Origin of the sequence: Actinoplanes sp. NPDC051343 (genome assembly GCF_044455125.1) — a bacterium.
Lineage (GTDB): Bacteria > Actinomycetota > Actinomycetes > Mycobacteriales > Micromonosporaceae > Actinoplanes.
The window spans coordinates 168,235-282,596 of the sequence record NZ_JBITEL010000011.1 but is presented as its reverse complement, the minus strand read 5'-3'; the positions used below and the strand labels follow the sequence as shown (position 1 = coordinate 282,596).

General features: G+C 71.3%; 102 protein-coding genes and 3 pseudogenes (2 of these 105 only partly in view). 46 read left to right on the top strand and 59 right to left on the bottom strand.

Annotated elements, in window-relative coordinates; all coding sequences use genetic code 11:
- The 3 genes from ACIA5C_RS33460 to ACIA5C_RS33450 form a co-directional block, all read right to left on the bottom strand.
- Positions 1–564, bottom strand: the 5' portion of a protein-coding gene (locus tag ACIA5C_RS33460; protein ID WP_396062152.1) for an ATP-binding cassette domain-containing protein. It extends 198 nt beyond the left edge of the window; the window shows 564 of its 762 coding nt (coding positions 1–564); the start codon lies at positions 562–564; its stop codon lies off the left edge, out of view.
- On the bottom strand, positions 552–1,640 hold the full coding sequence (locus tag ACIA5C_RS33455) for a sugar ABC transporter substrate-binding protein (RefSeq protein WP_396062150.1): 1,089 nt from the start codon (positions 1,638–1,640) through the stop codon (positions 552–554). The genes ACIA5C_RS33460 and ACIA5C_RS33455 overlap by 13 nt, the downstream gene beginning before the upstream one ends.
- Positions 1,641–1,718: 78 nt before the next feature.
- Positions 1,719–2,945: an ROK family protein gene (locus tag ACIA5C_RS33450; protein ID WP_396062148.1), complete on the bottom strand. Its 1,227-nt coding sequence runs from the start codon at positions 2,943–2,945 to the stop codon at positions 1,719–1,721.
- Positions 2,946–3,047: 102 nt separating this feature from the next.
- Between ACIA5C_RS33450 and ACIA5C_RS33445 the strand changes: the two genes are divergently transcribed.
- Positions 3,048–3,317, top strand: a complete 270-nt coding sequence (locus ACIA5C_RS33445; protein ID WP_396062146.1) for an SCO0607 family lipoprotein — start codon at positions 3,048–3,050, stop codon at positions 3,315–3,317.
- Here ACIA5C_RS33445 and ACIA5C_RS33440 read toward each other — a convergent pair.
- Together ACIA5C_RS33440 and ACIA5C_RS33435 are read right to left on the bottom strand one after the other, a co-directional pair.
- Positions 3,314–3,694: a DUF1304 domain-containing protein gene (locus ACIA5C_RS33440; RefSeq protein WP_396062144.1), complete on the bottom strand. Its 381-nt coding sequence runs from the start codon at positions 3,692–3,694 to the stop codon at positions 3,314–3,316. The genes ACIA5C_RS33445 and ACIA5C_RS33440 overlap by 4 nt on opposite strands.
- A 58-nt stretch (positions 3,695–3,752) precedes the next feature.
- Entirely contained in the window at positions 3,753–4,970 is a 1,218-nt protein-coding gene (locus tag ACIA5C_RS33435) for an LCP family protein (RefSeq protein ID WP_396062142.1), read from the bottom strand.
- A 604-nt stretch (positions 4,971–5,574) separates the two neighbouring features.
- Here ACIA5C_RS33435 and ACIA5C_RS33430 point away from each other — a divergent pair.
- The gene (locus ACIA5C_RS33430) at positions 5,575–6,750 is read left to right on the top strand and encodes a lanthionine synthetase LanC family protein (protein WP_396062140.1); all 1,176 of its coding nucleotides are present in this window, start codon (positions 5,575–5,577) and stop codon (positions 6,748–6,750) included.
- Here ACIA5C_RS33430 and ACIA5C_RS33425 read toward each other — a convergent pair.
- On the bottom strand, positions 6,742–7,200 hold the full coding sequence (locus tag ACIA5C_RS33425; protein ID WP_396062138.1) for an SRPBCC domain-containing protein: 459 nt from the start codon (positions 7,198–7,200) through the stop codon (positions 6,742–6,744). The two genes, ACIA5C_RS33430 and ACIA5C_RS33425, sit on opposite strands and share 9 nt — an antisense overlap.
- Before the next feature lie 4 nt (positions 7,201–7,204).
- Positions 7,205–7,711: a MarR family winged helix-turn-helix transcriptional regulator gene (locus ACIA5C_RS33420; protein WP_396062136.1), complete on the bottom strand. Its 507-nt coding sequence runs from the start codon at positions 7,709–7,711 to the stop codon at positions 7,205–7,207.
- An 87-nt stretch (positions 7,712–7,798) separates the two neighbouring features.
- On the opposite strand from ACIA5C_RS33420, the gene ACIA5C_RS33415 reads away from it, so the two are divergent.
- Both ACIA5C_RS33415 and ACIA5C_RS33410 read left to right on the top strand, forming a co-directional pair.
- Positions 7,799–8,464 (top strand): FMN-dependent NADH-azoreductase, encoded by a 666-nt coding sequence (locus ACIA5C_RS33415; RefSeq protein ID WP_396062134.1) that lies wholly within the window; start codon positions 7,799–7,801, stop codon positions 8,462–8,464.
- A gap of 29 nt (positions 8,465–8,493) precedes the next feature.
- Positions 8,494–10,101 (top strand): protein kinase, encoded by a 1,608-nt coding sequence (locus ACIA5C_RS33410; protein ID WP_396062132.1) that lies wholly within the window; start codon positions 8,494–8,496, stop codon positions 10,099–10,101.
- Here the strand turns inward: ACIA5C_RS33410 and ACIA5C_RS33405 are convergent.
- Positions 10,098–11,957 (bottom strand): M3 family metallopeptidase, encoded by a 1,860-nt coding sequence (locus ACIA5C_RS33405; RefSeq protein ID WP_396062130.1) that lies wholly within the window; start codon positions 11,955–11,957, stop codon positions 10,098–10,100. The genes ACIA5C_RS33410 and ACIA5C_RS33405 overlap by 4 nt on opposite strands.
- Before the next feature lie 19 nt (positions 11,958–11,976).
- Entirely contained in the window at positions 11,977–12,378 is a 402-nt protein-coding gene (locus tag ACIA5C_RS33400; protein ID WP_396062128.1) for a PPOX class F420-dependent oxidoreductase, read from the bottom strand.
- Between the two features lie 60 nt (positions 12,379–12,438).
- Between ACIA5C_RS33400 and ACIA5C_RS33395 the strand changes: the two genes are divergently transcribed.
- Complete coding sequence (locus ACIA5C_RS33395) at positions 12,439–13,638, top strand: cysteine desulfurase-like protein (protein WP_396062126.1); 1,200 nt, start codon at positions 12,439–12,441, stop codon at positions 13,636–13,638.
- A 507-nt stretch (positions 13,639–14,145) separates the two neighbouring features.
- Positions 14,146–15,240, top strand: a complete 1,095-nt coding sequence (locus ACIA5C_RS33390) for a polysaccharide deacetylase family protein (RefSeq protein ID WP_396062124.1) — start codon at positions 14,146–14,148, stop codon at positions 15,238–15,240.
- A 30-nt stretch (positions 15,241–15,270) separates the two neighbouring features.
- On the opposite strand, the gene ACIA5C_RS33385 is transcribed toward ACIA5C_RS33390, so the two are convergent.
- A complete protein-coding gene (locus ACIA5C_RS33385) occupies positions 15,271–16,335 on the bottom strand; it encodes an NAD(P)/FAD-dependent oxidoreductase (protein ID WP_396062122.1) in 1,065 nt (354 codons plus the stop codon).
- An 89-nt stretch (positions 16,336–16,424) separates the two neighbouring features.
- Between ACIA5C_RS33385 and ACIA5C_RS33380 the strand changes: the two genes are divergently transcribed.
- Both ACIA5C_RS33380 and ACIA5C_RS33375 read left to right on the top strand, forming a co-directional pair.
- Positions 16,425–18,014, top strand: a complete 1,590-nt coding sequence (locus tag ACIA5C_RS33380; RefSeq protein ID WP_396062120.1) for a diguanylate cyclase — start codon at positions 16,425–16,427, stop codon at positions 18,012–18,014.
- Between the two features lie 27 nt (positions 18,015–18,041).
- The gene (locus ACIA5C_RS33375) at positions 18,042–18,980 is read left to right on the top strand and encodes an LLM class F420-dependent oxidoreductase (RefSeq protein WP_396062118.1); all 939 of its coding nucleotides are present in this window, start codon (positions 18,042–18,044) and stop codon (positions 18,978–18,980) included.
- 147 nt (positions 18,981–19,127) lie between these two features.
- Here ACIA5C_RS33375 and ACIA5C_RS33370 read toward each other — a convergent pair whose 3' ends face one another.
- Positions 19,128–19,928 carry a MerR family transcriptional regulator gene (locus ACIA5C_RS33370; RefSeq protein ID WP_396062116.1) on the bottom strand — a complete coding sequence of 267 codons (801 nt, stop codon included), beginning with the start codon at positions 19,926–19,928 and terminating at the stop codon, positions 19,128–19,130.
- 79 nt (positions 19,929–20,007) lie between these two features.
- On the opposite strand from ACIA5C_RS33370, the gene ACIA5C_RS33365 reads away from it, so the two are divergent.
- On the top strand, positions 20,008–20,337 hold the full coding sequence (locus tag ACIA5C_RS33365; protein WP_396062114.1) for a nuclear transport factor 2 family protein: 330 nt from the start codon (positions 20,008–20,010) through the stop codon (positions 20,335–20,337).
- On the opposite strand, the gene coaD is transcribed toward ACIA5C_RS33365, so the two are convergent.
- Entirely contained in the window at positions 20,294–20,728 is a 435-nt protein-coding gene (gene coaD / locus ACIA5C_RS33360) for a pantetheine-phosphate adenylyltransferase (protein WP_396062112.1), read from the bottom strand. The two genes, ACIA5C_RS33365 and coaD, sit on opposite strands and share 44 nt — an antisense overlap.
- Positions 20,729–20,771: 43 nt before the next feature.
- Here coaD and ACIA5C_RS33355 point away from each other — a divergent pair, with 43 nt between their 5' ends.
- On the top strand, positions 20,772–21,728 hold the full coding sequence (locus ACIA5C_RS33355; protein ID WP_396062110.1) for an aldo/keto reductase: 957 nt from the start codon (positions 20,772–20,774) through the stop codon (positions 21,726–21,728).
- On the opposite strand, the gene ACIA5C_RS33350 is transcribed toward ACIA5C_RS33355, so the two are convergent.
- From ACIA5C_RS33350 to ACIA5C_RS33290, 13 genes are all read right to left on the bottom strand, one after another.
- A complete protein-coding gene (locus ACIA5C_RS33350) occupies positions 21,692–22,327 on the bottom strand; it encodes a TetR/AcrR family transcriptional regulator (RefSeq protein ID WP_396062108.1) in 636 nt (211 codons plus the stop codon). The two genes, ACIA5C_RS33355 and ACIA5C_RS33350, sit on opposite strands and share 37 nt — an antisense overlap.
- Before the next feature lie 80 nt (positions 22,328–22,407).
- Positions 22,408–23,880 (bottom strand): tannase/feruloyl esterase family alpha/beta hydrolase, encoded by a 1,473-nt coding sequence (locus tag ACIA5C_RS33345; RefSeq protein WP_396062106.1) that lies wholly within the window; start codon positions 23,878–23,880, stop codon positions 22,408–22,410.
- Between the two features lie 102 nt (positions 23,881–23,982).
- On the bottom strand, positions 23,983–24,210 hold the full coding sequence (locus ACIA5C_RS33340) for a hypothetical protein (RefSeq protein ID WP_396062104.1): 228 nt from the start codon (positions 24,208–24,210) through the stop codon (positions 23,983–23,985).
- A complete protein-coding gene (locus ACIA5C_RS33335; protein WP_396062102.1) occupies positions 24,192–24,758 on the bottom strand; it encodes an NmrA family NAD(P)-binding protein in 567 nt (188 codons plus the stop codon). Before ACIA5C_RS33335 ends, ACIA5C_RS33340 begins: the two co-directional genes overlap by 19 nt.
- 26 nt (positions 24,759–24,784) lie before the next feature.
- A complete protein-coding gene (locus ACIA5C_RS33330; protein WP_396062100.1) occupies positions 24,785–25,531 on the bottom strand; it encodes an NADP-dependent oxidoreductase in 747 nt (248 codons plus the stop codon).
- Between the two features lie 300 nt (positions 25,532–25,831).
- Entirely contained in the window at positions 25,832–26,206 is a 375-nt protein-coding gene (locus ACIA5C_RS33325) for a hypothetical protein (protein WP_396062098.1), read from the bottom strand.
- A gap of 83 nt (positions 26,207–26,289) precedes the next feature.
- Entirely contained in the window at positions 26,290–27,120 is an 831-nt protein-coding gene (locus tag ACIA5C_RS33320) for a helix-turn-helix transcriptional regulator (protein WP_396062096.1), read from the bottom strand.
- Positions 27,121–27,136: 16 nt separating this feature from the next.
- Positions 27,137–27,643: a MarR family winged helix-turn-helix transcriptional regulator gene (locus ACIA5C_RS33315; protein ID WP_396062094.1), complete on the bottom strand. Its 507-nt coding sequence runs from the start codon at positions 27,641–27,643 to the stop codon at positions 27,137–27,139.
- 339 nt (positions 27,644–27,982) lie between these two features.
- On the bottom strand, positions 27,983–28,762 hold the full coding sequence (locus tag ACIA5C_RS33310; protein WP_396062092.1) for a cellulose binding domain-containing protein: 780 nt from the start codon (positions 28,760–28,762) through the stop codon (positions 27,983–27,985).
- A gap of 17 nt (positions 28,763–28,779) precedes the next feature.
- Positions 28,780–29,151, bottom strand: a complete 372-nt coding sequence (locus ACIA5C_RS33305) for a DUF742 domain-containing protein (RefSeq protein WP_396062090.1) — start codon at positions 29,149–29,151, stop codon at positions 28,780–28,782.
- Complete coding sequence (locus tag ACIA5C_RS33300; protein ID WP_396062088.1) at positions 29,148–30,872, bottom strand: nitrate- and nitrite sensing domain-containing protein; 1,725 nt, start codon at positions 30,870–30,872, stop codon at positions 29,148–29,150. Before ACIA5C_RS33300 ends, ACIA5C_RS33305 begins: the two co-directional genes overlap by 4 nt.
- A complete protein-coding gene (locus tag ACIA5C_RS33295; protein ID WP_396062086.1) occupies positions 30,869–33,382 on the bottom strand; it encodes a LuxR C-terminal-related transcriptional regulator in 2,514 nt (837 codons plus the stop codon). The genes ACIA5C_RS33300 and ACIA5C_RS33295 overlap by 4 nt, the downstream gene beginning before the upstream one ends.
- Positions 33,383–33,393: 11 nt before the next feature.
- Positions 33,394–34,464: a hypothetical protein gene (locus ACIA5C_RS33290; RefSeq protein ID WP_396062084.1), complete on the bottom strand. Its 1,071-nt coding sequence runs from the start codon at positions 34,462–34,464 to the stop codon at positions 33,394–33,396.
- A gap of 297 nt (positions 34,465–34,761) precedes the next feature.
- On the opposite strand from ACIA5C_RS33290, the gene ACIA5C_RS33285 reads away from it, so the two are divergent.
- The 4 genes from ACIA5C_RS33285 (at position 34,762) to ACIA5C_RS33270 (ending at position 40,647) form a co-directional block, all read left to right on the top strand.
- The gene (locus ACIA5C_RS33285; RefSeq protein ID WP_396062082.1) at positions 34,762–35,670 is read left to right on the top strand and encodes an IniB N-terminal domain-containing protein; all 909 of its coding nucleotides are present in this window, start codon (positions 34,762–34,764) and stop codon (positions 35,668–35,670) included.
- Between the two features lie 59 nt (positions 35,671–35,729).
- Positions 35,730–37,676 carry a dynamin family protein gene (locus ACIA5C_RS33280; RefSeq protein ID WP_396062080.1) on the top strand — a complete coding sequence of 649 codons (1,947 nt, stop codon included), beginning with the start codon at positions 35,730–35,732 and terminating at the stop codon, positions 37,674–37,676.
- Complete coding sequence (locus tag ACIA5C_RS33275) at positions 37,673–39,154, top strand: hypothetical protein (RefSeq protein ID WP_396062078.1); 1,482 nt, start codon at positions 37,673–37,675, stop codon at positions 39,152–39,154. Before ACIA5C_RS33280 ends, ACIA5C_RS33275 begins: the two co-directional genes overlap by 4 nt.
- A gap of 251 nt (positions 39,155–39,405) precedes the next feature.
- Positions 39,406–40,647: a M20 family metallopeptidase gene (locus tag ACIA5C_RS33270; RefSeq protein ID WP_396062076.1), complete on the top strand. Its 1,242-nt coding sequence runs from the start codon at positions 39,406–39,408 to the stop codon at positions 40,645–40,647.
- 61 nt (positions 40,648–40,708) lie between these two features.
- On the opposite strand, the gene ACIA5C_RS33265 is transcribed toward ACIA5C_RS33270, so the two are convergent.
- The 5 genes and pseudogenes from ACIA5C_RS33265 to ACIA5C_RS33245 form a co-directional block, all read right to left on the bottom strand.
- Positions 40,709–43,924 (bottom strand): glycoside hydrolase family 3 C-terminal domain-containing protein, encoded by a 3,216-nt coding sequence (locus tag ACIA5C_RS33265; protein ID WP_396062074.1) that lies wholly within the window; start codon positions 43,922–43,924, stop codon positions 40,709–40,711.
- Positions 43,925–44,072: 148 nt separating this feature from the next.
- The gene (locus ACIA5C_RS33260; RefSeq protein ID WP_396062296.1) at positions 44,073–44,315 is read right to left on the bottom strand and encodes a hypothetical protein; all 243 of its coding nucleotides are present in this window, start codon (positions 44,313–44,315) and stop codon (positions 44,073–44,075) included.
- A gap of 133 nt (positions 44,316–44,448) precedes the next feature.
- Positions 44,449–44,865 (bottom strand): annotated as a pseudogene (locus ACIA5C_RS33255) (transglutaminase-like domain-containing protein); the annotation flags it as partial.
- A 937-nt stretch (positions 44,866–45,802) separates the two neighbouring features.
- Complete coding sequence (locus ACIA5C_RS33250; RefSeq protein ID WP_396062072.1) at positions 45,803–46,591, bottom strand: hypothetical protein; 789 nt, start codon at positions 46,589–46,591, stop codon at positions 45,803–45,805.
- A complete protein-coding gene (locus ACIA5C_RS33245) occupies positions 46,592–47,233 on the bottom strand; it encodes a hypothetical protein (protein WP_396062070.1) in 642 nt (213 codons plus the stop codon). It abuts the gene before it with no gap.
- A gap of 137 nt (positions 47,234–47,370) precedes the next feature.
- Here ACIA5C_RS33245 and ACIA5C_RS33240 point away from each other — a divergent pair, with 137 nt between their 5' ends.
- Positions 47,371–47,781 (top strand): MarR family winged helix-turn-helix transcriptional regulator, encoded by a 411-nt coding sequence (locus tag ACIA5C_RS33240; RefSeq protein ID WP_396062068.1) that lies wholly within the window; start codon positions 47,371–47,373, stop codon positions 47,779–47,781.
- Between the two features lie 40 nt (positions 47,782–47,821).
- On the opposite strand, the gene ACIA5C_RS33235 is transcribed toward ACIA5C_RS33240, so the two are convergent.
- From ACIA5C_RS33235 to ACIA5C_RS33220, 4 genes are all read right to left on the bottom strand, one after another.
- Complete coding sequence (locus ACIA5C_RS33235) at positions 47,822–48,283, bottom strand: MarR family winged helix-turn-helix transcriptional regulator (RefSeq protein WP_396062066.1); 462 nt, start codon at positions 48,281–48,283, stop codon at positions 47,822–47,824.
- Positions 48,258–48,746 (bottom strand): deaminase, encoded by a 489-nt coding sequence (locus tag ACIA5C_RS33230; protein WP_396062064.1) that lies wholly within the window; start codon positions 48,744–48,746, stop codon positions 48,258–48,260. Before ACIA5C_RS33230 ends, ACIA5C_RS33235 begins: the two co-directional genes overlap by 26 nt.
- Complete coding sequence (ribA, locus tag ACIA5C_RS33225) at positions 48,743–49,363, bottom strand: GTP cyclohydrolase II (RefSeq protein ID WP_396062062.1); 621 nt, start codon at positions 49,361–49,363, stop codon at positions 48,743–48,745. Before ribA ends, ACIA5C_RS33230 begins: the two co-directional genes overlap by 4 nt.
- 84 nt (positions 49,364–49,447) lie before the next feature.
- Positions 49,448–50,293, bottom strand: a complete 846-nt coding sequence (locus ACIA5C_RS33220) for an NAD-dependent epimerase/dehydratase family protein (RefSeq protein ID WP_396062060.1) — start codon at positions 50,291–50,293, stop codon at positions 49,448–49,450.
- Between the two features lie 105 nt (positions 50,294–50,398).
- Here ACIA5C_RS33220 and ACIA5C_RS33215 point away from each other — a divergent pair, with 105 nt between their 5' ends.
- Entirely contained in the window at positions 50,399–51,187 is a 789-nt protein-coding gene (locus tag ACIA5C_RS33215) for an alpha/beta fold hydrolase (protein ID WP_396062058.1), read from the top strand.
- Positions 51,188–51,249: 62 nt separating this feature from the next.
- Here the strand turns inward: ACIA5C_RS33215 and ACIA5C_RS33210 are convergent.
- Both ACIA5C_RS33210 and ACIA5C_RS33205 read right to left on the bottom strand, forming a co-directional pair.
- Positions 51,250–51,606 (bottom strand): annotated as a pseudogene (locus ACIA5C_RS33210) (peptide chain release factor-like protein); the annotation flags it as partial.
- On the bottom strand, positions 51,603–52,670 hold the full coding sequence (locus ACIA5C_RS33205; RefSeq protein ID WP_396062290.1) for an RNA ligase RtcB family protein: 1,068 nt from the start codon (positions 52,668–52,670) through the stop codon (positions 51,603–51,605). The pseudogene ACIA5C_RS33210 and the gene ACIA5C_RS33205, both read right to left, overlap by 4 nt.
- 203 nt (positions 52,671–52,873) lie before the next feature.
- Between ACIA5C_RS33205 and ACIA5C_RS33200 the strand changes: the two genes are divergently transcribed.
- A complete protein-coding gene (locus ACIA5C_RS33200) occupies positions 52,874–53,347 on the top strand; it encodes a prepilin-type N-terminal cleavage/methylation domain-containing protein (protein WP_396062056.1) in 474 nt (157 codons plus the stop codon).
- On the opposite strand, the gene ACIA5C_RS33195 is transcribed toward ACIA5C_RS33200, so the two are convergent.
- Positions 53,331–53,903: a hypothetical protein gene (locus tag ACIA5C_RS33195; RefSeq protein WP_396062054.1), complete on the bottom strand. Its 573-nt coding sequence runs from the start codon at positions 53,901–53,903 to the stop codon at positions 53,331–53,333. The genes ACIA5C_RS33200 and ACIA5C_RS33195 overlap by 17 nt on opposite strands.
- Positions 53,903–55,129, bottom strand: a complete 1,227-nt coding sequence (locus ACIA5C_RS33190; protein ID WP_396062052.1) for a hypothetical protein — start codon at positions 55,127–55,129, stop codon at positions 53,903–53,905. Before ACIA5C_RS33190 ends, ACIA5C_RS33195 begins: the two co-directional genes overlap by 1 nt.
- A gap of 72 nt (positions 55,130–55,201) precedes the next feature.
- Here ACIA5C_RS33190 and ACIA5C_RS33185 point away from each other — a divergent pair, with 72 nt between their 5' ends.
- The 4 genes from ACIA5C_RS33185 to ACIA5C_RS33170 all read left to right on the top strand — a co-directional run bounded on the left by ACIA5C_RS33185 (position 55,202) and on the right by ACIA5C_RS33170 (position 60,555).
- Positions 55,202–56,692, top strand: a complete 1,491-nt coding sequence (locus ACIA5C_RS33185) for a hypothetical protein (RefSeq protein ID WP_396062050.1) — start codon at positions 55,202–55,204, stop codon at positions 56,690–56,692.
- Complete coding sequence (locus tag ACIA5C_RS33180; protein ID WP_396062048.1) at positions 56,689–57,057, top strand: hypothetical protein; 369 nt, start codon at positions 56,689–56,691, stop codon at positions 57,055–57,057. Before ACIA5C_RS33185 ends, ACIA5C_RS33180 begins: the two co-directional genes overlap by 4 nt.
- A 174-nt stretch (positions 57,058–57,231) precedes the next feature.
- Positions 57,232–57,888: a DUF3455 domain-containing protein gene (locus ACIA5C_RS33175; protein ID WP_396062046.1), complete on the top strand. Its 657-nt coding sequence runs from the start codon at positions 57,232–57,234 to the stop codon at positions 57,886–57,888.
- Positions 57,889–59,115: 1,227 nt separating this feature from the next.
- A complete protein-coding gene (locus ACIA5C_RS33170; protein ID WP_396062044.1) occupies positions 59,116–60,555 on the top strand; it encodes a glycoside hydrolase family 6 protein in 1,440 nt (479 codons plus the stop codon).
- Between the two features lie 38 nt (positions 60,556–60,593).
- On the opposite strand, the gene ACIA5C_RS33165 is transcribed toward ACIA5C_RS33170, so the two are convergent.
- Positions 60,594–61,292: a DivIVA domain-containing protein gene (locus tag ACIA5C_RS33165; RefSeq protein WP_396062042.1), complete on the bottom strand. Its 699-nt coding sequence runs from the start codon at positions 61,290–61,292 to the stop codon at positions 60,594–60,596.
- Positions 61,293–61,404: 112 nt separating this feature from the next.
- Here ACIA5C_RS33165 and ACIA5C_RS33160 point away from each other — a divergent pair, with 112 nt between their 5' ends.
- The 5 genes from ACIA5C_RS33160 (at position 61,405) to ACIA5C_RS33140 (ending at position 68,540) form a co-directional block, all read left to right on the top strand.
- Positions 61,405–63,039, top strand: a complete 1,635-nt coding sequence (locus ACIA5C_RS33160; protein WP_396062040.1) for an ATP-binding cassette domain-containing protein — start codon at positions 61,405–61,407, stop codon at positions 63,037–63,039.
- Positions 63,032–64,438: an aminotransferase class V-fold PLP-dependent enzyme gene (locus ACIA5C_RS33155; RefSeq protein ID WP_396062038.1), complete on the top strand. Its 1,407-nt coding sequence runs from the start codon at positions 63,032–63,034 to the stop codon at positions 64,436–64,438. Before ACIA5C_RS33160 ends, ACIA5C_RS33155 begins: the two co-directional genes overlap by 8 nt.
- Positions 64,439–64,467: 29 nt before the next feature.
- Positions 64,468–64,917 carry an MSMEG_6728 family protein gene (locus tag ACIA5C_RS33150; protein WP_396062036.1) on the top strand — a complete coding sequence of 150 codons (450 nt, stop codon included), beginning with the start codon at positions 64,468–64,470 and terminating at the stop codon, positions 64,915–64,917.
- A gap of 150 nt (positions 64,918–65,067) precedes the next feature.
- Complete coding sequence (locus ACIA5C_RS33145) at positions 65,068–66,777, top strand: ABC transporter ATP-binding protein (protein ID WP_396062034.1); 1,710 nt, start codon at positions 65,068–65,070, stop codon at positions 66,775–66,777.
- Positions 66,774–68,540, top strand: a complete 1,767-nt coding sequence (locus tag ACIA5C_RS33140) for an ABC transporter ATP-binding protein (RefSeq protein WP_396062032.1) — start codon at positions 66,774–66,776, stop codon at positions 68,538–68,540. Before ACIA5C_RS33145 ends, ACIA5C_RS33140 begins: the two co-directional genes overlap by 4 nt.
- 83 nt (positions 68,541–68,623) lie before the next feature.
- On the opposite strand, the gene ACIA5C_RS33135 is transcribed toward ACIA5C_RS33140, so the two are convergent.
- The 5 genes from ACIA5C_RS33135 to ACIA5C_RS33115 all read right to left on the bottom strand — a co-directional run bounded on the left by ACIA5C_RS33135 (position 68,624) and on the right by ACIA5C_RS33115 (position 74,812).
- A complete protein-coding gene (locus tag ACIA5C_RS33135; protein WP_396062030.1) occupies positions 68,624–69,244 on the bottom strand; it encodes a TetR/AcrR family transcriptional regulator in 621 nt (206 codons plus the stop codon).
- A 175-nt stretch (positions 69,245–69,419) separates the two neighbouring features.
- Positions 69,420–71,384 carry a biotin carboxylase N-terminal domain-containing protein gene (locus ACIA5C_RS33130; protein ID WP_396062028.1) on the bottom strand — a complete coding sequence of 655 codons (1,965 nt, stop codon included), beginning with the start codon at positions 71,382–71,384 and terminating at the stop codon, positions 69,420–69,422.
- A gap of 7 nt (positions 71,385–71,391) precedes the next feature.
- Positions 71,392–72,924: an acyl-CoA carboxylase subunit beta gene (locus ACIA5C_RS33125; protein ID WP_396062288.1), complete on the bottom strand. Its 1,533-nt coding sequence runs from the start codon at positions 72,922–72,924 to the stop codon at positions 71,392–71,394.
- Between the two features lie 59 nt (positions 72,925–72,983).
- A complete protein-coding gene (locus ACIA5C_RS33120) occupies positions 72,984–73,139 on the bottom strand; it encodes a hypothetical protein (RefSeq protein WP_396062026.1) in 156 nt (51 codons plus the stop codon).
- Positions 73,136–74,812 (bottom strand): acyclic terpene utilization AtuA family protein, encoded by a 1,677-nt coding sequence (locus tag ACIA5C_RS33115; protein WP_396062024.1) that lies wholly within the window; start codon positions 74,810–74,812, stop codon positions 73,136–73,138. Before ACIA5C_RS33115 ends, ACIA5C_RS33120 begins: the two co-directional genes overlap by 4 nt.
- Positions 74,813–74,889: 77 nt before the next feature.
- Between ACIA5C_RS33115 and ACIA5C_RS33110 the strand changes: the two genes are divergently transcribed.
- Positions 74,890–76,038 carry an acyl-CoA dehydrogenase family protein gene (locus ACIA5C_RS33110; protein WP_396062022.1) on the top strand — a complete coding sequence of 383 codons (1,149 nt, stop codon included), beginning with the start codon at positions 74,890–74,892 and terminating at the stop codon, positions 76,036–76,038.
- 87 nt (positions 76,039–76,125) lie between these two features.
- Here the strand turns inward: ACIA5C_RS33110 and ACIA5C_RS33105 are convergent, their stop codons facing one another.
- From ACIA5C_RS33105 to ACIA5C_RS33095, 3 genes are all read right to left on the bottom strand, one after another.
- Positions 76,126–77,454 (bottom strand): hypothetical protein, encoded by a 1,329-nt coding sequence (locus tag ACIA5C_RS33105; RefSeq protein WP_396062020.1) that lies wholly within the window; start codon positions 77,452–77,454, stop codon positions 76,126–76,128.
- Positions 77,455–77,545: 91 nt separating this feature from the next.
- Entirely contained in the window at positions 77,546–80,284 is a 2,739-nt protein-coding gene (locus ACIA5C_RS33100) for a BTAD domain-containing putative transcriptional regulator (protein ID WP_396062018.1), read from the bottom strand.
- Between the two features lie 67 nt (positions 80,285–80,351).
- On the bottom strand, positions 80,352–81,335 hold the full coding sequence (locus tag ACIA5C_RS33095; RefSeq protein ID WP_396062016.1) for a LacI family DNA-binding transcriptional regulator: 984 nt from the start codon (positions 81,333–81,335) through the stop codon (positions 80,352–80,354).
- Positions 81,336–81,390: 55 nt separating this feature from the next.
- On the opposite strand from ACIA5C_RS33095, the gene ACIA5C_RS33090 reads away from it, so the two are divergent.
- The 3 genes from ACIA5C_RS33090 to ACIA5C_RS33080 all read left to right on the top strand — a co-directional run bounded on the left by ACIA5C_RS33090 (position 81,391) and on the right by ACIA5C_RS33080 (position 86,026).
- Positions 81,391–83,322, top strand: a complete 1,932-nt coding sequence (locus ACIA5C_RS33090; RefSeq protein ID WP_396062014.1) for a right-handed parallel beta-helix repeat-containing protein — start codon at positions 81,391–81,393, stop codon at positions 83,320–83,322.
- Positions 83,323–83,544: 222 nt separating this feature from the next.
- Positions 83,545–84,435 carry a hypothetical protein gene (locus ACIA5C_RS33085; protein ID WP_396062012.1) on the top strand — a complete coding sequence of 297 codons (891 nt, stop codon included), beginning with the start codon at positions 83,545–83,547 and terminating at the stop codon, positions 84,433–84,435.
- 151 nt (positions 84,436–84,586) lie between these two features.
- A complete protein-coding gene (locus tag ACIA5C_RS33080) occupies positions 84,587–86,026 on the top strand; it encodes a nucleoside hydrolase-like domain-containing protein (RefSeq protein WP_396062010.1) in 1,440 nt (479 codons plus the stop codon).
- On the opposite strand, the gene ACIA5C_RS33075 is transcribed toward ACIA5C_RS33080, so the two are convergent.
- A complete protein-coding gene (locus ACIA5C_RS33075) occupies positions 86,023–87,021 on the bottom strand; it encodes a sugar-binding transcriptional regulator (protein ID WP_396062008.1) in 999 nt (332 codons plus the stop codon). The genes ACIA5C_RS33080 and ACIA5C_RS33075 overlap by 4 nt on opposite strands.
- Before the next feature lie 152 nt (positions 87,022–87,173).
- Here ACIA5C_RS33075 and ACIA5C_RS33070 point away from each other — a divergent pair, with 152 nt between their 5' ends.
- The 8 genes from ACIA5C_RS33070 (at position 87,174) to ACIA5C_RS33035 (ending at position 95,880) form a co-directional block, all read left to right on the top strand.
- A complete protein-coding gene (locus ACIA5C_RS33070; protein ID WP_396062006.1) occupies positions 87,174–87,833 on the top strand; it encodes a DUF2291 family protein in 660 nt (219 codons plus the stop codon).
- Complete coding sequence (locus ACIA5C_RS33065) at positions 87,833–89,494, top strand: sugar ABC transporter ATP-binding protein (RefSeq protein WP_396062004.1); 1,662 nt, start codon at positions 87,833–87,835, stop codon at positions 89,492–89,494. Before ACIA5C_RS33070 ends, ACIA5C_RS33065 begins: the two co-directional genes overlap by 1 nt.
- A gap of 96 nt (positions 89,495–89,590) precedes the next feature.
- Complete coding sequence (locus ACIA5C_RS33060) at positions 89,591–90,676, top strand: ABC transporter permease (protein ID WP_396062002.1); 1,086 nt, start codon at positions 89,591–89,593, stop codon at positions 90,674–90,676.
- Positions 90,673–91,650, top strand: coding sequence for a D-ribose ABC transporter substrate-binding protein (locus ACIA5C_RS33055; protein WP_396062000.1), 978 nt, complete (start codon positions 90,673–90,675; stop codon positions 91,648–91,650). The genes ACIA5C_RS33060 and ACIA5C_RS33055 overlap by 4 nt, the downstream gene beginning before the upstream one ends.
- 25 nt (positions 91,651–91,675) lie before the next feature.
- On the top strand, positions 91,676–92,557 hold the full coding sequence (locus tag ACIA5C_RS33050; protein ID WP_396061998.1) for a transketolase: 882 nt from the start codon (positions 91,676–91,678) through the stop codon (positions 92,555–92,557).
- Positions 92,554–93,489: a transketolase family protein gene (locus ACIA5C_RS33045; protein WP_396061996.1), complete on the top strand. Its 936-nt coding sequence runs from the start codon at positions 92,554–92,556 to the stop codon at positions 93,487–93,489. Before ACIA5C_RS33050 ends, ACIA5C_RS33045 begins: the two co-directional genes overlap by 4 nt.
- Positions 93,482–94,900, top strand: a complete 1,419-nt coding sequence (locus ACIA5C_RS33040) for a glycerol kinase (protein ID WP_396061994.1) — start codon at positions 93,482–93,484, stop codon at positions 94,898–94,900. The genes ACIA5C_RS33045 and ACIA5C_RS33040 overlap by 8 nt, the downstream gene beginning before the upstream one ends.
- The gene (locus ACIA5C_RS33035; RefSeq protein ID WP_396061992.1) at positions 94,900–95,880 is read left to right on the top strand and encodes a sugar phosphate isomerase/epimerase family protein; all 981 of its coding nucleotides are present in this window, start codon (positions 94,900–94,902) and stop codon (positions 95,878–95,880) included. Before ACIA5C_RS33040 ends, ACIA5C_RS33035 begins: the two co-directional genes overlap by 1 nt.
- Here the strand turns inward: ACIA5C_RS33035 and ACIA5C_RS33030 are convergent.
- The 3 genes from ACIA5C_RS33030 to ACIA5C_RS33020 all read right to left on the bottom strand — a co-directional run bounded on the left by ACIA5C_RS33030 (position 95,877) and on the right by ACIA5C_RS33020 (position 99,556).
- Positions 95,877–98,159 (bottom strand): glycosyl hydrolase family 95 catalytic domain-containing protein, encoded by a 2,283-nt coding sequence (locus ACIA5C_RS33030; RefSeq protein WP_396061990.1) that lies wholly within the window; start codon positions 98,157–98,159, stop codon positions 95,877–95,879. The two genes, ACIA5C_RS33035 and ACIA5C_RS33030, sit on opposite strands and share 4 nt — an antisense overlap.
- Before the next feature lie 149 nt (positions 98,160–98,308).
- Positions 98,309–98,770, bottom strand: coding sequence for a hypothetical protein (locus ACIA5C_RS33025; RefSeq protein WP_396061988.1), 462 nt, complete (start codon positions 98,768–98,770; stop codon positions 98,309–98,311).
- A 108-nt stretch (positions 98,771–98,878) separates the two neighbouring features.
- Positions 98,879–99,556 (bottom strand): DUF6082 family protein, encoded by a 678-nt coding sequence (locus ACIA5C_RS33020; RefSeq protein WP_396061986.1) that lies wholly within the window; start codon positions 99,554–99,556, stop codon positions 98,879–98,881.
- 228 nt (positions 99,557–99,784) lie between these two features.
- Here ACIA5C_RS33020 and ACIA5C_RS33015 point away from each other — a divergent pair, with 228 nt between their 5' ends.
- The 4 genes from ACIA5C_RS33015 to ACIA5C_RS33000 all read left to right on the top strand — a co-directional run bounded on the left by ACIA5C_RS33015 (position 99,785) and on the right by ACIA5C_RS33000 (position 103,772).
- Positions 99,785–99,934, top strand: a complete 150-nt coding sequence (locus ACIA5C_RS33015) for a hypothetical protein (protein ID WP_396061984.1) — start codon at positions 99,785–99,787, stop codon at positions 99,932–99,934.
- A 631-nt stretch (positions 99,935–100,565) separates the two neighbouring features.
- Positions 100,566–102,440 (top strand): ricin-type beta-trefoil lectin domain protein, encoded by a 1,875-nt coding sequence (locus tag ACIA5C_RS33010; protein ID WP_396061982.1) that lies wholly within the window; start codon positions 100,566–100,568, stop codon positions 102,438–102,440.
- The gene (locus tag ACIA5C_RS33005) at positions 102,437–103,201 is read left to right on the top strand and encodes an NPP1 family protein (RefSeq protein ID WP_396061980.1); all 765 of its coding nucleotides are present in this window, start codon (positions 102,437–102,439) and stop codon (positions 103,199–103,201) included. Before ACIA5C_RS33010 ends, ACIA5C_RS33005 begins: the two co-directional genes overlap by 4 nt.
- 97 nt (positions 103,202–103,298) lie before the next feature.
- Positions 103,299–103,772, top strand: a complete 474-nt coding sequence (locus tag ACIA5C_RS33000; protein ID WP_396061978.1) for a hypothetical protein — start codon at positions 103,299–103,301, stop codon at positions 103,770–103,772.
- On the opposite strand, the gene ACIA5C_RS32995 is transcribed toward ACIA5C_RS33000, so the two are convergent.
- Together ACIA5C_RS32995 and ACIA5C_RS32990 are read right to left on the bottom strand one after the other, a co-directional pair.
- Positions 103,759–104,142, bottom strand: a complete 384-nt coding sequence (locus ACIA5C_RS32995) for a hypothetical protein (RefSeq protein WP_396061976.1) — start codon at positions 104,140–104,142, stop codon at positions 103,759–103,761. The genes ACIA5C_RS33000 and ACIA5C_RS32995 overlap by 14 nt on opposite strands.
- 23 nt (positions 104,143–104,165) lie before the next feature.
- Positions 104,166–104,876 carry an alpha/beta fold hydrolase gene (locus tag ACIA5C_RS32990; protein ID WP_396061974.1) on the bottom strand — a complete coding sequence of 237 codons (711 nt, stop codon included), beginning with the start codon at positions 104,874–104,876 and terminating at the stop codon, positions 104,166–104,168.
- Positions 104,877–105,098: 222 nt separating this feature from the next.
- Between ACIA5C_RS32990 and ACIA5C_RS32985 the strand changes: the two genes are divergently transcribed.
- Positions 105,099–105,545, top strand: a complete 447-nt coding sequence (locus ACIA5C_RS32985; protein WP_396061972.1) for a hypothetical protein — start codon at positions 105,099–105,101, stop codon at positions 105,543–105,545.
- A gap of 1 nt (position 105,546) precedes the next feature.
- On the opposite strand, the gene ACIA5C_RS32980 is transcribed toward ACIA5C_RS32985, so the two are convergent.
- Positions 105,547–107,886, bottom strand: coding sequence for an ATP-dependent Clp protease ATP-binding subunit (locus ACIA5C_RS32980; protein WP_396061970.1), 2,340 nt, complete (start codon positions 107,884–107,886; stop codon positions 105,547–105,549).
- A 199-nt stretch (positions 107,887–108,085) separates the two neighbouring features.
- Here ACIA5C_RS32980 and ACIA5C_RS32975 point away from each other — a divergent pair, with 199 nt between their 5' ends.
- The 3 genes from ACIA5C_RS32975 to ACIA5C_RS32965 are packed head-to-tail and all read left to right on the top strand — an operon-like array spanning position 108,086 to position 110,550.
- Positions 108,086–108,847: a hypothetical protein gene (locus ACIA5C_RS32975; RefSeq protein WP_396061968.1), complete on the top strand. Its 762-nt coding sequence runs from the start codon at positions 108,086–108,088 to the stop codon at positions 108,845–108,847.
- A complete protein-coding gene (locus ACIA5C_RS32970; RefSeq protein WP_396061966.1) occupies positions 108,847–109,470 on the top strand; it encodes an HAD family hydrolase in 624 nt (207 codons plus the stop codon). The genes ACIA5C_RS32975 and ACIA5C_RS32970 overlap by 1 nt, the downstream gene beginning before the upstream one ends.
- 9 nt (positions 109,471–109,479) lie before the next feature.
- Entirely contained in the window at positions 109,480–110,550 is a 1,071-nt protein-coding gene (locus ACIA5C_RS32965) for a hypothetical protein (protein ID WP_396061964.1), read from the top strand.
- On the opposite strand, the gene ACIA5C_RS32960 is transcribed toward ACIA5C_RS32965, so the two are convergent.
- The 5 genes and pseudogenes from ACIA5C_RS32960 to ACIA5C_RS32940 form a co-directional block, all read right to left on the bottom strand.
- The gene (locus ACIA5C_RS32960; protein ID WP_396061962.1) at positions 110,547–111,518 is read right to left on the bottom strand and encodes an IS481 family transposase; all 972 of its coding nucleotides are present in this window, start codon (positions 111,516–111,518) and stop codon (positions 110,547–110,549) included. The genes ACIA5C_RS32965 and ACIA5C_RS32960 overlap by 4 nt on opposite strands.
- A gap of 176 nt (positions 111,519–111,694) precedes the next feature.
- Positions 111,695–111,941: pseudogene (locus ACIA5C_RS32955) on the bottom strand (hypothetical protein); the annotation flags it as partial.
- 144 nt (positions 111,942–112,085) lie between these two features.
- Positions 112,086–113,081, bottom strand: a complete 996-nt coding sequence (gene dhaK, locus ACIA5C_RS32950; RefSeq protein ID WP_396061960.1) for a dihydroxyacetone kinase subunit DhaK — start codon at positions 113,079–113,081, stop codon at positions 112,086–112,088.
- 11 nt (positions 113,082–113,092) lie between these two features.
- Positions 113,093–113,701: a dihydroxyacetone kinase subunit DhaL gene (dhaL, locus tag ACIA5C_RS32945; protein WP_396061958.1), complete on the bottom strand. Its 609-nt coding sequence runs from the start codon at positions 113,699–113,701 to the stop codon at positions 113,093–113,095.
- On the bottom strand, positions 113,698–114,362 hold the 3' portion of the coding sequence (locus ACIA5C_RS32940; protein WP_396061956.1) for an HAD-IA family hydrolase. It continues 91 nt past the right edge of the window; 665 of the gene's 756 nt are visible here — the last part of the coding sequence; its start codon lies off the right edge, out of view; the stop codon is at positions 113,698–113,700. The genes dhaL and ACIA5C_RS32940 overlap by 4 nt, the downstream gene beginning before the upstream one ends.

Below are 114,362 nucleotides of genomic sequence, written 5' to 3'. Positions count from 1 at the left end.
CAGGTCGTAGACCATCGCCGTCTGCGCCACCCCGAGGGCCGCCGTCGGCTCGTCGAGCAGCACGATCTTCGAGCCCCAGAGCGCGGCCCGGCTGACCGCGATCGCCTGCCGCTGCCCGCCGGACAGCGCCGACACCGGCTTGTCGAGCACCGGCAGGTGCGCGGCCAGGTCGGCGATGACGCCGGCCGCGTGGGCCTGCATGCCCTCCCGGTCGAGCAGCAGCGACCGCTTGCGCCGCTTCTCCCGGCCCAGATAGAGGTTGGCCGTCACGTCGAGGTTGTCGCACAGCGCCAGGTCCTGATAGACGGTCTCGATGCCGAGCGCCGACGCCTCGGTGGGTGAGCCGATCGTGACCGGCTCACCGTCGATCAGCATCTGCCCGCCGTCGATGCGGTGGGTGCCGGCGATCGCCTTGATCAGCGTCGACTTGCCGGCGCCGTTGTCGCCGACCAGGGCCACCACCTCGCCGGCGGTCGCGGTGAAGTCGACGTCGGTGAGTGCCGCGACGTGGCCGTACCGTTTGACCACGCCGCGCAGCTCGAGAGTCGGAGTCAGAGGTCGCACTTCGCGGCCGCCTCGCCCACGCAGATCTTGTCCTTGGTGGTGTACCCGTCCTTGATCACCACGTCGGCGATGTTGGCCCTGGTGACCGCCACCGGGTCGAGCAGCAGCGCCGGCACCTTGCCGGTGCCGTTGTCGACCGTCGTCGTGGTCAGCGCGGCCGCGCCCGCGGTGTCACCCTTGGCCAGCGCCACCGCGATCCTGGCGGCCGCCTGGGCCTCGGTGCGGATCGACTTGTAGACCGTCATCGACTGGTTGCCGGCCATGATCGCCTGCAGTCCCGGGTCGGTCGCGTCCTGGCCGGTGACCAGCACCTTGCCGTTGAGCTTGCGCGCGGTCAGCGCCGTGATCACCGCGTTGGCCAGGCCGTCGTTGGGCGCGATCACGCCCTGCACCTTGTCGTTCAGCTTGGTCAGGCCCTGCTCCATCTCGGCCTGCCCCTTGGCCGGGTCGAAGCTGGGCGTGTCCGCCTCGTACCCGAGCTTGAGCCGCCCGTCCGCGAACGCCGGGTCGAGAATTTTGTGCGCCCCCGCCTTGAAGTCCCGTCCCGGCGCCGACGTGATGTCGCCGTTGACCATCGCGACCGTGGCACCCTTGGGCAGCTTGTCGAGCAGGTACTGCCCCTGCAGCTCGCCCACCTTCTCGTTCTGGAACGAGACGTACGCCGCCGGCACCGCGCCCTCGACCGCCCCGTCGTACGCGACGACCTTGGCACCGGCCGCATCCGCCTTGGCCACGATCGAGGCCCCGGTCTCGGCCGTGAACGGGCTGACCACGATCACCTTGGCCCCGTTGGTGAGCGCCGATTCGGCCTGCTGGAGCTGGACGGCCGCGTCGCCCTGGGCGTTGTTGGCGATCACCTTGATCGAGGGGTCGAGTTGCTTGACGGCGTCCTCGAAGTAGGGCTTGTCCTTGCTCTCGAAGCGGTCGGCACAGGTCGAGCAGGGCATCAGGAAGGCGATCGAGAGATCCTTGGTATCGGGTTTCGTGTCGGCGGCCGGCGAGCCCTGGGTGCAGGCCGCGGCGGTGGCGAGGGCGGTTATCGCGATCGCGGCCGGGGCGAGAAGTCGTCGCAACATGGCTTTCCCTTCAGTGGTTCGGGCGTGAGGTATCGCGCCGTGGCCCGGTGGCGGGACGGCGGACGGAGAGCGGGTCGGCTAGTGGGGGGAGGAGCGGAGGCGCTCGGCGCCCGCGCCGTCCTCGATCAGCCGGCTGATCGGCAGGGTGGCGGCCCCGAGCACGGCCGCGTCGGGCCCGAGCTGTGAGCGCGCCAGCACCACCTCACCGCCCGGCTGATCCAGGGCGAACTGGCGCACGGCCGCCTGCATCGACGGCAACGACTCGGCGGCCAGGCGGTCACCGAACCAGCCGCCGACGATGATCTTCTGCGGGTTGTAGAGGTTGACCAGGTTGGAGAGCGCCAGCCCGAGGTGCCGCACCACCGCGTCGATCGCGCGCTGGGCGGCGGGGTCACCGTCGCGCCAGGCCCGGAGGATCGCCTCGACGCCCTCGGTTTCGCGGCCGAGCCAGGTCTCGTCCGGTCCGCGCCACTGGTCGAGCAGGGCCGACGCCCCGACGAAGGTCTCGACGCAGCCCGTACGCCCGCACCGGCAGTGCGGCCCGTCCAGGCTGATCTTGGTGTGGCCCCACTCGCCGGCGCTGGACGAGTAACCGCGGTAGAGCCGGCCGTCGGTGATGATGCCGGCCCCGGCGCCCTCGCCGACGAGCACCATCACGCCGTGTTCGACTCCGCGCGCGGCGCCGTACCACATTTCGGCCTGGGTGGTCGATTTGGCGCCGTTGTCGATGTAGACCGGGATCCCGAGTTCGTCGCCGAACCCGGAGAAGTCGGCCCCGTGCCAGCCGACCACCTCGGCGTGCACCAGCTGGTCCTGGACGATGCCGGGCACACCGAGGCCGAGGCCGAGCACCCGGCTGCTGCCGGTGCCGAGCTCGTCCAGCATCGAGACGACCTGGGCGTCGATCGCGGCCCGGGCCTCGGCGACCCCGATCCGGCGGCCCTTGATCGGGTAGTCCCGGGCGGCGAGCGGCCGGAACGCAAGGTCGAAGATCTTGACCCCGATCCGGGTCTCGCCGACGTCGGCGCCGACCACCAGCGCGGCGTCCTCGGCCACGCTGACGATCGCCCGGCGCCGGCCGCCGTCCGACTCGAGGAAGCCGCCCTCGCGGACGGCGCCCTCGGCCAGCAGTTCGGTCATCACGTTGGTCACGGTGGCCGCGGACAGCCCGGTGGCGGCCCCGACCTCGCTGCGCGAGGTCGGGCTGTTAAGCCAGACGTGCCGGAGGATCAGCGCGCGGTTGCGCCGCCGTACGTCCTTGACCGAGGCCTTCTTGACCACCGCTACTCCCAACGTTTGGTTCAATGATTGTTTTATAGTCGAAAAGAAGTATGCGCACAAGCATCTGAGCAGCGATTGAGTACGCGCACCCGGGTCCCGCTGGCGCGCGGCGGCAAGACTCGGGGCATGAGGAAGAGCTACCTGCTGACCCTGACGATGACCGGCCTGCTGGTCGGCGGCTGCGGCAACGACGCGATCTGCGGCGGCGGCGAATACCCGGTCCAGTCGATCAACGGCACGGGCCGCCAGTGCGTCTCCGACCAGCAGGACCCGCCGTCCGGCTTCGCGCGCTACCCGGCCGGCAAGGAACCCCAGCACGTCGACGACAAGTGGGACGTCTACTGGCGCACCCACGCGGTCGACCAGAACGGCAGGATCGTCGACGTTTCGGGCTAAGCGAAGATCAGCAGGGCCAGCGCGATCAGCGGCATCAGGCCCTGCATGAGCGCGCCCCGGGCCATCCGGCGGTCGGTGGCGATCAGCACCAGCGCGGCCCCGAGCATGCTCGCGCAGGCCAGGGCGATCAGGGCGCGCCCGGCCTGGGGGTAGCCGTCGGTGTGCAGCAGGATCAGCCCGACGATCGTGCCGACGGCCAGGAACAGGTTGTAGAAGCCCTGGTTGAGCGCCCACGGCCGGGCCGCCGCCACGTCCGCGTCGCCGACGTGGAACCGGCTGCGTACCGCCGGCCGGGTGAACAGCAGGCTCTCCATCGCGAAGATGGCGACGTGGATCAAGGCGGCGATCAGGGCGGCGGCCTGCCCGACGGGGTTCATGGCGGCCATTCTGGCCGATCTTGGTCCGGAAGGGAAAAGACCGCCGGGCGGTCCTTCGCTACTTGGCCGCCGCGGTTCCGTCGATGACCAGGCTCGGGTGATCGATCAGGAAGGCGTTGAGCTTGTCGGACGCGGTGGCCGCGAACAGCTGCCGGGTCACGTCGTTGATGCCCTCTTTCGTGCCGCCGTCGACCGACGCGTACGTGCCGCTGTTGGTCTTGATCGGGACCAGATCGGCGCTGGCCAGACCCTTGAGGCCGAACATGAAGTCGGTGATCGAGACGCCGTGGGTGTCCATCTTCAGCGACTTGCCGGCCGCGGCCAGGATCTTCGAGACCTTGGACGGGTTGGTCAGGACGCCGCTGCTGCTCGCCTTCTTGGCCATCGCCTTGAGCAACTGCTGCTGGTGCCGCTGGCGGTCGTAGTCACCGTTGCTGGAGTGCCGCAGCCGCGAGTATTCGAGGGCCTCCCACGGCTCCATGTTGCGGCAGCCCTTGTGGAACCAGAGCGCGTTCGACGGCGGGCTCTGCGGGTCGGCGCCCTTCGCGTACGAGACCTTGCCCTTGGAGTCGACCCGGTAGTGACTCGACCACATCTCCTTGTCGACGCACATGTAGACGCCGCCCATCGCCTCGAGCATGCCCTTGAAGCCGTCGAAGTCGATGACCACGACGCCGTTGAAGGAGATGCCGGTCAGCTTGTGCACGGCCGCGGTCGCCTCCTTGGCCCCGCCCTGCCAGCCGCGGCCGCCCTGCGACCCGACCTGGTACGCCGAGTTGATCTTGTCGCTCTGGCCGCGGAAACCGATCGACGGATCGGCCGGGATCTCGGCCTTCGTGTCGCGCGGGATCGAGATCATCTGCGCCGAGTCGTGCGTCGCCGCGATGTGCATGATGATGATCGTGTCGGAGCGGGAGTCGATGCCCTGCTGGGCCCATTCGGCACGGGTGTCGAGCCCGAGCAGCAGCAGGTTGATCGCGCCGTCGGGCAGCTTGCCGGCCGGGGTGCCGCCGCTGCTGTTGCTGCCGGTCGCGGAGTCGCCGAGCACGCTCGAGGTGGTCTGGATGTTGTCGGTCAGCTGGCCCAGGAAGTATTTCGCGCCGATGATGCCACTGGTCGCGACCAGCGCCAGAACCGCGCCGAGGACCGTCACGAGCTTGGCCCAGAGCGGCGATTTGTGGCGCTTCTTCGGCTTCCTGCCGTCACCGGTGGCCGGACCCGGCGGAGGCCCCGGCGTGAAACCGGGGCCGCTGGGCCGTTCGGTCACTGTTGACATGCATCGACTCCTCTAGACGCGGGCGGTTGTCGGTAAGCCTCGACGCCGAGGCCGCCCACGCCGGGCCCGATGCTGACAGAAACAGATATATCTTCGCGTTGCAATGGTCCACCCCGCGGGGCCGTGATCTTAGCGCCCAAGGTCAATCTCTGGCGACTGTCCCGATTTGCCGTTACCAAGCGCATTTGGGCGGGCATGAGACGCTGTGCTTTCCGGGGCGAAATCGGCCACAGTGGACGGCCGGGTCGCCGCGCGAGCGACGAACACCACTGCTGATCCGCGCGCCGGACCGGTGCCCTGCCGACAGAAATCGCAACAACGCTTCCTCCCACCGAAGACCGGGCAAACGTCGGCGAATCCGGGACCGGATGGAGTAAGTCCCCGGCAACGCGGCACAAACCCGGGAGTGAGCCGAGGCCGAGTTGTACGGCTGGTCCGTTGTTTCGCCGGATTCGTCACCGATTCGTGGGCACTCGACCTTCCCGGTGAGGGTGCGAGGGTCCGATGTGGACGGTTGCGGCTACGGATCCGGTGAGCCGGCGAGGTGGCGCTCGGGTGCGGGCGCGCCAACTCATCACCCGGGCCGGTCTGGTGTGATGAGGGGGTGACCGAAGCTCTCGCCGTAGGCGCCCTGGATTGGATGATCGGCCCGGCAACCCTCGACGAGGCCGACCACACGCTCTACAGCGGCCGGGCCGGGGTGGTGCTCGCGCTGCTGGAGGGTCACCGGCACTTCTCCGACGACCGGTACGGCGACGCCGCGCTGCGCAGCGCGACCGCCCTGGCCGCGGCCGTCGACGAGGTGGGTGACTGCTCGCTCTATTTCGGGCTGACCGGCATGGCGGTCGCCCTGCACGCGGCCCACCGCCTGCTCGGCGACGAGCCGTCGGGCCGGGCGGCCGGCCGCGCGCTGAGCCTGGTGCGTTCGCGGTTCGACGGGCAGCGCTGGGGGCCGATGTTCGAGTTGCTCTTCGGCAACGCCGGCATCGCGCTGGGGGCGCTGCAGACCGGCGACCTCGACCTGGCCGTGCTCGCCGCCGAGCCCTACCTCGACGCCGCCGACCCGACGCCCGGCGGCGTCAACTGGGCGGTCCGCCCGAGCCCGCCGCGGTCGCACCACATGGCGCACGGAACCCTCGGGATCGTGTACGCGCTGGCGGCCGTGGGCGCCGCCGCCGGACGCGACGACCTGACCGGGATGGCTCTGGCGGGGGCGGCCGACGTGGTGTCCCGCGACGAGGCGGGGCCGGCGGGCTTTCTCGTTCCGCACTCCGACCCGCAGCATCTGCCCGAGCTGATCGAGCGCTACAGCTACGGATGGTGCAACGGGCCCGCGGGCGATGCCCAGGCGTTCCGGCTGCTCGGGGCTCTCACCGCCGACACCGCCTGGGCGGCGCTCGGCGACCGCTGCTGGCACACCGTCACCACCTCCGGCCTGCCGCGCCGCCTGCGCCCCGGCTTCTGGGACAACAACGGCCACTGCTGCGGAACGGCCGGGGTCCTGGCGCTGGCCTGCGACCGGCACGTCGAGCAGGGCGAGTCACTCGGCTTCGCGGGCACGCTGGTCGATGACCTCGCGGCCCGCGCGACCGTCGACGGCGCCGGGGTGCGCTGGTCCAACCACGAGCACCGTGAGACGCCGAGCGCGCTGCAACCCCAGGCCGGCTGGGCGATGGGGAACGCCGGCATCGTCCGGGAACTGCTGCGGTTCGCCCGCATCACCGGCGGAGCGGATCCGGCCTACGCCGTGCCCTGGCCGGACCAGCCTCCCTCACGGTGAGACGCAGATCCGGGCCAGGTTGTCCAGGGCCATGCGGGAGCCGGTCTCGTTGTCGGCGGCCGGAATCACGTCGGGGATGCCCTCGTGCAGGATCGTGACCGTGGTGCCGGCGCCGGAGGCGGCCAGCGTCGTGGTCATCGTCATCGTGCCCTGCAGGGCGGGGTCGGCCGTCTCGAACTCGAACTGTTCGACCACGCGCTGGTCGGGGACGAAGGACAGGAACCGGCCGTGGTAGGTGTCGGTGTGCTCGGCCGACTTCCCGGCGCTGCCGGGGGTGTCGTAGGTCAGCGACACCCGGAAGCGGCCGCCCTCCCGGGCCTCGAACTGGTGTACGTGGCTGCGCATGCCGTCCGGCACGCGCCACTTCGCGATCGCGTCCGGGTCGAGCAGTGCGCGATAGACGGTCGCGGGCGGGGCGTCGATGTGCCGGGATACCGAGGTCGAATACACGCCGTCAGCCTATGACGCGGCCGAGCCGGTCGATGCGGGGGAAAATCGACGGCGGGTCGGTGCGTTCGACGATGCGGTCACCGATGTCGTGCAGTTGCTCGGCCTGACCGGGCTCGAGAGCGTCGAAGATGTAATGGCGTACGGCCGCGACGTGGCCCGGTGCGGCCTGCCGCACCACCTCGAAGCCCTCGTCGGTGAGGATCGCGTTGATGTGCCGGCCGTTCTCCGGTGACGGTTCCCGGCGCACCAGGCCGCGTTCCTCGAGGCGCTTGACGACGTTGGACAGCCGCGACTGCGAGCCGTTGACCAGGTAGGCCAGCTCGCTCATGCGGCTGGTGCGGTCCGGCGCCATCGACAGGTTGCTGATCACGAAGTACTCGAACAGGGTAAGTCCGCTGTCGCGCTGGAGCTGCGCGTCGAGCACTCCCGGCAACCGGATCATCATCCCGGTCAGGGACAGCCACGCCGCCTGCTCGGCCCGGTTCAGCCAACGAGGTTCGGTTTCCGGCACCGCGACAGCCTACTTCAAAGGTGAACGAGGTCACTTCACTGTTGATTTCAAGCTTGAAGAGACGCACGCTTGATTCAAGCTTGAAACATGACTGAGGAGACCACCATGACGCTGTTCCGACTGGATGCCAGCATCCGCGTCGAAGGCTCGGCCAGCCGCGAGATCGCCGACATCGTCGAGCAGGAATGGCTGGCCGCCCACCCGGGCGACCGGGTCGTACGCCGTCACATCGGCGTCGACGTGCTGCCGGCCGACGCCTGGGGACACGCGGTGTCCGGTTCGCAGACCCCCGAGAACGCCCGGACGCCGGAGCAGAAGGCGGCGGTCGCCCTCGCCTCGGCCCTGGTCGACGAGCTGCTGGAGGCGGACGCGATCCTGCTGGCGGTGCCGCTCTACAACTACGGCGTCTCGCAGCACATCAAGACCTACTTCGACCTGATCCTCACCGACCCGCGGGCCACCGAGGCCCGGCGCATGCTCGCCGGCAAGCCGGTCGTGCTGGCCACGGTGCGCGGCGGGGCGTACGGCGAGGGCACGCCCCGGCACGGCTGGGACCACTCCACGCCGTACCTGCGACGCGTCCTCGGCGACATCTGGGCGGCCGACCTCACCGTGGTCGAGCGCGAGTTCACCCTGGTCGGCGTCGTGCCCGACCTCGAACCCTTCGCCGACCTGGCGGCCGAGATGCACCGCGGCGCGCTCGACGCGGCCCGCGAAGCCGGTCGCGCCCTGGGAGCCCCGGCGCGCGTTTGACGTGACCGGGCGGCGGGCACCGGACCTCCATGGACGTCGGTCAGACCATCGCGGCCCGGTACCGCCTACTCGAACGGCTCGGGGCCGGCGGCATGTCGGTCGTCTGGCGGGCCACGGACGCGGTCCTCGGCCGCGAGGTGGCGGTCAAGGTCCTCACGGCCGACGTGGCCGCCGACCCCGCACTGCTCCACCAGCTCTACGCCGAGGCCCGCGCGGCGGCCGGCCTGCGGCACGCCAACGTGGTCGAGGTCTACGACTACGGCGAGGCGTCCGGCCTGCCGTACGTGGTGATGGAACTGGTCGCCGGTCGCCCGGTGAACGCCCTGCTCAGCGCCGGCCCGCTCCCGTGGCGGGTCGCGGTGCTGATCGCGGCCCAGGTCGCGGCGGCGCTGGCGGCGGCACACGCCCGCGGCGTGGTGCACCGCGACGTCAAGCCGGCCAACGTGATGGTCACGGCCAACGGCGTCAAACTGGTCGACTTCGGCATCTCGGCCGCCGTCGGCGACCGCGACAGCGATCCCGGCCTGGTGCTGGGCACCCCCGCCTACCTCGCGCCGGAGCGGCTCGCCGGCGGCCTGGTGCGGCCCGCCACCGACGTGTACGCGCTGGGGCTGCTGCTGTACATGATGGTCGCCGGGCGGCTGCCCTGGCGGGCGTCGACCACGACGGAAATGCTGCGCGCCCACTGGTATCAGGAGCCGGCGCCGCTCCCGCCCGTACCGGAAATGCCGGCGGAGGTCGCCGAGCTGTGCCGGCAATGCCTCGCCAAGGCTCCGGCGGACCGGCCGTCGGCCGAGGCCGCGGCCCACGCCCTGGCCGGCATTGCCGGTCTGCCCCTCGCATCGCCGCTGTCCGCCCTCTTCGGAGGCGGCGCGGGCGAGGACGCCGTTCCCGCACCGCCGGCCGCCCAGGAGCCGGAGCAGCGCCGCACGGTGGCCGTGCCGCCGGTCGGCCGCGCGGAGACCGCTGCGGCCCGGTCCGGTTCCACCCGTCCGGGCCCGACGCGCCCGGCATCGCAACGCCTCGACTTCCGGCGCCCGGCCGTGCGGCGCACCGCGATCGCCACCGCGACCGCCCTGCTGGTCACCGGCCCGGCCCTCGCGTGGTGGCTGTCCCGCCCCGACCCGCCCGCCCTGGCGGCCGCCGCCGGACCCCGGCCCAGCGCGACCGCCGCGCCGATCCGGTGCACGGTCCGCTACGCCGTCCAGGACGTCTCCGGCGGCCGCGCCTCGACCGCGGTCACCCTGGTCAACGACGGTTCCGCGGCGGTCGGTCGCTGGCGCCTCGCGTTCCGGCTGCCGACCGGCCAGCACCTGCTCCACGGCTCCAACGCCACCTGGCACCAGTCCGGCGCCGACGTCCGGGCCGACGGCACCGCTCTGGCCCCCGGGCATCCGCTGGAGACGACATTCGAGGCCTCGTACTCCGACGCCACCATGCTGCCCGACACCTTCACCCTCAACGGCGTGGCGTGCCGCTCCGACCTGTCGCTGCGTGGCCGCACCACCCTGCCCGCGCCGGTCACGGTTGCCACCCGGGCCGCCCCGCCCAAGCCGGTGATCGAGGACAAGCCGGGCAAGGGTCCCGGCAACGACAACAAGGGCAAGGACAAGGACAAAGGGAAGGGTGAGCCCTAGCTCGGCGTGGTGAGCCACGCCCGGTAGGCGTCCGCGTTGTGGGGGCGGCCCAGGAAGTTCGAGACGAGAGTCGCGGCCGGGGCCGAACTGCCGGGCACGAGGATCTGGTCGCGGTAGCGGTGCGCCACCCCGGGATCGTCACCGGCGAAGGCCGTGAACAGGTCCTTCGCGATCACCAGCGACCACTGGTAGGTGTAGTAGCAGGCCGAGTACCAGGCCAGATGCAGGAAACTCAGGTGCTGCCACACCTCGTCCACGTGGCGGTAGGGGAGCAGGCCCCGGTGGGCGGCCGCGGCGATGTCCGATGGCGGAGTCGACGGGCCGGTCGCCGAGTGCAGGTCGTGGCTCAGGGTGGCGAGCACCAGCTGACGGCGGGTCTCCAGACCTCGGCCGAAGGCCTCGGCGGCCCGGAGACGTTCGACGGCGGCGGCGGGCAGGGGGTCGCCGGTTTCCTGGTGTACGGCGAAAGTGGCCACCGTCCGCGGATCGGCCAACCACTGTTCGAGCAACTGGGACGGCGTCTCCACGAAGTCCCACTCGACGGTGAGGCCGTTCAGGCCCGACCAGTGGCCGCGACCGGCCAGGACGTAGTGGATGACGTGGCCGAACTCGTGCAGGAACGTGCGGACCTCGGCCGGCATCAGCAGATCGCCGGGCCCGGGGAAGTTGGCGACCAACGCGCACGACGGCAACCGCCGGCCGGCCTTGCCGGCGTCCATCGCGAAGAGGGCGGCGTGCCCGTACTTGTCGGGGCGGGGATGCAGATCGAGGTGCACCTGCGCGAGGAGCGCACCCGACCCGTCGGTCACCTCGTACGTCTCGACCGACCCATGCCACGCCGACGCCGACGACGTCTCGGTGAAATGCACGTCGAACAACGAGGTCAGCAGCGCCATGATGCCGGCCTTGACCCGGCCGAACTCGAAGTAGGGCAGCAGGTCGCGGCTGTCCGAACCGTACGACGTGGCCCGGACCTGCTCGATCAGGTACGGCACGTCCCAGGGGTCGAGTTCGGTGCGGGCGGAGAACTCGAGCAGACGCGCGTAGTCGGCGGCGGCAGCGGCCTTCGAGGCGTCGGCGGCCGAATCGATGAAGGCGGTGATGCCGGCCGACGTGCCGATCATCTTGTCGGCGGCGGCGTAGTCGGCGAACGAGTCGAAACCGAGCACCCGGGCCAGTTCGAGCCGGGTGGTCAGCAGGGCCTGCAGGATCGGGACGTTGGCCGGGCGGCCGCGCTCCTGGAACAGCCGCCACATCTTCTCGCGTACGGCCGCGGACCGGCAGAAGCGCTGGATCGGCAGGTAGTCGGGCTGGGCCGTGGTCAGGACGACCAGGCCGTCGGGTCCGGGCGGGTGGGCGGCCAGATAGGACGCCGGCATGCCGGCCAGGTCGGCGGCCGGGACGGCGGCCGAACGCTCGTCCGAGCGGATCGCGTCCTCGAAGTCCTGTTCGAGACCGTGCAGGATCAGCTGGAGCTCCCGCACGCGGGCCCGGGTCGCCGGATCCCGGTCGAGCCCGTTGCGCCGCATGTCGCGCACCACCCGATCCCGGTAGTGCCGGGCGACCGGGTCGTCCGGCGCGATCGCCGACAGGGCCTGGTAGACCGGCGGATCGAGCGACAGGGCGAGCAGGGCCTCGTGCAGCTCCTCGGCCGCCTGCCGGGCGACCGAGCGCGTCGCCGCCGACGGGTCGGTCTGCTGGATCAGCTTGGCGCGATGGGCGCCGTCGACGAGGGTCGCGCTCGCCTCGTCGTACGCGTCAAGGACCTTGGACCCGGAGACCGTGCCCGTCGTGATGGCCGTTTGAAGGGCGCGGGCCCGGGCGATCCGCCCGGGCACGTCGTCGAGAAGCCGCATCACCTCACGCTAGTGGTCGTCAGGCCCAGGGTGCGTGCACGATCCGGTCGACCCGGATCGTCAGCAGGACCCGCACCTGCGGGCGGCCGCCGTAGTTGGGGTAGGGCCCGCCGGTGTACTTGTGCGAGAGCCGGTCGATGTGCTCGGCCGCGCCCTCGGTGTCGGTGCTGATGACGGTGCCGGCCAGCGAGTAGTAGTCGGCCGGGTCGGCCCGGTCGAGGACGCTGACGGCGACGCGCGGGTCGCGGGCGACATTTTTGAGCTTCTGAAAGCCCTGCACGGTGTTCACCAGTACGTTCTTGCCGTCGGTGTCGAGCCAGACCTCGGTCAGCTGCGGGGAGCCGTCGGGGTTGGTGGTCGCGATCAGGCCGGTGCTCGGCGCCTGCAGCATGGCGACGAGCCGGTCGGGCAGGTCAGACAAAACGCATCCTCACGATCGGGGGGAACTCTCTGGATACCCCCTTACCCATAGAGTCCCCTCATGCCCCTTGAAGTCGACCGCATCCGGTCCGAATACCCCGCCCTGACCGAGGGCTTCGTGCATTTCGACGGCGCCGGCGGCACCCAGCCGGCCGAGCCGGTGATCGCGGCCATCACCCGGGCCATGCGCACCGCCGTCTCCAACCGCGGCACCAACTTCGAACCGGCCCGCCGCTCCGGCGAGATCGTCGCGGCCGCGCGCGCCGCGGTGGCCGACCTGGTCGGCGGCGACCCGCAGGGCGTGGTCTTCGGCCCGAGCGCCACCGCCCTGACCTACCTCGTGGCCCGCACGCTCAGCCAGGGCTGGGGCCCGCAGGACGAGATCGTGGTGTCCCGGCTCGACCACGACGCCAACGTGCGCCCCTGGGTGCAGGCGGCCGGGCACGCCGGTGCCCGGGTCCGCTGGGCCGACGTCGACGTCACCACGGGCGGGCTGCCGACCGGCCAATACCGTGAGCTGATCAATGCGAACACCCGGCTGGTCGCGGTCACCGCCGCGAGCAACGCCAACGGCGCCATCCCGGCGGTCCGGCAGATCGCCGATCTGGCGCACGACGAGGGCGCCTTGGTCTACGTCGACGGCGTGCACGCCACCGCGCATCTGCCCGTCGACGTGGCCGCGCTGGGCGCCGACTTCTACGTGACCAGCGCCTACAAGTGGTCGGGCCCGCACTACGCCGCGGTCGTGGCGGAGCCGCAGATCTGGGAGCCGTTGCACCCGGTCAAGCTGGTGCCGTCGCCGGCCCAGGCGCCCGACCGCTTCGAGTACGGCACGTTGAGCTTCGAGTTGCTCGCGGGCATCACGGCCGCCGTCGACTATCTGGCCGCGCTCGCCGGCCGGAACGGCTCCCGCCGGCAGAGCCTCGTCGGGAGCATGACGGCCGTCGCGGCGTACGAGAAGGAGCTGGCGGCGAAGCTGGCCGCCGGGCTCGCCGAGATCGACGGCGTGACCGTCGTCCCGGCCCCGGCCGACCGCTGCCCGACGCTCGCCTTCCGGGTGGCCGGCCAGAGCCCGGCCGAAACCGCACGAATCCTCGGCGACCAGGGCATCTGCGTCTCGAACGGCGACTACTACGCGGTCGAGTTCTTCACCGCGACCGGCCTCCGCGACTCCGGTGGCGCCGTGCGCGCCAGCATCTACCACTACAACACCGCCGACGAGGTCGACCGCCTGCTGGAGGCGCTCCAGAAAATCCGCTGACCGCGTGCCGGCGCCATGATCCCGGGTGGGTTGCCGCTACGACGATGGAGCCGGCCCGTGTCCCGCCGGTCAGGGCGAGGTGGACGCCGCGCTGGCGGACGGCCGCTGGGCGGCTTCCCGGGCCCAACCAGATCCAGGCTGCCACCGGGCCCGTTTCGCCGAGGCGCCGTCTACGACGCGGTGTCGCAATTCGCCCCGTTGGTGGCCGCGCGGTCGCCATGTGGGCCTGCCATTTTCGCGCCACCCGCGGCGAGGCGCTGCGTTCGCCGGGGAAGATGAACGAACCTCTCCGGTCACCGGGCTGAGCGTTCCCTGCTCCGGCAGCGTATGGACGGGGGCAGTGAGACCACGGTGAAAACACAGTGTGAGCAACACCCTACTTAAGTAGGTAAATGCGTTTGGGTCCGCTTTGACGGGTCCTGATATGGTCGCCCGCTGTCGACTAATCGGTTCCTCCGGCGGGCTGCGTGGGACGGGCCGCCGGACCCGAGCGGGAGGTGAAACCGGATGTTCGATCGGCTCAAGGACGTGGGCGGCAGGAGCCTCGATCGACTGAAGGAGAACGAGCGGCTGCGTGCTCTGCGCCGGCAGAGCGGCAGACGGCTGAGGGCCGTGCGTGACCAGAGCCGCGAACGGCTCGGTGCCGTGCGCGACCGGAGCCGGGAGCGGCTTCGCGCCAGCCGGGGCGGCCGGATGGCGGCGGCCCGGCTCGACCGGCTCAGGCAGACCAGGGGCGGCCGGGCGGCCGGGCGGCAGGTGGGTCGCCTCAAGGAGTACGGGGACGAGCACCCCGTTGCGAGGCGGCGCGTGCTCGTCGCCGTACCCTCGGCGGCCGGACTTGCTCTCCTGGCCGGAGCCGCCGATTTCGAGATGTCGGCATCGAAGCCGGCCGGGCCGGCGGGCGAACTGCCCGTCACGCGCGCTGTCGTGCGGCCGCGCCCGGCCCCGCCGACCGAGAAAGCCCCGGTGGTGGGCCTGCCGGTGCAGCACAAGCCGATCTTCACGCTGAGCGACTATCGGCGGATGACCGGCGCGCCGGCGTTCCCGGCCGACGCGATCGCTCTGACCATCGACGACGGGCCGCACCCGATCTGGACGCCGAAGATCCTCCGGCTCCTCGACAGGTACCACGTGCCGGCCATGTTCTGCATGATCGGCAACCAGGTGCTGGGGCACGAGGCCGTCGCCAAGTCGGTGAGCAATGCCGGGCATCAGCTGGCCAACCACACCTACAGTCACCCGACCAAGCTGGCCGGCAAGTCGCACGACGTCGTGCGCAAGGAGATCGAGCGGGCCCAGGCCAAGATCCAGAAGACCACCGGGCACGCGCCGAAGCTGTTCCGCTCGCCCGGCGGCGACTGGTCGCCGACCGTGCTGCAGGAGGTGGCCAAGGCGGGGCTGGTGCCGCTCGACTGGAGCGACGATCCGCGCGACTGGTCGCGGCCCGGCGTGCCGCACATCAAGAGCAAGCTGCTCGCGGCGCGGCCCGGCCAGATCCTGCTCTGTCACGACGGCGGCGGGGACCGGTCACAGACCTACCAGGCGCTGAACGCGGTGATCCCGGCCCTGGTCGCGAGGGGGCTCCGTTTCGTGGCGCTCTAGCGTCACCGCCGGACGGCCGGCGCCGGCGCTTCAGCGCCACCGCTGGACGCTCAGCGCGCCCGGGACGGTGCTTTCGCCGAGAACGGCCCCGGCGGCCAGCTTGGCCAGCGCCGGTGCCATCTGGATGCCGTAGCCGCCCTGGCCCGCCAGCCAGAACAGACCCTCCCGGGCCGGGTCGGGGCCGGCCACCGGGTTGCGGTCCGCGGTGAACGTACGCAGGCCGGCCCAGGCCGTGACCACGCTCCGGAGCCGTAGCGTGGTCGCCTCGTTGACCCGTTCCAGGGCCAGGGCGACGTCGATCTCGTCCGGGTGGGCGTCGCCGGGCTCGCTCGGGATCTCGTCGGCGGGGGAGAGCAGGATGTTGGCGCCCTCGGGGCGGAAGTAGAACGTTTCGCCGACGTCGGCGACGAGGGGCCAGGCCGGGTCGACGTCCGAGGCGCGGGCGACCGCGGCCGTCCGTCGCAGGGGCTTCAGGCCGATCGGCTCCGCTCCGAGGGTGGACGCCACCTGGTCGGCCCAGGCGCCGGCGGCGTTGACGACCACCTCGGCCTTGACCAGGCCTGCTTCTGTGAACAGATGCCACCGGGTGCCGTCGTGGTCCGCGGCCTCGACCCGGGCGCCGAGGACGATGCGGGCGCCCCGGCGCCTGGCGTTGCCCAGATAGTGCTGGTGAAGCCCGAGGACGTCGATCTCCTCGGCGCTCTGCTCCATCAGCGCGGCCGCGCACCATCCGGCTCGCAGTGGCGGGCACTGGGCTTCGGCCTCCGGGCCGGTCAGCGGCTGCAGGCCGGGCAGCCGGTCCGCCATTTCCGACAACTCCGAGACCTGATCGGCCGGGGCGACCCAGACCAGGGCCCGCGGTTTGAGCAGCGGACCCGCCTCGTCGAAGACGGCACGGCTCGCGGCCGTCAATTCCCGCACCTCCGGGCCGCCATAGCTTTGCAGAAACATCGCCGCCGACCGGCCGGTGGTGTGGTAGGCCGCCTGGCCCTCCTGCTCCAGCACCACCACCGACCGGCGGCCGCTCAGCTCGTACGCCACCGACACGCCGGCCATGCCGGCCCCGACCACCGCGACATCCGCCTCGATCACCACAGAGGCATTGTCCGCCGGAGTTTCCTTCAGCCGGCGCCGCGGGAGCCGATCAAGTGGCAGCCCGATCCAGGAGGCGGCGGAGGCGAGACGTGACGACTGAGGCGATAGCGCCGGCTGGGCCTGCCATGGCCCCGGCCGACGGCGAGGTTGCGCGCCTGGCCGCGGCCGTTTCCGAACTCGAGGGGCGGCCGGTCTCCGCGCTGCGCACCCTCACCGAACCGGCGACCGAGATCATGCGGCGGGCCGAGGAACTCGGCGAGGCCGACCTCGTTCAGCGGTGCCGCCTGCTGGTGATCTGCGTGATGATGCGCGAGGGCCAGATCGAGGACGGCGGCCGGCAGGCCCACCAGATCCTGGCGTGGGCCCAGCAGCAGGGCAGCTCGTACCTCCTGGCCCGCGCCCACCGCGAGGTCTCCCTCTTCTACCGCCTGGTCGGCGACGTCTCGTCGGCACACACCCACGCCCTGCAGGGGTTGTCGTGCCTGCCCGAGGACGCCGAGCTCGGCATCCGGGCCCGGCACCTGCTGACCCTGGCGATCGCCCTCGACGAGAACGGCCACTCGGCCGACGGCGACCGCCGTTTCGCCGAGTCGCTCGACATCGCGATGGCCCTCGCCGACGGCGAGCTGATCGCCCAGGTGCTCAACAACATGGCGTACACCGCCTTCGAACGCGACGACGAACCGCTCGCACTGCAGTACTGCCGGCAGATGCGGGAGGTCGCCGCCGAGCAGGACTTCCCGCTCAGCGCCGGTCAGCTCGACACGATCGCCCGGGTCGAGATGATGAGCGGCGACTACGACCGGGCCGCGGTCACCCTGGCCCCCGTCCTCGAACCCGGCTCGCGGGTCGCCGGCAACGAGGGCGACGCCCTCGCCACCTGCCTGCTCACCATGGCCGAGACGCTGCGCCTGGGGCACCGCTACGCCGAGGCGCAGGTCGCCCTCGACGCCGGCGCGGCCATGGCCGAGGAGCGCAACCTGCGGCTGATCCGCGCCCAGGCCCGGGAGGGGCAGGCCGCGCTCTACGCCGACACGGGCCGCTACCGGGAGGCGTACGAGGAGCACCGGGTCTTCTACGCCGAGGCCACCGCGTTGCACTCGGCCCAGCGCGAGGCCCGGGCCCACGCGCTGCAGGCCGCGTACGACGCCACCGAGGCCCGCCGGGTCAGCGAGGAGCTCCGCGAGCTCGCCCACCGCGACGCCCTGACCGGCCTCTACAACCGCCGCTACGTCGACGAGCGCCTGCCCGCCCTGCTGGCCGAGGCGGCGACCCGGCGTACCCCGATCTCGCTGGCGATCGTCGACCTCGACCACTTCAAGCGCATCAACGACACGCTGTCCCACAACACGGGCGACACGGTGCTCCGCCAGATCGGCCAGCTGCTGGCGGAGGCCGCCATCGGCCGTACGATCGCGGCCCGGCTGGGCGGCGAGGAGTTCCTGCTGATCTTCCCGGACGCCGACGCCCGCGAGGCCCAGCTCCGCTGCGAGGAGCTGCGGCTGAAGGTCCGCGGCCACGACTGGTCGGCCGTCACCCACGGGCTGCCGGTCACGACCAGCATCGGCGTCACGACCGCGACCGACGGCCCGCACGCCGTGAGCGATCTGCTGGAACGGGCCGACCAGCACCTCTACACGGCCAAGCGCGGTGGCCGCGACCGAGTCGTCGGCGCTTAGCCGGGCGGGCGAGTACGTTCAGTAGACGTGACGATCCGTCTTGGCTACCAGATCCCCAACTTCACCTATCCCGGCACGCCGGTCGAGAACCTCTTCGACACCGTGATCGCGCAGGCCCGTGAGGCCGAGGCGAGCGGGTTCGACACCGTGCTGGTGATGGACCACTTCTATCAGCTGCCCGGCATCGGCACGCCGGACAGCCCGATGCTCGAGTCCTACACCGCCCTCGGCGCGCTGGCCACCGCCACCTCGTCGGTGCAGCTTTCGACGCTGGTCACCGGCAACACGTACCGCAACCCGCCGATGCTGGCGAAGGCGGTCACGACCCTCGACGTGGTGTCGAAGGGCCGGGCGATCCTCGGCATCGGGGCGGGCTGGTTCGAGCTCGAACACGACAACTTCGGCTACGAGTTCGGCACGTTCACCGACCGGTTCGAGAAGCTCGAGGAATCGCTCAACATCATCGCCCCGATGCTCAAGGGCGAGAACCCGACGTTCAGCGGCAAGCACTACCACGTCGAAAACGCGATGAACAACCCGCGGATCCGGCCGAAGATCCCGATCATGCTCGGCGGGCAGGGCGAGAAGAAGACGTTCCGGCTGGCCGCGCACTTCGCCGACCACATGAACATCATCTGCGACCTGGCCGACATTCCGAAGAAGGTCGCGGCCCTGCGCCAGCGCTGCGAGGAGGCCGGCCGCGACCCGTCGACGCTGCCGACGAGTTACCTGGCGTCGGTCTTCGTGGCCGAGAACGAGGCCGAGGCCAAGGAACTCAACGAGCGCATCCCGGAGGCCCGGCGCGCCCGGGCGTTCATCGGCCTCGCCGACCAGGTCGCCGACCAGATCAAGACCAACATTCTCGATCAGGGCATCGACGGCATCTGCATCAACATGATCGTCAACGGGCACGTGCCGGGCCGGGTCACCCTGGCGGGCGAGGCCCTGCGGCCCCTGGTCGCCTGATTTCGCTTCCGGCGGGCGGTCCACTGGCGCTTTCCAGACGTACGCCGGTGGACCGCCCCCAACCGCAGAAACGGCCGTCCTCCCGGTCAGGCTGACACCGGCCCCCGCTCGGGCTGGCACCGGCCGGAGTCGTGCGGATTGTGCTCGCTAGGCCGGTCCGGCGAGGCGGAAGACTGGCCAGCCGATCTCGGTGCGCCAAGCGGCGGCGTCCGGGGTGTCGCGCGGCCCGCACAGGTAGCGCTCGCGCACCGGCCCGGCCACGGCCAGCGCGTGGGTCGCCACCCACTGGCCGAGCTCGGCATAGGTCACGTTGATCGTGTCGTGGTCGCCGGGGTGTACGACGACGGCGAGCTCGACGGCAGGCAGGGTGACCTGGTGGACGCGGCCGATCGCCGGGATCGGGGCCGGGGCGGGCCGGTAGACCAGGGCGCGGCCGCGGCCCTCGGTGAACAGTTCGTTGTCGTAGAGGCCGCCCGGTGCCCCGGTCGCGGCCGGGACCGCCGCGTCCAGCTCGGCCATGGCTCCGGCATACCAGGACAGGATTTCGGCTTCCCCGACCGTACCCTCGATGGCCGCGACCGGCGTCGCCGGCTCGGACCGCACCTCGGGCGACAGCCCGGCCGTGGGTTTCAGGAGGCGCTGGAGCGAGGCGACGGCGGCCCGGGTCCGGGCCAGCTGGCCCTCCAGGCGTTGCAGATGCTCGCTGACCAGACCGGCCCGCTCCTCCACCGACGAGGTCGCGAGCACCGCCTTGACGTCGGCCAGGGGCAGGTCGAGCTCGCGCAGCCGGTGGATGACCTGGGCCGACGGAATCTGGTCGGGCGCGTAGTAGCGGTAGCCGGTGGACTTCTCGACGCGCGCCGGTTCGAGCAGGCCGGCCTCGTGGTAGCGCCGCAGGGTGCGGATGCTCAGGTGGGTCAGCTGGGCGAACTCGCCGATCGTCAACACGGGGGAGAGTCTGCACCCTGCCCCGGGGGCAGAGTCCAGTGTTTGACCCTCGCCGCGCGGGAGCGGGCACGCTCGGCTCATGACCGAGATCGAGTTGCCCGCCGCGGTGCGGGCCTACCTGACCGCCCACGCGGCGAAGGACGACGACGCGGCGGCCCGGGCCTTCGCCCCGGACGCCGCCGTCACCGACGAGGGCCGGACCTTCCGGGGCCGGCGGGAGATCAGCGCCTGGCGGCACCAGGCATCGACCGAGTGGACCTATACGACGGAGGTGACCGGCTCCCGTCGGGACGGGGAGGACTGGATCGTGGCGATCCGCCTCGAGGGCAACTTCCCGGGCGGCGTGGCCGACTTGGAACAGCGGTTCACGGTGCGGGACGGGGCGATCGCGCGTCTCGTGATCGCCTGACCGCCGTCGACGAGACCGTGGCCAGCTCCGGCCGGGCCGGCACCAGCAGGGTCGTGACTCCCAGCTCCTCGTTGAGCACGGCCAGCGGGTATTCGTGCCGCAGGTCGGCCTGGTTGCGGACGCCGCGCACCAGCACGCCGGCCCGGTGGATGCGGCAGTAGTCGGCGGTCAGCCCGGCCCAGGCTTCCACGGCCACATTGGACCAGTCCTCCGGTAGCACGCGCCGGACGGCCACCGCCCGGTTGTCCACAGTCTCGCCGGGCGGTTTGTCCGGGTTGACCGCGACCAGCACGATGACCTGCCCGAACAGCCGCCGCACCCGGTCGACCACGTCGCGGTGCCCCGCGGTGAACGGGTCGAAGGTGCCCGGGTAGACCGCTCGGCTGTCCACAGTCCCAAACTAGCCCGGTGGCCGCCGTGATGAGATGGACGGCATGACGATGATCGACCGGCTGGCGGGCGCCCCGCGCATCGGGCTCGGGCTGGCCGCGGTGGGCCGCCCGGGCTACATCAACCTGGGCCGGGCCCACGACCTGCCGGCCGACCGCACGGTTGACGCCATGCGCGCGCGGGTCGGCGAGCTGCTCGACTCGGCGTACGCGGCGGGCGTGCGCTACTTCGACGTGGCCCGGTCCTACGGGCGGGCCGAGGAGTTCCTGGCCGGCTGGCTCGCCGCCCACCCGGTCGGGCCCGATGTGGTGGTCGGCAGCAAGTGGGGTTACACCTATGTCGGCGACTGGCGTCTCGACGCCGAGGTCCACGAGGTCAAGGACCACGGGCCGGCCACGTTCGAGAGGCAGGCCGGCGAGTCCCGCGCCCTCCTCGGCGACCACCTCGACATCTATCACATCCACTCGCTCACCCCGGCGAGCCCGGCCCTCACCGACACCACGCTGCACCGGCGACTCGCCGAGCTGGCCGGGGAGGGGGTCGCGGTGGGCTTCTCGACCAGCGGCCCGTCGCAGGCGTCGGTCATCCGCGCGGCGCTGAAGGTCACCGTCGGCGGCATGCCGCTCTTCCGCAGCGTGCAGGCAACGTGGAACCCGCTCGAGCCGAGCGCCGGAACCGCCCTGGCCGAGGCGCACGACGCCGGCTGCCTGGTCATCGTCAAGGAGGCCATGGCCAACGGGCGGCTGGCCGCGGCCGACGGGCCGCTCGCCCCGGTCGCGGCCGAGCTCGGCAGTACGCCGGATGCGGTCGCGCTGGCGGCGGTCCTGCGGCAGCCGTGGGCCCGCATCGTCCTCTCCGGGGCCGCGACGACCGGGCAGCTGGCCGCCAACCTGGCCGCCGAGTCGCTGCATCTCACCGCCGCGCACGCCGAACAGCTGTCGGCGATGGCCGAGGAGCCGCAGGCCTACTGGCAGACCCGGTCGAGCCTGCCCTGGGCTTGAAGCGAGGCGTGAAAGCGGAGCATGTCGAGCGCGCCGTCCAGCGCCGCGGCCAGCGGCTCGATCGAATCGCGCGTCTGCATGACCAGCAGGCCGCCCTGCAGCGCCGCGAAGATCGCGGTGCCGAGGCACTCCGGGTCGGCGCCGGGCTCCAGATCGCCCGCCTCCCGCGTCCGTCGCACGCCGTCCACCAGGATCGCGTGCCAGGCCTCGGCATGCTCGTTGACCTGGGCCGCCAGCCCGGGGTCGCTCGGCGCGACCTCGTTGACCAGGGCGCTGATCGAGCAGTATTTGTGGGTGAGGTCGTGGTAATAGGTGACCAGCGCGTCCCGCCACCCCTGCCACGCCTCGAACGAGTCGAGCCGGTCGATCCACGGCCGCTGCGCCTCACGCACCCGCTCGCTCTGGAAGGCCGCGATCGCCGCCACCAGGTCGCTCTTGCCGCCCGGAAAGTAGTGGAACAGCTGGCTCTTGCTGGTCGCCGTCCCGGCCCGGATCTCGTCCAGCGTCATCCCGCCGACGCCCCGCTCGAGGATCAGGTCGGCGGCGGCCCGCACGATCCGCTCGCGCGTCGCCGCCCCCTTGGTGGTCAGTCCGGTCACCCACTCACCTTACTTCTTGGACCGCCGGGTCCAGGCAGGGCCCGGGCGATCACGCCCGGGCCCCATCCCGTACGCGGAAGCTAGTGCACCGGGCGCACGGCGCCCGTCACGACCGTGCCGTCGCTGTGGGTGAGCGTGGTCGGGAGAGTGGCCGGTGCCTGGCCGTGCTCGACCCAGTTGACCAGGGCATCGAGGTCCCCGGTCGGCTGCGGGCCGGTGCCGCCGCCGCAGTGCGTGACACCGGGGAGCAGGAACAGGCGGTAGAAGTCGTCGACGTCGCTGCCCTTGACCTGCCGGCGATAGGTGACCGTGCCCCGGGTCGGTACCAGCTCGTCGGCCTGGCCGTGCCAGCTCAGCAGCTTGCCGCCGGCCCGGGCGAACCGGGACAGGTCCGGATCGTCGCTGCCGATGATGTCGTGGAACTGGCGCTCGGAAGAGCGCAGCAGCCGGTCGAACGTGCGGTAGGTGAGTTCCTTCGGGTCGAAGGCCGGATCGCGGGTGACGAAGTACTTCGCCCAGGTGTCGGCCACGAAGAACGGCGAGCTGGCGGCGCCGAGGGCGGCCAGCGAAGCGCCCTTGTTCGGGCCGTAGCCGAGCTGGGGCGGCCCGGCCCAGATCCGGTTCACGGCCTCGGCGGTCGCCCGGTCGATGGTGATGGTCTGCCCGTCACAGACGACCTTCCTGCCGACCAGTCGGCGGGCGTCCCAGTGACAGTCCGCGGGGTTCTCGATGTATCCGTCGTCGTTGCCGCAGGCCGCGATCGCCGCCTTGGTGAACGTGTCGACGACACAGGGGGAGGGGTGGGTGCTGGTCTCGTTGAACACCGCCTGCGACCAGAGGGTGGCGATCGCGAACCGGTCCCAGTCGATGGCCGGGGCGTTGGCGAGGATGCCCTGGAAATCGGCGGGGTAGGCCTGAGCCTCCTGGTAGCCCTGCCGGCCGCCGGTCGAGCATCCGGTCCAGTAGGAGTAGGTGACGCGCCGGGAGTAGAACCGGTCCGCTACGTCCTTGCCGATGAGTGCCATGTCGTGCGCGGACCGGGAGGCGAAGTTGGTCAGCAGCGCGGTGTCGAGCCGGCCGTCGGCGTCCAGGGCCCAGCCGCTGACGTCGACCGGATCGCCGCCGACCCCCGCATCGGTGGCCGCCGTGACATAGCCCGCCTTGACCCCGGTGGCCAGCGGAAACCCGAAGTCACCGGCCAGGTACGCGCTGCCGCCGGTCGCCTGGAAGCGGCCGCTCCACCGCTTCGGGTCCTGCGGCAGCGCGATCTTCACATGCACATGGTCGTTGCCGCCGGGGTGGGTGAGCGTGACCGTGACCTCGCAGCGCGCCGGGACGTCGGTCACCGGCGGCTGCCCGGGAATCGGGGAGTCGGGAAAGGACACCGTGCCGGCCGGCTGGGCGGTCGCGGTGACCGCCTCCACCGTGGCGCCGGGAGGGGCCGCAACGGGAAGGGCGGCGCAGCGGGTGCCCGCGGCGCCGGCCGCCGCCGGAAGGAACGTCGCCGACAGCGGCACGGCGGCCGCCATCAGCATGATGAGTCGTCGTCTCATGGGGTCAGCCTGGTGGCGGGCCCGGGCGTTCGCCCCAGGGTGAGTCCCTGGCCCACCACCCGGAGCTCGATGACTCAGGCCTGGTCGCGGGTTGCCGCGACGTCACCGGCGAACAGGCCGGTCGGGTCCACGACTTCGCCGATCGCGGCGGCCCAGGTACGACCCGGGGTACTCGGCGTAGTACTGGAACATGTTTCCCAGCTCGTCCGCCCCCGGGAACCCGAGACCGCGGACCTGGTCGTGGGTCGGCGGACGGTAGGCCACCGGCTCGCCGATCACCGTGCCGAGTGCCGCGGCGATCTGCTCGCCGGTCAGATGGTCACTGGCCACCGGGATCGTGACGCCGATCGTCTCGGTCGGTCGCCGCAGCACCTGCCGCACGGCCTCAACATCAGCAGGTACGTCGTGGGCAGGCCCGACTTGGCGAACAAGGCGTCGGCCGAGCCACCCTTCACATCGAAGTGCGGCACCCGGTAACCGCCCTCGATCATCGGCATCCGGTCGTCACCGGCCGGGATCACCTCCCGGGTGTCCTCCAGCGTCGACCACACCACGTGCCGCAGGCCGGCCGCCTTGGCGGCGCTGATCAGGTTTTCCACTTCGGCCAGTTCCCGGGCCGGCGAGCGGTGCTCCCAGTACGGGGTGACCAGGAACGCGCCGTACGCCCCGTCGAACGCCGCGCGGAGGCTGCCCTCGTCGCTGAGGTCGGCCTCGACCACCTCGGCGCCGAGGCCCGCCAGCGCCCGCGCCTTGCCCGATGCGGCGTTGCGCGTCACCGCCCGTACGCCGAACTCGCCGTCGGCCAGCAGCGCCCGCGCCACGGCGCCGCCCTGAGTGCCGGTCGCACCGAGCACCGCGATCACCTTGTCGTGAGACATCGAGAATTCTCCTGTCCGGAAGGTTGTCAGGCGGTCGGGGCGACGATGACGGCCTTGCCGTGCAGCGCACCGGCGGCGGCCTGGGCGTGCACGGCCGGCAGTTCGGCCAGCGGGACCCGCTGGTCGACGTCGACGCGCAGCCGGCCGGAGTCGATGAGTGTGACCAGCTGTGCCAGCTGGGCGGCATCGCTGCGGACGAACAGGTCGATGCCGCGGACGCCGCGCTGCTCGTCGCTGGGTGCGGGCATCCACACCGTGGTGTTGACCAGCACGCCGTCCGCACGGACCAGGTCGAGCAGCGCGGCCAGCTGCGCCGGTTCGATCGGTGCCAGGTTGAGCGCCACGTCGACCGGGGCCGTCGCCGACGTCACCGCGGTGGTGGTGGTGTGGTCGATGATCTCGTCGGCGCCGGCCGCCTTGGCCCGGTCGGCGCTGTGCGGGCCGGCCGTGGCGATCACGTAGGCGCCGGCGTTCTTGGCCAGCTGCACGGCGTAGCCGCCGACCGCGCCGCCCGCGCCGTTGATCAGCACGCGCTGCCCCGCGGCCAGCTTCGCGTGGTCGAACAGCGCCTGCCACGCGGTAAGGCCGACGGTCGGCAGCGCCGCGGCGTCGACCAGGGGGACGCTGGTGGGTGCCGGCGCGAGAATCTCGGCCGGAGCCACGACGTACTCCGCGGCCGCGCCGTCGTCCGCCATCGGCAGGAACCCGACGACCCGGTCGCCGACCTGGAAACCGCCCACACCCTCCCCGAGCTCCGCGATCGTGCCGGACACGTCGATGCCGGCGTGTGCGGCAGCGTCACCGGGATCGGACCCTGCATGAAACCGGCGCGGATGTTGCCGTCGACGCCGTTGAACGACGTCGCGGCGACCCGGATCAACACCTGCCCGACTCCGGGGCTGGGCTGCTCGACGTCCTCGTAACGCAGGACGCCCGGGTCGCCGTACTCGTGGAAACGCATTGCCTTCATCGCAAGCCCTCGTCTCATCTTTTGTTTGTGCTTCGTATTCGAAGCACTTTTGGACCATAGCACGCTTCGAATTGGAAGCAACTAGAGCGCGGTGTGAGCTGACCTACAGCCGGCGGAGCTTCTCATCGCTGGGGGCGCGGTACAGCTCCAGCCCGCCCAGTTCGGCATGCCTGTAGCGCCGGAGGTGGTGGTGGCCGGGGACGCCCGCCTCGACCAGGTAGCGTTCGCGCGCCGCCGGGTCGATGAGCCAGCGCTCGACCAGATAGCGCGACGGCCCGCCGAACCGGGTGTAGTCGCCGAACAGGACAGCCGCCGGACGGGTCTGCGACAGCACCTCGCCGAAGCGGGAGAACACCATCGCGGGGTAATCCGACAGACGCTCGACGATGCGCGTCATGACCGGTACGGCGTGATCGTCCGGTGCCCCGGGCTCCTTCTGACCGGCCCGGCGAAAATGCGCCGGCAACTCCCGGTCCACGTCCTCACCGCCTCCCCTTGTGCGACCACTCAAGCGTGGCGCGAACCGGGAACCGGATGAATGTCGCGGTTATCCACTGACAATCAGTCCGTGGATAACGGGGTGATCAGGCGCTGCAGCTTCTCGTCACTCGGCGAGCCGGGCTCGGCCATGAAGACCAGCAGATCCTGGCCCTCGTCGGGGTCCATCAGGCGCCGGCTGTGCAGCTCCAGCTCGCCCAGCACCGGATGCCGGTACCGCTTGAGATCGAGGTGGTGGGTGACATCCACCTCGTGCAGCCGCCAGACCTCGGCGAACTCGGGGCTGACCGCCAGCAGCGCCTCGACGATCTCGCCGGCGGTGCCCGTGGGATCGGCCGTGTACGCCGCCCGGATGTCCACCGTGAACACCCGGCCCCGGATGGCATGGTCCTCGGGCGGATACAGGGCGCGTTGCGCCGGGTCGGTGAACCAGCGGTAGACCAGGTAGCGGGACATGCCGGTGAACCGGGTGTAGTCGCCGAACAGGGCCACCGCCGAACGGGTCTGCAACAGCGTCTCGCCGAACCGCGAGAACACCATCGCGGGCGTGTCGGAAAGGCGGTCGACGATGCGCCTCATGGCCGGACTGACCTGCTCGTCGGGCAAAGCGCGGCGCGGAGCCGAGTGCCCGCCGATGGCGAACAGGTGTTCCCGCTCGCTCGGGCTGAGCTTCAGCCCGCGGGCCAGGGCGGCCAGCATCTGCTCGGACGGCATCGGACCGCGCTGCTGCTCGAGCCGGCTGTAGTAGTCGGCCGACATGCCGGCCAGCACCGCGACCTCCTCACGCCGCAGCCCACCGGTGCGGCGCCGGGGGCCCCGGGGAAGCCCGACCTCCTCCGGCTGAAGCGCCTCGCGGCGGGCCCGGAGAAAATCCGCCAGCAATGCTCGGTCCATCGCCCACTCCGCCTTTTCAGTCGGTTCGCTTACGGCCGGTACGGGCTTTGGCCGAGCGTGGCGGGTTGGCGCGCATATGGTCGCGAACCCGCCCGAGAACGGTGCTGAGGGCGGCAAGATCCTCGCCGGTCAACGGTTCGAACAGCAGCTGCCGGACGCGGTCGACATGCCCGGGAAGCACCCGGACGATCAGGTCCCGGCCGGCGTCGGTGACGGTCACGACAACGCTGCGCTCGTCGTCCGGCGACGGCGAGCGGGTGATCAGGCCGCGCTTGTCGAGCAACCCGGCCTGGTAGGTGAGCCCGCTGCGGCTGTAGACGACGCCATCGGCCAGGTCCGTCATTCGTAGTCTGCCCTCGGGCGCGTCCACCAGCCGGGCCAGGATCTCGAACTGCACGTAGCTGAGGTCGCCGTCGGCGCGCAGGTGCTCGTCCACCGCGTACTGAAGGAGGCTGCTGACCTCCATCAGAGCGAAGTACGCCCCGAGTTGCTGCGAGTTCAGGCCGGGCCCCGGTTCAACCACCCCATGATCCTACTTGCTTTGAATTCGAAGTGCACTCCGCATGCATTTGGGGCGGCCTGGGCCGGTCCGCGACCCCGGGCAGTTCGGCCGGCACCAGCCCGGGGTGGCGGATCACGCCCGCAGCTTGGTGGGCGGGCAATCAGGTGGCGGCCGAGGCTGGGGCCCGCAACCGCGGGTGGCCGGCGCCTCCATCCGCAACCACGGCAGAGGGCGCCCCAACCGCCGGTGCTACCTCGGCCTTGCCTCGCCGCCGTGTGAACGCCGTCGCCGCGCGCCCGCCGCACCTCGGTCCGGACGTTCCGACCCGCCAGGCTGGTCCGGGCCGGCCGGACGACCGGCCTATCTGCTGCAGGGGTTGCCGTCGATGCGGCAGTCCTGTGGTGCCGCATCGATCAGGGTTGCGCCGTGGACGCCGAACACCACCTGCACGGACTTGCCGGCCGCCACCGTCGAGGTGGTCGAGTCGGGTGTGAATGTCCACACCGAGCCGTTCTGCTTCGCGGTCGCACCCTTGACCCCGGACACCAGCAGGGTCGGCCGGGGGAGGGTCACGCTCAGCGTCCAGCCGTTCTTCGGCGCCGCTCCGGGGTTGGCCACCGTGACCGTCATCTGGTAGCCGAGCAGTCCGGCGGTGGCCGACGCGGTCTTGTAGGACGCGGTGAGGGGCACCGACGTGTTCTCGGTGATGATCGGGGCGCCGGGCAGCGCGATCGACGACGTCACCGACGTGGCCGGCGCGCTCTGACCGGCGGTGGCCGCGGTGCTGCTCGCCGACGTGCTGGACGGTGAGGCGGGCGCGCTCGTCGCGGATGTGGCCGACCCGGCGGCGCTCGGCCCGGCCGGCCGGGACCGGAGGCCGGGCAAGGCTGCCGCCGGGTCGGGCGGCGGGGTCGGGTCGCCGGGGGCACGCACCAGCACCACGACCAGTAGAGCGGTGCCGGCCAGTGCGGCCAGCACCCCGGTGAGCAGAGCCCAGCGGCCGACGCCTCGACGCCCGCCGGCCTCCTTGACCTTGGGTTTGGGGGTCGGACCGGCCTGCAGCGCCGCGAACAGCCGTAGCACTCCGTCGAGGAGCACCACGACCAGCGACCGGCGGGGCCGGGTCTCGGTCTCGTTCATCGGTTGCCTCCAGCGCCTCAGAGGGACCGCAGTCCACTGAGGAGTCGTTGCAGCACGGCGGGGGACGAGTCGCGATTGTCCTCCGCCCGCGAGCGCGTGTGAATCAGGCCCGCCTCGAGCAGGTCGCCGAGGAGCAGGCGGGTGGGCCCGATCGGCAGGCCGAGGTGCACGGCGATCTCGGACAGCGCGATCGGCCGCCGCGACAGCCGCAGCGCCGTCTGCTGGTCGGCCGACAGCCCCTCCGGCTCGGGGATGTCGCCGTCGCGCAGGATGATGGCGCTGAGCTCGAGGCCGTCGCGCAGCACCGGACCGCGGCTGCCGACCCGGGCGTACAGGCGGACCAGCGGGCCCGCGTCCTCGTCGTACCACGCCTCATCCGAGACAGTCATCCGTTGATCACCGACTCCAGGTCGTCCAGCGTCGGATCGTCCAGCGTCGGGTTGCCGAGGGTCGGCTCCTCGTCGGTCGCCGGGCTGATCAGCGCCGCCGGCACCGTCACCTCGACGGCCAGCCCGCCGTCGAGACCGTTGTGCAGGGTCACCGTGATGTTGCGCCGGGCGGCGAACCGGCCCACCGAGTAGAGCCCCCACCAGGTGCCGCTGGGCGGCGGCACCGGGTCGGCCATCACCTGGGCCGCGGTGGCCAGGTCGTCCTCGGTCATGCCCGGGCCGACGTCGGTGATCGTGAGGCGGTAGCCGGTCGCCAGGTTGGCGCCGGTCACCCGCACCCGGGTCTCGGCCGGTGCGAACGTTGTCGCGTTCTCGATAAGTTCGGCCAGCAGGTGCATCAGGTCGGTCACCGCGACCCCGTCCAGCTGCACCGCCTCGACCTGGGAGGTGGAGACCCGGCCGTACTCGGTGATCTCGGAGGCGGCGGCCCGCACGACCTCGGCCAGCGGGACCGGGCGGCGCCAGCGGCGGCCCGGCGTGCCCCCGGCGAGGGTGATCGACTTTTCCAGGTTGCGGCGCATCCGGTTGGCGAGGTGGTCGGCCCGGAACAGGTCGCCGAGCGTCTCGTCGTCGGACTCCCGGCGGGCCAGCGTGTCGAGCAGCCGCAACTGCCTGTGCAACAGGCCCTGGTTGCGTCGCTCGAGATCGCGCAGCAGCGGGTCGAGCCGGGGCCGCGGGTCGTCGCCGGCCCGGCCGGCGGCCGGCCGCCGCTTCTCCCCGCCGGTGGTCGCCCGGTTGCCGGACCGCCGCGCGACAAGAAGTACGCCGATGACCGCGATCAGGCCGACTCCGCCGACCACCCCGGCCCGCACGACAGTCAGCACGGCGTGCGCGGTCGCCGCGCCGGCCGCCTCGCGGTTCGCCGAGTTCTGCAGCTCCCACAGCGCGGTGTTCAGCCGGTTGTACGCCGCCGACCAGGCCGCGGTGTCGGGCTCGCCCGTGCCGCGCAGCAGGGCGCTTTCGACAGTGGTCAGCCCGGTGTCGCCGGCGAGCTCGCGATAGCGGTCGAGCGAATCGGCGGGCAGGTCGGTGCCGGCCGACGCGAACAGGCTGCGCCTGGCGCCGGCGAGTGTGGACAGGCGCACCCGGTCGGCGTCGGTCAGCTTGGTCGCCCCGGCCACCGCGGCCAGCTGCGCGTCCTCCTCGGCGAGCAGCTCGCGCGACCGGCTGAGCGCGGACAGCCCGGCCGCCGAGCCGGCCAGCTGGTCGGGGAAGACGGTCGGGGTCTCGACGCCGGCCGGGTCGATCAGCGCCGTGTACGCATCGACGGCCCGGTCGTGGCTGAGCTGCCGGTCGTCGACCGCCGACCGCACCCCGGCCAGCTCGCCGGTGCGGCTCAGCAGGTCGTCGGCCTGCCGCAGCGAGTCGGACCCGGCCAGCGACTTGATCCAGGTGTCGCGGGCCGCCTGCAGGGCCTGCCGGGCCTGGTCGGTGTGCCCGCGCTGAGCGGCCAGCTCACTGCCCGCCGCGCGGTCGCCGGCCGAGAGCCGCCGCTCGGCCTCGAGCGACAGCACCAGGGCGCCGATCGGCCGGCCGAGGTGGTTGGCGGTTACCCGGGCCGACATGACCTGCACCGCCTCGGTCAGCGCCGGGACGGCCGCCGCCGCCCAGAGCGCGACCAGCAGCGCCAGCCCGGCGATCACCTTGGTGCGGGTGCTCATCGATCGTCTCCCGAGCCGATCAGGGCGCGCAGCCGGGTCAGCAACTCCTGCCGGTCGGTGGCGCCGAGGCGCTGCCGGATGCGGGCCATGTGGTGCTCCACTGTCTTGGCGGAGAGGTAGAGCCGCTCGGCCACCTGTTTATATGTCAAGCCGTCCAGGACCAGAGCGGCGACCTCCCGCTCACGCTCGCTGAGCAGTTGCGGGCCGCCCTCGGCGGCCCGGCTGCGGATTCCGGCCGCGGGCGCGGCCTCGCGCGGCCCGGCCGTACGCTCCTGCAGCGCCCGGGCGCAGTCGAGCAGCAGCGTCATCGCCTTGCGGTCGGACGTGCGGATCGCCGCCTGACCGACCAGCCGTGCCCCGTCGCCGACCAGCCCGAGCGTGCTCAGCCCGCGGGCGGCCGCGACCACGGCGTCGGGGTCGGCCCGGTCGGCCAGCACGTCGAGCCACTGCAGGGCCGCGTCGGCGACCGCCTCCACATAGGGACTGAAGCCGCGCATGCCGCTCAGCGTCTGCGCGTGCCGCAGCGCCGCGTCGTGGTCGTCGGCCAGGATCGCCGCGTGCAGCCGGCTCCACCGCAGCGGCGCGCTCCACAGCACCGGGTCGCCGAGCCCGGCCAGAAGCAGATCGGCTTCGGCCAGGTGCCCGGCGACCCGGTGCTGCTCGCCGAGCCGGGCCGCCGCCACGGCCAGCTCGCCCAGCGGCAGCAACGTGAAAAGATCGACCGGCTGGCCGATCAGCGCGTGACAGGCGTCGGGCCAGGCGCTCCGGAGCCCGACCAGGTCGCTGGAGCGGCGGGAGAGACCGATCTGCAGCGCCGAGGCGAGCAGCTGGTCGCGTCCGTGCCGGCCGGCGACGGCCGCGCCCTCGGACTGCTGGGCCTCGGTGACCCGGCCCCGCATCATCAGCACCCAGGACTGCAGCAGCCGGTGCCGGTCGGCCAGCAGCGCCCCGCCGGTCGAGGCGCGCACCGCCCGGGCCAGCAGCGCGTCGGCCGTGTCGAGGTCGGAGCTGTGCAGGGCCACGGTCGCGCCGAGGGCGGCCGGGCTGTCGGGCAGCAGCACGGTCGCGCCGGACGGCTCGATCATCGTCGTCGCCTGGAACAGTGCCGACAGCGCCCCGGTCGGGGTGCCGCTGACCGATTCGGTCATGCCGCGGGCCATCAGGGCCGCGGCCGCACTGAGCGACGTCGGCGGCTCGCCGCTGCCGGACAGGTCCAGCTTCTGGGCCTCGGCGAGCCGGCCCAGGCCGATCAGCCCGACCGCGCCGAAGCCGGCCGCGACCGCGGAGGTCGACCACTGGTAGAGCGCGGCCGCCTGCGCGGTCTGGCCACGCTGGGTGAGCACGGCCGCCGCCACGTACGCCGCCTCGGCCCGCTGCTCGGGCGTGCCCGCGGCGAGCGCCTGGTCGGCCAGCCGGGACGCCTCGTCGAGGTCGCCGGCGAGCGCGGTGGCCAGCGCGCGGCGGGTGGCCGTGATGCGTCCCGCCCCGGCCGCGGCCGCGAACAGCCGGGCCGCCAGCTCGGGGTCGTCGCCCAGCGCCTCCTCGCCCGCCGCCTCGTAGACGTGGCCGAGACCGCTGTGGCTCAGCCCGGCGCCGGCCGCTCCGGGCACCAGGCCGGCGCCGTCGGTCACCGCCCGCAGCAGCGGCCGGACCAGCGGCAGCACCGGGCCACCGCGGGCCAGCTGCAGGGCGGCCAGACGTTGCCGCACGTCGATGCGATGGCCGATCGGGCCGAGCGCCGCGATCGCCTGCCGGGCCAGTGGCACCAGCGTGCCGTCGTCGGCCAGCAGCCCGGTCGCCCGGCCCGCGTCGACCAGGCCGGCGACCGTCTCGGCGTCGCGCTCGAGCAGGGCCGCCACCAGGTCGAAAGAGAGCCCGGCCCCGGCCTCGACGGCCAGCAGCAGGGTGCGCAGGTCGTGGTCGAGCTCGTCGAGGTCGGCGGCGAACGGGGTCAGCGCGGCCACCGGCACCCGGCCGGCGGCGGCGTCGGCCGGGGTGAGCGCGTCGGCGACCCGGGTCACGAATCGTGGTACGCCGCCGGTCTGCGCGGCCACCACCGCGACCAGCTCGGCCGAGGGCTCGGGGACGGCGCGGGCGAGCCGGTCGTGGATCTGCGTGGTGGTCAGCGCGGGCAGGGTCACCGGGCGACGGGACCGGCGCAGCAGGTCGATCAGCGCGGACAGGCCCTCGGGGCGGGGCCACGGGCGGTAGGCCACCACGATGCGGGAGTCGGGCCGCTCCGCGTAGGCCAGCAGGTCGGCCAGGCGGGCGGGGTCGAGCAGGTGCGCATCGTCGGCCAGCATGACCTGCTCGCCGGTCGTCTCGGCGGGCCGCCACGGGTTGAGCACGGTGACCCCGGCCCGCTCCCAGGCTGCGGCGAGATCGTGCAGCAGGCGGGTCTTGCCGAAGCCGCCGGGCGCGCCGACCACGGCCTGCCGGGGAGCCATCGGGTCGGCGATCACCTGGCCGAGCAGGCTGACCGCGTCGGAGACGGGCGTGGATCCGGTCATCGTCGGGGCGCTCATCGTCCGCCCGCCCGCACCGTGGCGACCGCGACCGGCGGACGCGGCGGCCGGAGGGTCACCCCGCCGGACGCGATCTCGGGCCACGAGTCGGTCGGCAGCCCACCCGCGCCCGGCATCTCGGGCAGCGCCGGGAGTTCCGGCGCGATAGGGCCGCCCGGGGCGGCGCCCGGTGGCGGCGCGGGACGCCGGACCTGCGGCCGGACCGTCAGCGCGGCCCCCGCGGCCACCGTCATCGCCGGGTCGGGGTCGCGAAGGACCGGCACCGGGAAGGCGGCGGACAGCAGATCGGACACATATGGATATACGGCCCCGGAGCCCCCGGCGATCAAGACCGCGGAAAGATCACTCGGGGCGGCACCGAGGCTGCGCACGGTGTGCACCGCGAGGTCGACCGTGGACTGGATGACGGCGCGGGCGTCGGCCGGCGCGGCGTCGTCGAGATCGAAGCCGCTGATCTCGTCGAGCTCGGCGCTGCCCAGCAGCTCGAGCCGGCCCGGGCCGTGCGGCACGGCCAGCGTCACCTCGCAGGTCGAGCCGCCGATGCGATAGGCCAGGAGCATGCCCCCGGCGGGCGGGACCCGGCCCGCCGCCTGATGACTTTCGACCACCGCGCGGGCCCGGGTGACCAGGGCGGTCTGGGCCAGGTCGGCCTCGCCGAGCGCCGAGTGCAGCAGGTGCAGCCGGCCGTTGCCCCAGCCCGACGGGTAGGCCACGGCGACCCGCTCGGGCGGCTCGTCGAGCTGCTGCCAGACCCGGTCGACGACCCAGCGGGCCATCGCCGCGACCAGGCCGTGTGCCGGGAAGTAGTCACCGCCGAAGAGCATCGGCAGGCTGTCGCCGACGCGGTGCAGATAGCCGCCGACGCCGTCGGCCGGCGGCCGCAGCAGATCGGCCGGGACGACGTCGCCGTCGGGGGTCATCGCCAGAGCGGAGCCGACCGTGCGCGAGCGGGCGCCGAGCGTGACCGGCTGGGCCGGGCCCCAGCCCGGGCCGGTGCCGTCGGCGCGCCGGCTCACGGCAGCCTTGGTGGTGCCGGCGCCGATGTCGATCCCCAGGACGTAGGGCACGTCGTTACTCCTCCACCACCGAGGGTGACCGCGGTGAGTGTCGTTCGGGCAGGTAGGACCCCATGTTCGTACCAGAAGTCGGCACCGGGATCGTCCCCCAAAAAACGAGGCCCCTGAATCCCCTAACCCCCTAACGGAACCCGCGCTCCGACCACCGATCGGCCACGGTACGACTGGGGGCACCAACCCCGATGCCCGGGGCCGCCCCCGTCCGTACGTTTGCTGCAACTCACCTGGGCGACCCGCCCGGGTTGGAGAACGACAGTCAGAAACGACAGTCACAGTCGAAGGAGCCCCATGGACACGTCCCCCACGTTGCAGGACTTCGTCCTCAACCTGATCTACGACCCCGCCGCCCGTTCCGCCTTCGAGCTCGACCCGGAGTCGGCGCTGCACGCGGCCGGCCTGGGCGACATCACCGCCGCCGATGTGCAGCAGGTGATCCCGCTGGTGGTCGACTCGGCCCCGGTGACCGGCCTGCAGGGCCTGGCCGGCGTCGACGACCTGACCACGGGTGTGGCCAATCTGGACGTGGCCGGTGCGGTCTCGCAGCTGCAGTCGATCACCTCGCAGGTGGCGGTCACCCCGGCCGGCATCGTCGGCGAGGTCAACTACACCCTGGGCAGCGTGAACGCGGCCGTGGTCAGCGTCGCCGGTGGCGACGTCGTCAACGGCTCCGTGCTCTCCGGAAACACGCTGGGCGTCGCCGGCCTGGGCGGCCTCACCTCCTCGATCCCGGTCGGGCTGGGCGGGGTCTCGGCGGTCAACGACCCGGCGCTGCACCTCGACAACAGCGTGGTGCCGACGGTCGACCACAGCGTGACCGACACGGTGGGCAATGTGGTCCCGGGCCTCGATCACGTCGCTCCCGGAGTCGACGGAAACGTGACAGGTCTCCTCGACGGCACGCTCGACACCGTGACGAATCTGCCCGCTTCGCTCCCGATTGACCACAGTCCGAGCCTTGACGTCCCGGTGGTCGGCGGGGCAACCTCTTCGATCGGGTCCGTCGTGAAGCCGGACCTGGGCCACGTGCTGTCGCACGACCCGGTCAACGACCTGCACAACACCGTGAGCAGCGTCGCCACCACCGGGCACGACGTCACGAGTGGCCTGCTGGGCGGCGTGACCCACTCGGACACGTCGGCCGATTCGACCGCTGGGCAGGACTCGTCGCACGACCTGCTGGGCGGGCTGCACCTGTAGGGTGCCAGCGGCGCCCCCGGCGTCGGGCGGCACTGACGACGAGAGGCTGGCGGGCGCGAATGACGAGTTGGAAGGCCGGACCCACGGCGTATGCGGGTCCGACCTCCCTCGTCCCGCCGGCCCCGGCTCCGCCGAGCAGGGCGGAGCCGGACCCGTTGCGGGCCGCCGGTGCCCTGTTGTGGATCGACGTCCTCGACTCCACGATCCGCACCAGCACGCAGCACGGCCGGTCCGAGGTCGCCGAGTGGCTGTCGCGGCGCCGTGCCCAACTGCTGCGCCCCGAGTTGCGGGTGCTGGTCGTCGGCGCCGCCCACCAGGGCAAGAGCCAGCTTATCAATGCACTGATAAACGCGGGTGTCTGCGCCGTTCACGCGGACGGCGGCACCGGCGTGCCGACCGTGGTCCGGCACGCCGAGGCACCCGGAGCCCAGCTGATCCGGCGTGGCTCGCCGAGCGCCGACTGGACGGCCGAGGTCGGCATGCAGGACCGTCTGCCGCTCGACCTCGACCGGCTGGAGCCGGCGATCGCCGAGGCGGCGGCCAAGTTCCCGGCCGGCACCCCGGTGCACGCCGAGGTCATGGTGCCGCGGTCGCTGCTGGCGAGCGGTCTCGTGCTGATCGACACCCCGGCGCTGCCCGGGCTGCCCGGTTCGGCCGAGCGCGCGGTCCGGGTCGCCAGCGACCTCGCCACCTGCGCGGGCGCCGACCTGGTGCTCTACACCTGCGAGGCGGGTCGCGAGATCACCGACGCCGAGCTCGAGGTGCTGAAAGACCTGGCCCGCTTCTTCCCGGGCCTGCTGGTCGTGTTCACCAAGACCGACTACGCGATCGACTGGCGGCGCAACCTGGCCGACAGCCGCACCCGGCTGGCGCGGGCCGGTGTCCCGACCGCGACCACCGCCGTCTCCTCGGCGCTGCGCCTGCACGCTCTGCAGGCGGGCGACACCGCGCTCAACAACGAGTCCGGCTTCGCCGATCTGATCGTCCACCTGCAACGGATGGGCACCGCCAAGCACGACAAGCTGGCCCGCGACACGGTCAGCCGGCTCGGCCGCATCGCGATCGAGGAGCTCGCGGTCCCGCTGCGCGACGAACTGGCGGCCCAGCAGAACGCGGGCATGCCCGACGCCGTCGCCCGCCTCCACACCACCCAGCGGCGCCTCGACAACCTGCGCAAATGCGCGGTCCGCTGGCAGAACACGCTCTCCGACGAGGTCGGCGACCTGATGTCCGACATCGAGCACGACCTGCGCGAACGCACGCGGGCGGTGATGTCGGAGGTCGAGGAGTTCTTCGCGACCGCCGATCCGGCCAAATCCTGGGATGAGTTCGAGCCCTGGCTGCGGCAGGCCCTGCAGGAGCTGGCCGAGACCAGCATGACCTGGCTCGCCGAGCGCACCGAGTGGATGGCACGCAAGGTCGCCGAACAGTTCCCGCCCGAGGCGGGAGAGGTGCTTCCGCCGCCGGCGTTGGTCTCGGCCGATGAGCGTACGGACGGCGTGCCCGGCCTCGACGCACCGCCGGTCGCCCGGTTCAGCCCCGGCCAGAAGCTCTTCATCGGGCTCCGCGGGTCGTACGGCGGTGTCGTCATGTTCGGCCTGGTCACCAGCCTGGCCGGGATGTCGCTGATCAACCCGATCTCGATCGGCGGCGGCGCGCTGTTCGGTGGCAAGACGATCCGCGACGAGAGCAAGTCACTGCTCAAGAAGCGCCAGGCCGAGGCGAGGACCGCGGTCGCCCGGCACGTCGACGACGTCTTCGTGCGCCTCAACAAGGAGGCGCGCGACACCGTACGCCGCGTGCAGCGCGCGCTCCGTGACCACTTCACCGCGGTCACCGAGGACCTGCAGGAGATCGTCATGGAGTCGCTGCGTAACGCCAAGGCGGCGGCCGACCAGGACGTCGCCGCCCGCGAGCAGCACGCCCGCCGGGTTCAGCAGGAGCTGCAGTCGCTGGCGCATCTCTACGAGCAGGCCCAGGCGCTCAGCGGCCGGGCGGCCGGATGATCGACGACGAGGAGCTCGAGCAGCGTACGTACCGCCTGCTCAACGAGGCCGCCCACGTCTACCGGGGCATGCCGCCGGCCGCCGCCCTGCTCCGGCGCACCCTCGACCGGCTGGCCGACCCGCTGCGGCTGGCTGTCGCCGGTCCGGAGCGTGGCGGCAAGTCCACCCTGGTCAACGCGCTGATCGGGGAAGACCTCGCGCCCGTCGAACCGCCGCTGGCCTCGGTGTCCTACCGCGACGGCACCCAACCGCGTGCCTTCACTGAGGACGGGCGAGGTACGCCGTACGAAATGCAGATGATGCGCGAAGCGCAAGGTTTGCGTCTCAGCCCGGACGGACGCACCGCCGGTCTTCCCGGCGGGACCCGCCGCGCCGTCGTCGAATGGCCGAGCCGGGTGCTGCGCCGCACCGAGCTGATCGACACGCACCTGCCGCTGCCCCGGGTGTTCGAGGAGGCCGACGCCGTCCTCTATGTCACACCCCAGCTGGCCGAGGCCGACCTGCAGTTCCTGCAGGCGGCCCGAGGGGTACGCGGGCCGTCGGTGTTCCCGGTGCACACGATGGTCGTGCTGTCGTTCGCCGACGCGACCGGCGGCGGCCGTCCGGACGCGCTGCTGACCGCCAAGCAGGCCGCCCGCCGCCGGCGGCGCGAGCCCCGGGTCGGCGCGTTGTGCCAGGACGTGCTGGCGGTGTCGCCGCTGATCGCCCAGGCCGGCCGCACGCTGCGCGACGACGAGTTCCGGGCGTTCTCGGTGCTGGCGTCGCTGCCGCGAGCCTCCGCCGACCCCTGTCTGCTGTCGACCGATCGGTTCACCGCGGCCGACGCGCTGCGACCGGTCGGCGCCCAGCAGCGCGTGCAACTGCTGCAGCGCTTCGGCCTGGGTGGCATCCGGCTGGCGATCACGCTGACCCGCACCGGCTGCAAGACCCCGGCGACGCTCGGCGAGCGGCTGCAGGAGCACAGCGGGCTGAAGGATCTGCAGGCCTCGATCGCCGAGCTGTTCACCGCCCGGCGTGCGGCCCTGCGAGCCCGGTCGGCGCTGACCGTTCTCGATCACCTGCTCCGCACCGAGCAGGTGCCGCCGGCGGGCAAGCTGCTGGCCGATCTCGAGCTGCTGGTCGCCGAGGCGCACGAGTTCCGCGAGCTGCGGCTGCTGTCGGCGCTGCGCTCGGGCCGGGTCAACCTTCCCCGCGAGACCGCGATCGACGCGAAAATGCTGCTCGGCGGCTCGGGCACGAGCGTGGGGGAGCGGCTCGGCATGTCCCCGGACGCGTCGGCCTCCGACACGTGGAACGCCGCCCACGCGGCGGCCGAACGCTGGCGTGCCCAGGCACAGGGCCGCATGCTGCTCCCGGCCCAGCGCCGCGCGGCCGAGGTCGTGCTGCGCAGCTGCGACATGGTCCTCGCGCGCCTCGACCGGATGTCCGCCCCGGCGGCGCCGGTGCGTTTCGCCGACCCCACCGGCCCGTACGCCTGATCGGTGGCCCGGACCCGCGGCTCGGCGCGAGACGCCGGAATCGAACAGTCTCGGTTCATAGCCGCACCGCCTTGATGACGTAGTACGCCGGCAGGGCACCCGCCGGGCGGCCGAGCTCAGCCGCGTTCCAAGGTAGGGACAACCCCACCGGAAGAGTAGTCCTGGCATCACTGCGCCCCGGTAGCCCGACTGGAAAGGATGGTCCCGTCGGACAGCCTTTCTTCGGGGGAGACGCAATGGAAAATCGTTCGGTGAGCCGGCGGACCGTGCTCGGTGGAGCCGCGGCCGGTCTGGCCGGGGCATGGCTGGCGCCCAGCACCGGCTCCGCATCGACCGGCCGCCGGTCGTTCGAGCAGGCGGTCGACGCGACGGCTGCACGCTTCGCCGGCGCGCTGATCGGGCTGCGCCGCGACATCCACCGTCATCCCGAGGTCGCGGGCGAGGAGGCCCGCACCTCCGCCGTGGTGGCGCACTGGCTCCGTGCGGCCGGGTTGAGCGTGACCACGGGCATCGGCGGTCACGGCGTCGTCGGCGTCCTGTCCGGCGCGCGTTCGGGCCGGACCGTCGCCTACCGCGCCGACATGGATGCGGTGCCGCCGGACGAACAGATCGGAGGCGGCACCACGCTCGCCCACGTGTGCGGGCACGACATCCACACCACGGTCGGCATCGGCATCGCTCAGGTGCTGGCGCGCTTGCGTGAGCGGCTCGCCGGCCGGGTCGTGTTCGTGTTCCAGCCCGGTGAGGAGTCGCTGACCGGCGCCGCCGCGATGCTCGCCGATCATGTGCTCGACCGCTTCCGGCCCAGCGAGATCCACGCCCTGCACTGCGGGCCGTTCCCGGTCGGCCAGTTCGTCGTGGCGCCGGGCACCGGGCTCCCCGGTCAGGACCGCGGGAGCATCAGCCTGGCGGGTCCGGACGCGGCGGCGCGGGCCGACCGGTTGGCGGCTCGGATCAACGCTCTCGGCACGGTTGCCCGGCCGGGCACACCGGCCGATCTCGAACGCCTGGTCGCCGAGATCCAGACGCCGCACGGGCCGCTGGAGCGTTTCGTCTTCATGCAGGCCCAGCCGGTGCCGGTCGACGGCGGGGTCGACGTGCGGTTCTCCTACCGCTGCTGGCCGGAGGATCGGTGGGCCGAGGTGCGCGGAGCCGTCGAGCGGCTCGGCCCCGCGGTCTTTCCCCACGACCCGTTTCCCGCCCTGGTGACCCCGGAGCGCGACGGGCTGGCGCTGCGGCGATATCTGCTACGGACCGTCGGTCGCCCCCGGACCGCCGTGATGCATGCGGCGATCCCTTACAGCGGCGAGGACTTCTCGTTGTTCCTCAGGCGGATCCCGGGCACGTTCAGTTTCCTCGGCGTCCGCCGGCCGGGTGCCGGCATCGAGACCAGCTACCCGCACTTCGTCACCTTCGACCCGGACGAGCGGGCCATCGGCTACGGCGTCCGCGGGATGGCCGGGTGGCTGGCGGCCCGGGCGGGAACAAGCTGACGAGGCCACGCGCAGGGCCGGGCCGGGAGGAAAACTCCCGGCCCGGCCCCGTGCCGCCCGGTCAGCCGACCGTCCAGACGAAGGTCATGTTGTCCGTTGTGCCGTCGGACGCCTTCGCGGTGATCTGGACGGTGGTGGTGCCACGGATGGTTGCCGTGCCGGTGACCACGCCGGCGGGCGAGATCGCCAGGCCCGCGGGCAGCCCGGCCGCCGACCAGGTGCGGCCGGGCACGCCGCCGGTGACGGACCAGTTCACCGCCTGGCCGGCCGGCGAGCTCATCCCGTGCGGGTTGACCAGCGCGGACGGCGCGGCCGCCGCGGTGAACGCGGAAACCGACGCCGGTGCCGACAGGGTCCCGGTCAGCGGGAGGTTGCGCGACGAGTCGCCGACCAGGATCTGGTAGGAACCGGCGGTCGTCTTCCACGAGTGGGAGGAGGTTTCCCAGTGCGCGAGATCCCGGGCCGGCACCTGGAACGTCACCGTGCCCGACGCCCCGGCCGCCAGCGTGATCCGCTGGAAGCCCTTGAGCTGGTGCGGCGGCTCCCCGTCCGAGGCGGGATTGCCCACATAGAGCTGGGCGACCTCGGTCCCGGCCCGCGAGCCGGTGTTGTGGACGGTCGCCGTCACCGTGGCGACCCCGTTGCTCAGCGCGCTGACGTGCAGGTCGCTGAAGGTGTAGCTGGTGTACGACAGGCCGAACCCGAACGGGAACATCGGCGTGACGTTCTTTGCGTCGTACCAGCGGTAGCCGACGTTGAGGCCCTCGCTGTATTGCACGCTGCCGTTGGCGCCCGGCCACTGCGCGGCGGTCGACGCCGGCACCGCCGACAGTGAGGTCGCGAAGGTCATCGGCAGCTTGCCGGACGGGTTCACGTCGCCGAACAGGAGCCCGGCGATCGCGGCGCCCCACTGCTGGCCGTCGTAGAAGCCTTCGAAGACGGCCGGCACCTGCGACAGCCACGGCATCGCGATGCCGGCGTTGTTGTTCAGCACCACGACCGTACGCGGGTTGGCCGCGACGACCGCCGAGATGAGGGCGTCCTGGTTGTTCGGCAGGTTGATGGTGTCGCTGTCGTGCTCCTCGTTGCCGTAGTTGTCGCTGGCGAAGACGATCGCGACGCTGCTCTTCTGGGCCAGCGACACCGCCGACGACTGGTTGGTGCCCTCGTCGTAGGCGACCGTGACCCCGGTGCCGGCCACCCGGTTCTGGATGCCGGTCAGCGGCCACACCGTCGCCGAGCTGCGAACCGTCGCCGAGCCGCCGCCGATGGTCTGGGTTCCCGCGCCGCCGTCGATGCCGATCACCGCGATCGACGACAGCCCGCCGGTCGACAGTGGCAGGATGCCGGTGTTCTTCAGCAGGACCGTGCCCTCCTGGGCGCCGCGCAGGGCGACCTGCACGTGCGCCGGGGTGGTGACGTTCGCCCCGAGGCTTCCGCTCGGCGCCTTGTCGAACAGGCCGAACGCGAACATCTGGGTCAGCACCCGGCTGACCATGGTGTCCAAAGTCTGGCTCGTGACGGTGCCGGCCTGCACCGCCTGCTTGAGGAAGTCGGCGAAGAAGTACCCGTTCGGCATTTCCATGGTCAGACCCGCGTTGGCCGACTCGACCGTGGAGTGCGTGCCGCCCCAGTCCGACTCGACGAAACCGCCGAAGCCCGCCTGCTGATAGAGGCCGACGTTGAGCAGTGCCGGGTTCTGGCAGGCCGGCACGGTGTTGACCACGCTGTAGGCACACATCACCGAGGCCGGGGCGCCCTGCTGGACCGCGGTCTGGAACGCCGGCAGATAGATTTCCTGCAGAGTTCGCTCGTCGACCGTGACCGTGCCGGCCGGGTGCTCGATGTTGTAGACGGCCGCGTGTTTGACCGACGCCATCACGCCCTGGCTCTGGATGCCCTTCACGTCGGCGGTGGCCATCTGCCCGGACAGGTAGGGGTCCTCGCCGTAGGTCTCGAACGCCCGTCCCCAGCGCGGGTCGCGGACGATGTTGACCGTCGGGCCGAGGGCCACGTTGGCGCCCTTACCGGCAAATTCGGCGCCGATCGCCGCGCCGTACTGCTGGGCGTAGTCGGGGTCGAAGGTCGCCGCGGTCGCGGTGCCGGACGGCATCTGGGTGACCCCGTCGAGTCCGTCGCCCACGCCCGCGGGTCCGTCCTGCAGGCCGAGGTCGGGGATGCAGAGCGCCGGGATCCCGGTCACGTTCCCGATGTACGGCGAGGGGTTGTTGTTGCCGTGCAGGATTTGCACCTTCTGGTCGATCGTCATGTGGCTCAGCACCTGGGCGACGCGGGTGGCGACCGGCGCGGTCGAGCCCACCCAGGGGCAGTTGCCGTTGCCGCCGTCACCGCCGGTGGGCGGCGTGGTCGGGCCGCCGACCGTGTGCACGATGAACTCCCACAGCGAATAGCCGTACTGGGTGCTGCGGGTCAGGCCGTCCATCCGTACGTAGCGGCCGGTCCCGCTGACCACGACCGACTGGTTGCCGTCGGCGCCGTTGGTGACCGGCGACGCGTCGGTCCACGTGTTGCCGTCGTTCGAGATCTGGATCTTGAAGGTGGCCGCGCGCGCGGTCTCCCAGTGGAGATCGGCCCCGCAGACCTGTTGCGCCGAGCCCAGATCGACCTGCAGCCACTGCGGATCGGAGACGGCCGAACTCCAGCGCGTGCCGTCGTTGCCGTCGGTCGCCGCCGTGGCCGGCGTGCCCGCGTTCTCGGTCGACGAGGCGGTGGTGGGGTGGCCCTGGGCGCTGTTGCCGGTCGAGCACGAGGTGGGCGCCGATCCGCCGAAGACCTGGAACTCCCAGATCGAATAGCCGTACTGGGTGTTGCGGGTCAGGCCGTCCATCCGCACGTAGCGGCCGGTGGCGGTCACCGGCAGCGTCTGCGTGCCGTCGACGCCGTTGGTGACCGGTGACGCGTCGGTCCACGTGTTGCCGTCGTTCGAAACCTGGATCTTGAAGGTCGCCGCGCGGGCGGTCTCCCAATGGATGCCGACCTGGGTGATCTGCTGCGCCGACCCGAGGTCGACCTGCAGCCACTGCGGATCGGTGAACGCGGAGGACCAGCGGGTGCCGTCGTTGCCGTCGGTTGCCGCCGAGGCCGGGCTGCCGGCGTTCTCGGTCGATGAGGCGGTGGTGGGTCTGCCCTGCGAGAGCAGGGCGAGAGCGGCGTGCGCGCTGGGTGTCACCAGCGCGAGGTAGCCGAGCAGCAGGGCGGCGACGCCGATCGCGAGTCGCCGCCAGGATCGGGGCAGGGGAAATCTGGCGGTGGACATGAATGCTCCTTGGCCGGGTTTCGGGGATTGCGGCCTGGTTGCTCTCAGCGCTGGGGGAGCGCTTTCTCGAAACATTCGTGTCATCTTCGGACTTTGTCAATAGGTTCCAGCGTCAGCCCGGGTTATACCGGGGAAGCGCTTCCCCGGTTCAGCGGGTCAGCGACGCCGGCACCTGCAGTTCGGGCACCTCGTTGTACAGCGCCTCCGGGTCGTCGACCGCCGAGATCCGGTCCATCAGCTCGTCGTAGTCGGCGCCGGTCTCGCCCTGGTAGGACGCCTCCATGCGGCCCCACTCGTCCCACGGCAGGGTCTCGAGCTTGTTGAGCGAGGCCAGGTCCCGGATCGCATTGCCCCGGATCTCGGCCGGCCCGAAGTTCTCGGTGCCCCACACCGAACGTCGCCGCGTCGATCTCTCCCGCCCGGTGCGCCGCCCAGGCCTCGGCGCCGGTCAGGAACTCGCCCGGCCGCAGATCGTCGGGCCGCTCGAGAACCGGCAGCGGCAAGGCTTCCGAGTCGATGCGCACCCACCGGTCACCGTCCCGATATTCGGTGACCCAGTGATCAAGCCCTTGCCCCGGCTGGAAGTAGGTCGCGAAGCCGCAGCGCGCCCGCGCCGGGATGCCCCGATGACGCAGCAGCGCCGTGCTCAGCACCGCGAAGTGCCGGCACGTGCCGACCACCCGCGCGGTGGGTTCGCGAGGCGAGGTCAGCGGCGCGTCCTGCTGGGCGAGCAACGCCGAGACGATCCGGGACGCCGGCCGGATCTGCTTCTCGTCGAGCCGCGCCTCGGCCACCCCGGCCGCCGACGCGTCGTGCGGCTGGATCACCAGTACCGAGGCGACCCGGCACAGCGAGGCCGGATCGCCCGGCAGGTCGGCCAGCACGCGGGCGTCGAGCCCGGCCAGCGAGGTCAGCGGCCCCGGCGATGCGAAGGAAGTCATGCCGGTCACCCTAGAACCAGGGTCCGACAAACTCGGTCCGGGCGATCAGGTCACGGCAAATCCCGTACGCGCTGAGCCGCACCCGTCAGAGGCGTCCGCACGCCGCTTCCACTCTCCGGCGCGGCCGCACCGGTCCAGAGGCGTCCGCGCGCCGTTCCACTCTCCGGCGCGGCCCCACCCGGCGTTCGCGCAGCGTCGCCGGCCCATCGGTTGCCCCGGGGACCTCGGGAGACGCAACTCCCGACGGGGCGCCGGAACGGCCGGCGACGCCGCGCTGCCGACCATCGACCTGGCTGCGACGGGGTCCAGGCGACCGCGAATTGCGTAGGCCGTCGCTCGAAGGAGGGACCGTCGCGGCCGGGAGGCCGGCGCCCGTCCATAGTAGACGTTGACCGGATCGGCTCCGGCGCGGGTAACGCCGTCGCGCACCGCTCGACGCTCTCATCGGCGACCCGGCGACCCGGCGACCCGGCGACCCGGCGACCCGGCGACCCGGCGACCCGGCGACCCGGCGACCCGGCGACCCGGCGGGCCGGCGACCCGGCGGGCCGGTGAGCCGGCTGGCCGGTGGGTGGCTGCGGCGATCATCGTGCCGGTCGACGGTGAGGTCAGGGTGGACCATCCGGCCGGATCGTGACTGACGGCCGGGTAGCGGGCCGGTGGCCGTGGCCTGAACGCGCGCCGCGCCGCGGCAGGCTCCGGGAGCCGGGCAACTCCCGGCGCGGGAGAGTCAACTCAAAACGACCACCGCGACCACGACGGTGCCTGTGCGGGGCGCGAAAGCCGGGCGGCGGGACCTATCCGCCATGTCCCGCCGCCGGAACGAAAATACGGGCTCGGGCCGGACCTGTCAGCGGCGATTGCAGTGCCTCCGGCCGGTTGCAACGGGGCCGTCGCCGACGGGCGGGCGGCGATCGAGGTCGCCTCCGGGGGCCGGTCAGGTGTGGAGCCAGGTGGCGGTGGTGCGGGCCACGGCGGGCAGGCGGCCGTCGGCGGCTATCCGGGAGAGCAGGTCGCGGTGGCGGTCGGTGCCCACGCCGTACGCGATGCCGTGCAGGACCGACTCGTTGGCCGCTACCGGACGGTTCTGCCAGGCCGTGGCCTGGCGGTGCAGGATGCGCTGCCACTGCCGGCCGGTGAAGCGCCCGGGGCAGTGTGCGGTGGCCCACGCCGCGGCCTGGCGGATGCGGTCGTCGTGGCCGCCCTCGGCCAGCAGGTCGAAGAGCAGGGGGCGGTGGATGTCGGTGCCGATGAGGGTGAGGGCCTGGAGGATCGCGGATACGTCGTTGCCGCTGCGTCCGGTGAGGTCGCGCCGGGCCTCGGCCAGCAGCGCGGCCGCTACGCCGTCGCGGTGCGGGGACTGGGCGATCGTCATGGCGGCGACCAGGCGTTCGTCGACCGAGGTGCCGAGGGCCTGGCCGACCAGAGCGGACAGGACGGGGTCGTGGACGCCGACGGCTGCGGCCACGCGATCACCGATGGCGTCCGATGAAACGGGGACGCGGGCCGGTTCGGACGCCACGCCGGCGAAGCGTCGGGCGAGCGCCGCCCGGGCCGAGGCGGCCAGGCGGCCGTCGTCGCCGTCGGGCGGGGCCTCGGCCAGGGCACGGGCCAGCCGGGCCCACTGCTCCCCCTCGAAGTGGCCGTCCTCGATCTTGCGGACCACCGCGAGGAGGGCACCGCGGTGGTGGCGGTTACCGGCCGGGGATTCCAGATTTCTCAGCACCTACGCGTTGCCGACCGGGTCGGAGCGCACGTCGAGCAGGGCCATCGGTTCAACCACGGCGGGACTCGTGCGGTCCTCGATCAGGTCGAGGCAGGTGCGGACCACGTGCGGGCCGGCGGTCGGGTGTTCGAGGAGGCGGCTGGCCGCCTCCTGGCGTTGCAGCCAGCCGGTGCCCTCGTGCCGGGTCAGCTCGTCGAGCAGCTTGCCGGCCACGGTCTGCCAGAGCCGGGGCGGGTGGAGGACCAGGCCGGGCCGGGCCTCGACCAGCTCGGTGAGCTCGCCCCACTCGTGCCCGGTCAGCGGGCCCGGCGCGGTGGCGACCTCGAGCAGTTCGTGGAGGCGGCCGTCCGACGTTTCGGCCGGGCTGAGGGACGGGCGGCGGGCGGCCGGCAACGTGCGGTACAGCGCGTCGCGCACGGTCACCAGGGACTCGGCGGGGAGGCCGAGCAACTGTTCGTAGCGGCGTACGGTCGCGCGGCCGGCCAGGAGGCCGCCGGTCTCCCACCGGGTGATGTGGGAGGGCGCCAGCCCGGGCCGGAAGGCGGCGGCGAATGTCCGGCCGGAGCGCAGCGGCCGGTCGGGGCCGAGCGTGCGGTTGGCACGGAGCAGCCAGCCCACGTAATCGGACCCGGTCGGCGACATCCGGTCATTGTGGGCCATTCGGCAAGCGGGTGGAGTCGGCGAAGTGACAGTACGTGAGCGGGCGGGAAGGCGTACCGGGACAGGCGCGCGCGGCCGGGAAAGCGCCCCGATAGCATTCCCGTGAGGGAAGGGGTGCGATGGCTGACGTGGGAGTTCTCTCCGCCCACCTGCTGGCGAGCTTCCAGCGGCAGCTGTTCGGCCAGATGGCCACCCAGGGGCATGATCGGCTGCGGCCGCGGCACGGCGCGGTCATGGCCTACCTCGATCGTGACGGCACCCGGGCGAGTGAGCTGTCCGAGCGTTCCGGCGCGCACAAGCAGGTGATCGGCACGCTGGTCGACGAGCTGGAGGAGCTGGGGTACGTGACCCGGCGGCCCGATCCGGCCGACCGGCGGGCCAAGCTCGTGGTCCCGACCGAGCTGGGCCTCGATCAGATGACCAAGGCGCGCGCGTTCATCGGGGAGATGGAGCGGCGTTACGCCGAGGCCGTCGGCGAAGACCGCTTCGCGACGTTCAAAGCGGTCTTCGCCGAGATAGCCGGCAGCTAGAACGCGATCTCGTCGCGGTGCCGCGACACGCAAGGCTCTGCTACGGCGCGGAGGACCGAGGGGTCACCAGCTTGGCGGTCAGGGTGCTCAGCTGAGCCACCTCGTCCGGCGACAGGCGGTCGAACACGAGGCGCCGGACCTCCTCGACGTGTCCCGGGGCGGCGGCGACCAGCGTGGCCATCCCCTCGTCGGTCAGGCGGCAGATCTGGCCCCGCTTGTCGGTCGGGCAGGCCTCTCGCCGCACCCAGTCGCGCTGTTCCAGGCTGGCGACGGCGTGCGAGAGGCGGCTGCTGGTCGTGCCGACCAGGCGGGCCAGGTCGGTCATGCGGATGGCGTGGTCCGGGCGGTCGCTGAGGTTGGCCAGGATCTGGTAGTAGGGGTGGGGGATCCCGGCCTCCTCCCGCAACTGCCGGTCGAGGGCGGCCGGCAGCAGCATCAGCACCCGGACCAGGTTGGTCCAGGCCGCTGCCTCATCGTCATCGAGCCAGCGCGGCTCGCTCACAGCGATCCTCCTGGGAAGTGACAGGCGTACGACCGAGCACGTGCTCGTTGATCTCGGCGACCAGCCGTCCGTACTCGGGAAGCTCGACCACCTTGACGCCGGCGGCGAGCAACTGTTCGATGCCGCGGCCGTCGGCGAAGACCGGCGGCTCGCGGAGCGCGAACACCACCCGGCGGATGCCGGCGTCGACGATCAGGCCGGCGCAGGAACGTGGGCGGGAGCGCCGGGTCGTGCACGGCTCCAGCGAGCTGTAGAGGGTGGCTCCGGACAGGTCCACGCCGGTCAGCTTGGCCAGCGCGGCCTCCTCGGCGTGGTAGTGCGGATCGGTCTCGCCGGTGAAGCCGGTGGCCAGCACCCGCCCGTCGGCGCCGACGACCACCGCGCCGACGGCGTAGTGGTCGGGCGCCGGCGGCGACAACCGGGAGTGTTCGATGGCGACGGAAAGCCAATGGCGATGGCTCATGCGGCACCCAGATCCAGCAGGTGGTGGGTGTGGTCCCGCTTGGCGGCCAGGTAGCGCGAGTTGGCCGCCGACAGGTGTACGCCGGTGCGCACCCGGGAGGTCACCTCGATGCCGAGCGACGACAGCTGCGCGGCCTTGTCCGGGTTGTTGGACAGCAGCCGGATCCGGCCGGCGCCGAGAACAAGCAGCATCTGCGCCGCCACCGTGTAGTCGCGCTCGTCCTCGGCGTGGCCGAGCGCCAGGTTGGCCTCGTACGTGTCGAGCCCGGTGTCCTGCAGCGCGTACGCGTCGAGCTTGGCGTACAGCCCGATGCCCCGGCCCTCCTGGCGCAGGTAGAGAAGGAAGCCACCGGCCGCGCTGATCCGCTCGGCCGCCTCCCGCAGCTGGGGCCCGCAGTCGCACCGGGTGCTGCCGAAGACGTCGCCGGTCAGGCACTCGCTGTGCGGCCGCACAAGGGGTCCGGCGGGGCCGGTCAGGGCGGTACGCCAGTCGCCGAGCCCGAGGGCGAGGTGCTCACGTCCGTCGGCCAGGCCGGTGAAGGTGAACACCTCCGCGCTCGTCGCGTATCCGTCCGGGAATCGCAGGGGCACCGTGACCCGAGTTCGTATCGAGGTCATCCCCGCCTCCAAAGTTGTTGAAGTTTCAGAGACAAGAGTCGTCCTCCGATCTTGGAACTTCAAGAACGGGGCCCGTGCCGCTGGTCACAAGTGATCGGCATCGCGCCAGCTGTGTTGAGGTTCGTAGCCGAGCAGCCGCCGCGCCTTCTCGATCGACAGCAGCGTCTCGTGCTCGCCGAGTTCGCGGGTGACCGGCACATCGGGGTAGACCTCGGCGGCCAGCGAGGCCGAGGACCGGCTCATCACCGTGTCCGCGTTCGCGATGATGAAGATCTCGACGCCCGGCGTCGAATAATCAAGGGCTTTCCGTACGGCCTGAGCCCCGTCCCGCGCGTCGATGTAGCCCCACAGGTTCCACTTCCGTGCATGAGGATCGGCGTCGAACGACGGGAACTCGGCGTAGTCGGCGGGCTCCATCACGTTGGAGAACCGCAGGCCGATCATCTTCAGCGCCGGGTGCCACCGGCAGAACTGCGCCGCCATCGTCTCCTCGAGGTGCTTGGCCAGCGCGTAGTGCCACTCCGGGCGGGCCGGATATTCCTCGTCGAGCGGGATGTAGGGCGGCGGCGTCTCGAACGGGATGCCGAGCAGCGTCTCGCTCGACGCCCACACCACGTTGTCGATGCCGGCCGCCGCCGCGGCCGCGAACACGTTGTACGTCGCGGTGATGTTGTTGTGGAACGTCGCCGCGTTCGTCGTGACGCCCGGCGCCGGCACGGCGGCCAGGTGCACCACGGCGTCGAGCGACGAGTACCTGTCGTCGACCGCGGTCAGCGCCGACAGCGTCTGCCCGTAGTCGGTGAGGTCGACCCTGATGTCCGGTCGCTGGGCCGCCACGTCCAGGTTGAAGACCTGATCGCCGCTCTCGCGCAGCCCGGCGACCACCGCCCGGCCCAGCTTGCCCGTGCCTCCGGTGACCGCGATCCGCATGTCTCGACTCCTCTGGCTAGATCTTGGCAAAAAATATCGCGAGGGCCGCGATGAGTTTCCGCGGCGGGCCCGGTCTTTCCTGGCAACAACGAAGAGGAGTCAGCCATGTACGCCGACGTCAACGGCCTCCACATGTACTACGAGACCCACGGTCAGGGCAGTCCGCTGGTCCTCCTGCACGGTGGCCTCGGCTCGGGTGAGATGTTCGGCCCGATCCTGTCCACGTTCGCCGAGAATCACACGGTCATCCTTCCTGACCTGCAGGGACACGGTCGTACCGCGGACATCGAGCGGCCCCTCGACATCCGGGAGATGGCCCGCGACATCATCGCCCTGATCGACCAGCTGGGGTTGGACCGGCCCGACGTCGTCGGCTACTCGCTCGGCGGTGGCGTCGCCTACCAGGTGGCCTTCCAGGCCCCGGAGAAGATCGGCCGGTTGGTGTCGGCGTCCGCCGGAATCCGGCGCGGCGCGACATATCCGGAGATTCTCGCGCAGCAGGGGCAGGTCGGCGCGGCGGCGGTCGAATTCATGAAGGAAACCCCGATGTACGAGCTGTACCAGCGGGTGGCGCCGCGGCCGGAGGACTTCCCGCGGCTGCTCGACAAGATCGGTGCCGCGATGGCCGTCGACTTCGACTTCACCGAGCAGGTCAAGGCGCTGCAGGTGCCGACGCTGGTGGTGGCGGGCGACGCCGACCTGTGCCCGCCGAGCCACTTCGTCGAGGTGTTCGGCCTGCTCGACGGCGGGAAGCGGGACGGCGGATGGCAGGGCGAGGGCCGGCCGGCGGGCGGTCACGGCCTGGCGATCCTGCCCCGCACCACGCACTACAGCAGCTTCATGTCGCCGCTCTTCGCGACCGTCGCGCTGGACTTCCTGGCCGAGAAGCACTGAGCGTCCTGATCTCAGGCGGGACGTCCGATATCGGGGGGCCGGGGGCCGTCACGCCGGCGGCTCCCGGCACGGACACCTGGCACGTCGTCCTCGGCGAAGACGGCGACCCGGGCCGGCGTGGGCGGCGGTCCGGCGGTCACATACCAGTTTTTCCGGCCGTAGCCGGTGCGGTAGGGACTCGGGGCCTGCCAGCAGAGCGTGCCGGTCCAGCCGGGCGCGAACTCGGCGGCGCCGGCCCCGGTGATCCGGACCAGGACCGACCGGTAGGTCTCCCGGCCCTCGCCCGGCACCACCTCGAGCCGTTCCACCGTCAGCCGGCTGCGGGCGGCTGCCGACTCCAGCCGGTGCAGCAGGTGACCGAGGGCCCACGTGCACTCCCGCGGCCCCCGCCCGGCCGACAGGAACAGCTCGGCGCTCATCGGCGGCCGTCCCGGTTCCGGGGGTTGCCGGCGGTCTTGTAGGTGACCAGCGGAACCGTGTACGCGACCGGCGTGGCCAGCCCGAACGACTCCAGATCGCCGATCACCTGCTCGATGCGCTTGTACGCGGTGGGAGCCTCCTCGAAGAGCAGCTGCCGGTCGCCGCAGACCACGATCGAACCCACCGGTGTGCGGCGCAGCTCCTCGACCGTGTGCTTGGCCTTGCCGCGGCGCAACGCGTCGGCCCGGGACATCTTGCGGCCCGCGCCGTGCGCCACCGACCAGCCCGCCTCCGGGCCGGCGTGGGTGGTGACCAGCGCCGAGCGGGTGCCGCGGGTGCCCGCGACCAGCACCTCGCCGCCGTCGCCCGGCGCGGCGCCCTTGCGGTGCAGGTAGGTGCCGTCGGGGAGCACGGTGGCCAGGTTGTGGCAGCGGTCGACGGTCGGCTCGGTGGGCTCGGCGCCCACGGCCGCCGCCACCCGGGCCGCCATCAGGCGCCGGTTGAGCGAACCCCAGCGGACCGCCTCGTCGTGCGCCGCGAGGTAGGCCACCGGGTCGGCGGCCGGTCCGGCGCCGTGCACCGAGGTGTGGGCGCGGAGGATCCGCTCGCCGAGGCCGCGTGAGCCGCTGTGCACGAGCAGGACCAGGTCGCCGTCGCCCTCGACGCGGGCCAGCTCGACGAAGTGGTTGCCGCGCCCGACGGTGCCGAGGCTGTCCCGGTAGCCGGCCGGGACCGGCTCGTCGAACCCGAACTCGGCCGGCTCGACCGGCTGGTCGAGGTCGGGGAAGCGGGCGGCCAGCTTCTCGGGCACCGCCCGCTTGAGGCGGATCGGGAAGACCGCGATGCCGCAGCCGATGTCGGAGCCGATCAGGAACGGGTAGAGCACCGACGAGTGCATGGCGGCGCCGATCGGGGCGCCCTTGCCGGGGTGCAGGTCGGGCATGCCGGCGACGTGGATCATGCCGTCGAGCGCGGCGACCTGATGGCACTGGGCCACGGCGTCGGACTCGATCCAGCTGGACGGTGAAGCGAAAACGGTGACGGACGCAGAAGACAAAACGATCCCTTGATGTGGGGCCAAGTGATGAACGAGGGAGCTTCTGTCAGTACGTCATGCCGACACTGTCGCCCACGGGAACGGGAGCAGCAACGCAGTTTTTCGGTTCCCGAACCGGAGCAGAACTGCTCAAGTTCCGGCGCGGCGCTCCGATTAACCCTGCGTAAGGCGGAATTCCCCACCGCGGACGCTCAAACGGAGGCACCCCCATGCACGAGGTCATCAACCGGCTCCGCACGAAGAAGAACGACGAGGGCTTCACCCTCATCGAGCTCCTTGTCGTCGTGGTCATCATCGGCGTCCTGGTCGCGATCGCCGTGCCGGTGTACCTGAACTACCGCAAGGGCGCGGCCGACAAGTCGGCCCAGTCGGACGTGCGTGGCGCGGTCAGCGCGGTCGAGCAGTTCTACACCGACAACGGCAACACCCTCCCGGACTCGGTCAGCAACACCACCGACCCGAAGACCGGGCTCGTGCTGAAGATCGGCTCGGGTACCAGCACGCAGACCGCGACCATGTCCGACAAGACCCAGCTCGGGTTCGTCAACAACACCGACGGCACCTACAAGCTCTGTGGCACCAACACGGGCGGCAGCGGCAAGTGGTACGTCTACAACAGCGCCAACGGTGGCTCGGTCGCCGCCGCGGCGACGGCGGTCGCGGACATCACGAAGTGCGTCTGACGCCCTGGGCGAACAGCGGCTGCTTGGCCGGCCGGGTCCGCCGCCACGCGACGGCGATCAGCACGATCAGGGCGATTCCGGGCAGCGACCCGACCGTCCAACTGATCGCCAGCGGCGGACCGGGCTGGCTGAGCACCTCGACGCCAGCCAGCGTCCCCTCTCCGTGGCCCTGCGGCCCGTCGATCGCGAAACCGAACGAGTAGGTGCCGGGATGGTCGAGGGCCCGGACGTCCAGCCCCCAGGCGTCCCGCTTGCGGGGGTGCCGCACGAGGTGCGAGCGGCGCCCGTCGTCCCCGGTGGCCGGGCCGCCGATCGTCAGGTAGCCCGATTTCCCGGCGATGCCGCCGTCCGGCATGAAGGTGAAGTCGAGCGACCGCATCGCCCGGACCGGCCAGGTCGAGAAGCCGACGGTCAGATGATAGGGACCGGCGGTGACCTGCTCGGTGTGGACGATGTCGACCGGCGGGTAGGCCAGGGCCGGCGTGGCCACGGCCAGGGTGGCGACCACCGCCACCAGGGCGGCGGCGGCCCGGCGGGCCGCGACAGCGAACCTCATCAGTTTTCCTCCACGGTGCCGGCACCGGCGGGCTCGGGCCCGGCGACGGCACCCGGGGAAGGCGGGGCCGGAACCGCGTGCGACGCGGTCCCGGCCCCTTCCGGTACGGACGGCGCGCGCAGCATCACCGCGAAGCGGCAGCCCAGGTAGCCGGTGAGCGGGCCGAGGATCAGGCCGAGCAGCATCAGCGACAGCACGTCGGTGCCGGACAGATGCTGCGTCGGGTCGGTCAGGATGGTCTGCAGGGCCAGGCCGCCGCCGACCACGAACCCGGCAACCGCCCCGGCGAGCACCATCAGCCACACCGGGCGCAGGCGGCCGGAGCGGGCGAGCGCGAAGAACCCCTCGGTGATCACCGCGGCGACGATCAGGAACATCGGGATCGTGCTCGGCAGCACCGGCGGCGCGGCCGAGACCACGTCGCGCAGCGGCAGGCCGACCGCCCGGGCGTACGCCTCGGCCGCCCACGGCGAGAACCACCAGAGGATGCCCTGCAGAACCTCGAGCACGACCGCGATCCGGATCGCCGTCCCGGGGCCCAGCAGCGCGGCCGACATGATCAGCAGGGTCGGCGCGCAGAGGATGATGCCGAGCAGCACCGGGTCGATCGGCAGCGGCACCTGGCTCAGCCCGTTGAACGCGATCGGGCCGAAAATGATCAGGATCGGCACGGCGAGCAGGAACCCGGCCCGGCCCCAGCGCTGATCGCGCGCCGCGGCACACACCACGACGCTGCCGGTCATGGTGATCGAGACGGCCAGGAAGAGCGCGACGTGCGACGGCGTGTTGAGCACGGCGTCGAAGCCGTAGATCGAGTGCCACCACAGGTCGAGCAGGCCGTAGAGCAGGAACAGCGCCGCACCCGAACCCGAGATCAGGTAGCCGAGCGGGGCGTGGAACGCGCCGGAGAAGACGCGGATCGGCGGCCCACCGGCGTACGGCGGGAAACCGCGACCGGCCCGCTGGGCCGCGGTAGAAAGAAGCACCATCGTGAGGCTGCCGATGCCGGCGATCGCGCTGCCCGAATAGAGCGCGAGGTGCGACAGCGTGAAGAACGTGTCCGGACCGACCTCGACGTGCCACTGGATGTCCCAGCCCAGGCCGAACAGCGTGATCAGCGTGCCGGCCAGCACCGACCAGGCGCCGGTCTGTGCCGTCCGCACGCTCGCGGTGACCGGCGCGGCCCGGCTCGTGACGGACGCGCCCCGGCTGAGCGGCAGGTCCACGACGGACTCCCTCCTGTAGAGGTTCGAGCCTAGGCGGTCGCCCGCCGAGTCGTTTGCCTAGCATCGGTTCCGATGACAAGACTTCGTTGGCTGACGGCGGCACTCGTGATGTTGCTGCTCCTTCCCGCGGTGCCGGCGGCGGCCGACAGCGCTGCGCCGGGCGGGGACGTCGCGGTCGCCCAGACGCTCGGCGACCGCGAGCTCACGCTGATCCTGCGCCGGGTCACCTCGGTGCCCGGTCCGCTGCGGGTCGAGGCGATCACGCACGCGGGCACGGCGGGCGGTTCGCTCACGCTCACCCTGACTCCCGCTTCCGGGGGTACGCCCGCAAGCAGCGCGACACTGGCACTCGACGGTGCTCCCGGCAGTTACGGGGCGACCGTGCACGTGTCCCGGGCCGGGCCGTGGGAGCTGGCCGTGAGCGACGGCGAGCGGACGGCCCGGGTGCCGTTCGTGGTGACCGGGCAGGCGGTGTCGCCGGCCGAGAAGGCGATCTACGGCGGGTTCCTGGCCGCGGGGATGTTCCTGCTGGTCGCGATCGTGGTCGCGGTGCGGGTGCGCCGCGCCGGCTGGGTGCTGCTGCCCGGGGCGGGGCTCGTCGCGGGACTGGCCGTCGCGGTCACCGGGGCGGTGCTGTCGGCGTCGCTGCCGTTGCCGCCGCAGCCGGGCCTGCAGACCGACGCGACGGTCGGTAACGCCGAGGATCCGTACACTCTGAGCCGTCCGCTGATCGCCGACTACTCGCGGCCACCGGTGCTGGTGACGGTGTCGCGCCGGCCGGGCGACGACCTGTCGTTGCGGCTGACCGACGCCTCGACCGGGCTGCCGGTCGACGACCTGGTCGTGCACGACCAGGCCCTGATCCACCTGCTGATCGTCGGGCCGGACGGCGAGCTGTGGCATCTGCACCCGATCCGGGTCGCGCCGGGGGAGTACCGGGTGCATTTCGTTCCCCCGGCGAACGGGCACTATGCACTGTCGGCCGAGCTGGAACGGCGCGGAGGTGGCGTGCAGCTGGTGCGGGCGGCCGACGGGTTCGACGCGGACGCTGCTTCTCCGGGCGGCCCACCCGCGTACGAAAAAATCAGCGTGACCGCCGGTCGGCGGGTGACCACGACGGTCTCCGGGGTGCCGGTCTCCGTGCTGGCCTCCGGCAATGTGGCCGGGGCGGCCGTGACGCTGACCGTCGGTTTCGGCACCAGCGCGACCCTGCAGCCGTGGCTGGGGATGCTCGGCCATCTGATCGTGGTCGGGCCGGTCCCGGCGGGGGTGCCGGTCGGTCCGGCGGCGCAGCGGGCGCCGGTGTGGGCACACGCGCACTCGATGGGCGACCTGACCCCGGGGATGAACATGCCCGGCATGTCGTCGTCCGGCGATCAGTCGATGGGCGGCCTGATGCCGGTGAACGGTGACAGCGCGGCCGACGAGACCGTCGCCGCCTACGGACCGTCCCTCTCGTTCACCTTCACGTTCGGCAGTCCCGGGCGCTATCTGCTGTGGATGCAGGCGGAGCGTGACTACCGGATCCTGACCGTGCCGGCGGTGCTGGAGGTGACCGGGTGAAGGCTCTTCCGGCCCTGGCCGGTGCGGTCCTGCTCGCGGTGATCGGCTGGCTCGTGTGGCCGTCACCGCCCGGGCCGTTGGTGCTGCATGCCCCTTCGGTGACGGTGACGATCGTGTCGCCGCGGCTCGGCACGACCGATCTCGACATCTCGGCGGCTCCCGGCGCCTTCATACTGGCGCAGGCCAGCATGCCGCTGATGGGGTACGCGACGCCGCAGGTGGCGGCGACGGCGGCCGGGGGAGGGCACTACACGGTGTCGGCGGTGCATCTGATGACGACCGGGCCGTGGGAACTGAGACTGGCGATCACGCCGCGCGGTATGCCGCGGGAAGACCTGCTGTTGCCGTTCGACGTGACCGGCTAGCCGGTGGATGCATTACATATCCACGTCGGCGCGTTTATCGAATAACAATCGAACTGGATCGAATAGCCGGAACGAACGGCACGATCGTGCAATCCGGAATGGACAAAAGGCCTTACTGGACGGTAACGCTGATCGATGTTTCGCGGCCCCCCGTGTGACCGATCGGTGGGCGCGGTGCCCACCATCGGTATGTGGGGGGATTTCATGTTCAACACCAAGCGGTCCCGCGTGCGCGCTCTCGCGGTGGCCGGCATGGCGGTCGTCGCCGGGGGCGTCGCCGCCGTGACCTACTCGGCGTCGGCCGCCGAAGTCGGCGCTCCGGCCGCGTCGTCGGGCTTCGCCGCCCCGGCCCCGGCCGGGCCGGACGCCCGGGCGGTGCCGATCCCCGGCATCCCCGCCGCGATCAAGCCGCCGACCGGTTCCAAGCCGATCGGGGCCTACGTGGTCACGGCCGGCACCCAGAACTACACCTGCGTCGTGCCCACGGGAGCGACAACGGGTGGCTACACCGCCAGCTCGGTCCCGGAGGCGCAGCTCATCGGCACCGGCGGCCGGATCCACCACTTCGCCGGGCCGAGCTGGCAGTCCCTGCGCGACAACTCGCTCGTCACGGCCACTAAGGCCGGCCAGAACGACCGGGCCGGCACCATCCCGGAGCTGCTGCTCAAGGTGGTAACCCACTCGGGCAGCGGCATCCTGACGAACGCCGACTACATCAACCGCCTGTACACCTCGGGAGGCGTGGCCCCGGCCGGAAGCTGCACGGACGGCCAGGTCGTCAAGGTGCCGTACAAGGCCGTCTACGTCTTCTGGGACGCGCCGACCGCCTGATGTGACTTCCGGCCGGCCTTGTCGGGAGGTCGGCCCGGTCTTGTCGGGTAGCTCAGCCTTGTTTGCCGGGAAGCCGGGCCTGGTTTTGTCGGGAAACCGGGGCCGGTTTGCCGGGAAACCGGGGCCGGTTTGCCGGGAAACTCGGCGTCGTCCTGCCGGGAGGCTGACCCGGTCTCGTGGGGAGGCCGGTCTGGTCTGGTCTGGTCGGGCGGGCTGCTTTGTCGGTAGGCCGGCCCGGAAGCTCACGGGGGAGAGCGGCCTGGCAGCGGCACGGGGAACGCTGACCGAAATGCTGCGGGGAGCGTCGACGGGAAGTGCCATGGGGGAACGCCGCTAAGGTCGCCGCGGGGGAACGCTCACGGGGGATTGAACGAGGCCGGGCACGCTGAGGTTGCTCAGCGGCCCGGCCCCGGTTACGTGTCAGCCCTTGCTGTCCCGAGGCCGCGCCAACAGACGAGCCGCCGGTCTATCGGTTTCGGCATGTTCACGCGGCTCGATCGGCACGCCGGATGTGGGCGGGCCGGGCTGCTGCGGTGCCCTTGGCATCCTCGATCGCCGCTATCAACCCAGGATCCTAGGATGCCAGGGAGGTAGTGCTTGGCCTCATGCATGCCACCTGCGACGTCCTACCGACTGTGGACAACGGCTGAGAAATGTCGGCGGGGTCTGCTTGGCTAAGCACCCACCCAGTAACGGGTGGGGGGACGGTGACCCGCCCGCTGCGGGCGCCCTACGTCGGGTGGGCCGGCACGGCGCCACGTCGGACGGTGTGGGCTGGCGAGTCGCGCGGCAAATAGCGGCGCAGAGTTTCGAAGGGCGGCGAGTCGTGCTGGGATAACAGGCGCAGCGGGCCCGCAAGGCGGCGAGCTATGCCGCGGTGGCAGGCACAGAGCGCTCGAAAGGCGGCGAGCCCCGCGCGGGGATAGCAGGCCCAGCGCGCTCGTAAGGCGGCGAGCCCCGCGCGGGGATAGCAGGCCCAGCGCGCTCGTAAGGCGGCGAGCCGCGCCGGAATGGCGGGCAACGTGCGCTTGGGAAGCGGCGAGCCGTGCGGCGATGGCTTCGCCGGTTTGGAGGCGTGCCGAAAGTGGGGCATCGGGGCGGGGATTTGCCGGGCGGCGGACGCCGCCGACTCAATACATCGTGAGTTGTGGATGCGTCAGCCGTGGCTTACGGCGTGGGAGCGCTCCCACACAGCGGCACCCTCCCTCGTCACCGGAAGGAAGGCCCGTGTCTTCATCCCCCTCTCCCCATTCACGTACGCGCCGCAGACTGGTTCCTGTCGTTGCGGGTTCGGCGGCCGCGATCGTCGCGGCCGGGGCGGTCTGGTTCACCACCGGAGTCGCCAGTGCCGGGACCCTCAGCGGCGCGCTTTACCGCGATCCCGATACGGCCGCGGCCCGGTGGGTGGCGGCCAACCCCAACGATTCCCGGGCGGCGGTCATCCGGGACAAGATTGTCAGTCAGCCGTCTGCGCACTGGGTGTCGTCGTTCAACGTCGGCACCGTGCAGGCGGACGTCTCGGCCTATGTCGGCGCCGCCGAGAGCGCCGGGCAGATTCCGGCGCTGGTGGTCTACGGCATCACCAACCGGGACTGCGGCGGCGCCAGCGCGGGCGGCGCGCCCGACCTCGCGACCTACCAGACGTGGATCGGCAACATCGCCAAGGGGCTGGGCAGCCAGACCGTGATCGTGGCGCTGGAGCCGGACTCGATCGCGCTGCAGACGTGCCTCAGTGCCAGTGACCTCAGCGCGCGGAACCAGGCGCTGCACTCGGCCACCCGCACGCTGAAGGCGGCCAACCCCAACACCAAGGTCTACCTGGACGCCGGGCACTCGACCTGGAACAGCGCCGGGGAGCAGGCCAACCGGCTGGCCGCGGCGGGCGTGGCGGACGCCGACGGGTTCTTCACCAACGTGTCGAACTTCAACCCGACCAGCGGTGAGGCCGCGTACGGGCGGTCGATCAGCAGCGCGCTGGCCGGGCAGGGCATCGCGAACAAGCACCAGATCATCGACACCAGCCGGAACGGCGGGGCCAGCGGCGACTGGTGCGGCGACGACAACACGGATCGGCGGATCGGGCAGTACCCGACCACGGCGACCAACGACTCCAACGTCGACGCCTATCTCTGGGTGAAGCCGCCGGGGGAGGCGGACGGCTGCAAGTACGCGGCCGGCTCGTTCCAGCCCGACCTCGCCTACAGCCTGGCCAACGGCGCCCCCAACCCGCCGACGACCCCGCCGACGACGGCCCCGACGACCCCGCCGACGACGGCCCCGACCACTCCGCCTACGACGGCCCCGACCACTCCGCCCACGACGGCCCCGACCACTCCGCCCACGACGGCCCCGACGAGCCCGCCGGGCGACAACCAAGGGGCCTGCCAGGCCAGCTACCAGGTCACCAGCTCATGGCAGGGCGGCTTCCAAGCCCAGGTGACGGTCACCGCGGGTAACTCGTCGATCGGCAGCTGGACGGTTTCCTGGACGCTCCCGAGCGGCCAGAGCATCACCCAGTCCTGGAGCACCACGCTGACCACCAGCGGCGCGGCGGTCACGGCACGCAACGCCACCTGGAACGGGTCGCTCGCGGCCCATGGCAGCACCCAGTTCGGCTTCATCGCCAACGGCGGCAGCTCGTCCGTACCGGCGCTCACCTGTTCATGACGAAAGGCGCCCGGGCCCGTCGGGCCCGGGCGACGAAATCAGTGCGGGGCGTCGGGGACGCTGTTGAGCTCCTGCAACTGCTGGGTGACGTGGCTGTTGAGCGCCGCGTGGTAGCTCTGCGCGAGCTGGCCCAGCCGGTCGATCTCGTCGAGCAGGGCGGCCCGCTTGGCGCTGATGCTGGCGATCGCCTCGGAGTGGGTGCGCCGGGCGTCGCTCTCGATCGTGCCCGCCTTGAGGGCGGCTTCGCTGGTGATCTGCTCGGCCTTGGAGCGGGCCTGCGAGATCAGGGCCTCGACCTCGCGCTCCGCGTCGCGCATGTGGTCGTCGGCGGTGCGCTGAGCCATCTGCAGCACGCGGGCGTTGCGGTCGTCGTCGCCGATGCTGGGCATCGCGCCGGACTGGGACCGCGACTCGGAGCGCGCCCGTTCGAGCTGGGCCTGCATGTTGCGGGCGTTGGCCTCGGCCCGGTCGCGGGCCTCCTGCAGCCGCTCGAGCTCGCCGACCAGGCTGGCGAATTCGCCGGTCAGCACCATTGTCGAGGCCGCGCTGCCGCCGCCACCGCCCCCGCCGCCGCGCTGCATCGTGTCGCGGAGCGCGCCGTTCTCCTCGAGCAGTCGGATGAGCTCCTGCTCGACCTCGTCGAGGAAGGCGTCGACCTCTTCCTCGTCATAGCCACGCTTGCCGATCGGCGGCTTCTTGAAGGCCATGTTGTGGATGTCAGCCGGAGTGAGCGGCATGGTGCTCCTCGTTCCCGTCGTTTGCGTGCGGCCATGAATCCTACGCAACCACCCTGTGGGCGCGCGCCCGGCGTGATCACCACGGGTTGATATTGACCGGTATCGTGGCCGCGTGGCGGTTGTGGACGATTCGCGGGCCGCGGTGCGACCCGGGCTGTTAATCGAGGCCAGGGGCCTGACGCAGGTGGTGCGGGGCGGTCGGCGCACCCTCGACGATGTGTCACTCTCCGTTCGCCCGGGTGAACTGGTAGCAATTATCGGGGCGAGCGGCGCGGGAAAAACGACTCTGCTCGACGCGTTGTCCGGAATGCGACCGCCGGTCTCGGGCTCGGTGCGGCACGACGAGCGGCCGGCGCCCGACGACGCGGTCGGTTACGTGCCGCAGGACGACATCATTCACCAGCAGCTGCCGCTGGCCCGCACCCTGCGGTACGCGGCCCGGTTGCGCCTGCCCGCGGCGACGACGCGGGAGGAGGTGGACCGCCGGGTCGCCGAGGTGCTGGACGTGCTGGGGCTGGCCGGCCGGGCCGGCACCCGGGTCGGGTCGCTCAGCGGCGGGGAGCACAAGCGGGCCAGCATCGCGGTCGAGTTGCTGGCGCGGCCGCGGGCGTTGTTCCTGGACGAGCCGACGTCGGGGCTTGATCCGGCGGCGGCGACGGAGCTGCTGAGCCTGCTGGGGCGGGTCGCAGCGGACGGCGTACCGGTGATCCTGACGACGCACAACCCGGCGGATGTCGCCCGATGTGACACCGTCGTGGTTCTTGCGCCCGGAGGGCGCCTGGTCTTTGCCGGTACGCCGTCGGGAGCCCTGTCGCATTTCGGGGCCGGTGACGTGGCCGACATCTACGGCCTGCTCGCCGGGGCGCCGGCTTTCGAAGCGCCGCTCCCATCGCCCGCGGCGGTTTCGGCGCCGGTGCGCCCGAGGCCGCCCGGCGCCCTGCGGCAGGCCGCGCTGCTGACCGCGCGTAACGTCGCGATCCTGCGGGCGAATCGACTCACGCTGGCCATCCTGGTCGGGTCGCCGCTGGTCATCCTGGCGATGTTCCTGATGTTGTTCCGGGCGGGCGCGTTCGATTTCCGGCATCCCGACCCGGCCACCACGGTGATGATTCTGTTCTGGATCGCGTTCGGCGTCTTTTTCTTCGGGCTCACCTACGGCCTTCTGCAGATCTGCGCCGAACTGCCGATCCTGCGCCGCGAGGTGTTCGGCGGCGTCGGCCTCGGTGCCTATCTGGTGGCCAAGGTCGCGTTGCTGATGCCGCCGCTGGCGCTCGCCGATCTGCTGTTGCTGACGGTGCTCCGCGCGCTCGACCGGCTGCCGGCCCGCGATTTCGCCGGGCTCTATCTGACCGCGTTCCTCGCCTCCGCCTGCGCGCTGGCGCTCGGCCTTCTCTGCTCGGCCAGCGTGTCCGATGTGGCCCAGGCGACGCTGCTGCTGCCGATGTTGTGCTTTCCGCAGGTGCTGTTCGTGGGGGCGATCCTGCCGGTGCCGGTGATGGCGCCGGTCGGCCGCTGGATCAGCTATGCGATGTCGAACCGGTGGTCGTTCGAGGCGCTCGGGCACGACGCCGGGCTGCCGGCGCTGTGGCGGGACGGGGGTTCGCCGCTCGGGCCGCCGCTGTTGACCTCGTACGGGGCCAGCTTCGACCGGGCGACCGGGGTCGACTGGGTGATCCTGGCCGGGATGACCGTGGTTTTCCTCGGCGGGGCGCTGCTGGTGCTGCGGAGGCGGTGCCCGCGTGGATGAGTTCCTGGCCCGGTACCCGGGCTATGCGGCGACCTCGCGCATCGACGAACTGCGCGCGACCGAGTACGCCCATCTCGACACGAACGGCGAGGTCTACCTGGATTACACCGGGGCCGGTGTTTATGCCGAGTCCCAGTTGCGGGCGCATTACGAGCGGGTGCGCGGACGGGCGTACGGAAATCCGCATTCGGAGAACCCGGCCTCCGCCGCCTCGACCGGCCTGGTGGAATCGGCCCGGAGGGCCGTGCTGCGTTTCCTGAATGCGCCGGCCGACGAATATGCGGTGATCTTCACGGCGAATGCGTCGGCGGCCTGCCGTCTGGTCGGGGAGTCCTATCGGTTCGGGCGCGGGCGCGATCTGGTCATGACCTTCGACAACCACAATTCGGTCAACGGGATCCGGGAGTTCGCGCGGCGGGGCGGCTCGAGGCGCCGATATCTGCCGCTTGAGCCGCCTCATCTCCGTACTTCGGACAAGGTGGTGGAGGATGCGCTCCGCCGGAAAAGGGGCTTGTTCGCCTTTCCCGCGCAGAGCAACTTCACTGGTGTCCAACATCCCCTGACGTGGGTGGAAAAAGCCCGCAAGTCGGGCTACGACGTGCTCCTCGACGTGGCCGCGTTCCTGCCGACGAACCGGCTCGACCTCGACTCCGTCAAACCCGACTTCGTCCCGATCAGCTGGTACAAGGTGCTCGGCTACCCGACCGGCGTCGGCTGCCTGGTCGCCCGCCGGGACGCCCTGCCCCGGCTCCGGCGGCCGTGGTTCGCCGGCGGCACGATCACCGCGGTCAGCGTCGGCACCGAATGGCACGAACTCGCCACCGACGAGACCGCGTTCGAGGACGGCACGCTCAACTTCCTCAGCATCCCCGACCTCGAATTCGGTCTGAACTGGCTGGAAAGCGTCGGCCCCGACCTGATCCGGTCGCGCGTGCACGACCTGACCGGCTGGCTGCTCGACTCGCTGGCCCGGCTCAAGCACGCCAACGGCCACCCGCTGGTCCGCGTCTACGGGCCGCCCGACGTCGTCGGCCGGGGCGGCACGGTCGCGTTCAACCTGCTCGGCCCGGACGGCGAGATCGTCGACGAGCGGCTGGTCGCCGGGGAAGCGGCCGCGGCCGGCATCACGCTGCGCACGGGGTGCTTCTGCAACCCCGGAGCCGGGGAGGGCGCATTCGAGATCGGGCGGCGCCGGCTCCGGGGGTCGCGGCGCTGGGGCGTACGCACGGTGGACGACTACCTCGCCATGCTGGGCCTTCCCACCGCCGGAGCGATCCGGGTCTCGCTCGGCCTCGCCTCCACGTACGGTGACGTGCAGCGGCTGCTCGACTTCCTGGAAAACACGTACCGTGACCGCCGTACGTCCTCCGACGGCCTGGCCCCACGGCTGCGCTGTTAGTTACCGGCGCCTCCGGGAACTAGCGGCGGGTGCAGACATTTCTCCCGTACCCGGACTTCCTCGCCAGCGCGGCGGTGCTCGACGCGCGGCGGCTCGGCAAGCAGCGCGTCGAGGCGATCCAGGTGCTGCGGGCGATCACGCTTCCCACGTACGGCTGGCGCCACCACCCGGCGGCGAAGATGTGGCGCGGGTACGAGGAGGCGCTGGTCCGGTACGGGCTCGACATCTGCGGCGTCTGGTGCGCGACCGGCCGGGCCGACACGTGCGCGAAGACCCTGGTGACCGATCTCGGCACCGACGCCGTTCGCACCCAGGCGGAATTGGCCGAAGCCGGCGAGGTGCCGCCCTGGCTCGGCGATCCCGACGTGCACCGCAGCCACCGGTCGGCGCTGCTGCGCAAGGACCCCGACCACTACCGGGCGCTGTTCACCGAGGTGCCGGACGACCTCGCGTACGTCTGGCCGGTCTCGGACCGGTAGGGTGACGTCATGGGTTCCCCCACTTTCGCCGCCGCTTAGCGGCGGTCCCGCGGTTGCTGTAACCGCGGCCTCATTGCCTGCCCCGCTGGGGTCAGTGCAGGGCGTACCGCCGGACCGGTGTCCTGTCGCGTCTGCCTGACCAGGGGAACAATGTCTTCATCGTCCAGTTGGCGGTCGATCGTCCGGCTGCTGCCCGTGGCCGGCCGGGTCACCGTCGTTGCCATCACGCTCAACCTGCTGATCGGCCTGCTACCGCTCGGTTTCGTGATCGGCACCAGCGTGGCGGTCGCCGGGATCTGGGCCGCGATTCTGCCGGCCGCGGTCGCGCTGCTGCTGCAGGCCGTCCTGTCGCCGTTCCAGGCCGCGTTCACCGAGCTGATCAGCCGGCGGGTGGACGAGGCGTGCGCCCGCAGGCTCATGCGGGCCACCCTCACCGAGGTGCCCTTCGACCGGCTGGAAGATCCGGACGTCCTGGACCGGATGGCCGATGCCCGCCGAGGCCTCGTCGAGTACTCCGCCACCCCCGGTGCCGCCGTCGCGGGGCTGATCGCACTGGTCGCCCGGTACGCGCAGCTCGCCGGCGGCGTGGCGATCACCGGGGTGCTGCTCGGGCCGGTGGCGGCACTGGTGATCACGGCGGCGGCGCTGGTCGCCCGGTTCGGCGAGCGCGGTGCGCAGACCCGGTACTCGGTGCTCAGGAGCCGGACCGCGGCGGCCCGGCGCAAGACCCACTACGTTTTCGACACCGGCAGTTCGCCGGCCGCGGCCAAGGAGATCCGGGTGCTGGGCACGCTGCCGTGGTGGCGGGAACGCGGTGACCGGGAGGCCGATGCGTACCTGCGGCCACTGTGGCTCGCCCGCCGCCGGATCCGCCTGGCGCCGTTCACCGGGTACAGCGTGGTGGTGCTGGCGGGCGCCCTGACCGTACTGGTCATGCTGCGCGACACCGTCGGCCGCGGCGGGCTCGGCGTGCTGGGCCTGTCCCTGGGCCTGCAGGCGATCCTCATCCCGCTGCGGTTCGGCGTGTACTTCCCGGAAGCCGACCCGCAGACGCAGGAGGGCATGCGCGCATACGAGGCGATGCTTCAGATCGAACGGCTCGCCGGACCGCCGGCCGCCGGACCGGTGCCCGTGGCCGGCGGCATCGCGTTCGAGAAGGTGAGCTTCCGCTACCCGGGCAGCAGCCGCCTCGTGCTGCACGAGCTCGACCTCCAGTTCCCGGCCGGCACGTCGACCGCGATCGTCGGCCTGAACGGCGCCGGAAAGACCACCCTGGTCAAGCTCCTGTCGGGCCTGTACGAGCCGACCGCCGGGCAGATCAGCGTGGACAGCGGCGGCCTGGCCGTGATCTTCCAGGACTACGCCCGCTACGAACTCGACGCCGCGGCCAACATCGGGCTCGGCGCACCCGCGCACATGGGGGACCCGGCGGCGCTGCGCCGGGCCATCGAGTGGGCGGGCGCCGCCGAGGTGATCGCGGCGCTGCCGGACGGGCTCGCGACGGTGCTGTCCAGCCGCTACTCCGGCGGCGTCGATCTGTCGGGCGGGCAGTGGCAGCGGATCGCCCTGGCCCGCGCCCTGTTCGCCGTGCAGGCGGGCGCTTCGGTGCTCGTCCTGGACGAGCCGACCGCTCAGCTGGACGTGCGCGCCGAGGTCGCGTTCTACGACCGGTTCCTGGAACTCACCCGCGGGCTGACCACGGTCGTCATCTCGCACCGGTTCTCCACGGTGCGGCGCGCCGACCGGATCGTGGTCCTCGACGGCGGGCAGGTCAGCGAGCAGGGCAGCCACGAGGAACTCATGGCCGAGGGCGGCCAGTACGCGGAACTGTTCGAGTTGCAGGCACGGAGGTTCGCATGAGGATGTTCCGCGCGGTGCGCTTCCTGTACGCCCTGGGCCTGCGGGTGGACGCGGTCGGCCTGCTGCGCGCGACGGTGCTCGCGCTCGCCCTCTACGTCGCCGCGCCGGTGGCCGCCCTGGCCCTGCGCGACTTCACCGACGCCGTACTGGGCCATCGCGCCGGGCCGGCTCTGGCGGCGGCGGTGCTCGCCTCGGTGGCGCTCGTCGCGCAGATCATGCTCGGCCACTTCTGCCACCTCGATCTCGCCCGGATATCGGAAGGCCAGGAGATGCGGCTGCGGGGCGAGCTGATGGACCTGGTGAACGGGCCGCCCCGGATCGAACACCTGGACCGTCCCGACGTCGCGAACAAGGTGGACCTGATCCGCGACAGCCTGTTCGCCACCACCCGGTCGCTGGAAGGGGTGCTGCAACTCGCCGGCCTGCTCCTGCAGATGACCGTCACCGTCGTCCTGCTCGCGCTGGTCAGCCCGCTGTTCGCGGTGCTGCCGCTGTGCGCGGCGGTGCCGGTGCTGCTCGAGCGCAAGGCGCAGTCCACGGTGGAAGACGCCCGGGAACGGACGGCCGAGCGCCTCCGGCTCGCCAAGCACCTCCTCGAACTCGCGACCAGCACCGGGCCGGTCCGGGAGCTGCGGCTGTCCGGCGCCGGGCACGAGATCCTCCGGCGCCGAGGCGAAGCCTGGGACGACGTGACCGCCGCGATGTGGCGCGCCCAGCTCAGAGCGGCGGTGTACCGGGCGTTTGGCCAAGGGTTCTTCGCAATCGGCTACGGCGGCGCGGTCGTGCTGGAGCTGCACCGGGACGCCTCGGTGGGCGACATGGTCCTGGTCATCACCCTCGCGGTCCAGGTGAGCGTGCAGGTCGCCGGCTTCCTCGGGGTGCTGTCACTACTGCAGATCGCGGGCCGGACAACCGACCGGATCCGCGAATTGCGGACGCTGTCGGAAGTCGCTCCGGCGGCGACCGACGTCGCGGTTCCCGGGAAGCCGGCCCGCGGGATCACGCTCGAAGACGTGTCGTTCACCTACCCCGGCGCGGAACGGCCCGTGCTGTCCGAGGTCTCGCTGCACATCCCGGCCGGGTCGGTGGTGGCCCTGGTCGGAGAGAACGGGGCGGGCAAATCCACTCTGGTCAAGCTGCTGTGCGGCCTCTACCAACCGACCGGCGGACGGATCCTGGTCGACGGCGAGGACCTGACCGCAATCGACCCCGCCCGCTGGCGCTCCCGCGTCGCCACGCTGTTCCAGGATTTCCACCACATCGAGCTGACCCTCGGCGAGAGCATCGGGCACGGCGACATCACCCGCAACGGCGACCCGTCGGCGGTCGGCGCGGCCGTGGAAGGCGCCCGAGCGGAGCGGGTGGTGCGCACGGTCCCCGGCGGTCTGAACGGCTACGTGGGTCACGCCTACGCCGACGGCACAGAGTTGTCCGGCGGCCAGTGGCAGACGGTGGGCCTGGCCCGCACCCTGATGCGCCGGCATCCGCTGCTGCTGATCCTCGACGAGCCGGCCGCGGCCCTGGACGCCGCGGCCGAACACGACCTGTTCGAGCGCTACGCCTCCTCGGCCGGCCGCGTAGGCCGAGACGACGGAGGCATCACGGTGCTCATCTCCCACCGCTTCTCCACCGTGGGCATGGCCGACCTCATTGTCGTCCTCGACCAGGGAAAACTGGCCGAACACGGTACGCACGGAGAGCTGATGTCCACGCGCGGCCTCTACGCCGAACTGTTCAGCCTGCAAGCCCGCGCCTACGGGTAGCGCTCCGTGCCGGCGGGTGGCGGTCCGGGCCGGCGGGTGGCGGTCCGGGCCGCGGGTAGCGCCCCGCGCCGACGGTGTGAGGCCTACGCGAGCGCGGTCGCCAGCTGGGCCGACCAGGCGCGCACCACGCGGGCCCGCCGGCGGGAGTCGTCGGTCAGGACGTCGGCCAGGGCGAGGCCCCGGGCCAGGTCGAGGGTGGCCTGGATGAGGCCGCGCGTCTCCGGGTCGCCGTCGTCGGCCCGGAGTAGCCGCACCGCCCGCCGGTGCACCTCGCGGGCGAAATGCTTCTCCAGCGGCACCACGGCGTCGCGCAGTTCGGGGTCGGCCGCCGCGACCGTCCACACCTGCAGCGCCGCCCGGAACAGCTCCCCGCCGACCGCCTCGACCAGGTCGGCGACGACGGCGTGCACCCGCGCGGGCCCGCTGCCCGGCGGCTCGGGCAGGGCGTCGAGCACGGCGACCCGGGAGGCGAACATGTGCTCCAGCGCACCCAGGATCAGGTCCTCCCGGGTGCGGTAGTGATGTTGCACGGCACCCCGGCTGATCCCGGCCTCAGCAGCGATGAACCCGACCGTCGACACCTCCCAGCCGTGCGTCGCCAGGCACCGGATCGTCGTCTCCAGCAGCCGCAGCCGCGTCGCCCGGCTCCGATCCTGCTTCGGGCCGCCCGCCGCCCCGGCCGCCGGGAAGTTGAATTCGCCCACGAGACGCGCGGAAGACCGGGTGGACGGCCCGGCCGACCTCGCCCCGTCGGCAGGTGACGGCCTGGTGGACCCGGTGCCCTCGGCGGGTGATGGCCCGGCAGGCCGAGCACCGTCGGCAGGCGGCCGCGCGGTGGACCGGGCAGCTTCCGCGGGCGCGGTGTCGGTCGGGCTGCGGTCAGGCTTCGTTGCCATCCACCACCGCCAGCGGAGTCCCCTGGGCGACCTGCCGGCCCACCTCGACCGGCAGCGACGTCAGCACGCCCGACGCCGGGGCCCGCACGACGTGCTCCATCTTCATCGCCTCCAGCCAGAGCAACGGCTGGCCAGTCGTCACCGTTGTGCCAACCGAAGCCGCGATGCGCACGACCGTACCGGGCATCGGCGCGATCAAGGCCCCCGCGGGCAGCGCCGCCGCCGGGTCGACGAACCGGGGGATCACCGTGAGCTCGACCGATCCGAGCGGACCGTCGACCACGACCCGATCGTCGAAGCGCGTGACCGAGAACGATCGCTGCACCCCGTCCGAGGACAGCAGCACCGAAGTAGCGTCGAACGACACCGCCGAGATGCCGTCGTGCCCCTCGATGGCCACCCCGTCCCGCTCGAACCGGTAGCGGACCTCGATCGAGCGCTCCCCGGCGGCGTAGGCCCGGCTCTGGTAGCCGGCCGGAATTGATCGGAAGCCGCTCCGGAGGCCGGGAAGCAGCGAACTGCGCTCGTGCGCCACGTCGGCCAGTGCGGCGACGATCGCCGCGACGTCCGGATCGAGGCCGGGCGCGGCGAGCAGCGCCGCCGGCGGATGGGCCGCATAGAAGCCGGTGCCGGCGGTGCCGGCCAGGAAATCGGGGTGCAGCAGGCTCACGACGAGCAGGTCACGGTTGGTCGGCACGCCGTGCACGCGCGAGCGCCGCAGGGCTCCGGCGAGCTGCCGCGCCACGGCCTCGCGGCTTTTCCCGTACGCGATGACTTTGGCAAGCATCGCGTCGTAGTGGACGCCGACCTCGGTGCCGTCGGCGATGCCGGCGTCGACGCGTACACCCGGAAGCGGAGGGCCCGCGAAGCGGGACGTGGCCGCCGGGATGTCGAAAGTGATCACCTTGCCGGTTCGGGGTCGCCAATCGTCGAGCGGCGACTCGGCGTAGAGGCGGGCCTCGATCGCGTGGCCGGTCATCGTCGGCTCGGGGCCGGTCAGCGGCGCACCGGAGGCCACGTCGAGCTGAAGCCCGACCAGATCAGTCCCGGTCACGGCCTCGGTGACCGGGTGCTCGACCTGGAGGCGGGTGTTCATCTCGAGGAACCAGAAGCCGCCCTTGTCGTCGGCGAGGAACTCGACCGTGCCCGCGCCCTGGTAGCCGACCGCGGCCGCGGCGTCGCGGCCCGCGGCGAGCAGGCGCGACCGCAGGTCACCGCCGAGGTGGTCGACAAGCGGCGAGGGTGCCTCTTCGATCACTTTCTGGTGGCGGCGCTGCAGGGAACACTCGCGTTCGCCGAGCGCCCACACCGTGCCGTGGGCGTCGGCCATGACCTGGACCTCGACGTGGTGGCCGTCCTCGAGGTAGCGCTCGCAGAACACCGCCGGGTCGCCGAACGCGGCCGCCGCCTCCCGCTCCGCCGACGCGACGGCCTCGGGCAGTGCCGCAAGGTCGTGGACCACCCGCATGCCGCGCCCGCCGCCCCCGGCCGACGCCTTCACGAGGAGCGGCAGATCGTCTTCGGTCACCATCGTGGGGTCGAGTCGTTCCAGCACCGGGACTCCGGCGGCCGCCATGAGGCACTTCGACTCGATCTTCGAGCCCATCGACTGGATCGCCGACGGGGGCGGCCCGATCCACGCCAGTCCGGCATCGATCACCGCCTGGGCGAAGTCGGCGTTCTCCGAGAGGAACCCGTAGCCCGGATGAATCGCGTCGGCGCCGGCTCGGAGCGCGGCCCCGATGATCAGGTCGCCGCGCAGGTAGGTGTCGGCCGCCGAGGAGCCCGGCAACCGGACCGCGCTGTCGGCGTCGAGCACGTGCGGTGCCCCGGCGTCCGGATCGGAGAAGACGGCGACGGTCGCCAGGCCACGCCGGCGGCACGTCGCGAAGACCCGCCGGGCGATCTCGCCCCGGTTGGCCACGAGCACGCTGGTGAAAGCGATCATCGAACCCTCACATCCGGAAGACGCCGAAGGTGCCGGTGCCCTCGACCGGCGCGGTGTGTATCGCGGAGAGCGCGACGCCGAGCACGTCGCGGGTGTCGCGCGGGTCGATGATGCCGTCGTCGTAGACGAGACCGGACAGGACCATCGGCATGGCCTCGGCCTCGATCTGCTGCTCGATCATCTGCCGTACGACCTGGGCGCCGTCCTCGTCGAAGGGCTTGTTCTGGGCCAGCGCCGACGCCTTCGACACCATGTAGGTCACGTCGGCCAGCTGCTGCGCGCCCATCACCGCCGACCGGGCGCTCGGCCAGGCGAAGACGAACCGCGGCTCGTACGCTCGCCCGCACATCCCGTAGTGCCCGGCCCCGTACGAGTTCCCGAGCAGCACCGACAGGTGCGGCACGGTCGAGTTGGACACCGCGTTGATCATCATCGAGCCGTGTTTGATGATGCCGTTCTGCTCGTACTCCTTGCCGACCATGTAGCCGGTCGTGTTGTGCAGGAACAACAGGGGAGTGTCGGAGCGGTTGGCCAGCTGGATGAACTGGGCCGCCTTCTGCGACTCCTCGCTGAACAGGACGCCCTGCGCGTTGGCCAGCACGCCGATCGGGTAGCCGTGAAGCTGCGCCCAGCCGGTGACGAGCGAACTGCCGTAGAGGGGTTTCACCTCGTCGAAGTCGCTGTCGTCGACGATCCGGGCGATGACCTCGCGCGGGTCGAAGGGCGCCTTCAGCCCCGGCGGCACGATCGCCAGCAGGTCGTCCGCGGCATAGCGCGGCGGCCGCACCTCGGCCGGTCGGGCGCCCTTCTTCTGCCAGTTGAGCCGTCTTACTATGCGGCGCCCGATCCGGATCGCGTCCGGCTCGTCCGCGGCGAGGAAGTCGGCCAGGCCCGAGACCCGCGCGTGCATCTCCGCGCCGCCGAGCGACTCGTCGTCCGACTCCTCCCCGGTGGCCGCCTTCACGAGCGGCGGTCCGGCCAGAAACACCTTCGACCGCTTCTCGATCATCACCACGTAGTCGCTCATCCCCGGCAGGTAGGCGCCGCCCGCGGTCGAGTTGCCGAACACCAGCGCCACCGTCGGGATCCCCTTGGCCGACAGGCGCGTCAGGTTGCGGAAGACCGCCCCGCCCGGGATGAACACCTCTTTCTGCGTCGGCAGGTCGGCACCGCCCGACTCCACCAGCGAGATCACCGGCAGCCGGTTGGCCAGCGCGATCTCGTGCATCCGCAGCGTCTTCCGCAGCGACCACGGGTTGCTGGCCCCGCCCTTGACCGTGGGGTCGTTGGCGACCAGCAGGCACTCGACTCCGCTGACCACCCCGATGCCCGCCACGACGCTGCCACCGACCGCGAAGTCCGTGCCGTACCCGGCCAGCGCGCCCAGCTCCAGGAACGGCGCATCCCGGTCGAGCAGCAGTTCGATCCGCTCGCGGGCGGTCAGCTTGCCCCGCGCGTGGTGCCGGGCAGTGGCCTTCTCGCCCCCGCCGGCCGCCGCCCGAGCGCTCTCGGTGGCGATCTGATCGAGCGCCTCCAGCATCGCCTTCCGTGCCGCCTGCGCCTCTTCGGACGAGGCGTCCAACATGGACCGCAAAATGGTCATGCTCGCTCCTGGAAGAGGCCGGCGCGCAGCGCGCCACGCCCGCACTGCCCGGCGGAACCGGGCCGGTGCTGGGCGGCCGCGTTGAGGCGGTGATCTGGGGTGTCGGGCGGGACGGTGAGGGTGCTGCGACGGTGGTCGAGGGTGGCGGTCACGCGGTGACCTCCTTGAGCAGCGATTCGGGGATGTCGACCAGCCGGGAGCGCAACCATTCGCCGAGGCCTTTGGCCTGCGGGTCGAAGCGCGCGTTGTAGGCCACGCCCTCGCCGAGCAGCCCGTCGATCACCACGTTGATCGCCCGGAGATTCGGCAGGTAGGTGATGGTGACCGGAAGGCCGACGGCCTCCGGGAGCAGGGCGCGGATCTCGCGCTCGGTGACACTCGCGGCCAACCAGGCGTACGCGTCGTCACCGCGCGTCCACAGTCCCACGTTGGCGCTGCCGCCCTTGTCTCCCGACCGCGCCCCGACGATGGTCCCGAGTGGCACCCGCCGCGCTGGCACGGCGATGCCGGTTTCGTCGGCGACGGGCGTCGGCCGCGGGGCCACGCCGGTCAGCGGTTGGAGGGGCTGAGTCGCCTGCGGCGGGGGGATCGGAAACACCTGCCCGTCGGCGAGAACGGCCTCGTGCGTGACGGCCGGCTGGGGCACGAAGCCGGCTTTGAAGACGCCGTAGGGCTGGGCGCGGCCGGGTGGGGTGGTGGCGAAGAAGCCTGGGTAGGAACCCAGGGCGAGCTCGATCGCCGGGTTGACGAACGCGCGGCCGGCTACACGCTCATCGGGATCGCGGGCCACGACGGTGAGCAGGGCGGACGCTTGGTGTTCGGTCGGGGCGTCGGGGCGGTCGAGCCGGGTCAGAGTCCAGTCCACGGTGGACGGCGCGACCACGGTGGCGGCTTCGAACTGGCGCCGGAACAGTTCCGCCTTGGCGTCGATGTCGAGGCCGGTCAGCACGACCGTCAGCTCGTTGCGGAAACCTGCGACGGCGGTGCGCGAGACCTTGAGGTCGGGGGGAGGGGGCTCACCGCGTACGCCCGAGACCCGGACCCGATCGGGGCCGGCGGCCGAAAGACCGACCGTGTCCAGCCGGGTTGTCACGTCGGGGCCCGCATAGCGGGCGTCGCCGATCTCGTAGACCAGCTGGGCCGTCACCGTGCCGATCGTGACCGCGCCGCCGGTGCCCGGATGTTTGGTGATGACGCTGCTGCCGTCGGGCTCGATCTCGGCCAGCGGGAAGCCGGGGTGCAGCGGGTCGGCGATCTCCCGGAAGAAGGCGTAGTTGCCGCCGGTCGACTGAGTGCCGCACTCCAGCAGATGGCCGGCGACCGTGGCTCCGGCCAGGGCGTCGTAGTCGGTGCGGGACCAGCCGAAGTGGGCGATCGCCGGGCCGACGACCAGCGACGCGTCGGTGACGCGGCCGGTGATCACCACGTCGGCGCCGTGCCGCAGGGCCTCGGCGATGCCGAAAGCGCCCAGGTAGGCGTGCGCGCCAACGCCGAGCTCGTCGCCGCGGACCAGCGCGATGTTGGCTTCGGCGTGGATTGACCGGATGGCTTTGACGAGACCGGCCGGATTGACCCCGCCGGCGTTGCTGACGATCTTGACGTGTTTGGAGAGGGTCAGGGCCAGGCAGTCCTTGAGCTGGGCCAGGAACGTCTTCGCATAACCGGCGTCGGGGTCCCTGTCCCGGTCGCGGCCGAGGATCAGCATGGTCAGCTCGGCCAGGTAGTCGCCGGTGAGCACGTCGAGGTCGCCGCCCTCGAGCATCTCGCGCATGGCGCTCAGGCGGTCGCCGTAGAAGCCCGAGCAGTTGCCGACGCGAAAACTCATGGGGCAAACCCTGGCACGCCTCGGAAAAACAAGCAAGCGCGCTTGTTTCTTGGGCGCCGCGTCGCTAACTTCGACCCATGCGGCTCACCGAGGACCACCGCGCGTTCCGCGACAGCGTTCGCCGATTCGTCGACACCGAGGTCAACCCCCACGTCGACGCCTGGGAGGAGGCCGGGCGGGCACCGCTGCACGATCTCTTCCCCAAGGCGGCCGCGCTCGGCCTGCTCGGCCTCGAATACGACGAGGCCTTCGGTGGCGAGGGCGCCGACCACAGCTTTCAGCTGGTCGCCGCCGAGGAGTACGGGCGGATCCACGCGGGCGGCGTCGGCATGGCGATCGGCGTGCAGGCGATGATGGCCACCCCGTCGCTCCATCAGTACGGCAGTCCAGCTTTGAAAGAAGAGTTTCTCACCCCGGCGATCGCCGGGCGGACGGTTGCCGCGATCGCCGTCACCGAACCGGACACCGGGTCGGATGTCGCCCGGCTGCGCACCCGTGCGGTCCGCGACGGCGACGACTGGGTGATCACCGGCCGCAAGATGTACATCACGAACGGCGCCCAGGCCGACTGGCTGTGCCTGCTCGCCCGCACCTCCGACGAGGGCGGCTACCGCGGCATGTCACAGATCGTCGTGCCGACGTCATCACCCGGGTTCTCGGTCGTGCGCACGCTCGACAAGCTCGGCAACCGCTGCTCCGACACCGCCGAGCTCGAGCTCGATGAGGTGCGGGTGCCGGTGGCCAACACGATCGGCGAGGTCGGCCGCGGCTTCCAGCAGCAGATGCAGCAGTTCGTCGTCGAGCGGGTCTTCGCGGCGTACACGACGGCCGGCCAGTGCCAGCACGCGCTCGACCGCACCCGGGAGTTCATCAAGGACCGGACGGTCTTCGGCCGGCCGCTCGCCGACCGGCAGTACGTGGCGTTCCGGCTGACCGAGCTGCAGGCCGAGGTCGACCTGCTGCGCAGCCACAACCTCCAGACGTGCGAGGCGATCATGGCGGGAGAGGACGTCACCCGGGCCGCCACGGTGGCCAAGCTCAAGGCGGGCCGGCTGATCCGCGAGATCGCCGACTGGTGCCTGCAGTTCCACGGCGGCATGGGCTACCTCGAGGAGTCGTGGACCGCGCGCCTGCTTCGCGACACCCGGCTGACGTCGATCGGGGCCGGCGCCGACGAGGTCATGCTGCAGGTGCTGGCCCGGCTGGACGGCCTGCCCGCGTCGTGACCGGCCCGCGTCGTGACCGGCCCGCGTCGTGACCGGCCCGCCCCGCGAGAGGTGCTGTCAGGGCAGCACCTCTCGCGGGCGTGATCGTCAGTCGCAGCCGGGCGTCCACGGTTTCTTGTCGCAGACCTTCTGACTGGGCCCCGTCGGCGTCTGGGTCGGCGCTACGACCGGGATCGGGATGTTGTTGAGCAGGAGGATCGGGTCGAACGCGGCCTGGCCGAGGCCGCGGGCGATCCAGGCCGAGCGGAGGCGCCGCAGTTCGGGCCAGTCGCCGGCGCCCGGCGCGACGTCGAGTTCGTGGTCCATGATCTGGAAGATCGCGGTCTCGCGGTCGGAGACGGTGTCGGTGGGTTCGGCCGCCGACGGGCCGTCGGTCAGGTCCCAGAGGACCCCGGCCACGTTGCCCTCGATGTAGTCGCCGGCCTCCGGGCACGATGGGTTCTCCAGCCGGCCGGTGGTCGGGGTGCCGTTCCCGGCGGTCAGTCCCGCGCCCGGATCGGCGCGGGCCACCGCCTGCGCGAACCAGTCGGCGAAACCCTCCATCCAGGCGAGTTCCGGGCTGTCGACGATGTCGCCGCCGGGACCGTTGATGACCTCGCCGGCGGGCAGCCTCGCCGAGCAGAGCTGGTGCGACGAGACGATCCAGGGAAGGCTGCCGATCTGCTCTTCCAGGAAGTGCCCGTACTCGTGCAGGGCGTCCAGATCCATCATGACGTCGTTCTCGTTGACGGCGATGGTGTCGACCGGCGCGTTGTACCAGGTACGGGTCCACGTCGTGGGCTGGACGGCGACCCGGGGAACGGGATCGGACTCGGCGGGGTCGCGACGGGCGGCGGCGAAGTCGTAGCCGTGCCGGATGGTCTCGGCGAGGTTGAAGTGCTTGCTGCTCCAGCTGTCGGTGAACGCGTACGAGAAGTCCAGGACGTCGCCGGCCTGCTGCACGGTGCGTTCGATCACCTGGCCGTCCGGCTCGCCCGGCTGCTCTCGGAACGGCTCGGTGTGCGCGTCGTCCGGCCACACGACCGCGGCGTAGTTGGATGCGAAGATCCGCAACGCGTAGATGACGCCGGGCTCGTCGAAGCCGTACCGGGCGGACACCTTACCGTTGGCGTCCGTGGCGATCGTGAAGTCCTTGGCCCAGCCCCAGATCCCGAGGGTGCGTGGCTCGAACCGCCAGACCTCGACCTGAGCGAAGGCGATCGGCCTCGGGCCGCCGGTGTCCTGGTAGGTGAAGGTTCCGGTCACGTCCACGGTGGTCGGCGGCCACACCGGGCCGCCGCCACCACCGCCCTCGCCGTCGCAGATGGGTGGCGGGTTGGCACTCTGGCAGGGCGGCATGGCGGCCGCCGCGGCCGGCGTCAGGAGTGCTGCGGCCGACGCGGCCGCGAGCAGTACGGGCATCAGTCTGAGCTTCATCGTGGTTTCCCCCCGGGAACTGTCGATGGGACGCGCACGATGCTCCCCGGCGGATCCCTCCCGAACCTGTCGGAAACCTCTGATGCGCAGGTCAGCCGAGCTCACGGAGCCGGGCGCGAAGCTGTTCGGCCGCCGGGTCGTCGATCTCGTCGAGGATGGCCACCGCGGCGGACCAGGCCGTCCGGGCCGGCTCGGGCCGACCTGCGTCGATCCGTAGCTCGCCGAGCCGGGTCAGGGTGCCGGCCTCGCCCGGCCGGTCGCCGAGTTCGCGGTAGACGACGAGGGCGCGGGCGTACGACTCCTCGGCCCGCTCGTGGTCGCCGCGGTGGTGTTCCAGGTAGCCGAGGCTGTCCCAGGTGGCCGCCTCGCCGGCCCGGTTGCCGAGCGCCCGGTGCAGCTCGAGCGCGCGCCGGCAGTGTCCGAGGTCGGGCCGGCCGTCGAGGGCCCGGTACCAGCCGAGCGTGTTGTACGCGAAAGCCACGCCGACCCGGTAGCCGGCCGCCTCGTACAGCGCCAGCGCCCGGTCGGCATCCTCGATCGCCAGGTTGTAGCGGTGCTCGCGCTCGTTGAGGACCCCGAGGTAGCTGTGCGCCCGCGCCTGGCCGACGAGGTCACCGCTCTGCTCGCCGAAGCGCAACCCCTCGCCCAGGTAGGCGCGGGCCTCATCGGGCCGGCCGGAGCGCGCACACGCGTACCCGAGAAGCCGGCAGCAGACCGCCTCGGCCTCCGGATCGCCGAGCCGCCGGGCCGACGCCAGCGCGATCCGCTGGGTGTCCTCCCAGTCCTGCCAGTGGCCCTGACGATCGAAGTACTCGACCGGGCACCACGCGATCTGCCAGGCGTGCCGGTCGGCCGATGCGGCGGCGGCCGCTGCGATGACCTCGGTCAGCACGGCTCGTTCCCGGCGGAACCAGGCCAGTGCCTCGTCGCGAGCGGCGAAGGACTCGACCAGCACGCCGTCCGCGGTCGGGTCGAGGGCGATCGCCGCGCGGTGCGGCGAGAGCATCCGGGCGGCCGCGTACGCCGTGTGCAGGTAGTGGTCGAACATCCGGCGCCGGGCGTCCTCGTCGTCCGCGGCCTGCTGCTCGGCGTAGGCGCGCAGCAGATCGTGCAGGGCGTACCGGCCCGGGACGCGGCTGCCGTCGATCATGTTGTTGCGCGTGAGCTCGGTCAGCAGCCGGCGCACCTCGGCCATCGGCAGGCCGGCCAGGCTCGCCGCGGCGGCGACCGACATCTCGGGGCCTGGATGCATGCCGAACAGGCGGAACAGGCGGGCCGCGCCGGGCGTCAGCGCACGGTACGACCAGGACAGCACGGCCCGTACGTCGGTGCTCGGGTCGTCGGTCGCGAGCGCGTCCAGCCGCTGCCGCGAGTCGCTGAGCTCGGACGCCAGGTCGGCCGTGGACAGCCGCGGGTTGGTCGCGGCGCGCGCTGCGACCACGGCGAGGGCGAGCGGCAGGCCGGCGCAGTAGCGGATGAGGTCGTCGGTCGCGCCCGGGTCGGCGGCGGCCCGCTGCGGCCCGATCCGGTCGACGATCAGGTGGTACGAGTCGGCGCGGCTCATCAAGCCGATGACCAGCGGCTGGGCGCCGTCGGCCACGACCAGCCCGGTCAGCTCGTTGCGGCTGGTGATCAGGACGACCGCGTAGGCGGTGCCCGGCAGCAGCGGGCGTACCTGGTCGGCGTCGCGGGCGTTGTCGAGCATCACCAGCATCCGCCGGCCGGTCGTCAGCGAACGGTAGAGGGCCTGCTGCGCTTCGGGTGTACGCGGTATGCGCGGGGCCGGGACGCCCAGCCCGTCGAGCAGGTGGTGCAGTGCCTCGGACGAGCTCAACGCCGCACCGCCCGGGTCGAAGCCCCGCAGGTTGAGGTACAGCTGCCCGTCCGGGTAGTCGTCGGCGACCTGGCGCGCCCAGAACACGGCGAGCGACGTCTTGCCCACGCCGGCCGTTCCGGACAGGGCGGATATCACCACCGTGGCCTGCCGGTCGCCGTCGAGTTCGACGAGGGCGTCGAGCGCGGCGAGTTCGGCGGCGCGACCGCTGAACGGGCGCGGTGCCGGCAGCTGACGCGGCACGGGCGCCGTACGGCGGGGCATGTCCAGCCCCGGGTCGGCGGTGAGGATCCGCTGGTGCAGCCGCTGGAGCGCCGGACCGGGGCCGGCACCCAGTTCGTCCGCGAGCAGGCGGCGCAGGGTCTCGTAGTGCACGAGCGCGTCGGCCTGCCGCCCGCAGCGGTAGAGGGCCAGCAGGTATTGCTCGGCCACGCGTTCGTCCAGCGGTTCGGTGGCGGCCGCGGCGCGGAGGAAGGCCAGCGTCTCCCCGGCCCGGCCGAGCGACAACAGGGCGTCCGCTCGGTCCAGCCCGGCCGCCCGCCGCTCGGCCTCCCACTGCTCGCGTACCTGATCGAACCACGGCGTGTCGAGCTCGCCGAACGGCCGGCCACGCCACAGGGCGAGCGCCTCGTCGAGGAGGGCTACCGGCGCGGTCCCGGCGTTCCGAGCTTCGTCGACCAGCTGCCGGAAGCGGAAGATGTCCACCAGGGACGGCTCGATGGACAGTTGATAGCCGCCGGCCCGCCGGACGATCCGAAGGTCGTCGCACCCGGCCACGGCTCGGCGAAGCCGCGAGAGGTAGTTGTAGAGGGCGCCCTCGGCGCGTACCGGCGGCTGCTCCGCCCACAGCCGGCTGACCAGGGCGGCGACCGGAACCGGGCGACCGGCCTCAACGGCGAGCACAGCCAGGACCGCGCGTTGCCGGGCATGGCCGAGTTCGACCTCCCGCCCGCCGACGTGGAGTTCGACATCACCCAGCACCCGCAACTGTGTCACCGCCCCGGATTGTCCGCCGGCCGCTTCCGGGCTACCAGGGACGAGTCGTGACGGCGACCGAAATCGGCTAGGCGGGGCAGCCGCAGCTGTGCCGGACCGTGAGCTCGACCGGAAACCGGCGGTGCTCGGCCGGGCTCCGGGGGTCGGCGATGCGGTTGAGCAGCAGGTCGACTGCGGCGACGCCCAGGTCGTACATTGGCTGGCGCACGCTGGTGAGCGTCGGTTGCGAGATCAGACCGGCCGCGAGGCCGTCGAAGCCGGTCACTATGACGTCCTCGGGGACGCGGATGCCCCTGCCTCGCAGCTCCGTGAGGAGGTCCAGTGCATCGGCGTCGGTCCGGCAGACGTACGCGTCGGGGCGGTCCGCGTCGTCGAGCGCCGGGAGGGCGGCCTGCTCGAGCACGTCACGGAAGGCGGCGAAGCGGGCCCGGTAGTCGGCCGTGTCGGGCGCGCCTACGAAGGTCGCCGAGCGGATGTGGTGGACCTCCACCAGGTGGCGCACGAGGTCGGTCATGCCCTGCCGGTTGTCGACGGTGATGCTGTTGAGGTGCGGGTCGGCGGCGCCCTCGGTGACCGACACGACGGGGATGCGCTCGGCGACGCGCATCAGCGTCTCGGGGCTCAGCATGCGTGGCAGCAGAACCAGGCCGTCGACCCGGCCGGCGATGTCGACCGCGGTGGTGTCGACGTCGGTGGCGTCGCCGTCGCCGACCATGATCGCGTAGCCGTGCCGCCAGGCCGCCCGCTCGATGCCGTACTGCACCTCGTGGACCCAGCGCGGGAAGTGGCGCAGACCGGCGTTGACCTCGTCGAACGGGCCTGGCGGCGGGGTGCTGCCGTCCCAGAAGATCAGGCCGAACGACTTCGTGCGCCCGACGGCCAGCCCGCGGGCGCTGGCGCTCGGGACGTAGCCGAGGGCCCGGGCGGCCGCGAGAACCGCCTCGCGTGTCGCGGGCCGCACCCGTGACGGCCGGCTGAAGGTGAACGAGACCGTGGCGATCGAGACGCCGGCCGCCTGGGCGACGTCGTAGACGGTCGGTGACCTGGCCAACGCTCTCCTCCCGAAAGCTTACATTCTAAGCGCTTAGATTCTAGAGTCCGAAGGCATGACCAGTGTTTTTCATGTCGCCACGACCGGCTCCGACTCCTCCTCCGGCGATCAGGCCGCCCCGTTCCGCACCATCAACCGCGCGGCCGCCGTCGCTCAGCCGGGAGACACGGTGGTGGTCCACGCCGGCGAGTACCGGGAGTGGGTCAAGCCGCGGCACGGCGGGCTGAGCGACACGCGCCGGATCACCTACCAGGCCGCCGAAGGCGAGCACGTGGTCATCAAGGGCTCGGAGCGGATCACCGGCTGGGTCAGCGACGGCGGCACGGTCTGGAAGGCAGTCGTCGGCAACGCGCTCTTCGGCGACTTCAACCCGTACGCCGAGGAAGTGTGGGGCGACTGGGTGGTCCGCCCGATGAGCGGCATCCACCTGGGCGAGGTCTACCTGAACGGCCGCAGCTTCTACGAGGTGGGCAGCCGCGACGAGGTCGGCAACCCGGCCGAACGGACCACCGTGGTCGACGACCGGACCGGCACGACCGTCGGCGTCCACGACGTCGAGCAGACCCGGTACGTCTGGCACGCGGAGGTCGAGGAGGAGAGCACGACGATCTGGGCGAACTTCCAGGGCGCGGACCCCAACACCGAGACCACCGAGATCAACGTACGCCGCTCGGTGTTCTACCCGACCGAACACCACCTCGACTACATCACCGTCCGCGGCTTCGAACTCGCGCAAGCCGCCTGCCCCTGGACCCCGCCGACGGCCGACCAGCCCGCTCTGATCGGACCCAACTGGGCCAAGGGCTGGATCATCGAGGACAACCTCATCCACGACGCCAAATGCTCCGCCGTCTCGCTCGGCAAGGAGGCGTCGACCGGCGACAACTTCGCGGCCCACCGCGGCGACAAGCCCGGCTACCAGTACCAGCTCGAGTCGGTGTTCGCGGCCCGGCAGATCGGCTGGGACCGTGAGCACATCGGCTCACACGTTGTGCGCCGCAACACCATCTACGACTGCGGACAGAACGCCATCGTCGGCCACCTGGGCTGCGTGTTCTCCACTATCGAGGACAACCACATCTACAACATCGCCGTCAAACGCGAGTTCTACGGCCACGAGATCGCCGGCATCAAGCTGCACGCCGCGATCGACGTCGTCATCCGCCATAACCGCATCCACGACACCACGCTCGGCATCTGGCTCGACTGGCAGACCCAGGGCACCCGGGTGTCGCGGAACCTCATCTACGGCAACAACCGCGACATCTACGTCGAGGTCAGCCACGGCCCCTACCTGCTCGAGCACAACGTGTTCGGCTCACCGGCCTCGATCGAGCTGATGAGCCAGGGCGGTGCGTTCGTCAGCAACCTGGTCTGCGGAACGCTGGTCGTCGTGCCGGTGCCGGAACGCCCGACGCCCTACCACCGGCCGCACAGCACGCAGGTCGCCGGCTACGCGGCGATTCATGCCGGCGACGACCGCTACGTCGGGAACGTCTTTCTGGGCGGTGACATCGCTTCGGCGTACGGGCCGGGCTCGCGCGACGGAGAAGCGGCGGGCTATGGCACGGCCTTCTACAACGGGCACACGACGTCGCTGGCGGACTTCATCGCGCGGGCCGGCGATCCCGCCCTGGGCGACCACAACCGGTTCGAGGACGTGAAGCAGCCGGTCTACATCCGCGACAACGTCTACGGGCCGGGCGCCACCCCGTTCGAGGGCGAGCAGGGTGCGGTCCGGGCCGACGTGACCGCCTCGATCGTCGACGAGGGCGAGCACGTCTACCTTTCGACGAGCGGCTTCGACGCGGTCCGCATCGCGGCCGTCTCCGGCCGCGACCTGCCGCCGACCCGCATCGTCGACGCCGAGTTCGAGGAGCCCGACGGCACCCCGGCGATCCTCGACGTCGACCTCGTCGGCGTCCGCAAGACCGAGGGCCCGGCCGGCCCGCTCGCCCAGCCGGGTGAGCGGGTCCAGGTCTGGTAGTCGGATCTCGTCAGGTCGGGGCCGCCGCGGCCGATGCGGCGGCCCGTGACCGTGCAGCGCCGCCGCTTGATCGTCCTGCTTGCCGTAACTGTGACCGTGACGGCGGCTGCGGTCGCCGTCACGGTCACCCGGCGCAAGCGGACCGGCGTGGCAGGGCCGGGGCGACCGGCGGCTCCACCGGGACCGACGGCTCCCCGGGAACCGGCGACGCCGCACCGGCTGGTGCGCTGGCCGTTCCTGGCCGCGCTGGCCGTCGCCGTCGGCCTGTGGGTGGTGCTCGGCCTGATGGGCAAGCTCGGCGCCCACCGCGAAACGCCGCTTGCCGTCTCGGTAGCCGCCGCCGGGTTGCTTGCCGCGCGAGGGTTCTGGCGCAAGGGCGCCATTCCGCAGACAAGCACCCCGGTCGAACCCGGTAAGCCCAGAGCCGAAGAACCCGGCGTGCCCAGAGCCGAAGAACCCGGCGTGCCCAGAGCCGAAGAGGCCGGTGAGCCCACAGCCCAGGAAGCCGGTCAGCCCAGAGCTGAGGAACCGGTCCACCGACGGGGGAGGGCGACGTATCCGTGGCTCCGCTCCGTGTCCGCGCTGGCCGGCATAGCCGGGATCCTGATCGCTCTGGTCGTCGTGGCGCAGGGGACGCTCGAGCGCAAGCGGACCGAGCGCCTCGACCGGGCGTTGGCGGCAAACCGGCGTACGGTCGACATGCCGGAGATCAATGTGCGGGCCTTCGCGGACGCCTTCGGTGATCTCTCGCCCATGGTCGGGCCGGTTGCGCTCGGCACTCCCCTCAACGTTTCCGGGGACTTCGGGTTCGCGGCGCAGCTGCTTGTCGTGCGCGGTAGCGACGCGGGCGTGAGCTCCTTTGTGGTCCAGCTGCGTAACGTGGGAACGATGCCGTTCGACGGCTCGCTGGCGACCGATGTATGGCTGGAATCCCGCGAGCGCGACCCAGTGGGTCCCTCCCGGATGCGGCCGGACGTGGCGTCCATGCTCGGCCCGGGTGCGGAGGTCGATCAAATCCTCGATTTTCTGCCGCTCGGCGTGCCCACCAACCTCTACATCACTCTCCACCTCGGCCGCTATTACCCGACCGCGGAGTGGACTGTGACGGACTGATGAAGAACGAAATCTTGACGCCATCGATCGGGGCGCATTAGATGCCGAGTGAAGTTCCATTCAAGAGTGAATAGACATTCACACGCGAAGGGGTTCACATGGCATCTCTTCCCCGACGCTCGGGCTGACGGCCGCGCTCGCCGGCTGCGCGGTGCTCGCGGTCGCGGTCCCGGCGGCGGCAAGTGACAAGGCGGCGGCAAACGACAGGCAAGGGAAGCCGCGCACGGTCGTCACGACCGACATGGAGCAGGACGACTACGCCTCCCTGATCCGCTACCTGCTCTACACCGACGACCTGGACACCGAGGGCATCGTCTACACCGCCAGCCGCTTCCACTGGGCGGGCGACGGCAAGGGCACCGAGTTCTTCCTGCCGGGCCGCGAATACCCGACGCCGCAGACGTCGTGGCGCTGGACCGGCACGCGGACCATCCAGAATCAGGCGCTCGCCGCGTACGCCCGGGTCTATCCGAACCTGCGCCGTCAGGATCCGGCCTATCCGAAGCCGGCCGACCTGTTGACGACGGTCAAGGTCGGCAACGTCGACTTCGAGGGCGAGATGTCGCACGACACCGCCGGCTCGAACCTGATCCGCGACCTGCTGCTCGACCACGACCCGCGGCCGGTCTATCTGCAGGCCTGGGGTGGCACCAACACGATCGCCCGCGCGCTCAAGTCGATCGAGGAGCGTTATCCGCACGACGCCCGGATCAAGGCACGGGTGAGCCGGAAGGCGGTCATCCTGGCCAGCGGTTTCCAGGACGAGACCTACGCGAACTACATCGCCCCGAACTGGCCCGCGCTCAAGGTCGAGCAGTTGTCGGCCGGCTACGCCACCTGGGGCTACAACTGCAACGCCGGCAAGGGGAACACGCGCGGCCTGCCCGCCGACCACGTCTACTTCACCGGCGACTGGATCAAGAAGAACATCCAGATCGGACCGTACGGGAAGCTCTACCGCTCCTGGCTGGACGGCCAGTCGATGCCCGGTGACCCGCTCGACATCTTCGGCGACCCGGCGAAGGCTCCCGGCGGCTGGTGCAAGCCGCTCGGCCCCTACGACTTCCTGTCCGAGGGTGACAACGTCGCGTTCAACCCACTGCTGAACACCGGCCTGCAGAATCCCGCCGATCCGGCGCTGGGCGGCTGGGGCGGACAGGCCACCCAGACCACCGCCTCGCCCGACCTGTGGACGATGGTCACCGATCCGAACACGACGCTACGCTGGGCGGGCGCGGCCCAGAACGACTTCGCGGCCCGCATGAGCTGGACGCTGACCGGCGACTACCGCAAGGTCAACCACGCGCCGAGCGTCAAGATCGTGCAGGGCGACTACCTGGGGGTAAGGCCGGGCGCGTCGGTCACGCTTTCTTCCCGTACGCATGATCCAGACGGTGATCGTGTGTCCACGACCTGGTGGCAGTACCGCGAGGAGGGCACCTATCCCGGCGCCGTCGCGATCGCCGGGTCCACCGTCGAGATTCCGGCCGACGCGCAACGCGGCCAGACCATCTCGATCATCCTGCAGGGCACCGACGACGGGCAGTTCCCGCTCACCCGCTACGACCGTATGAGGCTGATGGTGAGCTAATCCCGGACCAGCTCGGCGGCGGTGGCCTGATCGGTGATCAGCACGTTCAGCCATCCGCCGCCGAGTGCGGCGCGGATCGCCTTCCACTTGCGTTCCCCGCCGGCGACACCGACCCGGCGGGGAACCTTCTTGAGCGTCTCGGCGCTGATGCCGAGCACCCGGTCGTCCAGCCCGGAGTCGACGTGCTGCCCGTGGGCGTCGAAGAAGCGCATGCACACGTCGCCGATCGCGCCCAGCTCGCGCAGCCGCTGCTCCTCCTCGTCGGCGATCGCGTTGCCGCTCTGGCGCAGCAGCGTCGACGGTTCGAGGCTGCCGACGCCGACCAGCGCGACCGTCAGGTCCTGCCAGGCCTCGATGACCGCGGCGATCGAGGGTTCGCGGACGAGCGCGTCGCGCATCTCGGCGTTGGCGACCAGGCCGGGCGCGACCAGGTAGACCGCCTCGGCCCGGGTGTGCCGGGCGAGCCCGCCGGTGAGCCGGGTGGCCTGGCTCTGGGCGGCGCTCGTGCCGACGCCGCCGAGGATCTGCACGACCCGCTCGGCGGCCAGGCTCGGAGCCGGGTGCATGGCGTCGACGGTGGCGAGCAGGGTGGCGCTCCACGACGAGATGCCGACCCGGTCGCTCCGGGCCAGGGTGGTCTCGAGGTAGATCGCGGCGGCCGCGGCGATCGCCTGGGTCACCGAGTATTCGTCGGCCTGGCCGTCGCTGTCGGCGACCACCACCTCGGCCAGCCCGTACCGCTGCTCGACCGCCTCCTCGAGCTCCGAGTGCACGCCGCGCGGGGTGATCACCACCGTGCGGACGATTCCCGCCGCGACCGCCTGCTTGAGCAGCCGGGAGACCCGGGGCTGCGAGATGTGCAGATGCTCGGCGATCTGCGGCTGGCGCAGCCCGCGCTCGTGGTACATCCGGGCGACCTTGGTCAGCAGCCGGATGTGATCGGAAGCGGCCGAGTACGGATCCGCTCCCGCGTTCGCGTCGAGCCTCGGGCTCACGGCGCCTCCTCCACTTTCGTCAACGAAGCGTAGCCGGGCCGACCCTCCCGGCCGGAGAGCCGGTGGGGCGAATACGAGCACCCCGTTGACAACGCCGACATCAGGAGTTCACAGTACTTGCATGTCCAGTCGCCAATGAATGGATATTCACCATGATGTTGAGCACTCGTCTCCGGGCCGCCGTCGGCCTGGTGCTCCTGCTCTCGCTCGCCGCCTGCGCCAAGGTGCCGGGGGTCTACTCCTACGAGAGCGACAAGTCCGGGTCCGCGGCCGGGGGAGCCAAGGCGTTCGACGCCAAGACCTACGTCGACGGCGTCTGGGCCAGCAAGATCGTGCCGACCGTGCAGAGCAAGGCGGTCGACGTCACGACGGTCGCGGCGGCGATCGCGCAGGACCCGGAGGCGGCCGGCAAGCAGTACGGGCACCAGGCCGGCACCGGCAGCCCGTTCGCCTATCTGGTCAAGGGCACCGGCACGGTCACCAAGGTCGACACGTCGGTGCCGACCGGGCCGATGACCGTCGAGGTGCCGCGGACCGGCGGCAAGCCGCTCGCGGTCACCATCGCGACCGGGCCGGTCATCGCCGGCACGGCGCTGCGGGACGGCGTCGGCTTCATCGCCTTCGGCGACTTCACCAACCAGATCGCGTACGCCGATGTGGCCAACAAACTCAACGACCGCGCCAAGACCGACGTGATCGCGCACGTCGACCTCAAGACGATCACCGGTAGGAAGGTCACGTTCGCCGGGGCGTTCTCCGCACTGGCGCCCGGGACGATCTTCCTGGTGCCGGCCTCGCTCGAGGTCTCGTGATGGAGATCCTCGAAGCGCACCACGTGGCCAAGAACTACGGCGGGGTGCGTGCGCTCAAGGACGTGACGTTCACGGCCTACCGCGGCAAGGTGAACGTACTGGTCGGCGAGAACGGCGCCGGCAAGTCGACGCTCATGAAGATCCTGTCCGGGTCGGAGCAGCCGACCAGCGGCGAGATCCTGCTCGACGGGTCGCCGGTGGTGCTGGGGAGCCCGCGCGACGCCCAGGCGCTCGGCATCGGGATCATCCACCAGGAGCTGTCGCTCTTTCCCAACCTGTCGATCGCGCAGAACATGTTCGCCGGCCGGGAGCTGCGCCGGGGCGGCCGCTTCGTCGACGACCGCTCGCAGAAGCGCCGCACCCGCGAGGTCATGCGGCGCCTCGGCCAGAACCTCGACCCGGACACGCTCGTCGGTGACCTGCCGATCGGGCAGCAGCAGCTGGTCGAGATCGGGCGGGCACTGCTCACCGACGTCCGGGTGCTGATCATGGACGAGCCGACCTCGGCACTCTCCAACCACGAGGTCGACGTGCTGTTCGACGTGATGGCCGACCTGCGGTCGCAGGACGTCACGGTCATCTACATCTCGCACAAGCTCGACGAGTTCCGGCGCATCGGCGACTGGGTGACGGTCTTCCGCGACGGCAACCTGGTCGCCCACGAGTCGATGAGCAGAACCGACACCGCGTGGATCGTGCGGCAGATGGTCGGGCGCGATCCCAGCACTCTCTATACCCACAACACCGCGCCGCTGGGCGACACGCTTCTCGAGGTACGCGGGCTGACCGCACCCGGACCGGTGCGGCCGCTGGTCGACGACGTCTCGCTCGCGGTCCGGGCGGGCGAGGTGGTCGGCATCTACGGGCTGATGGGCGCCGGGCGCACCGAACTGGTCGAGTGCCTGATAGGCGTGCGCCGGGCCGCTTCGGGCCAGGTGCTGATCAAGGGTGTCGCCGAGCCGAAGGGCACCGTGCAGGCGCGGCTGGCGGCCGGGCTCGCGCTGGTGCCGGAGGACCGGCAGCGCGACGGGCTGGTCCCGACCATGTCGGTGCGCGACAACATTCTGATCGCGACCATCGGCCGGTTCACCCGCGGCGGCCTGCTCGGCGGGGACCGCGAGCGCCGCACGGCCGCCGCCCAGGTCGACGAGCTGGCGATCAGGAGCCCCGGGCTGGCCGCCGCGGTCACCGCCCTCTCCGGCGGCAACCAGCAGAAGGTCGTGCTGGCCCGCGCCCTGCTCACATCGCCGGTGGTGTTGCTGCTCGACGAGCCGACCCGCGGCATCGACGTCGGCGCCAAGGCTCAGATCGCCGACCTGATGGCGAGGCTCGCCGCCGAGGGATACGGGGTCCTGTTCATCTCGTCCGAACTGGCCGAGGTCCTGGCGATGGCCGACCGCGTGCTGGTAATGGCCCGCGGCCGGCTGACCGCCGAGTTCAGCCGGGCCGAGGCCACCGAGGAAGCCCTCGTGCGCGCCTCGGCCTCGGACAGCGTCCTGGCCGCCGTCTCAGCGCCGTCGGCATCCCCGGCACCTGCGGCTCCCGACGGTCTTTCGGCGGGTGCGGCGCCTTCTGCTCCCGACGGTCCTTCCGCGGGTGCGGCGCCTGCTCCTGACGGTCCGTCCGCATCTTCCACCGCTCCTTCCGGCCCGGAGGCATAGCTCGCCATGGTTGATCGCACCGCGCGGCATCGGGCCGCGGACAATGACCCGGGCTCGGCGCCGGGCGGCCCGGATGAATCGGGCCCTCAGGACGCTGTGCCTGGGACGGCGGGGGCCGGCACGGCGTACGAAAAAACCGGGAACCCGGACCGGAAAGCAAAGCTTTCCCGCGCCGCTCTTCTGTTGCTGCGGGGCCGGACGCTGGTCGTGCTGATCCTGCTGGTGATCTTCTTCAGCGCGATCTCGTCGGAGTATCTGACGCAGAGCAACCTGATCCTGATGACCAAGCACGTGGCGATCAACGCGATCCTCGCGATCGGTGTCACCTTCGTCATCCTGACCGGCGGCATCGACCTGTCGGTCGGCTCGATCGCCGGGCTCGCCAGCATGATCGCCGGTGGGCTGCTCTTCAAGGGCCTGCACGTCGGCGGTGGCACGATCTTCTTCTCGGTCGCCGTCGTGATCGTCGTCGGGATCGTGGTCGGCGCCCTGGTCGGTGCCGTCAACGGGCTGCTGGTCACCCGGTTCCGGGTGGCACCGTTCATCGCCACCCTCGGCATGCTCTACGTCGCCCGCGGCGCCGCCCAGCTGCTCAGCAACGGCGGCACCTTCCCGGACCTGGCCGGCACGAAAGCGCGCGGCAACACCGGATTCCACTGGATCGGCGTGGACAGCCTGCTCGGCATCCCGGTCGCGGTCTGGATCATGGTGGTGGTCGCGGCCGGGGCGATCGTGCTGACCACCCGCACGCCGTTCGGCCGCCGCGTCTTCGCGGTCGGCGGCAACGAACGCGCGGCCACCCTGGCCGGCATCCGGGTCAACCGGGTCAAGATCGCCGTGTACGTGCTCTCCGGATGCTGCGCCGCCCTCGCCGGCCTGCTGCTCACCTCGGAACTCGGCGCGGCCTACCCCGACACCGCCACCACCTACGAACTGAACGCGATCGCGGCGGCCGTACTCGGGGGCACGGCGCTCAGCGGCGGCCGGGGGACCGTCGTCGGCACCGTGATGGGCGCGTTCGTCATCGGATTCCTCAGCGACGGGCTCGTGCTCGTCGGGGTCTCCACCTTCTGGCAGTCGGTGGTCAAGGGCGCCGTCATCGTCCTCGCCGTCATCACCGAGCAGGCCCAGCAGCGCCTGCAGTCCGGCCTCACCTCCCTTCAGAAAGGCGCTTCTTCATGAGATTCCGTCCCCTCGTTCCGATTGTCGTCGTCGCCCTCGCCCTCACCGCCTGCGGGAACAAATCGGACGACTCCTCGTCGTCGTCCGCCGCCACCCCGGCCGCCTCCAAGCTGATCGTGATCATCACGCCGTCGCCGGACAACGTCTTCTTCAAGGCCGAGCAGGACGCGTCGGCGGCCGAGGCCAAGAAGCTCGGCTACGACACGCTGGTGCTCAGCCACGACGACGACCCGACCAAGCAGAGCCAGGAGATCGACACCGCGATCTCCCGCAAGGCCGCCGCGATCATCCTCGACAACGCGGGCGCCGACTCCTCGGAGGCCGCGATCCAGCGCGCCAAGGACGCCAAGATCCCGACGTTCCTGATCGACCGTGAGATCAACAAGACCGGGATCGCGGTCGCCCAGATCGTCTCCAACAACGCACAGGGCGCCGGCCTGGGCGGGAGCGAGTTCGCCAAGCTGATGGGCAACAAGGGCAAATACGCCGAACTCACCGGCAAGGCCACCGACACCAACGCGGGCGTCCGGTCGCAGGGCTACCACGGCATCCTCGATCAGTTCCCGGACCTGAAGATGGTCGCCCAGCAGAGCGCGAACTGGGACCAGGCCGAGGCGCTGAGCAAGACCCAGACGATCCTGCAGGCCCACCCCGACATCAAGGGCATCATCGCCGGCAACGACACGATGGCGCTCGGGGCGTACGCGGCGGTGCAGGCCGGCAGCCACAAGAACATCATCGTCGTCGGCTTCGACGGCAGCCCGGACGTCGTCAGCTCGATCCTCAAGGACGGCATCAAGGCGACCGTCCTGCAGCCCGCCAGCAAGATCTCCGAGATGGCGGTCGACCAGGCCGACGCGTACCTGAAGGCCGGCGGCAAGGCGTCGCAGCCGGAGAAGCAGTCGGTGGACTGCGTGCTGGTCAACGCGGACAACGCCAAACAGGTCACGAACTTCGCCGTCAGCGGTTCCTGAACCCCTCCTTGTGGAAAGGACGCACATGCTGGTCCCCGACCCCGAGGCCGTAGCGGCCTGGCAGCAGTTCCGCCAGGAGTTCGCCGGCGCTTCGCCTGACCGCCGCCGCGAGATGCTGCGGACCCGGGCCAACCGGTCCCGCAGCACCGACCTGGCGATGATCGGCCGGGCCGGTCTCGGCCACGTGGGCGGGGACATGTCCGTCCTGGACATCCTCACCACGCTGTTCTTCGCGGTGCTGCGGGTCGACCCGGCGAGGCCGGACTGGCCCGACCGCGATCGGCTGATCCTCAGCAAGGGGCATACCGCCGGGGCGTTGTACACGACCCTGGCCGCGGCGGGCTTCTTCGGCACCTCGTCGCTGGACACCTTCGCCGGGACGCTCTCGGAGCTCAACGGGCATCCCAACCGCACCAAGGTTCCCGGGGTCGAGACCAACACCGGACCTCTCGGCCACGGGCTTCCGGTCGGTGTCGGCATGGCGGTCGGGGCGCGCCTCGCGGGCTCGGCGCGCCAGGTGTACGTCGTACTGGGCGACGGAGAACTGCAGGAGGGCAGCAACTGGGAGGCGGCGATGACCGCCGGGCACCGCCGCCTGTCCAACCTGACCGCGGTCGTCGACCGGAACCGTCTGCAGCAGGGCGCCCGCACCGAGGACACGGTGTCCCTGGACCCGCTCGACGCCAAGTGGCGGGCGTTCGGCTGGGACGTCGTCAGCCTCGACGGCCACGATCATCTGGCCCTGCTCGATGCCTTCACGGCGCCGCGTGGCGACCGGCCGACCTGCGTCATCGCGGACACGATCAAGGGGAAGGGGATCTCCTTCATGGAGAACCGGGTCGAGTGGCATCACAAGGTGCCGACGGCGGAGCAGATCGTCCTGGGCAGCGCGGAGCTGGCTCGATGACCGATGTCTTCGACTGCCGGGTCGCCTTCGCCGAGGAACTCACCGCGCTCGCCCGCGCCGACGAGCGGATCGTGGCCGTCTGCAACGACTCGGTCGGGTCGAGCAACCTGGTCGCCTTCGCCGCCGAGTTCCCGGACCGGATGATCAACGTCGGGATCGCCGAGCAGGACATGGTCGGCGTCGGGGCGGGGCTGGCGCTCAGCGGGTACATCCCGTTCGTCTGCGGGGCGGCACCGTTTCTGACCGGGCGGGCCCTCGAGCAGATCAAGGCGGACGTCGCCTACAGCCACGCCCCGGTCGTCCTGTGCGGGATGAGCCCCGGCATGGCGTACGGCGAACTCGGCCCGACCCACCACTCGATCGAGGATCTGTCCTGGCTGCGGGCCATCGCCGGGCTCGGGATCGTGGTGCCGGCCGACCCCGCCGAGACCCGCGCGGCCGTACGCTGGGCCGCGGGGGCCGCCACCCCGGTCTTCCTGCGGGTGGGCCGGTTCAAGGTGCCCGAGGTGACCGACTCGTTCACCTTCGGCCGGGCCGGGCTGCTGCGCTCCGGGAGTGACGTGACCGTGGTGGCCACCGGGACGATGGTCTCGCGTGCGCTCCAGGCGGCCGACGAGGCCGCGGCGGAAGGGGTGTCCGTGCGGGTGCTGAACATGTCGACGATCGCGCCCCTCGACCATGCGGCGATCCTCGCGGCGGCCCGGGAGACGGGAGCGATCGTCACCGCGGAGGAGGCGACGTTGACCGGCGGCCTCGGCGCGGCGGTCGCCTCGGTCGTGGTCTCCTCGGACTCTCTCGTGCCGATGCGCATGCTCGGCGTGCCGCGCGAGTTCGCCCCCACCGGCAGCACGGCCTTCCTCCTGGAGCACTTCGGCCTCACCGCGACCGACATCCGCGCCGCGGCCGTCTCGCTGGCCCGCGCCCATGCCTGACCGGTACGTCCTCGCGGTCGACCAGGGCACCAGCGCGACCAAATGTCTGCTGGTCTCGTCGTCGGGTGCGGTCGTGCGGTCGGCCGGCGCGCCGGTCCCGATCCGCTACCCGCGGCCGGGCTGGGTCGAGCAGGACGCCGGCGAGATCCTGGCGAGCGTCCGGCGCGCCGCCGCCGGCTGTCTCGACGGCCTCGACCCGGCCGCGGTCGTCGCGGTCGGGTTGAGCACCCAGCGGGAGTCGGCCGTGGTGTGGGACCGCCGCACCGGCGCGCCGGCCGGCCCGGTGCTGGGCTGGCAGGACCGGCGGGCACACACCGTCTGCGACGGGCTGCGCGAGAAGGGGTACGCCGACCGGATCCTTCAGATCAGTGGACTGCCGCTCGACCCGATGTTCAGCGCGGCCAAGGTGCGGTGGCTGCTCGACCGTACGCCGGACGCGGTGGCCGGCACCGTCGACGCGTGGCTGCTTCACGCGCTCACCGGCGCCCACCGCATCGAGCTGGGCAACGCGTCCCGCACGCAGCTGCTCGACGTGGCCACGGGAACCTGGAGCGCCGAACTGCTCGACCTGTTCGGCGTACCGGCCGGTGCGCTGCCCGAGCTGATTCCGTCCGCGGGCGACCTCGGCCGGATCGGCCCGGCCGGCGGGGTCCTCGCCGGCCGGCCGGTCACCGCCGTCCTCGGCGACTCACACGCCGCGCTCCTCGCGCACGGCCCGCGCGCCGCCGGCGGCGTGAAGGTCACCTACGGCACCGGCTCGTCGGTGATGCGGCTGACCGGCGGCGAACCCCTCGACCCGCGGGTCTGCCGCACGATCGCCTGGGCGGACCCGGCCGTGCGGCACGCCGCCGAAGGCAACATCCGCTCCAGCGGCTCGACCGTCGCCTGGGTGGCCGACCTGCTGGGCACCGACCCGGACCGGATCGCCGCCCTGGCCGTCGAGGCGGGCAGCGACGGAGTTCACCTGGTCCCGGCGTTCGGCGGCCTGGCCGCCCCCTGGTGGGACGACACCGCCACCGGGACGATCACCGGGCTCACGCTCGGCACCCGCGCCCCGCATCTCGCCCGGGCCGCCGTCGAGTCGATCGCCCATCAGGTCGCGGACGTCGTCGAGGCGATGGGCAGCGGCGGGTGCCTGCTGGCGGACGGCGGAGCGGCCGCCAACGACCACCTCATGCAGATCCAGGCCGACCTGCTCGGCGTACCCGTCAAGCGGGCCCGCACCGGGAACCTTTCCGCCCTCGGCGCCGCCCACCTGGCCGGCCGGGCGGCCGGCCTCTGGCCGGACGCCGGACCGCCCACCGCCGTCGACTACGACGACTTCCGGCCCGGCCCCTCGTCCGATGCGGCCTCCCGACGAGCCGCCTGGCGGGACGCCGTCCACCGCACGCTGCAGAAGAAGGAGATGTGATGACCGAGTACCCGCGCTTCGGCGCCGGCCTCTGGCACTTCGCCACCTACGTCGACCGGTACGCGACCGACGGCTACGGTCCCGCCCGCACCACCCTGGAGGCGATCGAGCTGGCCGGGCAGGTCGAGGACCTGTCGGTGGTGGACCTCAACTACCCGTTCACGCCCGGGGTGGGCCTGAGCGAGGTCAAGGACGCGCTGGCGGCGCAGGGGTTGACGGCGATCGGGATCACGCCCGAGATCTACCTGCGCAAGTTCAGCCGGGGCGCGTTCACCAACCCGGACCCGTCGGCCCGCAAGGCCGCGCTCGACCTGATGCACGAGGCGGCCGGGATCGTTCGCGAGCTCGGCGCCCAGTACGTGAAGATCTGGCCCGGGCAGGACGGGTGGGACTACCCGTTCCAGGTCGACCATCGCACGCTGTGGAAGCTGGCGGTGGACGGCATGCGCGAGCTGGCCGGGGCGCACCCGGATCTGAAGTTCGCGATCGAGTACAAGCCGCGCGAGCCCCGGGTGAAGATGACCTGGGACTCGGCCGCGCGGTCGCTGCTCGGCATCCAGGAGATCGGGCTCGACAACGTCGGCATCCTGCTCGACTTCGGGCACAGCCTCTACGGCGGCGAATCGCCCGCCGACGCGGCCCAGCTGATCATCGATCACGGCCGGCTGTACGGCATGGACGTCAACGACAACCTGCGCGGCTGGGACGACGACCTGGTCGTGGGCACCGTGCACCTGACCGAGATCTTCGAGTTCTTTCACGTGCTGCGCAAGAACAACTGGGACGGCGTGTGGCAACTCGACCAGTTCCCGTTCCGCGAGGACAGCGTCGACGCCGCCCGCACGTCGATCGAAATCCTGAAGCGGATCTACCGTGCCCTCGACCGGCTCGACGAGACGGCGCTGGCCGAGGCGCAGGAACGGCAGGATGCGATGGCCGCCCAGCGCGTCGTCCAGGCGGCCCTCTTCGGCGATCTCTAGGGGCGTACGGTCACCGCCTCACCCGGCTTCAGCGTGATCGTGCGGCTCCACGCACCGGCCCTCAGGACGGTGCTGGTGCCGCCGACGCTGTGGACGGTCGCGCTGGTGACCTTGCCGTCCTTCCAGGCCACGTCGACCTTGAAGCCGCCGCGGGCACCGATGCCGGTCACCCTGCCCTCGGCCGCCCATGCCGCCGGCAGCGCCGGCAGCAGTTCGATGACGCCCGGCCGCGAGTAGAGCACCATCTCCAGCCCCGCGGTCGTACCGCCCAGGTTCGCGTCGATCTGGAAGATCGTGTAGCTGCCCTGGCTGTACATGTCGAAGAAGTTGGCCGACGTCCCGTTGCCGTTGCTGATCGACGGCCGCAGCACGGTGAGGAACAGCTTGTACGCCCGGTCCGCGTCCTTCAGCCGGCTCCAGCACAGCGACCGCCACGCGCACGCCCACCCGAAACTGTCGTCACCGCGGGCGGTCAGCAGCGCGCGCACCCCTGCGAGCAGTGCGGACGGGCTGGTGTCGGCCGCGATCCGGTCGCCCGGGAAGAAGCCGATCAGCGGCGACAGGTGCCGGTGGGTGACCTCGCCGAGGTTGTCCGGGCTCATCCACTCCTCGAGCCAGCCGCTGGCCGGGCTGACCTTCGGCAGGTACAGCTTCTCCTGGAGCTTCTTGACATCGGCCGCGAAGGAAGCGTCGACGCCGAGCGTCGCCGACGCGACGCCGATCTCGCGGAACAGCTCCCACGCCAGCTCCTGGGCGTACGTGATGCCCTTCGCGTCCTGCGGCCCGTGCTCGGGTGACCAGTCGTTGTCGTCGACCAGCACGTCCCGGCCGTCCACGGTCATCGGGATCAGCCGGGACTGCCAGAACTCGGCCGCACCCTTCAGCACCGGGTAGATCTTCTGCAGGTACGCCCGGTCGAGCGTGTACTCGTAGTGCCGCCAGAGCGTGGCCGACAGCCAGGCGTTGCCGGCCGGGTGCCACCACCAGCCGCTGCCGCCGTCGATGTTGGTCGAGAAGGCGACCGCCCAACCGGCAATCTTGCCGCTGCTGTTGCGGAACCGGTTGCGCGAGTCGTTGAACAGCCGCCCGGTCACGTCGGTCCACGACGGCAGCTGGGCGACGCAGTAGTCGGCCAGCGCCTCCGCGCACTCGTCGAGGTTGCCCGGCCCGGTCGGCCAGTAGTTCATCTCGAGGTTGATGTCGGTGTGGTAGTCGCTGAACCAGTCCGGCGAATTGTTGTGCACCCACTTGCCCTGCAGGTTCATCGGCAGCGTGTCCCGCGACCCGGTGATCGTCAGGTACCGGCCGAACTGGATGTACGCGGCCTCCAGCTCCGGGTCCGGGGTGCTCGTGTCGGTGTAGCGCACGGCCAGCCGCGACCACGAGTCGAGGCCGCGCTGCAGGGAACTCGACTGCCCCAGGTGGATCGACATGCGGTGGTACAGGCGCTGGTAGTCGGCGACGTGGTCTTTTCTCAGGTGGTCGGCGCTCTTCGTCGTCGCGGCGTTCTTCTTCGCGGTGGCAAGCGGATCGGTTCCCCGGGCGTGGTAGTCGGTGCCCGCGCTCACGATGATCAGCAGCTCGCGGCAGCCGCTGAAGCTGAGCCCGTCGACGCGGCCGCCGGTGCCTTTGAGCGCGACGGTCGCGGCGTACTTCCGGCCGTTGCTGAGCGTGCCGGTCAGGTCGGCGCCGTTCGTCGTCTCCCCGTGCGTGCCCTCGCCGTGCGTCCCTTCGAGCGTGACCGAACCGCTGTAGCTTCCGCCACCGGACTGCGTCAGCCGCAGCACCACGATGTCGTCGGGGTGGCTGGCGTAGACCTCGCGGCGGAACTCCACCTTGCCGACCTGGTAGGACGCGCTGACCACGCCGGTGCTCAGGTCGACCTGGCGCCGATAGCCGGTCACCTCGGCGTGGGCGGGGATCTTGATGCCCACCTTGGCGAGCAGGCCGTAGCTGCCGAAGTGCGTGCCCTCGTACGGGAACTGGCCGTCGTCCTGCAAAGTGTCGTTGCGGTCGCCGGTCCAGAACGAGCCGTCCGTGACGTACAGGAAGTCGGCGGCCGGATCGCCGCCGGTCAGACCGCCCAGGCGGCCGTTGCCGACCGGAAGTCCCTCCTGGATGATCCGGGCCTCGGCGGCCGGCGTCTTGTACCAGAGGACGTCCGCCTGCTGTTCATGGCCGGCGGCGGTGGCCACGGGGCGCGCGTTGCTGACGGCCAGCCCGGCGCCGGCCGCGCCGGTCATGCGAAGGAAGTCCCGACGGGACGGTTCGAGGGACACGACTGACACCCATCTATCGAACGGAGACGGCAGTCTTCGCAAAATAGGAGAAGTGTTTCGTCGATGTCAACGGATACATCCTATGTTTACGCCCTCTTGGCCGCCGGCTCGGCGGTCGGAGCGACTGGTAGCGGCGCAAACCACCGATGTTATGAGCAGTGGTGCGTGACCGGCGCCAGCCACTCCTTCATGGTCGGACCGAGCACGGCGCTCACGTCGTCCGTCGTCTTGATCTTCGCAAAGAACCCGGTGTTCTTCGCGGCGGCCTGCAACTGCCCGGCCGCCCGCTTCCCGTCGGCCCGCATCTCCGCGTCGGTGCTGCCCTTGGTGGCGCCGAGAACGGCCGACCCGAACGCCGTGAGCTTCTGCTGTGCTTCCTTGCGCGCGGTGTCGCCACTGGCGGGCACCTTGCTGAGCGAGGAGGCGAAGGCGCCCATGTTCCTGGTGTAGACGTCACCGATCGCTTCGCAGGAGGCCTTGGTCGCCAGCTGCTCAGGCGCCAGCGTGACCGCGGCCGTCCCCGCGCGGGGCGTGGGGCCGCCGGTGCTCCCGCAGGCTGCCGCCCCCAGCAACAGCCCTGCGGCAACAATCCCGAACAAGGCGCGGCGCATAGCAGACTCCCTGGCTGGACGGGTTTGATCGACGCCACCCTACCGCTTCTATCGAGGGGTTTCAATGAAACGTTGGGAGCGCTCCCAGTTGTTCGAGACAACCCAGGCTTATTGATACTCGGCCCAGATTCGGTCGGCGGCCATGGCGAGGCTGAACTCCTCGGTCCCATCGGTGTATAGGCTCATGCGCGCGTCGGCGGTGTCCCGCCAGTACGCTCGGACCTTCGAACTTGTGAACAAATGGCGAAGGAGTTTGAGTAGCTCCTCCTCGTTGGAAACCCCGGCCGTGTACAGAAGCCAAGCGTGTTGGAGCATGAGATTCGCGTACATGTGCTGGGCTGTCGTCGCTGGGTCGGGGGCGCCGAAGGCTGGCCACACCTCGGCGAGATCGGGCCGATCGAGCGCCATCTGAATGAGCGACACATGCATCTTTCGGACATCGACGTCGGCGCTGCGGCGCAAAGCTGCCTGAGTGTCGCGAAGAACGCGCCCCTGCTCGGCCAGCTCGGTCCACTGTGCGCGCATCTCCTGCCGCTGGAACACCCAGGTGGTCAACACGGCCGCCACCGCCAACGCCGAAACGACGGAATTCACTACGCCGAAGGCCTGCCCGACGTCGCTCCAACGAGTCCAGGTCGCAGTGTCGCCACGAGCGCTCAAAACCGCTGCGAGGCCCACGCCTACGACGACGACGGCCGCCGTCAGTACTACGACGGCGACGGTCGCTCGGAACACCACTTGCGCGGTGGTGGCAGGCCGGGTCGTGGACGAACCGCTGAGTGCCATCGCATCCTCCAGGTTGCAGCCTCGGGCGCATGGCGTGTCTGCTTCTCATCCACCCGAGAGATCGGCCAGATCTGGGCTGCCGTCGTTCTTTCCGTTAGAAGTGTGATCGTGAGTAACGCCCGGAAATCTAAAGGTCCTCTTCCTGCGAGCCCTGTTGTCCGCAGGATCGGCCTTACGCCCGCTGCTCGTGGTTCAGCGTCCAGCTGCACCTGCCCGGACATCTTTGAATTGAGGGACGGAAACTTCGCCGTCGTCGGCACCGACCGCACCAGGGAGATGCGGGACCATCTGCCGCCGGACGCCGGCGTTGCTCCGTACGAGTCGATCGTGGTCATCACGCGTGACACCCTCATGGCTGCGGCAAGGGATCTGGTTTAGGGCCGCGGGTCCCTTTGGTGTAGATGTCCCGCCGAGTGTCCGCCGTGGACCGGCAGTGAGCGCGATCGATGGGCCCGGCGGACAGGTATTTCAGGTTGCTGATCATCCGGCGTGCATGGCGACGCCGGTGGCCAGGGAATATCGATCGAATGCATTGCCGCCCGGACGGGCCGCTCGATCAGGACTCCGTTGTAGCGTGCGTTTTTGCAGTCGTGGATAGTAAGGCTAACCGGCCGGAATAGGCGTCCCTCGATAAAGGATCTGGGCCAGATTGCTACCTCGCAAAATTGCAATTTGGCAGGTGGGAAGCAGGTGATCCGCCGGACCGCAGACAGGCCGCGTCGGAGAACGCGGCGGTGCCGACACCGTCGTGCGGGCCGACCGTGCGATTGGGCCGGCGTCCTCTCGCGGCCGCCTCGACGTCCCGCCGCCCCATCCGGTGGCCCTCCGCGCGGACGGCGATGCACCCCGGCCTGCGCAAACACCGCGCCGCCCACATCAACGACCGGGCCGCTGAGCGGAATCTGTTCACCATCTTTACGGATGGCCATTGACGATCTTCGCTCGGCACGCCAAGATTTCGGGACAGTTATATCGAGCCTTGAACTTACTCTCCGAGAGGGCCGGGTCGATGCGCCGAACCGCCGTCCTGACCGCCACCGCCTTAGGCGCCTTCGCCGCGTTGTCCGCCGCTCCCGCGGCCGATGCGGCGCCCGCCACGTCGGTGCAGGTCTATCTCAGTTCCGAGTCCCGCACCTCGGGCTACGAGCCGAAGAACGCCAACTGGTACAGCAACCCCGCCACCGGGCTTGCCGGCACGCCCTACCAGCTGTCGCGCCAGGCCGACATCGCCACGACCGCCGCGTCCGGCACGCCGAGCATCACGGTCGACACCAACACGCAGTATCAGAGCATGCTCGGGGTCGGGTCCTCGCTCGAGGAGTCCACGATCTACAACCTGTCCCGGATGAGCGCCACCGCGCGGGACCAGGCGCTGCGCAAGCTGGTCGACCCGGTCAACGGGGCCGGCTTCAACGTCATCCGGATCACCTTCGGCACCGCCGACTTCACGTCGCACGCCTTCTACTCCTACGACGACGGCGCCTCCGACCCGTCGCTGAGCCGGTTCTCCATCCAGCAGGACATCAACTACCACATCATCGACGTCCTCAAGCAGGCGCGCGCGATCAACCCGAACGTCAAGTTCTTCGCGAGCGCGTGGAGCCCGCCCGGCTGGATGAAGGACAACAACAGCCTGATCGGCGGCAACCTGCTGACCAGCGCGATACCGACCCTCGCCACGTACTACCGCAAGGCTGTCCAGGCGTACCAGGCCCAGGGCATCCCGATCTACGGCATGACGCTGCAGAACGAGCCCAAGTTCTCCGGGGCGTACCCGAGCACCCTGGTGAGCGCCGACCAGGAGCGCCAGCTGGCCGTCGCGTTGAAGACGGAATTGAACAACAACGCCCTCGGATCGACCAAGATCTGGGCGTTCGACCACAACTTCAGCGACGGCGTCTCCTACGCGCAGGGAGTGCTGGGCACCGGCACGAGCCACAGTGACGCCTACTCGTCGGTCGACGGCATCGCGTTCCACGACTACAGCGGCGACCCGTCCGCAATGGCCCAGGTCAAGGCGACGTACCCGGACAAGGACGTGCTGATGACCGAGCGTTCGGTCTGGGGCACGGCCGGCGCCGACCGCCTCGTCCAGTACTTCCGCAACTCGGCCACCCTCTACGAGGGCTGGGTGTCGATGCTCGACCAGAACCACTCGCCGACCAAATGGCCGGGCGTGCCCGACCCGACGATGCTCGTGCAGAGCACCTCGAACCCCGACACGTTCTGGGCCCTGCCGGACTACAACATGATCGCCCAGTTCTCGAAGTTCGTTCAGCCGGGTGCCAAGCGGGTGTCGTCCAACAACGGCTCGTCGGGCAGCACCACCAACGTCGCCTTCCAGAACCCGGACGGGACCCTGGTCACGGTGGTCGTCAACCAGACGGCTGCGTCGCAGCCGATTTCGGTACGCGTGGGAAGCCAGCAGTTCTCGGCCACCCTCCCGGCCAAGACGGTCGGCACGTACCTGTGGGCCGGCGCGACCAGCGGCACCGGCGGTGGCGCCCCGCACACCGGCCAGATCGTCGGCTACGGCGGCAAGTGCGTGGACGTCGCGGGTGCCAACCCGGCCAACGGCACCGCGGTCCAGCTCTACACCTGCAACGGCACCACCGCGCAGTCGTGGACGGCCGGCACCGACGGTACGGTCCGTTCGCTGGGCAAGTGCCTGGACGTCAACGCGGCCAACCCGGCCAACGGCACCAAGGTGCAGATCTACGACTGCAACGGCACCACCGCCCAGCAGTGGGCGGCGGCCTCCGACGGCACGCTGCGCTCGCTCGGCAAGTGCCTGGACGCGACCGGCCCGTCGTCGGCCGACGGCACGAAGTTGCAGATCTGGGACTGCACCGCCGGGGCCAACCAGAAGTGGACCCTTCCGTGAGAAAGCGGCGCTTGGCGATCGGGGTGGCGCTGGCCGCGGCCCTGATCGTCCTGCCGGCGACCCCGGCGTTCGCCGATCCGCCGGGCCGGTTGCCGCAGAACGCGGGCGGCTACGAGCAGTCGTTCTCGCCCGCCTACGACTACGACACCGACGGCTGTTACGCCACGTCGGCGATCGGCGCGGACGGCACGATCGCGCCCGGGCTCAACCCGTCGGGCGCGGTCAACGGCCACTGCCACGACCAGTCCGATCTGGACGACTCGCAGACGTACGCCCGCTCGAAGTGCAACAACGGCTGGTGCGCGATCGTCTACGCCTCGTACTTCGAGAAGGACCAGGCCGTGGCCGGCAGCGGTCTGGGTGGCCACAAGCACGACTGGGAGCACGTGATCTCCTGGGTCGACCAGGCGACCAACCAGGTCGAGTACGTGACCACGACCCAGCACAGCAGCCAGGTCACGTACCCCCGGTCGCAGGTCCGTTTCGACGGCAGCCACCCGAAGGTCGTCTACCACAAGGACGGCCTGTCGACCCACTACTTCCGGCTCGCCAACACCAGCGACGAACCGCCGGAGAACTACTACCACTACTGGTTCTATCCGCCGCTGGTCGGCTGGGACGGCTGGCCGAGCACCGGCCTGCGCGACCGGCTGATGAACGCCGACTTCGGCGCCGCCACCATCAAAATCAAGGACGGCTCGTTCGAGTACCTGCTCGGCGTCTCCAAGCCGGCCGGCATACCCTTCGACCCGAACGCGTAGGCATTTCCCCCGCGGCGGCCCGGGCCCTCACCGGCTCGGGCCGCTGAGTTGCCGGGCGGTTCTTGCGGTGGCCGCCCGACCGGTGGACAGTCACCGCATGGACAACGCCGCCGAATCGAGCGGGCGGCCGCAGACGATGCTTCTGCAGGGTGCGGCCAACCTCCTCGTCAACGGGCTCCTGCGGACGCCGGTGGTCTCCCGCGGCATCGGCCGGCGCCTGGTCACGATCTACGCGGTCGGCCGCCGGTCCGGCAAGCGGTACGCCGTTCCGGTCGCCTACACCCGTCACGAGGGCGTGCTGCTGGTCGGGACGCCGTTCCGCTGGGCCCGCAACCTGCGGACGGGGGAGCCGGTGCAGGTCCGCTACCTGGGCCGGCTGCGCACCGCGGACGTCAGTGTCCACACCGACGAGGAGGCGGTGGTGGCCGACTACGCCGTCATCGCGCGCGACAACCGCAGCTTCGCCCGCTTCAACCGGATCGGCTCGGACGAGCACGGTGACCCGGACCCGGCCGACCTGCGCCGGGCCTGGCAGGCCGGTGCCCGGGTCCTGCGGCTCACCGTCCGCTGATCGTCCGCTGCGAGCCGGCCACCCCACCCGACGCGAGCGGGCGCGGTGTGCGCCACGGCGACTCGTCGCTCCGGGCGGTCGGGAGGTCGTGGGCGCCGGCGTCGGTCAGCTCGATCCAGCCGGTGCCGGCGCGCTCCAGCAGCGCCGACCACTGGCCGAACGCGGGCAGGGAGAAGCGCGGCGCCGACGCCGGTTCGGATCCGGACGTGGAGTCGCCGGCGTCTCCTTTCGGCTCGGCCGAGTGCCGGCGGCGCCCGTCGACGCGGTGCCAGGTGGAGGACTCCCGGGCCGCCGCTTCGGCCCGAGTCAATGGGTTGATCAGAGAACCGTTCCAGCCGTCACCGAAGACGGCCCCCCATGTCGTCGTCATGGGCCCGGACTTGTAATGGCCCCCTACGACAGTTCCGCGGTGATCGCGGCCCGGATCAGGTCGGCGACCCGGTCGGGATGAGCGACCGGGATCGCGTGCGAGGCACCCTCGACCTCGACGATCTGTTGGGCGCCGGCCCGTTCGGCCATGAAGCGCTGCACCTCGACCGGGATGTTCCGGTCCGCGCCGGCGAGCAGGAACCACGACGGCAGGGTCTGCCAGGCCGGCGTCCCCGACTTGTCGGTGAGCACGACGTCGCGCGCGGGTCGCTGGGTCGCGGCCATCAGCGCGGCCTGCTCCTCGGGGAGGTCGGCCGCGAACTGTTCGCGGAACCGGTCGGGCCGGATGTAGAGGTCGCTGGTCCCGTCGGCCAGCGGCACCGGCGCGAGGGTCTCGCCGAGCGTGCTGCCCGAGCCTTCGCCCTGCACGTCGCCGACGCTCTCGCCGTCGGCCGGGGCGAACGCGGCGATGTAGACCAGCGCACGCACGTTGTCGTGGCCGCGGGCGGCGTTGGTGATGACCGACCCGCCGTACGAGTGGCCGGCCAGCACGACCGGGCCGTCGATCGAGGCGACCACAGCGGACACCGAGGCGGCGTCGCCGGGGAGGCTCCGCAACTCGTTGGGGGCGGCGACCACCCGGTGGCCGGCCGCTTGCAGAAGCGGGATGACGCCGGACCAGCTGGCCGACTCGGCGAAGGCGCCGTGCACCAGCACGACCGTCACATCAGACATGCGACCAAGCTAGGGCGCGGCGCCGGGATAAACCCGCGTTGCGGGGAAAGGCCCGGGTGTGGCCGCGATCACCGGGGGCAGAGGTCCGCCTCAATATCTTGATCCCTCCAGTGATCGAAAGGCGCCCCAACGATGCATCTTCGTTCTTAGCCCGCGGCGGCCGCGCTTCTGCTCCTCACCCTGGCCGGGTGCCACGCCGCGCCGGCCGCCTTGCCGACCAGCGTGAAACCGTCTCAGGCGACCCTGCTCGCGTCGATTCCGCAACGGTCGTCGGTGCCCTTCCACTTCGCCCTCTCGGGCGGCGATGACGAGATGACAGGCGTCATCGACCTTCGGACGACCGGGCCGGGCCAGATCTCCGGCACGACCGACATGACCTCGATGACCGGCTTCACCTTCCTCCGGCGGGACCACTTCGCCGCGCTGGGTGGCGGGGCCCGGGAGGTCCCGTTCACCGCGGCGCTCGACGGGCAGGGACGATTGTCGTCGCTCGCCGTCCAGGTTCCGGCCGGCGGGAGGTTCGCCGCGGCAACCTACCGGGCTGCCTACACCGATTACGGCAGCACGACGCGACCGGAGCCGCCGGCCGCCGGGGATCAGATCCCGGCGCCCGACGCCACCTATGAGTTGTTCAGGGGTGTTCAATATGCGGGGCCGGACGTCGGCTGAGTCAGGCTGGCGTCAGGTCGGCGCTGCGGAAGGTCAGCCGGTCGCCGTCGGAGTCGACGACCACGGTCTGGCCGGGGCGCAGCTCGTTGAAGAGGATCTGCTCGGACAGGGTGTCCTCGAGTTCGCGCTGGATGGTGCGGCGCAGCGGCCGCGCCCCCAGCACCGGGTCGAACCCCTTCCTCGCCAGGTAGTCCTTGGCGTTCGCAGTCAGCTCGAGGCCCATGTCCTTGTTCTTGAGCTGGGACTCGATGCGGGCGGTGAAGATGTCGACGATCTCGAGGATCTCGTTCGGCCGCAGCTGGTGGAAGACGATCGTGTCGTCGATGCGGTTGAGGAACTCCGGGCGGAAGTGCTTCTTCAACGCCTCGTTGATGCGTGCGGGGTCGGGCCCGGAGACCGCGGCCGTCTCGAAGCCCACCGAGGCCGCGCCGCCGGTGCCCAGGTTCGTGGTCAGGATGATCACGGTGTTCTTGAAGTCGACGATCCGGCCCTGGCCGTCGGTCAGGCGGCCGTCCTCGAGAATCTGCAGCAGGGTGTTGAAGACGTCCGGGTGGGCCTTCTCGATCTCGTCGAACAGCACCACCGAGAAGGGCTTGCGGCGTACCTTCTCGGTCAGTTGCCCGCCCTCGTCGTGGCCCACGTAGCCGGGCGGGGCACCGACCAGGCGCGACACCGTCGCGTGGTCGTGGAACTCCGACATGTCGAGCTGGATCAGCGCGTCCTCGGATCCGAACAGGAACGAGGCCAGCGTCTTCGCGAGCTCGCTCTTCCCGATGCCCGAGGTGCCGGCGAAGACGAACGACCCCGACGGCCGCTTCGGATCCTTGATGCCGGCCCGCGTACGGCGGATCGCCCTCGACACCGACGCCACGGCGTCCTCCTGGCCCACCACCCGCTTGTGCAGTTCCTCCTCCATGTGCAGCAGGCGGGCGGTCTCCTCCTCGGTCAGCTTGTAGACCGGGATGCCGGTCCAGCTGGCCAGCACCGCCGCGATCTGCTCCTCGTCGACCTCCTCGAAGAGGACCTCTGCCACCCGGGCGGGCAACTGTTTCTCCTGGTCCCGTAGCTGGGCGGCCCGCTCGAAGTCCTGCGCGTCGATCGCCGCCTCCTTTTCCCGGCGCAGCACGGCGATCCGCTCGTCGGGTGACGCGCTCAACCGGCGGAGGCACACCCGCGCGCCGGCCTCGTCGATCAGGTCGATCGCCTTGTCGGGCAGGAACCGGTCCGCGACGTACCGATCGGCCAGCGTCGCGGCGGCGACCAGCGCCCGGTCGGTGATCGTCACCCGGTGGTGGGCCTCGAAGAGGTCCCGGAGGCCCTTCAGGATCTCGATCGTGTGGGCGAGCGACGGCTCGCCGACCTGGACCGGGTGGAAGCGGCGGTCGAGGGCCTTGTCCTTCTCGAAGATCTTCTTGTACTCGTCCAGAGTGGTCGCGCCGATCGTCTGCAGCTCGCCGCGGGCCAGCATCGGCTTGAGGATCGACGCGGCGTCGATCGCGCCCTCGGCCGCCCCGGCCCCGACCAGCGTGTGGATCTCGTCGATGAACAGGATGATGTCGCCGCGACTGCCGATCTCCTTGAGCACCTTCTTGAGACGCTCCTCGAAGTCGCCCCGGTAGCGGGCCCCGGCGACCATCGACGCCATGTCGAGGCTGAAGATGTGCTTGTCCCGCAACGTCTCCGGCACGGTGCCGGCCACGATCGCGTGGGCCAGGCCCTCGACCACGGCCGTCTTGCCGACGCCGGGCTCGCCGATCAGGATCGGGTTGTTCTTCATCCGGCGGGAAAGAGTCCGCATCACCTGCTCGATCTCCGGCTCCCGGTTGATCACCGGGTCGAGCTTTCCGGTGCGGGCGTCGGCGGTCAGATCGTGGCCGTACTGATCGAGCACCGGCGACAGCCCGGGCGCCTGGACCGGCCTCGGCGCGGGCTCGGCCAGCAGTTCGGTCACCTGCCGGCGCACCTGGCCGAGGTCGGCGCCCAGGATGCGGGCCGCGACCCCGTCGCCCTCCCGCACCAGCCCGAGCAGGATGTGCTCGGTGCCGATGTAGTTGTGCCCCAGCTGCAGCGCCTCGCGCAGCGACAGCTCCAGCACCTTCTTGGCCCGCGGGGTGAACGGGATGTGCCCGCCCGGCTCCTCGGAACCCCGGTCGATCTGCCCGCGCACACCCTGAACGGAGACGCCCAGCCCCTGCAGCGCCTTGGCCGCGACGCCCTCACCCTCGCTGAGCAGCCCGAGCAGCAGATGCTCGGTGCCGATGCAGTTGTGGCCGAGCCGGCGGGCTTCTTCCTGGGCCAGGACCACAACCCGGCGCGCCCGGTCGGTGAACCGCTCGAACATGACACTCACGTCCCTCGCGGCGAAGCCCCACGCACCCCGCCGGCGAACGCAAGCGGACAGGAGAAAACGCATGCGCTGAGTCGGAGCCTCTTGGCGTGAACGCGGGACCCGCGTGGGGGATCCCGCAACGCTCGTGCAGGCGCTGCTGCCCCCTCAAGCTACAACAGTTCGTCCTACGATGACGTGAGGGAGGACCACGATGACCGCTACTCGCAGCCGCCGATCCGTACCTGACCGGGCCCGGCGCCGCGCCGTCCGGGCCCTGGCCACCGAGCTGGGCGTGCCCTATTCGGTCGCCGCGCGCCTGCTCAGCGGCCCGGCCACGAGACGTTTCCCGGTCGGCGACGACGAACACCGGGCGTGGATGTTCGCTGCGCGCGAACACCGGTCGTACCTCTGCCGGGTGAGCGACGCGCGGCAGGCGGGTGACCTCACGCTCGGCCGCGCCGCGCACCTCACGCGGCGGTTCCCGCCGCTGCGCACCGCCGCCGGCAACTTCTATCTCGGTGACGGCCGGGAGACGGCACTGGCGATGCTGTACGCGGTGGCGGGTCACGAAACGCCCGCGCTCCTTCCCGGGCCCGACGAGCTGGCGTGGGCCGCCGAGCTGGGGGAGGAGTCAGCCGTCGACATCGCGTGCGCCGCGCTCGACCGCGCCGCCCGCCTGCTGCTCGACCAGGAAAGCTGGCGCCTGTGGCCCCGCATCGAAACGGCCCTGGACGCGGGCGAGTCGAGCGCCGACCCGCGCGTCCGCGACGCCGCCCGCCTCCTCAACCGCGAGCTCCGCTCGACCAGCCTGCGCGGGTCGCTGGCCGGTGCCCGGCAGATCCTCGACGCGCTGCTGGTCGAACCCTACGACGGCCTGCCCCCGGGCGCCCGCACCCGGAACGGCATCGTCACCGGCGCCCGCTGGTCCTCGGACGGCCCGCCCGTCGATTACGACACCCTGACCCCGGCCTGATGCGGGGCGTCCTGTTCGACGCCGGCGGCGTGCTGATCCGGCCGGTCGGCGGCCGCTGGAACCCCCGCCGCGACTTCGAGGGCATCGTCGCCCGCCACCACCCGTCCCGGTCGGTGTCCCCGGAAGTGATCGCGGCCGGGCAGCACTTCCTCGACTCGTCTCCGCGTACGGCTTCCCGGGACGCTTATCACCGGGTGATGCTGGCCGCGATGGGCATCGACGATCCGTCCCCCGATCTGCTGCACGAGCTGGACACCCCGGCCGCGGGTCCGTTCGTCGAGCTCTACCCCGACGTCCTGCCGGTGCTCGACGAGCTTTCCGCGCGGGGCATCCGCATGTCGGTGGTGTCCGACACCTGGGCGGGGATGGCCGCCACCTTCGACGAGCTGGGCCTCGGCCACTACTTCGCCGGCTACGCCATCTCCGAGGTTCTGGGCTGCCGCAAACCCGACCCCCGCATGTACGCGGAGGGCGCCCGCCTGATCGCCCTCGAACCCCACGACTGCCTGTTCATCGACGACGACCCGGACCTGGTGGCCGCCGCCCGAGCCCTCGGCTACCACGGTCTCACCCTCGACCGCCCCGCCATGACGCTGGACGCGCTCCTGCCTCTGCTGGCCTAAAGTCCATTCGTGCCGGTCATTGTCCACTCTCCTGCCGAGGCCGGCGCGATTCCGCCGGCCGAATACCTCCCGCTGTCGCCGGGCGCCGGTTTCCGCGCGGTTCCCCTCCTGCTCGTGTTGCCCGATTCCGGTGCCCGCCTGGTCGCCGTCGGCCAGGCCTGCATCCTCGGCCGGCCCGGGCGGCCGGCCGAGGTCGTCGTGGTCGTACGGTCGTTGTGGCAGGGCGACGGCCCGGACGGCAACGCCTGGGCGCCGATCGAGGAACACGCCGCGCTGACCCCGCTGATCACGGCGGCCGTCGAGGCGAGGATGCGCCCGTCCGCCGGTGACGGCGAGGAGGACGCCACTCGTCAGGCCCGGCAGCTGGCCGAGCTCTCCCGCAACTCGGTCGCCGAGCTGCGCAGCTTCCGCTACGAGCTGGAGCGCCTGCTCGGTGACACGCTGCGCGGGCGCCGCCGCCAGGAGCTGGAGCCGATCCTGGCCGGCATCGTCGAACTCTCGGCGATGTTCGGCCGGGTCGGCGACGAGGCCCGCGAGGCCGCCCGCGAAGGCCTGTGGTCGTGGCGCACCGACCCGGCCGCGTTTCACGCCCACCGCCACCTGGCCGACCCGACCGCCGTCATCGACCGCCGGCACCGCCGTGGCCACCGCCGTTCCTGGTTCGTCTCCCTGGACACCGCGATCCGCCACTGCCGCCAGACCGAACTGCTGGCCGGGCAGGAGGCCGCCCTGACCCACAGCCTCCTGAACGCCGCCTCGACCATCGCGGTGACCCGCGACGCCCGCGCCCAGGAAAACTTCAATCTGATCGCCACCGTGGGCGCCCTGCTCCTCGGCCTGCCCGCCCTGATCGTCGCCCTCTACAGCGCCAACTCGGTCCTCCCGCTGACCCGGCACAACGCCCACGTCCTCTACCCGGTCGCCCTGGCCGGCCTGGCCGCCTCCGTGGTGGCGGCCGTCCTCCCGGGCACCCGTGTCCGCCGAGCCCGCCGTTTCCTGCTCGCCGCCGCCGCGACGCTGCTGATCGTGGCGCTCCTCGGCTACGCCGGCCACCTGATCGCCGTCCAGCCGCAGCGCTAGCTGTAGCGACCAGGATCGTTGTTGACGCGGTTGATGGGTGGCTGGTCTCCGAGCGCGGTGTGGGTTCGGTGGTAGTTGTATTGGTGGAGCCGGCCGGGGAGGGCGTCGGCGCGGTCCTGGCCGTTGGTGAAGGGCCGGGAGTAGATTCGTTCGTCGGCCATGGTCGGGTTGAAGCGTTCGGCTTTGCCGTTGGTTTGGGGCCGGTAGCGGCGGGTGAACCGGGCTTGAGCGCCGAGTTCGGTCAGGGCGTCGCGCCAGGCGTGGCCTCGGCGGTAGGCCAGGGCGTTGTCGGTCATGACGCGTTCGATGGCGGGGATGCCCAGGCGGGCGAAGTGTTCTGCGGCGCGGTGCAGGAACCCGGCGCAGGTACCGGTCTTCTCGTCGGGGTGGATTTCGGCGTAGGCGAGCCGGGTGTGGTCGTCGATCGCGGCGTGCACGTATGCGTAGCCGGTCCGGGTGCGGTATCGGGCTTGGCGGTGTTCGAGGGTGTCGCGGCCATGGACACGCCAGCCGCCGCCGTCGCGTAGCCGGCCGATCTTCTTGACGTCGACGTGGATCAGTTCGCCGGGCCGGTCGCGTTCGTAGCGGCGGATCAGTTGGCCGGTGGGCCGGTCGAGCCAGGTGAGGCGGTGCAGGCCGTGGCGGGTCAGCAGGGCGTGGACGGTGGAAGCCGGCATGTCCAGCAGTGACGCTAACCGGCGCGGGCCGCGTTTGAGTTCGGTGCGCAGCGCGCACACGCGTGCTTCGAGCTCAGGGCTGGTTTGGTGAGGGAGGCGGTGGGCGGTGCTGGGTCGCTCGTGCAGGCCGGTGTCGCCTTCGGCGCGCCATCGGGCCAGCCATTTGTAGCCGGTGGCGCGGGAGCAGCCCAGCTCGGTGACTACGTGGGCGACCGGACGGTGGTCGGTGACGACACGCTGGATCAGCAGGCGTCGGCCGTGCAGAGTCAGACGGGCATTACGGTGGGCCATGAGGACCTCCGGTCTTGGTGAAAGCGTCGCAACTTCCACCTCGCCGGAGGTCTTCTCACTTCTCAAGTCGCCACGCCGCCGCGTCAACAACCCTCGTGGTCACTACAGCTAGCGCGCTGCCCATGAACGTCCGCCGGGTGCGAGTCGTCAGGCGGGGGTTGGGCCCTGCGGTGTTGGCGGGCGTTGGCGTTACGCCAGCGCAGGTATTTCTGAATCTTACGGGCCAGGACCGTGTGGTTGCGATGGTTCGAGTTCGCCATCGTGAACATCCGTAGCGGCCCGAACTGGGCCTTACGGTGGCAGGTCGCCGGCAGCCGGTCCGGATGAGCCTGCGGCGCCCACCCGCCTGCGTGATGCGGGCGGATCGCCGACGGCCCCGAACTGGTCGAACGCGAAACGGCGCTGCGGAAACCGGTCGGTCAGGTGGCCGGCGTAGCCGGACCGGGTCGCGCTTCCCGCGGCGCACGAGTTGTTGCAGCCTGCGGCCGCCACCGCTGTGCCCGTACCGGCCACCGGCACTCTCGACAGCCAACATCACCGCTGTCGAGAGTGAAGGCCGCTCCGTGGTCAGAAGATGCGGAAGGCGCCCTCGGCCGGGGCGGCCAGCAGGCCGTCGATCTCGTCGTCCAGGCGGACCAGGGTCAGGGAGGCGCCGGCCATGTCGAGGGACGTGCAGTACTCGTTGACGTAGCTGCGGCCGACCGTGATGCCGCGTTCGGCCAGGCGCTGGTGGGCGCGGCGGTAGACGATGTAGAGCTCGCTGATCGGCGTACCCCCGAGGCCGTTGATCATCAGGGCGACCCGGTCGCCGCTCTGGTAGGGCAGGTCGGTGACGACCGCGTCGAGCATGTCGTCGACGATCGCGTCGGCTTCCTTGATTTTGCGGCGTTCGCGGCCGGGCTCGCCGTGGATGCCGACGCCGAACTCGATCTCGTCGGCGCCCAGTTCGAACAGGGGTGAGCCCTTGGCCGGGGGAGTGCAGGCGGTCAGCGCGACGCCCAGGGTGCGGGTGACGTCGTTGACCTTGTTGCCGATGCGCAGCAGTTCGTCGAGGTCGGCGCCCTGCTCGGAGGCGGCCCCGACGGCCTTGATGACGAAGAAGTTGCCGGCCACGCCGCGGCGGCCCACCGTGTACGTGGAGTCCTGCACCGCCACGTCGTCGTTGATCGTGAGGATCTCGGCGCGGATGCCGTCGGCCTCGGCCATCTCCTTGCCCATGTCGAACGCCATGCGGTCGCCCGTGTAGTTGTTGACCAGCAGCAGCACGCCCTTGGGCGAGTTGAGCAGCTTGGCCGTCTCGTACACGTAGTCCATCGGGGGAGCGGCGAACACGTCACCCGGGCAGGCCGCGTCGAGCATGCCCTTGCCGACCGCCATCACGTGGGCCGGTTCGTGCCCGGAGCCCGACCCCTGCACGATGGAGACCTTGTCGGCGGACGGCGCGCCGGCCCGCATGATCAGGTTGTAGTCGGGGACGTATCGCAGGGTGTCCGGGTTGGCGAGGGCGATCCCCTCGAGCATCTCGGGCACGTACCGTTTCGGATCGTTGACGAACTTCTTCACGCCAGTGCTCCCTACTTCTGCCAGGTCTCGCTGATCCGTTCGGCGATGACCGCCACCGCCGTCGCGCCCGCGTCGACCGAACCCCGGCTGCGTTCGCCGGTGTACGCCGCGCGTCCCCGCTTCGCGACCATGCCGGCCGTCGCGTCGGCCGCCTCCCGGGCCGCCGCCGTGGCCGCCCGCAACGCATCGGCGCCGTCGGTGCCGCCGTCCAATTCCTCGGAAAGGCGGTCGGTGAACGGCACCAGAGCATCGAGCAGCGTCTTGTCGCCGACGTCGGACTGCCCACGCGCCTTGATGCCCTCGATCGCCGCCCGGAGCATTGCCACCACACCCGAGTCGGCCGCGCCGCCCGCCCGCAGAAAGGCCGTCCCCCACAGGGGACCGGACGTGCCGCCGATCCGGGAGGCGATCACCATGCCACTGCGTTTGAGGAAGGTGCCGGCATCCGTACGATCGAGCCCGTCCCACCCCTCGAGCAGTTTCTCGAAGCCCCGGGCCAGCGAATAGCCGAAGTCGCCGTCGCCGACCACCGAGTCGAGATCGCCGAAGTATTTCTCGTTGGCGATCGCGGTTTCGGCGATGGTCCGCACCACGAATTCAGTTCGTTCCAGATCGGTCATCGCCGGTCTCCGTCTCTCAAACATGCGCGCAGGTCGTCCAGCGTCAGATAGGCCCCCGGACGCGCCGCACCTCGATTGGCCAGTAACGAGACCGGGGGCCGGTCCGGGTCGCCGAGCTCGGGCACGACGAGGATCGCCTCGGTGAAGTCCTCGTCCTTCGTGTAACCGTTGACCGTGACCAGGCAGCGCAGTCCCGCCCGGGTCGCGGCGAGCAGCCCGTTCCGCGAATCCTCGATCACCAGCGTGTCCGTCCGGTCCAGGCCGAGCTCGTCGACGGTCAGCTGATAAATCGCGGGATCCGGCTTCTTGGCCGGCACGATGTCACCGGCGAAAACCGGGACGCGGGCGGCGATGGAAGGGCCGACGGCGTGCTGGAGCACCGCGCGTACGGAGGATTCGGCCGAGGTCGATGCGACCGCGACAGTCCATCCCTGTTCGAGTGCCTCGGCGATGATCCGGGCTATGCCCGGTCGAAGCGGAAGCTCCGCGACCAGCTTCTGGAAAATGGCGGATTTGGTCCGATGCCAGGCGGCGATTTCGTCCTTCGTGTGCGCGGCCGCGAACGACGGATCGTCGAACAGGCTGGCCATTCGCTCTTTACCGCCGCCGATCTTCAGCTTCTCGCCGTATTCCTGTTCGCTCCACTGCACGCCCAGGCCGA

Coding starts and splice junctions, on each gene's coding strand:
- ACIA5C_RS33455 (WP_396062150.1), bottom strand. CDS start 1,640: ATGTTGCGACGACTTCTCGCCCCGGCCGCGATCGCGATAACCGCCCTC.
- ACIA5C_RS33445 (WP_396062146.1), top strand. CDS start 3,048: ATGAGGAAGAGCTACCTGCTGACCCTGACGATGACCGGCCTGCTGGTC.
- ACIA5C_RS33440 (WP_396062144.1), bottom strand. CDS start 3,694: ATGAACCCCGTCGGGCAGGCCGCCGCCCTGATCGCCGCCTTGATCCAC.
- ACIA5C_RS33435 (WP_396062142.1), bottom strand. CDS start 4,970: ATGTCAACAGTGACCGAACGGCCCAGCGGCCCCGGTTTCACGCCGGGG.
- ACIA5C_RS33415 (WP_396062134.1), top strand. CDS start 7,799: ATGACTGAGGAGACCACCATGACGCTGTTCCGACTGGATGCCAGCATC.
- ACIA5C_RS33410 (WP_396062132.1), top strand. CDS start 8,494: ATGGACGTCGGTCAGACCATCGCGGCCCGGTACCGCCTACTCGAACGG.
- ACIA5C_RS33405 (WP_396062130.1), bottom strand. CDS start 11,957: ATGCGGCTTCTCGACGACGTGCCCGGGCGGATCGCCCGGGCCCGCGCC.
- ACIA5C_RS33395 (WP_396062126.1), top strand. CDS start 12,439: ATGCCCCTTGAAGTCGACCGCATCCGGTCCGAATACCCCGCCCTGACC.
- ACIA5C_RS33390 (WP_396062124.1), top strand. CDS start 14,146: ATGTTCGATCGGCTCAAGGACGTGGGCGGCAGGAGCCTCGATCGACTG.
- ACIA5C_RS33365 (WP_396062114.1), top strand. CDS start 20,008: ATGACCGAGATCGAGTTGCCCGCCGCGGTGCGGGCCTACCTGACCGCC.
- ACIA5C_RS33355 (WP_396062110.1), top strand. CDS start 20,772: ATGACGATGATCGACCGGCTGGCGGGCGCCCCGCGCATCGGGCTCGGG.
- ACIA5C_RS33345 (WP_396062106.1), bottom strand. CDS start 23,880: ATGAGACGACGACTCATCATGCTGATGGCGGCCGCCGTGCCGCTGTCG.
- ACIA5C_RS33335 (WP_396062102.1), bottom strand. CDS start 24,758: ATGTCTCACGACAAGGTGATCGCGGTGCTCGGTGCGACCGGCACTCAG.
- ACIA5C_RS33320 (WP_396062096.1), bottom strand. CDS start 27,120: ATGGACCGAGCATTGCTGGCGGATTTTCTCCGGGCCCGCCGCGAGGCG.
- ACIA5C_RS33310 (WP_396062092.1), bottom strand. CDS start 28,762: ATGAACGAGACCGAGACCCGGCCCCGCCGGTCGCTGGTCGTGGTGCTC.
- ACIA5C_RS33305 (WP_396062090.1), bottom strand. CDS start 29,151: ATGACTGTCTCGGATGAGGCGTGGTACGACGAGGACGCGGGCCCGCTG.
- ACIA5C_RS33300 (WP_396062088.1), bottom strand. CDS start 30,872: ATGAGCACCCGCACCAAGGTGATCGCCGGGCTGGCGCTGCTGGTCGCG.
- ACIA5C_RS33295 (WP_396062086.1), bottom strand. CDS start 33,382: ATGACCGGATCCACGCCCGTCTCCGACGCGGTCAGCCTGCTCGGCCAG.
- ACIA5C_RS33285 (WP_396062082.1), top strand. CDS start 34,762: ATGGACACGTCCCCCACGTTGCAGGACTTCGTCCTCAACCTGATCTAC.
- ACIA5C_RS33280 (WP_396062080.1), top strand. CDS start 35,730: ATGACGAGTTGGAAGGCCGGACCCACGGCGTATGCGGGTCCGACCTCC.
- ACIA5C_RS33275 (WP_396062078.1), top strand. CDS start 37,673: ATGATCGACGACGAGGAGCTCGAGCAGCGTACGTACCGCCTGCTCAAC.
- ACIA5C_RS33265 (WP_396062074.1), bottom strand. CDS start 43,924: ATGTCCACCGCCAGATTTCCCCTGCCCCGATCCTGGCGGCGACTCGCG.
- ACIA5C_RS33245 (WP_396062070.1), bottom strand. CDS start 47,233: ATGTCGCCGACCGGGTCCGATTACGTGGGCTGGCTGCTCCGTGCCAAC.
- ACIA5C_RS33240 (WP_396062068.1), top strand. CDS start 47,371: ATGGCTGACGTGGGAGTTCTCTCCGCCCACCTGCTGGCGAGCTTCCAG.
- ACIA5C_RS33230 (WP_396062064.1), bottom strand. CDS start 48,746: ATGAGCCATCGCCATTGGCTTTCCGTCGCCATCGAACACTCCCGGTTG.
- ribA (WP_396062062.1), bottom strand. CDS start 49,363: ATGACCTCGATACGAACTCGGGTCACGGTGCCCCTGCGATTCCCGGAC.
- ACIA5C_RS33220 (WP_396062060.1), bottom strand. CDS start 50,293: ATGCGGATCGCGGTCACCGGAGGCACGGGCAAGCTGGGCCGGGCGGTG.
- ACIA5C_RS33215 (WP_396062058.1), top strand. CDS start 50,399: ATGTACGCCGACGTCAACGGCCTCCACATGTACTACGAGACCCACGGT.
- ACIA5C_RS33200 (WP_396062056.1), top strand. CDS start 52,874: ATGCACGAGGTCATCAACCGGCTCCGCACGAAGAAGAACGACGAGGGC.
- ACIA5C_RS33195 (WP_396062054.1), bottom strand. CDS start 53,903: ATGAGGTTCGCTGTCGCGGCCCGCCGGGCCGCCGCCGCCCTGGTGGCG.
- ACIA5C_RS33185 (WP_396062050.1), top strand. CDS start 55,202: ATGACAAGACTTCGTTGGCTGACGGCGGCACTCGTGATGTTGCTGCTC.
- ACIA5C_RS33165 (WP_396062042.1), bottom strand. CDS start 61,292: ATGCCGCTCACTCCGGCTGACATCCACAACATGGCCTTCAAGAAGCCG.
- ACIA5C_RS33145 (WP_396062034.1), top strand. CDS start 65,068: ATGTCTTCATCGTCCAGTTGGCGGTCGATCGTCCGGCTGCTGCCCGTG.
- ACIA5C_RS33140 (WP_396062032.1), top strand. CDS start 66,774: ATGAGGATGTTCCGCGCGGTGCGCTTCCTGTACGCCCTGGGCCTGCGG.
- ACIA5C_RS33130 (WP_396062028.1), bottom strand. CDS start 71,384: ATGATCGCTTTCACCAGCGTGCTCGTGGCCAACCGGGGCGAGATCGCC.
- ACIA5C_RS33125 (WP_396062288.1), bottom strand. CDS start 72,924: ATGCTGGAGGCGCTCGATCAGATCGCCACCGAGAGCGCTCGGGCGGCG.
- ACIA5C_RS33115 (WP_396062024.1), bottom strand. CDS start 74,812: ATGAGTTTTCGCGTCGGCAACTGCTCGGGCTTCTACGGCGACCGCCTG.
- ACIA5C_RS33110 (WP_396062022.1), top strand. CDS start 74,890: ATGCGGCTCACCGAGGACCACCGCGCGTTCCGCGACAGCGTTCGCCGA.
- ACIA5C_RS33105 (WP_396062020.1), bottom strand. CDS start 77,454: ATGAAGCTCAGACTGATGCCCGTACTGCTCGCGGCCGCGTCGGCCGCA.
- ACIA5C_RS33090 (WP_396062014.1), top strand. CDS start 81,391: ATGACCAGTGTTTTTCATGTCGCCACGACCGGCTCCGACTCCTCCTCC.
- ACIA5C_RS33070 (WP_396062006.1), top strand. CDS start 87,174: ATGATGTTGAGCACTCGTCTCCGGGCCGCCGTCGGCCTGGTGCTCCTG.
- ACIA5C_RS33065 (WP_396062004.1), top strand. CDS start 87,833: ATGGAGATCCTCGAAGCGCACCACGTGGCCAAGAACTACGGCGGGGTG.
- ACIA5C_RS33055 (WP_396062000.1), top strand. CDS start 90,673: ATGAGATTCCGTCCCCTCGTTCCGATTGTCGTCGTCGCCCTCGCCCTC.
- ACIA5C_RS33050 (WP_396061998.1), top strand. CDS start 91,676: ATGCTGGTCCCCGACCCCGAGGCCGTAGCGGCCTGGCAGCAGTTCCGC.
- ACIA5C_RS33045 (WP_396061996.1), top strand. CDS start 92,554: ATGACCGATGTCTTCGACTGCCGGGTCGCCTTCGCCGAGGAACTCACC.
- ACIA5C_RS33040 (WP_396061994.1), top strand. CDS start 93,482: ATGCCTGACCGGTACGTCCTCGCGGTCGACCAGGGCACCAGCGCGACC.
- ACIA5C_RS33035 (WP_396061992.1), top strand. CDS start 94,900: ATGACCGAGTACCCGCGCTTCGGCGCCGGCCTCTGGCACTTCGCCACC.
- ACIA5C_RS33025 (WP_396061988.1), bottom strand. CDS start 98,770: ATGCGCCGCGCCTTGTTCGGGATTGTTGCCGCAGGGCTGTTGCTGGGG.
- ACIA5C_RS33020 (WP_396061986.1), bottom strand. CDS start 99,556: ATGGCACTCAGCGGTTCGTCCACGACCCGGCCTGCCACCACCGCGCAA.
- ACIA5C_RS33010 (WP_396061982.1), top strand. CDS start 100,566: ATGCGCCGAACCGCCGTCCTGACCGCCACCGCCTTAGGCGCCTTCGCC.
- ACIA5C_RS33000 (WP_396061978.1), top strand. CDS start 103,299: ATGGACAACGCCGCCGAATCGAGCGGGCGGCCGCAGACGATGCTTCTG.
- ACIA5C_RS32995 (WP_396061976.1), bottom strand. CDS start 104,142: ATGACGACGACATGGGGGGCCGTCTTCGGTGACGGCTGGAACGGTTCT.
- ACIA5C_RS32990 (WP_396061974.1), bottom strand. CDS start 104,876: ATGTCTGATGTGACGGTCGTGCTGGTGCACGGCGCCTTCGCCGAGTCG.
- ACIA5C_RS32980 (WP_396061970.1), bottom strand. CDS start 107,886: ATGTTCGAGCGGTTCACCGACCGGGCGCGCCGGGTTGTGGTCCTGGCC.
- ACIA5C_RS32975 (WP_396061968.1), top strand. CDS start 108,086: ATGACCGCTACTCGCAGCCGCCGATCCGTACCTGACCGGGCCCGGCGC.
- ACIA5C_RS32970 (WP_396061966.1), top strand. CDS start 108,847: ATGCGGGGCGTCCTGTTCGACGCCGGCGGCGTGCTGATCCGGCCGGTC.
- ACIA5C_RS32960 (WP_396061962.1), bottom strand. CDS start 111,518: ATGGCCCACCGTAATGCCCGTCTGACTCTGCACGGCCGACGCCTGCTG.
- dhaL (WP_396061958.1), bottom strand. CDS start 113,701: ATGACCGATCTGGAACGAACTGAATTCGTGGTGCGGACCATCGCCGAA.